Origin of the sequence: Janthinobacterium sp. CG3 (genome assembly GCF_000344615.1) — a bacterium.
In the GTDB taxonomy this organism is placed as follows: Bacteria; Pseudomonadota; Gammaproteobacteria; order Burkholderiales; family Burkholderiaceae_D; genus Janthinobacterium.
The window spans coordinates 3,082,747-3,196,873 of sequence record NZ_KB467824.1 but is presented as its reverse complement, the minus strand read 5'-3'; the positions used below and the strand labels follow the sequence as shown (position 1 = coordinate 3,196,873).

Here is a 114,127-nt window from a genome sequence, read left to right as displayed (position 1 = left end):
CGCCGACGGCGAAATGACCGCCTGCTTGACCGGCACGCGGGCGTGGCGCATGGCCACTTCCAGATAGCTGTCGGCGTAGCGCTGGTAGCGGAACGGCCCGCGCGTCAGGCGCGGCATGCGCCGCGTGTGGCCGGCCGAGAAGGGGATTTTAAAGCCCTCGGCGTCGGTGTTGGGCAGGCCGTGCACGCAGTAGGTCCAGAAATTATGGTACTTGCGCTGCTCGCCGTCGGTGATGACGGGCGAACCGGTCGCCTCGAACAGCGCCACGGTGTCGCGGATGGCGGCGTCGTACAGCCGCTCCAGGTCGGCGCCGGCGCCGCCCCGCTGGACCGCGTCGATCAGTTCGATGGGGCGGGGGATACTGCCAATTGGCTCTGTTGGAATCAGCAAGATATTTTTCCGGAAATACGAGGTTCGATATGGAAAGTCGAGCGCGCCGGGCGTGGCGCGGCGCAACGGCCGCTTGTTTGATTGTACATACTTGTGCTTGTTTAGGTTAACAACGCGTTCAAGCGTGACGCCGCCGTCACAGCAGCTTGTCGGGCGTGATCGGCAGCGCGCGCACGCGCGTGCCGGTGGCGTGGAAGATGGCGTTGGCCACCGCCGCGGCGACCCCGACGATGCCGATTTCGCCCAGGCCCTTGGCCCCCAGCGGGTTGACGATGTCGTCCTTTTCCTCGACAAAAATGACTTCGATGTCGTGGATGTCGGCGTGCACCGGAATGTGGTATTCGGCCAGGCTGTGGTTCATGTAGCGCCCCAGCACGTGGTCGGTTGCGCTGTGCTCCATCAAGGCCATGCCGATGCCCCAGACGACGCCGCCGAGGATCTGGCTGCGCGCCGTTTTCGGGTTCAAGATGCGCCCGCCGGCGACCGCGCTGACCACCCGCGTCACCCGCACCGTGCCCAGGTCGCGGTCCACCGTCACCTCGACGAACACCGCCGAATGGGTGCTGCGGTTGTAGCGCAGGTGCTTCGGCGACGGCAGCGTCTTGGCGCTGTCCTCCAGGCTGGCCAGGCCGGCGTGGCGCATCGCCTCGACCAGCGTCACGGCGCGCCCGGCGTCGGCCTTCAGGTAGATCGCGCCGCCGGCGAATTCGACGTCCTCCAGCAGCGCGCCCGACAGCGGCGAGCGCGGCACCTGCCTGGCCAGGCGCAGCAGTTTCCTAGCCAGCTTCAGGCAGGCCGCCTGCACCGCCGTGCCGACCGAGGCGACGGTAAACGAGCCGCCCTGCAGCGGCGCCTTCGGCAAGGCCGAGTCGCCCAGCGCGAACGTCACGTCGGCCGCCGCCAGGCCCAGCGTGGCGGCGGCGATTTGCGTCATCACGGTGACGGTGCCGGTGCCGATGTCGGCGCTGGCGCTGGAAACGCTCAGCTTGCCGTCGGCGCCCAGCACCGCGCGCGCCTGCGCCGGCAGTTGGTGCGCGCCCCAGATGCCGGCCGCCATGCCCCAGCCGACCAGCTGCTGGCTGGCCTGCAGCGTGCGCGGCGCCCGCGGCCGCCGGTTCCAGCCGAAATGCGCGGCGCCCTGGGCGAAGCAGGCGCGCAATTCCTTGCTGGAGAAGGGCTGGTCGCGGTTCTGGTCGCGTTCCGTGTAGTTCTTCAGGCGCAGCTCGAGCGGGTCCATGTCCAGCGCGTGGGCCAGCTCGTCGATCGCGCATTCCAGCGCGAAGCAGCCGCTGACGCCGCCCGGGGCGCGCATGTCGAGCGGCGTGTGGACGTCCAGCGCCACCAGGCGGTGGGCGTAGGCCACGTTGGCGCAGCGGTACATCTGGCCGGCCACGTCGACCACGTTTTCGGTGTAGTCCTCGCAGCGCGAGGTTTCCGCGATGGCTTCGTGGCGCAGCGCCAGCAGGGTGCCGTCGGCGGCCGCGCCCAGCGCCAGCCGCTGCACGGTTTCCGGGCGGTGGCCGAAGGAAAACATCTGCTGGCGCGTCAACGCCAGCTTGACCGGGCGTTGCAGCGCCAGCGCCGCCATCACCGCCAGGAACAATTGGTGCTGCGGCCGCAGCCCGGAGCCGAAGGCGCCGCCGACGAAGGCCGACTTCACGCGCACCCGCTCGGGCGCCAGGCCGAACACCTTGCAGACGTAGTTCTGGCTGTTCAGCGGGCCCTGGGTCTTGTCGTAGATGGTCAGGCCGCCGTCGGCTTCGACGATGACGGTCGAGGCGTGCATTTCCATCGGGTTGTGGTGCTGGGCCGCGTGGCGGTACTCGGCCTCGACCTGCACGGCGGCGGCGCCGAAGGCGGCGTCGAAGTCGCCGCGCGGCGCCGGCAGCGCGAAGCCGGCCTTGGTCTTGCCCGGCGCGTAGGCGCTGCCGCGCTGGTGTTCCAGGTTGGTGCCGTGGCGCCAGCGCTGGTAGTCGACCCGCACCAGCGCCGCGCCCTGGCGCGCCGCCTCGAAGGAGTCGGCCAGCACCAGCGCCACCGGCTGGCCGCTGTAGCGCACGATGTCGTCGTAGAGCGGGCGGAACGGCGAGCCCGGCGGCGCGTCGTCGTCGCGGTAGTTGCGGTCGAACCAGGCCGGCGTCGGCCGGTTCAGGTGGGTCAGGACGTGCGCCACGCCGGGTACCGCCAGCGCCTGCTCGGTGGCGATGGCGCTGACGCGCCCGCGCGCGATGCTGCTCGAGACGATGTAGCCGTAGGCCACGCCGGGCACGGCGATTTCGGCCACGTAGCGCGCCGCGCCGGTGACTTTGCCGCGGCCGTCGGTGCGGCTCAGCGGCCGTCCCAGCTGGCTGGCGGCGGCGCTGTCGCCGGCGCCGCCGGCGTGGTTCGCGGCGTTGTTCACAGCGTGGTTCATGGCGCCTCCTTCGCGGCCGTGGCCTGCTCCAGCGCGCGCACCACGGCGCGCGCCGCCATCTCGATCTTATACGTGTTGTCGGACAGGCCGGCGGCGCCGCGCAGCAGCCTTTGCGCGGCGTCGCGGAAGGCTTCCCGGTCGGGGCTGCGGCCCCGCAACAGCTGTTCGGCGGCGGCGTCGCGCCACGGTTTGTGCGCCACGCCGCCGAGCGCGATGCGCACCTCGCCCAGCACGCCGTCCTTGAGTTCCAGCGCGACGCCGGCCGACACCAGCGCGAACGCGTACGAGCTGCGCTCGCGCACCTTGACGTAGGCGCTGCGCCGCGCCGCGCCGGCCGGCGGCAGCAGCAGCGCGGTGATGATTTCATCGCGCGCCAGATTGGTGTCGCGTTCCGGCGTGTCGCCGGGCAGGCGGTGGAACTGCCCGAACGGTATCGCCCGCGGCCCGTTCGGCCCGAGCACCTCGACCGTGGCGTCGAGCGCGGCCAGGGCCACGCACATGTCGGACGGGTGCACCGCGACGCAGTGCGCGCTGGCGCCGAGGATGGCGTGGATGCGGTTCATGCCGCCGATGGCCGGGCAGCCGGAGCCGGGTTCGCGCTTGTTGCAGGGCGTGCCGACGTCGTAGAAATAGTAGCAGCGGGTGCGCTGCATCAGGTTGCCGCCAGCGCTGGCCATGTTGCGCAACTGCGCCGAGGCGCCGGCCAGGATGGCGCTGGCCAGCAGCGGGTAGTCGGCGCGCACGCGCGGGTGGCTGGCGGTGTCGGCGTTGCTGGCCAGCGCGCCGATGCGCAGGCCGCCGTCGGGCGTGGCGTCGATGCCGGCCAGCGGCAGCCGGCCGATGTGGATCAGCTGGCCGGGCCGGCTGACGTTTTCCTTCATCAGGTCGAGCATGTTGGTGCCGCCGGCGATCAGCGCGGCGTCGCCGCGCGCGGCCAGGCGGCGCACGGCGTCGGGCAGGTCGCGCGCCACCTCCCAGTCGAAGTCATGCATCGCGTTCGCCCCGCGCGCCCGATTGCAGCACCTGCATGATCGCCGCGACGATGTTCGGGTAGGCGCCGCAGCGGCACAGATTGCCGCTCATCAGTTCGCGCACCTCGTCGGCCGTGCGCGCCTGGTTCTCGATGAGCAAACCCTGCGCCGAGCAGATTTGCCCCGGCGTGCAGTAGCCGCATTGGAAGGCGTCGTGGTCGAGGAAGGCTTGTTGCAGCGGGTGCAATTGCTCGCCGCGGGCCAGGCCCTCGATGGTGGTGACGTCGGCGCCGTCGTGCATCAGCGCCAGGGTCAGGCAGGAATTGATGCGCTTGCCGTTGACCAGCACGGTGCAGGCGCCGCACTGGCCGTGGTCGCAGCCCTTCTTGGTGCCGGTCAATTGCAGCTTCTCGCGCAAGACGTCGAGCAGGGTGCAGGCGGGGCGCAGCGACAGCGCGGTCGGCGCGCCGTTGACGCGCATGCTCATGCCGATATCGTTATTTGTCATGGCGTTTGTCCTTGTTGTCGATGTGCTCAACGGCCCGTCGTGGTGGTAAAGCGTGTCTGGAATGGCCAAGCTGCCACATTAAAGGACGAGGCCGCTGCTGTATGTACGCTGTCACACCTACGCCTGACGACGCGCGCGCCGAAAGGATTTCCGAAGGCCGGCTTATTCCGCGGGGCGCAAGCCGGCAACGTTGGCGCGGACCGCCAGCGCGTTCGGCAGCGCGGCGCCGGCGGCGGTGTTGTCGAAGACGACCCAGGCCGCGTCGCCGGCGCGGGCGCCGGCGGCCAGTTGCTCGGCCAGTCGCCGCAGGAAGTCGTCCGGGTAGGACGAGTAGTACACCCGCGGATTGCCGTGCAGGCGGGTGTAGGAGGCGGCGGTGGTGGGCGCGTGCGCACCCGGCTGGCCCTTGGGCGGGTCGGCGGCGACGCGGGTCACCGCGTGGCGCCGCAGCAGCGCGCCGGCGGCGTCGGCGAACCAGCTCGCATGCCGCGCTTCGCAGGCGATCATGCAGTCGAAGCTGTCGCGCAGGCGCGCCATGAAGTCGGCGGCGCCGGCCGGGTGGAACGCCAGGCTGGGCGGCAATTGCACCAGCACGCAGCCGAGCTTGTCTTGCAATTCGCCGACCTGGCCGGCGAATTGCGCCAGCGGCGCGGCAATGTCGCTCAGCCGCCGTTCATGCGTGATGGCGCGCGGCAGCTTGACCGAAAAGCGAAACGCCGGCGGCACGCTGTCGCGCCAGCGCGCATAGGTTTTGGGCTGGTGCGGACGGTAGAAGGAGGAGTTGATTTCGACGGCGCCGAAGACGGCCGCGTAGCGTTCGAGCTGGCTGCCGTGGGCGGGGAAGAGCGGCGCGGCGTCGCGCGCGATGCTCCAGCCGGCGGTGCCGACCAGGTCGCTGCCTGGCCGCGCCGGGGTGCCGCGGTGTGCCGCGCCGTCATGTTCGTTGGGCTGATCCATGAGGCGAGGTATACACGATTTCTCGCCGGCGCGGCGCGGCGCAAGGCCGTGCCGCGCCGCAGTGCATCAATAGCTGGTCAGCGGCGACAGCTGGCCGCCTTTGAACGTGAAGATCGTCACCGGCGATTGCTTCATGTCGCCGTGGGCGTCGAACGCGTAGTTGCCCGCCACGCCCTTGTACGAGATGGCGGCGATGGTCGGGCCGACTTTGACCGGATCGATCGAATTGGCTTTTTGCATCGCTTGCGCGTACAGCATGGTGGCGTCGTAGAACGAGGCGGCGTAGACGTCGGCGTTCTGGTTGAAACGCTTCTGGAAGCGCGCCTTGAAGGCCGGGCCGTTGGCGGCCTTGTCGAGGATGGCGCCGCCTTGCGAGCACAGCACGTTTTCGCCGACGGCGTCGCCGCCCAGGTTGCCCATCTCGGCGGTGCAGATGGTGTCGCCGCCCAGCAGCTTGGCGTTGATGCCCAGCTGTTTCATCTGGCGTGCCATCGGCGCGCCCTGTGGCGCGTAGCCGCCGAAGAAGATCGCTTCGACGTTCTTGGCCTTCAGCTTGGTCAGGATCGAGGTGAAGTCGAACGACTTGTCGGTGGTGAATTCGTGGCCGGCGACCGTCAGGCCGGACAGCTTGGCCTGCTTCTTGAACTCTTCGGCCACGCCTTGGCCGAAGGCGGTGCGGTCGTCGATCACGGCGACGGTCTTGAGCTTCATTTCCTTGGCCGCGTACAGGGCCATTTTCGAACCCAGCTGGGTGTCGCTGGCGTTTACGCGGAACAGGTTCTTGTAACCTTGCTGGGTGATTTTCGGGTTCGAGGCGACGGTGGCGATGATCACGCCGGCGTCGTTGTAGGCGCGCGAGGCCGGCACCGTGACGCCCGAGTTGTACGGGCCGACCACGTATTTGACGCCGCTGTCGATCAGCTTCTGCGCCGCCGCTACGCCGGCCTTCGGATCGCCCTGGTCGTCTTCCGATATCAGTTCGAATTTGATTTTCTTGCCGGCCACGGTGATCGGCTTGGCGTTGAGTTCCTCGATCGCCAGGCGGACGCCGTTTTCATTGTCCTTACCGGAAAACGCTTGCGAACCCGACAACGGGCCGCTGTGGCCGATTTTGACGACGGTTTCTTGCGCGACGGCGCCGGCGGCTACGCTCAACAGGGCGGCTGCGCCCACAATGTGTTTGATGTTCATTTGCTCTCCAGATAGTAAAAGTGCAGGCCAGCCGGTGAGGGTATCGATGGCAGGCCCGGCGCCGTAAAAGATAATGCACGGAACTGAATTATGCTCAATATCCGGGCGTATTATTGTGTTATTTGAGGCCGGTTGCGCATTGTTTTCCACGGTTTTTACGTGAAACGTCGTATTTTTGCGAATTTTATTCCGTTTGGTACAAAGCGGTGCAGGCGGCCTGCCGACCGATTTGCTATTCCGGCAAGTCCCACGGCGGCGCGGACACTGGCGCGCGCCTTCGACGGGGGATCTTTTCGTGCATGCCCTTGTTTGTTAGACAGCGCACGGTGGCGCCATCGCGGCGGCGGTATTGTTGAGCCTCAATATTGCTTAGCCGATATTGATGAACGGAAGAAGCCGTCGTCCTTGATGGCGGACAAACGCCGTCAGCGTGGCTTGATATGCCGCAGTGCGGGTCCTTCTTTCTATTTTCTTTCGCAGGCAAACAGAGAAAAATCGTGAGACCGGTTACGAACCGTTGTCATGAATGGACTCTTCTTTATCAAAGGAAATCAACATGAACACGAACGAAAAAACCGGATTTGACCGCGACGCCCTGAGCGCCATTGGCAAGGACAGCCGCGCCGATCTGCACGGCGCGATCGACAAGGCGGCCGAGAAGGCGCAGCCGTTCGCCGACCGCCTGGCCAGCAGCGCCCACAACGGCGTCGACCAGGTCAGCGCCAAGGTCGGCCAGATCGGCGACAAGATGAGCCAGGTCGGCGAGCAGGTCGGCGCGGCCTCGGCCTCGCTGGCCGAGCGCGGCAAGCAGGCCGGCGAGGCCTACCAGCGTATCGCCGAAACCGGGCGCGGCTATGTGCGCGGCAGCCCGGCGGTGTCGCTGCTGGTGGCGCTGGCGGCCGGCTATGGCCTGTCCAAACTGATCGGCTCGCGCAAGTAGCCGCGGGCGGGAATGCCGGCGTTACGCCATGCGGCGATCCGGCCCGACGGCGCGGCGGCGCCGGCCGGACATGAGAAACAACGAGAACAGCATGCGTGTCAATCCCTCTGCCCGGCGCCGGCCATGCCGGTCCGGGCAGTATCTTTAAGAGGCTACTTGTATGGTCACAAATAGTAAGAAACCAGGGCAATCGGTCGACGGCGCCGGCTCCGTGTTAAGTACCGTGTCCGGTCCGTCCGACGCGGCGCCGCCGCAAAGCCTGGGTCGGCACGACGAGCGCGCCGACACGCTACTGGAAAAAGTCGTGGCGGGCCAGGACTTGGCCGCCGGCACCGCGTTTAACGCGAACAAGCCGGATGAATACGGCGACGACGCGCGCACGCCGGAGCCGGGCGCCACGGTGGCGCCGTCGGCGCCGGTCGCCACCGCCAGCAGCGCCACCGAAACGGTGGCCTCGGCGAAGGTCGGCGACGGCGTGCCGCCGCACGGCGAGAACCGCAACAACGGCCCGCTCGACCGGGTCCGTGTCGACTCGTCGGCGCAGCCGCTGACCACCAACCAGGGCGTGCCGGTGGCCGACAACCAGAGTTCGCTCAAGCTCGGCCTGCGCGGGCCGACGCTGATGGAAGACTTCATCCTGCGCGAAAAAATCACCCATTTCGACCACGAGCGCATCCCCGAGCGCGTGGTGCACGCGCGCGGCTCGGCCGCGCACGGCTATTTCGAATCCTACCAGGACCTGGGCGAGCTGACCCGCGCCGCGCCGTTCGCCCACGCCGGCAAGCGCACGCCGGTGTTCGTGCGCTTTTCCACCGTGGCCGGCGAGCGCGGCTCGGCCGACACGGTGCGCGACGTGCGCGGCTTCGCCGTCAAGTTCTACACCGACGAGGGCAACTGGGACCTGGTCGGCAACAACATGCCGGTGTTCTTCATCCAGGACGCGATGAAATTCCCCGACCTGGTCCACTCGGTCAAGCCGGAACCGCACCACGCGATGCCGCAGGCGTCCAGCGCGCACGACACCTTTTGGGACTTCGTCTCGCTGATGCCGGAATCGGCGCACATGCTGATGTGGCTGATGTCCGACCGCGCCATTCCGCGCAGCTACCGCACCATGCAGGGCTTCGGCGTGCACACCTTCCGCCTGGTGAACAGGGAGGGCGCGTCGGTGTTTTGCAAGTTCCACTGGAACCCGCTGGGCGGCACCCACTCGCTGGTTTGGGACGAGGCCGCCCAGATCATCGGCGCCGACCCCGACTACCACCGGCGCGACCTGTGGGAAGCCATCGAGGCCGGCAACTTCCCCGAATGGGAACTGGGGCTGCAAATCTTCACCGAGGAGCAGGCCGAGCAGTTCGGCTTCGACGTCCTCGACGCCACCAAGATCGTGCCGGAGGAACTGGTGCCGCTGCGCATCGTGGGCAAGCTGGTGCTCGACCGCAACCCCGACAATTTCTTCGCCGAGACCGAGCAGGTGGCGTTTTGCACCGCCCACATCGTGCCCGGCATCGACTTCACGCACGACCCGCTGCTGCAGGGGCGTATCCACTCCTATGTCGACACCCAGATCAGCCGGCTGGGCGGGCCGAACTTCCACGAAATCCCGATCAACGCGCCGCTGGCGCAGGTCCACAACAACCAGCGCGACGGCATGCACCGGCAGTCGATCAACCGCGGCCGCGTCAACTACGAGCCGAATTCGCTGGGCGGCGGCTGCCCGTTCCAGGCCGGCATGGCGAACGGCTTCACCAGCTTCCCGCAGCCGCTGGCGGAGGACAAGGTGCGCGGCAAGCCGGAGCTGTTCGGCGAACACTACGGCCAGGCGCGCCTGTTCTGGACCAGCCAGAGCGCGGCGGAGCGGCAGCACATCATCAACGCCTACCGCTTCGAGCTGACGCGGGTGCAAACGCCGGCGGTGCGCCTGCGCGTGCTGGCGCTGCTGGCCAACGTCGACGCGACGCTGGCCGGCGCCGTCGCGCAGGGCCTGGGGCTGGCGCTGCCGGCGCCGCTGCCGCTGGCCAGCGACGTGCCGCCGCCGCCCTACCAGCCGTCGCCGCCGCTGTCGCTGCTGCACCGGCCCGGCCAGAGCGGCGTCGCGACGCGGCGCGTGGCGATACTGGTCGGCCCGGGCGAGGACGGCGACGCCGTGCGCAAGCTGTACGCCGACCTGCTCAAGGAACGCGCGGTGCCGCGCCTGGTGGCCAGCCACATGGGCGAGCTGGCGGTGGCCAAGGGCGCGCCGCTGGACGTCGAAATCTCGCTGGAGGCGGGGCCGTCGGTGCTGTACGACGCCGTGCTGCTCCCCGGCGCCGAGGCGGCCGCGCAGCAACTCGGCCGGGACGCCCACGCGCTCGACTTCCTGCGCCTGCAATACCGCCACTGCAAGCCGCTGCTGGTGCTGGGCGCCGGCGCGGCGCTGCTGGCCAAGGCCGGCGTGCCGACCACGCTGCCCGACGGCAGCCCCGACCCGGCGCTGATCGTCGCCGATCCGGCCGACGCGGCGGCGGCGCTGCTCAAGTTCAAGGCGGCGCTGGCGGCGCACCGCAGCTTCGCGCGCGAGACCGACCCGCCGCGGGTCTGAGCCGAACGCTGGGCGAACTTCGTCGTTGAGGTTGTTAAAACCCACGGCGTCGCCCCGGGGTCGGACCTGAAGGTCTGACCCCGGCTCTTTGCCTTTGCTTGATTTGCTGCGTTGCCGGCCCTCGGCAACGGAACCAACACCGCGCCAGGCGGTCTTATCCATAAGATAAACATTCCCGGCGGTGGGGCACATGGGCACGGACCTAGGCATCAAGCTGTTGCGCGCGTTCGCTATCGTGTTGCTGGGCGCTTGCTGGCGCCTGGCCGCCGCGGCGCGGCCGTCGTCGCGGTGGCGCCCGACTGGCGCGCCAGACTGCTGGCCGTCGTCGCCGACCCCGCCATGGCGCTGATCTTGCTGACGATCGGCATCTACGGCTTGATGTTCGAATTCGCCACGCCCGGCGCCGTCGCGCCCGGCGTGGTCGGCGCCATCTGCCTGCTGCTCGGCCTGTATGCGCTGCAACTCATGCCGGTCAATTACGCCGGCCTCGGCTTGATCCTGCTGGGCCTCGCCTTGATGGTGGCCGAGGCCTTCCTGCCCAGCTTTGGCGTGCTGGGCCTGGGCGGCGCCGTCGCCTTTGTCGGCGGCGCGCTGATCCTCATCGACACCGATTTGCCCGGTTACGGCGTGCCGCCGGCGCTGATCGTCGGCATCGCCGTGCTCAGCGCGGCGCTCGGCGCCGGCGTGCTGGGGCTGGCGCTGCGCACGCGCCGGCGCGCCACGGTGGGCGGCCCCGGCGAGCTGATCGGCGCCGTGGCGCGGGTGGTGGAGCAGGGGCCCGACGGTTGCTGGGTCCTGCTGCGCGGCGAACACTGGCGGGTCGTCAGCGCCGCGCCGTGCGGCTTGGGCGGCCGGTGCGCGTGTTGGCGCGCCAGGGGCTGCTGCTGACGGTGGCCCCGGCCGGCGAGGGCGACAAACAAGGAGAATGACAATGTTGAATCTGAGCGTGGCCACCCTGGTATTCGTGCTGCTTGCGCTGCTGGGCTCGTCCATTCGCATCCTGCGCGAATACGAGCGCGGCGTGGTGTTCCAGCTGGGCCGCTTCTGGGCGGTCAAAGGCCCCGGCCTGATCCTGCTGATCCCGGCGCTGCAGCAAATGGTGCGGGTCGACCTGCGAACCGTGGTGCATGACGTGCCGACCCAGGACGTGATCTCGCGCGACAACGTCTCCGTCAAGGTCAACGCGGTGCTGTACTTCCGCGTGGTCGACCCGGAGAAGGCCATCATCGAGGTCGCCGATTTCTTCGAGGCCACCAACCAATTGGCGCCAACCACGTTGCGCTCGGTGCTAGGCAAGCACGAGCTCGACGACATGCTGGCTGAACGCGAACGCCTCAACATCGACATCCAGCAAGTGCTCGACGCCCAGACCGACACCTGGGGCATCAAGGTGTCGAACGTCGAAATCAAGCACGTCGACCTGGACGAGTCGATGGTGCGGGCGATCGCGCGCCAGGCCGAGGCCGAACGCGAACGGCGCGCCAAGGTGATCCACGCCGAGGGCGAGTTGCAGGCGTCGGAAAAACTGATGCAGGCGGCGCAGGTGATGGCGCAGCAGCCGGGCGCGATGCAGCTGCGCTACATGCAGACGCTGAGCAATATCGCCGGCGACAAGAGCTCGACCATCGTCTTCCCGCTGCCGATCGACTTGCTGGGCGGCTTGACGGGCGCGCCGCCGCGCTAGGTCGTGCGCCGGCCTTGGCTTGCGCACCCGCTCTCGCCGGATGTGCAACAATGCAATATTGGCATCTCGCTGTGCCTTCGCGACAGTTGCAAACCTTGGAGTCCATCATGACAAGCACCCGTGTCCTCGTCACCGGCGCCGCCGGCGCGATCGGCAGCGCCTTCTGGCATACCACGCACGCCGCGCTGACGCTGCGCCTGGCCGACATCCGCGCCGACACCCTGTGGTCGGCGCCGCACGAGGCGGTGGCGCTGGACGTGACCGACTACGCGTCCTGCCTGGCCGCCTGCAAGGACATCGACGTGGTGCTGCACCTGGCCGGCGACCCGTCGCCCGACGCCGACTTCCACAGCTCGCTGCTGCCGACCAACATCGTTGGCACCTACAACATCTTCAGCGCGGCGCAGGCGCAGGGCTGCCGCCGCGTGGTCTTCGCCAGCAGCGCGCAGGCGGTCGAAGGCTATCCGCTCGACGTGCAGGTGAACGAGGCGATGGCGCCGCGGCCGAAGAACATGTACGGTGCCAGCAAGGCGTTTGGCGAGGGCGTCGCCGCCAGCTTCGCGCACCAGTTCGGCATGACGACGCTGGCGGTGCGCATCGCCAACGTGGCCGACTTCCAGCCGGGCCAGAGCCACAGTCCGCGCGACGTCGCCGCCTTCATCAGCGAGCGCGACGTGGTGCAGCTGCTGGCGCGCTGCGTCGAAGCCGAGCTGCACGGCTACCACGTGGTGCACGGCGTCTCCGATAACCGCTACAAGCGGCTGGCGATCGACGCCACCCGCGCGCTGCTGCAATACGCGCCCGCCGACGACGCCTTCGACCTGTTGAACATACCGGGCGGCGCGCGGCCGCGCCAGGGGCCCAACGCATAAAGGAACACCATGAAAGACGAGTTGCATGTCGCGTTGCGCGACGTCACCGGGGACAATTTCGCCGCAGTCATCAATCTGCAGCTGCCCGAGGACCAGCAGGATATGCTGGCCAGCAACGCGTATTCGATCGCCGAATCGAAATTCGACCCGTACGCGCGCCCGCGCGCGATCTACAACGGCACCGAGCTGGTTGGGTTTTTAATGTACTGGTCGATGGACGACGACGAGGCCGGCGCCGATAAGCGGCCGAACGAATATTCGATCTGCCGTTTCATGGTCGACCACCGGCACCAGGGCAAGGGCGTCGGCCGCCGGGCGCTGCAACTGGCGCTGGAGGAAATACGGCAAAACCAGGCGCTCGAATGCATCTATATTTGCTACCACCCAAGCAATCCGATTGCCAAGGATTTCTACGCCAGCTTCGGCTTCGTCGAAACCGGGATGGACGAAGACCACGAGATGATCGCCGAAATCAGAACGGCGCGCGCCGGCCGGTAAACCGCCGCGCCCGGCCTGCCCGGCGCCGGCTCAAGCACGGCGCCTCGCCGACATGGCTGTAGGAACCGAGCGCGTCGACGTTGTCGCGGCGTTTGAACAGGCGACACTGGCCGCCATCCTGTTTCAGCACGTAGACGTTGGGCAAGCCCGGCGGGGAATGGCCGACCACCCCCTTGCGCTGGCCGTCGCCCAGTTGCGGGTTCGCCACCAGCAGCCGAGGGCGGCCGGCGATGGCGCTAAAACAGGACGTCGAGGTCGACGGCGTCGGCCATCGCCCGGTTGCCGCGCTCGCCCGGATGCAGGTGGTCGCCGGAGTCGAATTCGCTGCGTAGGCGGCGCGGCCGCGCGGGGTCCCTGAGCAGCGCGTCGAAGTCGAGCACGGCGTCGAATTCGCCGCCGCCGCGTATCCACGCGTTGATGGCTTGACGCAACTGATCCTTGTCCGCGTGGTAATAGTTGTCCAGCGGCGTACCGGCCAAGGCCCCCTCGAACGGCGTCAGCGTGGCGCCGACCACCCGCACGCCGCGCAGATGGGCGCGCGCGATCAATTGGCGATAGCCGGCGATCAGCGCCTCGGCCGACGGGCGCACGCCGTGCGGATCGAAGGCCGTCCCGGGCCAACTGATGTCGTTGATGCCAAGCAGCACGACGACGCTTTTCAGCCGCGGTTGGCTCAGCACGTCCCGCTCGAAGCGCGCCAGCGCGTTGGCGCCCATGCGGTCGCCGAGCAGGCGCGCCCCGGAAATGCCGGCATTGAGCACGGCGACCTTGCGCGGCGCCAGCCGGGCGGCCAGGAAGTCGGGCCAGCGCGCGTTGGCGTCGACGCCGGCGCCGTTGCCGTCGCTAATCGAGTCACCCAGCACGACCACGGCGCCGGCGTCCGCCGCGGCCTCGACCTCGACCTGAATGCCGCTGAGGAAAATGCGCGCGGTGGTGGTGCGCTCGGCCTCGATGCGCGCGCTGGCGACGTGCTCGCCCGGCGCCAGGTAGGCGGTTTGCCGGCCGTCCCAGTGAAAGGTGGTGGCCGCCGTGGCATGCGGCAGGAAGACGCTGACGGCGACGCTGGCTAAGGGCGCCAGCGCCAGGTCGACCGGATCGCTGAGCAGCGGCGCCCCCGGCGGCACCACGGCGAAGGTGTTGCCGCCGAAGGTCAACGGCCGGTCCGTGCCGGGCACGATCGCCGAACCGGCGCCGGCCAGCGCGATATGCGCGGAGCCGACGCGTAGCGGCGCGCTGCCGTATTCGTTCGACAGCGCCACGCGCACGCGCTTGCCGCCAAGACTGATCCGCGCCACCTGGCGGATGGTCTGGTCTTGCAGCGTTGCCGGAATGTTGGTGGGGAAGGCGAAGTCCGCCCCCCAGGTCGGCTGCGGGCTGGCGCTCCAGGTGCCGATCCAGGCGCCGGTGTCGGCCGCGTGCGCCGCGCGGCCGGCGAGCATGGCCATGGCCAGCAGCGCCGCCAGCGCGGGCGCGCGCCACAGGCGCAGTCCGGCCGGACGCGGGGGGGAGGGCGGGGGGGTACGCTTGCTGCTCATATTGGTCCTTGTCGAGATTTGTGAATTGGCGTGCGCCTAATGGTCTAATTATGAATTCGGATCACTTTGTCGAGTAGACTGCGACTGGGATAAACACTTGTGAGCTGACCTCAATATGGCGCGTCTGGACATCAACCGGTCGGGGGAAATGGAAGTATTCGTGCGCGTGGTCGAACTCGGCGGCTTTTCCGCCGCCGCGCGCGCCCTGCGCATGACGCCCTCGGGCGTGAGCAAACTGGTGGGGCGGCTGGAAAGCCGGCTCGACGTGCGGCTGCTGAACCGCTCGACGCGCCAGGTCCAGCTCACCGCCGAGGGCTGCGTGTTCTACGAGCGCGGCGTGCGGGTGCTGGCCGACCTGGAAGAGGCCGAGCGCGGCGCCGCCACCAACGCCGCGCCGCGCGGCCGGCTCAGCGTCAACGCCAACGTGCCCTTCGGCGCGCACTTCCTGCTGGCGCTGGTGCCCGAGTTTTTGGCGCGCCACCCGGACGTCACGCTCGACCTGGTGCTGACCGACGAGGTGGTCGACATCCTCGAACAGCGCACCGACGTGGCGGTGCGCGCCGGCCCGCTCAAGAGCTCGGGCCTGCTGGCGCGCAAACTGGGGCAGACCCGCATGGTCATCGTCGGCGCGCCGGCCTATCTGGCGCGGCGCGGTACGCCGCTGCGGCCGGCCGACCTGGAGCGGCACAACCGGCTGGGCTTTAATTACGCCCGCGCGACGCAGGGCTGGCCGCTGCTCGACCAGGGCATCGGCACCCGCGTGGCGACCAACGGCAACGCCCAGGTCGGCGACGGCGAAGCGCTCAGGCGGCTGGTGTTGGCGGGGCTTGGCCTGGCGCGGCTGGCGGCGTTCCAGGTCAGGGACGACATCGCCGCCGGCAGGCTGCTGCCGTTGCTGGAAGAGTTCAACCCCGGCGACGTCGAGGAAATCCACGCGGTCTTCCTCGGCCAGGGTGGCTACCTGCCGTCGCGGGTGCGCGCGCTGTTGGATTTCTTGGTGGAGAAGGTCCGCTTCGATTGAGCGCTTGCGCCGGGGCGCGGTTTCGGCGGTGAAATAACTGAAACCAAGGGAGTCGCCCCCCTGTGTCAGACTAGTTGCCGCCTCGATGATTTAACCGCATCGGGGCCGCCGCGGGCTTGCCGCGGCGGCGTCGCTTACGCCTGCTTCTTCAGGCTGACCGGCGCGTCGGCGCCGGCGCTTGCCGCGCCGTGCCTGGGGTGGCGCAGCTTGCCCGAGACGCGCTGCAGCAGGTGCTCGAGGTCGTCGATGTAGGTGAACACCGCCGGCACCACCAACAGGCTCAGCAGCGTCGACGTGATCAGGCCGCCGATCACCGCGATCGCCATCGGCGAGCGGAAGCTCGGGTCGGCGCCCCAACCCAGCGCCAGCGGCATCATGCCGGCGCCCATCGCGATGGTCGTCATCAAGATCGGCCGGCTGCGCTTGTGGCAGGCGTCGACCAGCGCGTCGTAGCGGTTCATGCCGGCCTGGCGCGCCAGGATCGCGTAGTCGACCAGCAGGATCGAGTTTTTCGTCACGATCCCCATCAGCATGATCAGGCCGATCATCGAGGGCATCGACAGCGCCCGCCCGGTGAGCAGCAGCGCCACGAAGGCGCCGCCGATCGACAGCGGCAGCGCCGCCAGGATGGTGATCGGCTGCATGAAGTCCTTGAACAGCAGCACCAGCACGCAGAAGATGCACAGCACGCCGATCAGCATCGCCAGGCCGAAGCTGGCGAACAGCGCCACCATTTCCTGGGCGTCGCCCAGTTCGGCGATCTTCACCGCCGGCGGCAGGTTCTTCATCGACGGCAGCGCGCGCGCCTCCTCGTTGACCTCGCCCAGCGTGCGCGCGCCCAGTTCCACGTCCAGCGTCACGTTGCGGCTGCGGTTCAGGCGGTCGATCTGCGCCGGGCCGCTTTCCATCGTGATGCTCGCCACGTTGGCCAGGCGCACCGGGCCGTTCTTGCCGGGCACCGTCAGGCGCTCGATCGCCGCCAGGTCGGCGCGCACGGCGTCGGGCAGCTTGACGCGGATCGGCACCTGCCGCTCCGGCAGGTTCATCTTGGTCAGGTCGGTGTCGTAGTCGCCGGCGGTGGCCACGCGCACCGTCTCGCCGATCGCCGCGGCCGTCACGCCCAGGTCGGCGGCGCGGGCGAAGTCGGGCCGCACGATGATTTCGGGGCGCACCAGCGAGGCGCTCGAACTGACGTTGCCGATGCCCTTGAGCGTGCGCAGTTCGCGCTCCACCTTCTGCGCCGCCTCGGTCAGCGCGACCGGGTCTTCGCTGCGCAGCACCAGTTGCATCTTGACGCCGGTGTCGGGCGGGCCGACGTTGAAGCGCGCGCCCGGAATGGCGTCGAGCTGGTGGCGGATCGACGACTCCAGGTCGGCCATCGATTCGCCGCGGTCGGTGCGGTGCACGGTGGTCAGGGTCAGCACGGCGCGGCGCGCCTCGGCCGCCGCGCCGGGCGCGAAGGCGTCGCCGCTGGAGCCGCCGCCGATCGAGCTGAACACGCCGGTGATACCCTTCACGCGCAGCGCCGCCAGGCGCGCCTGCTCGGCCACGACGCGGGTTTCGGCCAAGGTCGAACCGGGCGGCAGCTCCAGGTTGATCTGCGTCTGGGCGCGGTCGGCGGCCGGCACGAAGCCGGTCGGCAGCAGCGGCACCAGCATGATCGAGCCGATGAAGAACAGCGCCGAGGCGATCGCCGTCACCAGCCGGTGCGTCAGGCACCAGCGCATCAGCGCGATATAGCGCTGCATCAGCCAGCTGTCCTTTTCCTCCCCGACGTGCTTGAGCGGCTTTAGCAGATAGGCCGCCATCATCGGCGTCAGCAGGCGCGCCACCACCAGCGAGGCCAGCACCGCCAACACGGCGGTCCAGCCGAACTGCTTGAAGAACAGGCCCGGCACGCCGCCCATGAAGGCGGTCGGCAGGAACACCGCGACCAGCGCGAAGGTGGTGGCGATCACCGCCATGCCGATCTCGTCGGCCGCCTCCATCGCCGCCTGCATCGGCGTCTTGCCCATGCGCAGGTGGCGCGTGATGTTCTCGATCTCGACGATGGCGTCGTCGACCAGCACGCCCACCACCAGCGCCAGCGACAGCAAGGTCACGGTGTTGAGGGTGTAGCCGAAAAAGTAGATGCCCAGGAAGGCCGGCATCACCGACAGCGGCAGCGCCGCCGCCGCCACCAGCGTGGCGCGCCAGTCGCGCAGGAACCACCACACCACCAGCACCGCCAGCAGCGCGCCCTCGTACAGCAGTTCCATCGAACCGTCGAAGTTTTCCTCGACCGGGAAGGCGTTGTCGATGCTTTGCTTGAGCACCACGTTCGGGTTGGACTTCTGTAGCTCGGCGACGGCTTCGCGGGTGCCTTTGGCAACCGCCACCTCGCTGGCGCCCTTGCTGCGGAACACCTCGAAGCCGACCACGTTCTTGCCGTCCTGCTCGGCCAGCGAGCGCGGCTCGGCCACCGTGTCGCTCACCGTGGCGACCTGGTCGAGGCGGACGTGGCGCCCGTCGAGCAGCGGAATCTCGATGCGCGCGAGTTCCTCGGCGGTCTTGACGGTGGCGATGGTGCGCACCGACTGCTCGGCGCCGCTGACGTCGCCGCGTCCGCCCGGCGCCTCTTTTTGCACCTGGCGCAACTGCCGCGAGACGTCCAGCGCCGACACTTTCAGCCCTGCCATGCGCGCCTCGTCGAGTTCGACGCGGATTTCGCGGTAGACGCCGCCGACGCGCTTGACCGCGCCCACGCCGGGCACCGACAGCAGGCGCTTGGCAACGCTGTTGTCGACGAACCAGCTCAGGGCCTGGTCGTCGAGCTGGTTGTCGACGCCGGGTTTCGAACTGGCGGTAAACGTCAGGATCACCCGGCCGGCGGTCGAGGCCTTCGTCACGGTCGGGTCGCGCAGCTCGGCCGGCAAGTCGGCCTTGACCCGCGCCACCGCGTCGCGCACGTCGTTGACGGCTTCGGCGATGGGTTTTTCAAGGATAAATTCCACGGTCACGCTGACAGTGCCGTCGAGGACCTTGGTGTAGATGTTTTTGACGCCCTGCAGCGTGGCGACCGAGTCCTCGAGCTTGCGCGCGACCTCGGTTTCCAGCTGGGCCGGAGCGGCGCCCGACAGCGCCGCGTTGATGGTGACGATCGGCAGTTCGATGTCGGGGAAATCCTGCACCGGGTTGGCGCGGTAGGCCATCAGGCCGGCCAGCGTCAACAGCGCGAACAGCATGATCGCCGGGATCGGGTTCTTGATCGACAGGGAGGAGAAATTCATCGCGCCCCCCTTATTTGGCGAGCGGCGCGGCGCCCGGCGCGCGCGCGGCGGCGGCCGCGACGTTGCGTACCAGGTCGCCGTCGTTGAGGAAGCCGGCGCCGCTGATGACCACCGGCGTGTCGGCCTTGATGCCGTCGAGGATCTCGATGCGGTCGGCCAGGCGCCGGCCCGGCCGCACCTTGATCTGGCTGACGCGCTGGTCCGGGTTCAGGCGGAACACGTAGCTGAAGCCGTCGCGCACGGCGATGGCCTGCTGCGGCACCGTCATCGCCTCCGACGTGCCCAGCTCGAACTGGCCGCTGGCGTACATGCCGGCCTTGAACGGCGCGTCCTTGCCGGCGCTGGCCGGCAGGTCGACGTACACCAGCGCCGAGCGGGTCTGCGGGTCGACCGTCGGCGCGATCATGCGCACCTTGCCGCTCAGCGTGCTGCCGTTGGCGGCCGTGACCTGGGCGCCGGTGCCGGTTTTCAGGCTCAGCAACTCGGTCGCGGTGACCTCGGCGCGCCACTCCAGGCGGCCCTGGCGGATCATGCGGAACAGCTCCGTGCCGGCGCCGACGACCGCGCCGACGGTGGCCGCGCGCGCCGAGATCACGCCGCTGTCGGGCGCCACCACCTGGGTGTAGCGCAGGCGCAGCTGCTGGGTCGCCAGCGCCGCCTTGGCCGAGGCGATGCGGGCGTTGGCGGTTTGTTCGGCCGTCAGGTACTGGCTGATCTGCTGCGCGCTGAGCGCGCCGGTGCTTTGCAGCGAGCGCGCGCGCGCCGCGTTGGCGGCCGCTTCGGCGGCGTTGGCCTCGGCCTCCTGCACGGCGGCGCGGGCCTGGGCGAGGTCGGCGTTGACGGCGTCGGCCGAGAACACCGCCAGCACCTGGCCGGCGCGCACCTGGTCGCCGACGTTGGCGCGGACCTCGGTCAGGCGCAGGCCGTTCGACTCGCTGCCGATGATGGCCTCCTGCCAGGCGGCGACGTTGCCGTTGGCGCTGAGCTTGATCGGCAGGCGCGCCGCCAGCGGCTTGGCGGTGGTCACCGTCAGCGCCGGCTTGGGCGCGTCGGCCTTCTTGTCGTCGGCGGCGGTGGTGGCCGGGGCGGTCAGCGCCAAGCCCAGCGCGCCCAGTCCAAGGGCGGCGGCGAGGGCCAGGGTCAGCGGTTTGAATGTCAGTTTTTTCATGTTTTGTCCGGCAAGGTTCGATACGGGATGATCAATCGGCGGCGCTGGCGTTCCAGCCGCCGCCGGCGGCGCGGTACAGGGCGACCCAGGCGGCGCTGCGTTCGCGCGCCAGGTTCACCACGGTGTTCTCGGCGGCCAGGCGGGTGCGCCGCGCGTCCTCCAGTTCGAGCAGGCTGGCCAGGCCATTCCTATAGCGTTGCTCGGTGGCGTCGAAGGCGCTGCGGTAGCCGGCCAGCGCGGTTTCGGCGTGGCCGCCGCGCTGCCCGGTGCTGTCCAGGTTGACCAGCGCCTCCTCGACTTCGCGCACCGCCTGGCGCACGCTGCCGCGGTACTTGGCGACGGCCTCGTCGTAGCGCGCGGCGGCGGCGTCGACGTTGGCGCGGCGGCGCCCGCCGTCGAACAGCGGCAGCGTCAACGCCAGCGGGCCGATGCTCCAGGTGTCGGCGCCGGTGTTGCTGCCGGCGCTGTGGAAATTGGCGACGCCGACCGCGCCCGACAGCGTCAGGCGCGGATAGCGCTGCGCCTGGGCGGCGCCGACGTCAAAGCTGGCGGCCGCCACCTCGCGCTCGGCGGCAAACACGTCCGGGCGCTGGGCCAGCGTCTGCGCCGGCAGCGCGGCGGGCGCCAGCGCCGGCGAAGGCGCCGCCGTGGCGCTGCCGGCCAGTTGCCGGCGCAGCGCCGGTTCGGCCAGCGCCGTCAGCGCCACCAGCGCCTTGACGTCGCGCTCGCAGGCGGCGCCCTGCTCGATGGCGCGGCTGCGCCCCTCGGCGGCGCTGGCGCGCGCCAGCGCCGCCGTGGCCGGCGCCTGCAAGCCGGCGCCGGCGGTCAGCTCGGTCAGGCGGGCGGTGTCGGCGCGCGAGGCGGCGTCCTGCTGCGCCACGGCCAGCAGGCGGGCGCAGGCGCGCAGGCTGTAATACTGGTTGGCCACCTCGGCGGCGACCGAGACGCGGGCGTCGTGCCAGCCGGCGTGGGCGCCGTCCAGGCGCGCCTGGGCGGCGTCGCGGGCGGCGCGGTTGGCGCCGAACAGGTCGATCTCCCACGCCGCCTGCAGCGCCGCCTGGGCGGTGCTGCCGAGCGGCTGGGCCGACTGCTGGCTCATGCGGCTGGCGCTGGCGTTGGCGTCCAGCGTCGGGCCCAGCGCCGCGCCGCTGCCGACGCGCTCGGCGCGTGACTGCGCGATGCGGCTGCGGGCGGCGGCGACCGACGGGCTCACTTCCTGGGCCGCGGCGATCAGTTGCACCAGCAGGGCGTCGCCCTGGCGCTGCCACCAGCCGGCCAGGTCGTCGACGCTGCCGTTGTGCGGCAGCGGCGCCTGCCATTGCGGCGGCGCGGCGTGCGCCACCCGCGGCGCCGGCGCCTGGCTGGCGCAGGCGCTCAGCGCCATCGCGGCGGCGGCTGCCAACGCGCGTTGAAGAGTCTTCATATGCTTCCTTGTCGTAGACGGGTTTGTTCGGCGGCGACGATCGCCTCGGCATAGCCGACTAGGCGCGGCTGCCAGCGCAGCACCGCGTCGGGCGTGTCCAGCAATTGCGGGCGCGCCGCGCGGATCACGTCGCAGCCCAGCATCACTTGCAGGCCCAGGCCGGTGATGGCGAAGGCCAGCCGGTGCATATCGTCGTCGGCGCCGGCGACGCCGAGGTGGCGGCACAGCAGGGACACCAGCGCCAGGTGCATCGGCTTGATCGACTGGTCGATTTCCTCGGCCAGCAGGCCGGTCGGTTCGAGCATCTCGCGCGACCACATGCGCATGCACAGCTGCGCCGTCTCGCCCTGGCGCATCGGTTCGAGCAGCAGCGTGAAGAAGCCGTCGAGCGACTGGCGCAACGTGAAATGGGGTTGGTCGAACAAGCCGATGTCGTGTTCCGGGCTGGAGGACGAGGCCGACAGCGCGGCGCGGTACAGGCCGGCCTTGTCGCCGAAATAGTAGCTGATCGCGGCGACGTTGGCGCCGGCGGCCAGGGCGATTTCGCGGGTCGGGGTTTTGTCGAAGCCGCGCTCGGCGAACAGGCGCATGGCCGCCATCAGCAGGCGCTCGCGCGACTGCTCGCCGTCCGAGCGCGGCTTGCGCGCGTCGTCGGCGGGGCGGCCGGCTTTGTTGTTGGTGGATCTATCATTCATAAATGCTATTAAACCATACGTTTCAAACGATTGATATAACTAAAACGATTGCTTAGTTTGAACGCCCGCGGCGCCGGGCCTTGCGCCAGCCGGCGCCGCGGAGACTTACACCAGCATTTAAAAGATTGGGTTACAAGTAAGCTTCAGAAAAAGATAGGCCAAGTTGTGCTATTGGGTCCGTCAAATCCAATATAGGACATACAGAGCTAGCTTCCGGAATGGCAAGTATTATCAAGGCCAGGCTTTGATCACTGCTCTGGCGTCTCGCAGAGATCGACCGAATGAAGGCGGAAAATGCGATATGTTACTTTGTAATCAACGACTTGATCAACTATTGCATGAGCTGGAACGTCGATTAAGAGTGATGTGATATTATATATAATAATATCAAAACAGACAATTCCACTCAGCGACGACGACCTTCGCCAGATGGGCGGCGAATGGCTTAGTGCGCTCACTTCTGCGGAGAAGGCGGCGCTGCTGGTTCGTGCACTGTTGTGATCCTGCCGAAAGCTGACTGTGGAAATGTTTATGCAACGTGCCCCTCAAGAAAAACGTGTCCTGATTGTCGAAAATCATCCGGTTGTTGCATTTGCAATTGAATTTCTTTTATCTAAAATGGATAGTGGAATCAGCGCCACTATTTGCGGTTGCGCAGAAACCGCCCGCGACGAATTTTTGCGCCCCGTCAATTGGTTTCGTATTTTCGTCGACCTTGACGTTCCGAAGGCCTATGGATTGTCCCTGGTGCGATATTTTGCGCTGCAAGGCGCACATGAACGTTGCGTCATTGTGACCGGATCCAGCAATCCGGATTTTATTGGCGCAGCCAAGGACTTGGGCTTACTTGGCTATATCGTCAAAGCCGCGCCTTTCGGCGATTTCATGTCGGAGCTACGATCAGTTTTCGACGGCCGTCGGACGTTTCCCTCTGTAGATGGCGCAAAGAAATCGCGGGCTTCATCGGTGATTACGCGACGCCAACTTGACGTGCTATGCCTTCTTCAACGTGGATATTCATCCAAACAAATTGCCAAACAACTCAAGCTCAACAGCGGAACAATCGACAACCATGTCGCCGGCTTGATGCGGACTTTGAATGTATCCAGCCGCACTCATGCGGTCGCGAAGGCGATGGAACTTGGCTATATCACTTTTTAGGAGATGCTTCGGCGCTCGTCATAATCGACGCGCAGCGATCACTTTTACCGAAAACGCTGGTTCGGAGGGATAGCGGTTGGAGTACGCGCCGCGTACCTGGTCGCGGCCATAAATATGACAGGCCTCATCTCCTTGCCTTCCCGGCCATTATCACACCAAAAATTGCTATGCAAACTATCGACAGCATACCAACGCTATAGAATGGATTTGGCTCCGCAAGCCAAATCGAACACATCCAAAAAAAACTCAAAATTGACGAAAGCACGACGCTTTGCACAGCCCCTCTGGCTATATAAACAAAAAAACAAATTAAGAATCCCGTTAAAACTACACCGGAAAACCATAATACATCTTTATTTTGCGATAACTTTACATTTTGTCCCGCTTCAGCCCGAGCTTTAATTCCCATTAAAAGCCGTCTTTCCATAATGAAATGAAAAGGAACTTCAAAATAACTCGCAATCTTCAGCCGCACATTTCTTTTTGCAATCTCTTGGGTTCGAATAATCAAACGAGTCTGCTGACCATTTATTTCTTCCAGCAGAAATGTCCCCCAATTATCCAACACAAAAGTTTCTTCCGGCTTAACATAAAGAACTTCAAAGTTGTATGGGACAATGCTATGTTTTTCATTGATTGACCCTCGAACCAGATCGCCCGCTTTTATTTCTTTAAACTCAGGCGTAATGGCATCTTGATGACGGGTTTCATATCCAAGCGCTTCTTCAATAAAAGAGTAGCTGTAAAACCCCCCTCTATCCGCACCGAGTTGTATCAACCATTTCCAGACTTCGGATTTCGAAGCATTAATCGATATGGCCCTGGTGGCAGTAATAGCCAAATTTTTGTCATCTCCAGCCATTAGCATGGATACTTCTTTTTCAGAGGCCCCCCATGTGGTAATGACGGGTTTCAAAAAAATGCTATATATCAACAGTTGAAATAAAAAAATAAATGCGATTATCGATATGGTTTTACCTAAATTACGCATGCCAGCCTTTCCATTAACCCGACTCTATTAATACCTTGCTGGGTTCGCCAAAAAAAAGTGAACCAAATAGTTAATTTCCGCCAGCAGTTCTTTATTGTCTTGGGCAATAATAGCCCAACGCAAAACGCCTTGGCCGTTCGGCCAGCACGATCGGCCGCGAAATAAAACGCACCGCTGGTGCTGGCGTCCACGATGCCAACAAGGCGCATTTGCTTTGCCGGCTTGCACCGTCCAGGTTTAGCTTGACGGAATCGCTCTGTCGCTCAATGCGCGCCCGCGGGCCAGGCTTGGATTTGGATCGCCGCTGCGCGTTTATACTCAGCACGTTACGTTGCCACAACATCCGTCGAATACTGTTCATTAACCCAGTGTTGCGCTTGGAATTTTAAACCGCCAAAGTATACCAAGGCACAAGCTGCTTGAATATATGCAGAATCTCATGGTTCATTGAGGGGATATATTAGGCGGGCGTCGGGGCGGCGGGCAAAAAAATGCCCGCTGGCCTTGCGGCGCGGGCTGAATCCAATGTTCGGAGAACGTTTGGAGGAGACAGTGACACTATAGTTCAAACAATGGTGCGGTGCAATACCGTAGAACTACGGTGTCGATTTGTCCACGCCGGCGCCGCCAGCGGCGCCTATTTGCGCGTGCGCAGCGCCAGCGTGAAAGTGCTGCCGGAACCGTAGTCGCTGTTGAAGAACAGCGCGCCGCCGATGGCGCTGGCCAGGTTCTGGCACAGGTACAGGCCCAGCCCGGCGCCCTCGGCGTGCCGGGTCGAGGTCGAGTCGAGTTGCGAAAACGCCTGGAAGAGCTTCGACTGGTCCTCTTCGCGGATGCCGGCGCCGCTGTCGGTGACGCTCATTTCGGTCAGCGTGTGGCCCTCCTCGGGGCGCTCGGTCAGGTTGACGCGCACGGTGCCGCGCTCGGTGAACTTGATCGCGTTGTTGAGCAGGTTGATGAGGATTTGCGCCAGCGCGCGGCGGTCGGTTTCGACTCTGACCGGCTGGTCCGGCAGCGCCACCTGCAGCTCCAAGCCCTTTTGCTCGGCCAGCGGGCGCAGCGTGTCGGCCACCTCGTTGATCAACTGCTGGTAGTGCACCGTTTCAAGCGTCAGGGTGAGCTTGCCGGCCTCGATCTTGGCGACGTCGAGGATGTCGTTGATCAGCGAGAGCAGGTGGCGCGCGCTCGAGCGGATCGTGTTGAGCTGCTTGTCCTGCTCCACCGTCAGCGGGCCGGGCAGCTTCATCAGCAGCGCGCCGGTGAAGCCGATGATGGCGTTCAGCGGCGTGCGCAGTTCGTGCGACATGTTGGCGATGAAGGCCGACTTCATGCGGCTGGCCTCGGCCAGCTCCAGGTTCTTCAGCGCGATCTCGCGGTTGATGGTTTCCAGCTCGCCGGCGTGGTGCGCCAGGCGCATGTTCAATTCGATCACCTGGCGTTCGCGCGCCTGCAGCTCGGCGTTGACCTGCACCGCCTGCTCGTAGGTCGAGATCAACAGGTCGAGGATCTGCTGGCGTTCGGCGTTGATGAAGTGCTTCTGGTCGCCGAGGTACAGCGCGATGCCGATTTCGACGTTGGTGTTGTTGCGCAGCTTCTGGTTCATCAGCATGTGGCCGATGCGGTTCAGCAGGTAGTCCTCGGCATACGGCTTGCGGATGAAGTTGTCGGCGCCGCACTCGATGCCGCGGATGATGTCCTTGGGGTCGTTGAGCGAGGTCACCAGGATCACCGGGATGTCGCGCAGCGTCGGGTCGGACTTGATGGCGCGGCACAGGTCGTAGCCGTTCATCTCCGGCATGACGATATCGGTCAGCACCAGGTGCGGCTTGCGTTCGCGGATCGCCGCCAGCGCCAGCTGGCCGTTGCTGGCCACGCGCGCCTTGTACCGGGCCGCCTGGATCAGCCGGCGCAGCCGTTCGGCCTGGGTCGGGCTGTCCTCGACGATCAGGATTTCGACGTCGTCGGCGTTAATCTGGTTACTGGAGTCCACAGACCATCTCCTTGAGTGCTCGAATTGACTAATTGCGGCCGTTGCGTCCGGTAGCCACGTCTCGCGACTATATCGGATTTACCGGGCACACAGTAAATTTTCGCGCGCGGCGCTGATATGGCCGCGTGCGCTTAATGTTCGCCCTGGAAGCGGCCGGCGCGGTAGGTCAGCACCAGCGTGTCGCGGTGGCCGTGCGCGGCGGTCGGCTGGATCGGCGTCGACTCGTGGATCACGGTGGCGTCGTCGAGCAGCAGCAACGACCACGGCTCGGTCAGCGTGAAGCGCTTGCCGTTCGGGCCGTCGGCCTCGAAAATGCGCGTCTCGCCGCCCTTGACGTGGTGGCGCCCGACCAGCAGCACGGCGACGAAGTCGACGCCGTCGCGGTGCGCGCCCTCCGGCGTGGGCCGGCCGATGCCGTCGGTGGTGTCGATGCGGAACTGGTGCGCCTCGATGAACCACGGCTGCTCGCCCCTGGCGCTGGAGCAGACCCGGCCCAGCGCGCGCAGCAACTGGCCCCAGGCGGGGCGCGCCGCCACCTCCGGCTCGACCGCCTCGAACAGGCGGTGCATGCCGCCGTGCAGGGCGTTGTATTCGAGCGGTTGCCAGTGCGGCCGGTGCGGCGTCTGCGTCAGCGCGGCGCCGTCCTGGACGAAGCAAGAGTGGCGCCGGCGCCGGTAGCGCCCGCCGTCCTTCAGGTAGTTGTCGATGGCCAGCGTGTCCCAGCTGGGCACCAGCGCGGCCAGCTCGGCCGGCGCGCAGCCGGCCAGCGCGCAGACGTCCTGCGGGCGCAGCACGGCGTAGCCGTCGCCGCGCAGCGCCGCGACAAGGTGGGCGGGATCGGTAAAAATCGGTGCGGAAGTGGTCATCGTTACGCCAGGCAGTGGAGGGTATCGCGATATTCTACGATGCCGGCGCGCAAACCGGGAGGGCTCGGTGCGTTTTCGCCAACGCCGGCGCGCGCCGCGCCGCGCCTTGGCCGCGCCGGGCGCCGCCTCAGACGCTGCGCAGCAGGCTGGTGCGCAAGGCGTCGAGCTGGTTCTTCATGCCCGCCACCTCGCCGGCGCTGCAGTTGGTGGCGCCGAAAATCGCCTCCGGCAGCAGCGCCGCCTCGTGGCGCATCTGGTCGCCGCGCCCGGTCAGCGAAATGATCACCTGGCGCTCGTCGCTGGCGGCGCGCACGCGCGTGAGCAGCTCGGCCTGCTCCATGCGCTTGAGCAGCGGCGTCAGCGTGGCCGAATCGAGGAACAGCCGCTCGCCGACCTCGGAGACGGTCAGCTCGTTCTTTTCCCACAGCACCATCATCACCAGATATTGCGAATAGGTCAGGCCGAGCTTGCGCAAGAGCTTGCGGTACAACTTGCTCATGGCGAGCGAGGTCGAGTACAGCGCAAAGCACAACTGGCGGTCCAGGCGCGGCACCTCGTGCAGGGGGTTCGGTGGGGTATCCATGGTTGCAGTATATATAGCGCGCTATTCAATTGCAAGCAAAGCCTTGCCCGAAACCAACGCCGTGGCCGCTGGCGCTGTCTTTTGCGGTTTCTCATGCTATAGTCGTTTAACTCGGTTCGCCGGCCCTTGCCTGCCGACCGGCCCTACCCCAGACCAGCGGAGCCCATCGATGCGAGGACACGGATACCTGGCGTTCCTCGTCGGCATTTGCACTACCGTGTGGATTTGCCTGGTCGTCATGGACGTGCAGGATCGCCAGGCCATCGGCAACTTCCAGCGCGACAGCGACCGCATCGTGCGCGACACCAACGTGCGCCTGCAAACCTATTTCGATATCCTGCTTGGCATCAAAGGCATGTACGCGGTCAGCGCCGACGTCGACCGGGGCCAGTTGGCCGCCTTCATCGGCGAGCTGAAACTGGCGCAGCGCTACCCCGGCTTCCAGGCGATCCAGTTCGTGCGGCGGGTGCCGGCGGCCCAGCTCGACGCCTTCGCCGCCGCCGTGCGCGCCGACGACAGCGTAGACGCCGGCGGCTATCCGCGCTTCCAGGTGCATCCGGCGCTGGCGCGCGACGAGCATTTCGTGGTTGAGTACACCGAACCCTTGAAGGGCAACGAAACCGCGTTCGGGCTCGACCTGGCGGCGCTGCCGCCGCATTTGCGGGCGCTGGAAATGGGCCGCGACAGCGGCCAGATCGTCGCCACCGAGCGCATCACGCTGGTGCAGGACGCCACCGGCGCGCCGGGCTTCGTGGCGCGCGTGCCGATCTACCGCCGCGGCGCCGCGCTCGACACGCTGGCGCAGCGGCGCGCCGCGCTGGTGGGCTTCGTCGCCATCGTTTTCCGCGTCAACAACCTGATGCGCGAGGTGCTCGACGCCAGGCTGCTGCCGCACCTGGCGCTGCGCATCCACGACGCCGGCTACCGCGGCGACGCCGCGGCGCCGGCCACGCTGATGTACGACAGCCTGACCCAGTCCGGCGGGGTGGCGCGCGGCGCGGCGCTGGCGCGACTGGGCGCGCACGCCGACCTCGACGTCGGCCAGCGCCGCTGGAAGCTGACCTTCACCGGCTACGACGGCGCGCGCTACGGCCGCAGCGACGGCGTCATCGCGCTGATCGGCGGCGTCGGCGCCGTCATCAGCGCGCTGATCGCCGCGCTGATGGTGACGCTGCAACGGCGCCGCGCGCTGGCCGACACCTTGCGCACCACGCTGCACGAGCAGCGCGCCTTCCAGGACAGCGCCATCGTCGGCATCGGCCTGTTCTCGGACGGCTTCATCCTGCGCTGCAACCGCGGGCTGGAGGAGATGATGGGCTACCGGCCGGGCGAGTTGAACGGCTTGTCCACCAGCGTGATGCTGTCGCGCGGCACGCTGGCGCAGGCCGACCCCTTCCATTGCGAGGGCGGCCAGCGCCTGCGCGGCGAACTGGAACTGCTGTGCAAGGACGGCGCCGCGATCTGGTGCGTCGTCAACGGCAAGGCGCTCGACCCGGCCGACGCCGCCAAGGGCTGCGTTTGGGTGATCCACGACGTCAGCGACCGCAAGCGGGCCGAGGCGGCGCTGCTCGACGCCCGCCACGGCCTGGAGCACAGCCTGGCCGAGCTGGAGCAGCAAACCGCCAACGTCGAGGGCGCGCGGCACGACTTGGCGGCGGTGCTGGCGACGCTGAAGCAGGCCCAGACCAATTTGATCACGTCGGAGAAAATGGCCTCGCTCGGCTCGCTGGTGGCGGGCATCGCGCACGAACTCAACACGCCGATCGGCAACAGCCTGCTGACCGCCACCGCGCTGCAGGACATCGTGCGCGAGTTCGAGCGCAAATTCGCCGACGGCGGCGTCAAGCGCTCGGTGCTGGAGGCGCACCTGGCCGACACCAAGCAGGCGTGCGCGATCATGGCCAGTTCGCTGGCGCGCGCGGCGGACCTGATCACCTCGTTCAAGCAGGTCGCGGTCGACCAGACCAGCGACCAGCGCCGCGTCTTCGACCTCGACGGCCTGCTGCGCGACACGCTGGCGACCTACGCGGCGCAACTGCGGCGCATCCATTGCGAGGTCCGGCTCGACGTGCAGCCGGGGCTGCGCTTCGAAAGCTATCCGGGCAGCGTCGGCCAGGTGTTGAGCAATTTGATCAACAACACCCTGCTGCACGCGTTCGAGGGCCGCGCCGGCGGCGTCATCACCATCCGCGCCCACGAAAACGTCGCCGGCCAGGTGAAGCTGGAGTTCGCCGACGACGGCGTCGGCATGTCGGAGCGCACGCTGCACCAGGTGTTCGACCCCTTCTTCACCACCAAGATGGGGCAGGGCGGCTCGGGGCTGGGCATGAACATCGTCTACAACATCGTCACCGGCATGCTGAAGGGGACCATCGAGGTGCGCTCGGAGCCGGGCCACGGCACCAGCGTGACGCTGACGATACCGACCCGGGCGCCGGACCATAGCCAGGAAAGCGCCGGCCAGCTGCTGGCGCCGGCGCACGCGTAGGCGGCTTCGGCGTTGAATGCGTTAAAACCTAGGTCCGAGCCGAATGCCGCTAGGAGTCTGCGCGGCAGACAATTCTTGCGCTGACCATGTGACGCGCTTCTTGCCTGCGTCGATGGCGATTCACTTTCGCACTCGAAAGTGGAATGAAATAGGAGCCTGAGAGCGGGGATTGGACGGACTTTCGCCCTTTCAGGTCTTACGCGGACAGCATTTTCGCCATGCGCCGCAGGTTCAGCGCGGTGCAGACGAGTTTCCACTCGGCCTGAGCCTTCGCCAGTCCTCGCATGCTAAATTGCCGGAACCCGAGTACGCTTTTCACCCAAGCGTTGGGCGGTTCCGAGATCCACTTGCGTNNTCGGTAAGCCGCCTGGATCGTCGCGGATCTGAACTTGTCTGCCATGGCGGCACACAAAGGCCGCTTTTTCGGATCGATTACCGCTTCCTGCTTGCCGATGCGTCCGAGTGCCACAATCAGTTCGGACGGGTGAGCGCGTAGTTGCTCGAACATGGCTTCCGAGCGATAGCCTGCATCGGCGAGCACCAGCTCGGCATCGTCACCGACGTTGCGCTTTACCGCTGCGAGCACCGACGCCAGTTGCCCACTGTCAGCCGCACTATTGACGAGTTCGGCCGCCACGATGATGTGGGCGCTCTCGTCGACTGCAGCTTGGGCGTTGTACGCATAGTCGAAGCCGCCGCCGGCGCNCTTCATGATACGGCTTTCCGGNTCGGTAAAATTCTCTTGGGCGTCGGGCTTGGGTTCGCCGAACTTGTATTTAAAACGCGACTTCTTCTTTGGCTTGCCAGAGTCCTCGGGCGGCACATCTTCGTCATCGCTACGGCCGCGCGCGATATCGGCCTGGCGTTGGCGATCTTCAAGACGCGCACGGGCAGCGCGGATGACGGCAAGGCGGTCCTCGCGCCTTGCGATCTCCGCCGGGATATCGAGTTCCGGCTCGTTTTTTTCGGCGGCATCCGCCGCTCTGGCCCTGGCCAGCAACGCGTCGATTTGATCCTTGAGCTCACGCTCGGCCTTTTGCATCCGGTCGTAGCTCATCGCTTTGTGGCGCGATGCGTTGGCCTTGATCTTGGTGCCATCGACACCGATCGTGCCAAGCTTGACCAAGCCGCACTCTTTCGCCATCTTCACTACCTGTACGAACAGGTCCGACAGTTCCTTCAAGTGGATCGCGCGGAAATCGCAAATTGTTCGGTGCGCCGGATAGTTGTCAGCGGCGAGCATACGCAACGCCACGTCCTCGTACAGCTTTCGGGCCAGCTTGCGTGATGAAAACACACCGGTTGCATACCCGTACACAAGTATTTTGACCATCATCGCCGGATTAAATGGCTGGTTGCGGGACCCGCCCCCTGCATACCGCGCGTGAAAGGCGGACAGGTCGAGCGAGTCGACAGTGTCGCTAACGAAGTAGGCCAGGTGCCCCTCAGGGAGCCAATCTTGCAAAGCATGGGGAAGCAGCATCTGTTGATGCTGATTGTAGGGCAGGTAGCTCGTCGTCATTCGACAAGTTTACCTCGTCCCCATTCCGATTGCATCAGTTTCTGCCGCGCAGACTCCTAGGTGAAGCTTGCGCAGGTCGGACGCGGGGGCCGCCGAGGCGAACGCGCAAGCCGACGCCGAGCCGCTGCCGACGCCAGTCGGGTTACGCCCTGGCGGGCTAACCCGACCTTCTACGAAAATCCTGAACTTGGCGGCAACCAGGTCGGACCCCGGTTCTTTGCCTTGGGTGGGTTTCAGCGCCGCCGGCCCGCGGACTTGACGGCGCGCGCGTCCTAGATGAAACCGCGCACCGGAAACGCGGCGTCGCGCTGGATCCAGTTGTGCGGCGAATAAGCGGTGCCGGCGTCGGTGGCGTGCAGCGTGTAGGCGTGGCGCGACACCGCCGAGCGGTTCGGCGCGCTGTAATGCGGCAGCAGGCCGTGGAAGCACACCAGGCTGCCGGCTTTCACTTCCAGCGCCACGGCGGTGCTGTCGTCTGGCCACGGCGTGGTGTCGAGCCTGTCGATCCGCACCTGCCCGCCGTGGCGCACGAAGCGCTCGCGCAGCGGGCCACGGTGGCCGCCCGGCTCGGCCCACAGGCAGCCGTTGTCGCGGGTGGCGTCTTCCAGCGCGAACCAGAAGGTGGTCACGCTGATCGGCGTGGTCTCGAAGTAGGTCGCGTCCTGGTGCCAGCGCACCTCGCCGCCGATGCCGGGCTGCTTGAAGATGTACATCGACTGCCACACCTGCGCCTGGGCCAGGCCGAGCTCGCGTGCCACGGCGGCCAGCCGCGGATCGCTGGAAAAGGCCCGGAACACCGGGTCGAGGTCGTGCATCGCGTGGCCGATCTTGTTGATCGACAGCGCCTTGTCCCGCTTCAGCAGGCCGTCCGGGCCGAACGCCTCTTCCTCGAAAAAGCAGCGGATGGTGTTGTCGGAGGCGAGGAAGTAGTCGTCGGTTTTTTTCTCCTGCTCGCGGGTGGTGAAAATCGCCCGGCTCGCACTCGGATCGAATTGGCTGACAATCCGCTCGGCGCGGGCGCGCAGCGCGGCGATCTCGGCGCCGCCCTTGAAGTCCGGCACGACCAGGAAGCCGTCGCGTTGGTATTCGGCCTGTTGGGCGCTGGTCAGCATGGGGCGGTGCTCCTGGGTGTGGGCGAAGCCCCATTGTAAGGCGCGCGCGCGGCGCCGACAATCGGCAAACGGTCGACACATTGTCGCCACAACGTTCGTCGACGCCGCGCGGCGCGATCCGCTACGCCACGGTTTCGCCGTGGACGATACGCGTCGGCGGCAATCCCGATAGGGAGCGGGCCGGCCCGCCGCCGCCGGCGCCCTCGGTTGATGGCGCCGTCGCTCAGACGATCCAGGCGCCGTCGCGGTAGACCAGCTCGTCGTCGAGGTAGACGCCCTCGGTGACGGCGAAGACGTCGACGTGGAAGCGCGTGTCCTTGCGCTTGAATTGCGGCTTGGCGTAGACGCCGTGCTTGGCGCCCAGCGACAGGTGGATGCCGCACATGCGCTCGTAGGTGCCGATGTCGTTGACCATCTGCTGGCGCGAGAACGCGCGGTTCATGCCGAAGCCCAGTTCGCGCACCCACACCTCGCCCTCGTGCGCGCGGATCTGCGCCAGCACGGTGTCGAACTCCGGCGTGGCGCCGATGACGGCGACGACGCGGCCCTTGTCGATCATCAGCGTGATCGGATGCTCGGGCCGGTTGACCATGAAGGCGGTGTCGCCGAAGACGAAGATGCGCACGCAGCCGTTGACCGCCTCCAGGTCGCGCGCCTCGGTGAACACCTCGCCGATGGGAAACTGGCCGCCGACGTTTTTCATGTCGCTGTAGTCGCCGATGTTCAGCTTGGCCGGCTCGAACGGCGAGGCGAACACCAGTTTCTCGCCGTCGCCGCTGTCGACCATGCCGTGGCTGGCGCGGTCGATGCGCTGCTTCAGTTTGTGGCCGACGCCGCGGTAGTAGGCCGGGTCGTAGGCCAGCGAGGCGATGTAGTGCAGCCCCTGCACGCCGGGCATGCGCGCCAGGTGCACGTGCTCGATCACCTTCAGGCCGCGCTTGAACAGTTCGATGCGGATGCGGAAGGCCTCCAGGCGGAAGCTGCTGGACTGGATCAGCACCACCAGGCTGCCGGGCGCCAGTTGCGCGAACGCCGCCAGCACGTCGCCCGGCGCGACCGCGCCGAAGTCGATGAAGGGCGCCTCGGGCAGTGCGCGGCGGTAGGCCTCGGTGAGCACGATGTTGAGCCAGGAGTCGGTGTCGCAGACCACCAGCGCGGCGTCGGCGGGGCGGTGTTCGATGGCCATCGCCAGCAGGTCGGCGACGTTGGTGGCGGCCATCTCGACGGCGGCGTCGGTAATGGCGTCGAGGCGGCTGGTATCGCTGGCGGAGAGGGATGGCGTCATTGTTGTTTCTATACAGTACTTGAATGGGGGCATGCGCATTATAAAGCCCCGTTGCCGCGGCCAACTGTTATCCTGTATTGCCATTTGACAAGTTCGTCCCGGCGCCTGGCTTGTACTGGGCGGGGGGCCGATGTATGATCTAAAAAAAATAGGCTTAAAAGAAAGGTCCGCTGCCCGATTGCAACCCGCGATCCGGCGCGCACCGGGGACAGCCAGCCACGTCCGCTTCTCCCGCCAGCGCGCGCCGCCCGGGGTCGCGGCGCGGCGGCGCCAACACCATGAGTGGGATACTTCGATGAGCGTAATTGGACAGGATGTACCGATGGAACGGCCCGACACCGACGGCAGGGCGGCCTTGTTCGTGCCCGGCGGCAGCCTCAAGGAAGATATCCTGCTGACCATCCGCAAGGGCGCCGCAATTGCCGGCTTCGCCAACCACGACGGCACTCTCACCTTGTACTACGAGAGCAACCGCTTCGACGATCCGATGCTGGCGAAGTGGGAGCACAAGGCGCGCAAGGCCTACGACCGCCTGATCGACAACGCCCCGACGGTCTCCAAGATGACCGCCGCGCCGCAAGGCTTCGAGCAGATCGGCTACATCAACGGCAAGGGCATTACGATACGCCGGATGGAAAGCCTGAAGCGCTGGCTGAGCTACTCGGACGCGCTGGCCACCTGCCCGGAGACCGAAATAGTGCCGCGCAGCGTAGTCGCCAAGGTCGACAACGGCACCAAGGCATAGCGCGCGCGTAAACCAGCGGCGCAACCCCGGGGCCAGACCCGCGGGTAAGAGCGGCGTTGCCCGGTCTGTTGCGCGATCCCGACGCTAGCGAACCATCTACATTTTTTATCAATGTTGCCGCTCGGCATGTGCTATCGTTGACGGCACGGCCCGCCGCGTGCGGCGCGCAGCGCAACACGGTCAGCAGGCCGGACCCACCGCTATTTTCTTAATGCACGAAGGAGACACGCAATGAAAAACGTATTCCAGATTCTGTTGGCCGCCTTGCTCACCCTCAGCCTGAGCGGCGTCGCCATGGCCGAGGACAAACGCGGCACCGCCGACGAGGCCGTCGCGATGGTGAAGAAGGCCGGCGCCTATTTAAAAGAGCACGGCAAGGACAAGGCCGCCGCCGCCTTCAACGATCCGAAGGGCGACTTTATCAAGGGCGACCTGTACGTATTCATGTTCGGCACCGCCGGCGAGGCCACCGGCGTGGCGCTGGCGCACGGCCAGAACGCCAAGATGGTGAATAAGAACCTGTTGGAATTGAACGCCGGCGGCGTCTACCCGATCAAGGAATTCCTCAAGCTGGCCAACAGCCCGGCCGGAAAAGGCTGGGTCACCTATAAATGGCCGAATTCGATCAGCAAAAATCTGGAAGAAAAAAACACCTATGTCGAGAAATTCGGCGACGTATTGATCGGCGTTGGCATCTATAAATAAGCGGCGCGCCGCCGGCGCTTTCTTTCTCCTTGTTACCATTGAATACGCCCGGCCAAAACCGGGCGTATTTTTTTATGGCGCGTCAATCATCCGCGGCGCGGGAGCGGCGTGAATTCGCGCTACCTTACGCAACTTGCGTTATGATTGGATCAAGTAAGTGAGGCTCGCTGCGGCGGGTATTTTAATGCCTTAATGGTTGGACATCCGCATTACGGCGGGCATTTCGAGTGAATTGAGCGGCAACATGGCATATCGATGGGAAACGACCGACAGCGTGTGGTTGGAGGATGAACACAGCGGCCAGTTCAGCCTGGCCAGCAGCGCCGGGCTGGGCCGGATCGACTGGCACACGCTGGCGCGCAACCGCATCCCGGACGTGGCGCAATTGCTGGGCGCGTCGCTGCCGAAGGGCTGCCAGCACGGCCCGATTTATCCCGAGGGCTTCGCGTATTGCCCAAGCTGCGGCGCGGCGCTGGACAATGATTCGGCGAAGGCCGCTGCGCCGCTGCCGCCCTGGTGGGACGCCAGCAGCGCCGCCACGCCCGACCGCCTGCACAGCCTGCCCAAGCACGTGCCGCACGGCTTGCCGATCACCGCGCTGCCGCTGGCCCGGGCGCTGGAAAGCCGTCCGCCCGAGCCGCGCGTCGGCCAGGTCGAGCGCAAGATACCGAAGCCGCCGAACCTGCCCTGCGTCTTCGCCGCCGCCCATTACGGCTTCGCCCGCCAGCGCCTGCTGGCGCTGGCCTACTCGCGCGACGTGCTGCAATACTGGGACCCGCGCGCCGCCACCTGGCAGGTGCTGAGCGGCGAGCCCGGCGCCGCCGACCTGCAGTTCACCGCCTCGGACTACGCCTGGCTGCCGGCCAGCGGCGGGCGCCGCGGCGACGTCGCGCTGGTGCCGTCGAAGCAGGGCTTGTTCCGCCTGCTGATCAATCCGGTGAGCGAGAGCTACCATACCGAAGCCGTGTTCGAGGCGCCGCTGGCGAGCGCGCCGGGGGCCGTGCTGCGCCACATCGCCTGCCTGTATGTCGACGGCGCCGGCGTCGGCTTGTGGAGCGCCCTGGCCGACGGCGCCGAGCCGCTCGCCTGGCCGTGTCCGGCCGGGGTGCCGGCGCAGGGCTGGTCGCGCCCGCTCAGCTACGACGACAAACTGATGTGGTTGCACGAACAAGGCCAACTGAGTTGGCAGGCCGGCGCCGCGCCGCAGTGGCTGGCGTGGCCGCGGGACTGGACTCCGCGCCTGAATTTCGGCGGCGCCACCCAAAGCCACGACGGCCGCCTGTGGCTGATCGGCAAGGATACACACGGCTATTCCTTCGTCGAACTGGGCCGGGAGAATGGCCAGATGGAGCGGCTCGAAGGCGCCCGCCTGGGTTTCGGCAAGTTGCTGTTCCACCGCGGCCACCAGGTCAAGCGCAACCCGTGGGACAGCGCCGACGTGGACGACGCGCGCCACGACAACACGCTGGTGCTGCCGCTGCTGGAAAACTTCATTCCCGGGCGCGAAGCGGCCAGCGGCCTGGTGCTACGGCTGGAACCGTTCGCCGGCGTGGTCGAGACGGCGTTCGACGCCGCCGCGACGGTCCCCAAGACCTATGTCGAATGGATCGGTTCGCGCAATGTCATCCTCGACATGCTGCCCAACGTCGCCAGCCCGGCCGACTGCGTCGCCTTCGTCTACGACGACCACCTGTGGTTGCACCATCCGAAGTGGCCGGAAATGCGCGGCTGGCACTTGAAAGCGGTGTCGTGACGCCAGCGCTGCGCCGCGCGGCGCTGCTTGCCTGCGCGGCGGCGGCGCTGGCGCCGGCGACCGCCGCCGCCGTGTCGCACGTCTTCCTGGTGCAAAATTCCGGCTGGATGGAGCCGTTTTACAGCGACCCGGCCTCGCCGTACAAGGCGCTGGTGACGGAGGTCGTGATGGCCGCCGCCCAGCCCGGCGACGTCATGGTGCTGGCGGCCTTCAACCAGAGCCTGCCGGGGGCGCCGTCGCCGAAAGCCCTGCTGGCGGAAAAAGTGGCGGCGCCGTCGCAACGCCAACACGTAACACAGGCGCTGGCGCCGTTGACGACGGCGAAAAAGCCGGGCGGCGCGGCGCTGGCCGACACCGACTTGGGCGAGGCCGTCGGCGCCGCCATCGGCACCGCGCTGAACCGCAAGCCGGGCCTGGTCTGGCTGTTCACCAACAATAAAAACAGCCCGAACAACGACCAGGCGACGGCCCGGCGCAACCGCGAATTCTATCAACTGATCCACCACGGCGCCGACATCAAGAAGGCGCTGGCGTTCCCGCTGCACATGCCGGTGCAGGGCGCGCGCTACCACGCCAACGGCCTGATGGTGTACGTCTTCGCGATCCACCAGCAGGGCGCGCGCGAGCTGGACCAGTTGCTGCGCAGCGGCCGCCTGCAAAAAGTCATCACCGAACCGCCGGCGCGCCTGAAGCCGCTCGACCAGGACACCGTGCGCCTGGCCCCGGTGCGCGTCGAGGACGCCCCCGGCGTGGCCTTTTCGATGGCCGCCGACGGCATGCTGCGCGCCGACGTGCAGTCCGACGCGGCGGCGCCGACGGCGCGCATCCACTGGCACCTCGACAACGCCATCTACCCCTACACCATCAGCAGCGCGGCGCTGTCGGCGCGCTCGGTGCTGGCCGGCGAGGAGCGTCCCATCGCGCTGGGCGCGGCCCGCGTCAGCGCGCTGGCGCCGGGGAAAAGCCAGCCGCTGTCGTCGCTGATGCAACTGCCGGTGGCGCGCCTGCCCGGCAAATGGTCGGCCGCGGCGATTTCGGCGGCGGGTTCCGCCGTGGTCCTGCCGGGCAGTATCGAGGTGCGGCTCAGCGAGCAAAAGCTGGAGCTGTCGCAAGCGTTCAAACAGCGCATGGCGGCGCTGTTCCCGGGCGATCCGCTGCCCGACATTTTCGCGCCGCCGAGCCAGGTGGAGGGCTCGCGCGCGCTGCTGCCGATCGAGGTGCGGGTGCATTACGGCATGGCGCCGCTGCTGGCGCTGATCGGCGCCGTGTTCGCGCTGCTGGGCCTGCTGGCCGCGGCCGCGCTGGCAATGTCGCGCGGGCGCACGGTCCAGCTCACCGTCGAGGGCGAACTGCGCACCGTCAGCACCAAGGCCGGCATGCGCCACCCGATCTACGACCAGGCCGGCAACAAGGTCGCCGAACTGAAAACCACGCTATTTGGCCATACACTGACGGACCTGCGCGAAGGCGCGCAGGTCCGTCTGGGCCGCTGACTTATCCAGGAAACCCCATGTCAAACACCACCTCTCCACACACCCTGCAACTGGCCCAGGCCAACACCAACCCCGTGGCCCAAGCCAACACCAACCCCGTGGCCCAAGCCAACACCAACCCCGTGGCCCAAGCCAACACCAACCCCCTGGCCCAAGCCAACACCGACCCCGGCTTCAAGGTACCGGGCGCCGGCGCAGGCGCAGCCCCGGCCAGCGCCCCGGCCGACGCCGGCGGCGCCGGCGCGTCCGCGATCGAAGTGGCGCCGCTGGCCGGCGCGCCCGCCACCGACACCAGCTCGCGCGAGCTGGCCATCGGCGGCGGCGTGTTCCTGGTCCTGCTGCTTATCTTCTTCTTCGTCCGCAACGCCTTCGCCAACAACCTGGTGCGCCGCCGCGTGGCGCCGTCGTCGGCCGAGTCGGCCGGCTGGCTGCTCTTCGTCGGCCTGTCCTTCCTCGGCGCGGCGGTGGTCCTGGCGATCATCAACGCCAGCAAATTCCTCACCTTCGCCATCACCGGCACGCTGATGCTGGTCGGCCTGGCCGCCCTGGTCGGCGCCATGCTGGCCGGACGCCGCTAAGCGTCCCCCGACTCCCTTTCGAAAGACACCCATGGCAGAATTTCCCAGCAACGGCGGCGACAAGAAGGCCGAATTGAAAGTCGATTTGCGGCCCACGCTGTTCATCGGCACCGGCGGCACCGGCATGGAGGTGATGATGCGCATCCGCCGGCGCATCCTGTCGGCGGTGTGGAACCCGCACAACCCGACCCGGGTCGAATCGATCGGCCAGTTTCCGGTGGCGCGCTTCCTGCACTTCGACCTCGACAGCGGCGCCGTCATCGACGCCGGCAAATCGCAGCGCACCGACCCCTGGTATTCACTGGTCAAGCTGAGCGACGAGGAGCGCCTGGTCGAGCCGATCGACCTGCCGCAGTACCACGAGTCCGACGACAGCCTGGCGCGCTTCCCGCTGATTGAAAGCTGGATGCCGCTGCGGCCGAAAAAACTGCGCTCGCTGGGCATCGACCCGTCCAAGGGCGCCGGGCAGATCCGCGCCGTCGCGCGCCTGTACCTGTTCGACAAATATCCGAAGCTGCGCAGCCGCATCAAGGGTGCCCTGAATTCGCTCGGCAGCAACGCCGGCGCCGAGCGCAAGGAAGACTACCAGCGCCTCGGCCTGCGGGTCGACACCTCGAAGTTCCGCATCGTCGTCATCGGCTCCTGCGCCGGCGGCACCGGCGCCGGCAGCGCCATGGACCTGGGCTGGATCGCCAAGGCGGTGGCGCGCGAGGAGGTCGCCAGCAACCAGGTCGACCTGGTGATGTTCATGCCGTCGGGCTACGCCCACGCCAACAAGGAGCGCACCGAGGCCAACGCCTACGCCACGCTGATGGAGCTGGAAACGGCGATGCGCGACATGAACGCGCAGGTGCGCTGGGCCGACCCGGACAGCCTGGTCGGCAAGGGCGCGCCCTTCGACGACGTCTACTTCGTCGACACCGCCAACCTGTCCAACAACGCCACCCAGGACATCAAGGACGTCTACCAGATGGTGGCCGACTCGCTGTTCGAGGACTTCGCCTCGGCCGACTTCGCCAACAGCAAACGCTCGATCGCGGTGAACCAGCAGCAGCACAAGCTGGGGCCGTTCAACCCGCGCGTGCCGGAGCAGCGCTTCGGCGACATGCGCCTGTCGTACTCGAAGGTGTATTCGGCCTTCGGCCAGGCTGTGCTCGACACCCAGCAGGGCCTGCGCGAGGACATCCGCGCCTACGAATTGTCGGCGCTGATGGTGAAGGCCTTCTTCGGCCTGCTCGGCAGCGACGGCCGGCCGGCCCGGCGCGCCGGCGACACCGAGCGCGACGTCTTCATGCGCGAGCACCTGGCGATGAAGGAGCATCCGTTCGACGAATTCCCCGACTTCAAAAAGGGCACGGTCGACCTGACGCCGTTCCAGGAATACGCGCTGACCGACCTGCTGTTGATGGACAAGGACGAGCGCTCGCTGCTGGAGCGGGTCGAGAGCAAGGTGCAGCTGGAAATCGACCGCATCATGGGCGCCTACGAATTGAACGTGTGGCGCGAGAAGGTCGCCGAACTGCTGCCGCAGCTCGAACGCGACGCCATCCGCGAGGCCGGCGCCACCGCCGAGACCAGCGAGGACCGCGTCAAGCGCCACACCGCCGAACTGCTGGTGCGCCTGAAGGGGCGCGCGCGCGACCAGTTGTATGCGCTGCTGGACGACCGCAAGCAGGGCGGGCTGGAATTCGTGCTGTCGCTGCTGGAGCAGGTCAAGGCGCGCATCGCCCAGCGCGACCTGGTCGCGGTCGAGCGCAACGCCAAGCGCTACCGCGACATCCGCGACGCGCTGCGCACCCGCCAGGTGGAAGAATCGCTGAGCAACCTGGGCCAGGCCGCCGGCAAAATGTTCGGCCGCGACGCCCAGGCGCGCGAGGTGATGAGCCACCTCAAGCGCGACATCGCCGACTACCTGCGCTTCCACATGCTGGCGGTGGCGGCCGGGCAGGCCAGCGAACTGCTCAACGGCCTTTCCGTCTGGCTGGGCGAGAGCAAATCCGTCGACGAGAACGGCCAGCCGGTGTGGAGCGGCGTGGCCGGCGAATTCCAGGAGGGCCGCCGCTGCGTAGAGGCGATGCTGGCGGCGGTCGACCAGCGCATCGAGCAGTTGCGCGCCGACGCCCGCCACGAACACGCGACCTATATGAAGCTGGCCAGCGACGCGCTGCCGGAGCCGGTCGCGCTGGACGGCGACACCAGCCAGTGGAGCGAAGAGGTGCTGCTGGAATTCGGCGGCTCGTCGCGGCTGTTCCCGCAACTGGGCGACGAGGCGATGCGCGCCGGCCTGCTGCTGAAACTGTTCCGCCGCGCCCAGACCCAGTTGAGCCGCCAGAGCGCCGGCGACGCGCCGCCGGTCGACCCGCTGCTGGAACGCCTGCAGGCGATGTCGCCGCAGGAGCGCAAGGTCATTTTCGGCGAATGGATCAAGAGCGCGATGCCGTGGGTGAACGCGCGCTTCAGCGCCGAGTTTACGCCGCGCGAAGACCAGTTCAAATGCTTCATCGGCGTCGGCGACAGCGAAGCCTGGGCCAAGATGGCGCAGGAGATCAAAGCGGCGGTGCCGGCCGGGCACTTCCACGGCGACCTGCTGCGGCTGGTCAATTCCGGCATCGCCGGGCGCGCCGTCTGCTACATCGAGCTGTCCGGCTACCCGATGACGGTGCTGCGCGGCCTGCCGACCTGGCGCACCTCGTACCAGATCGAAAATCCGAAGATTCCGACCCATCTGCATTTCGACTCGACCCGCTTCCGCCACCCGATCGTGCCGTCGATGGACGAGTTGAACCGGCTGGCCGACGACTACGAATACTTCCTGCAGGCGATCGCGCTGGGCGTCATCAAGCGCAAGCCCGACCTGGCCGACCGCGAGGCGCTGTTCCAGCCGCGCGGGCAATACCTGTTCGAGGTCGAAGCCGGCTCCGGCGAGTGGCTACAGATCGGCAACGAATTCGCCATCCGCTCGAACGGCTTGCCGTCCTATTACCGCAGCCTGATGATGGTGGCGGTGCAACAGCGCCTGGCCCGCGTCGGCCCGCACCAGATGCTGCTGCTGGCGGCGCTGATGCGGCACTACCAGTTGCGCGTCTACCAGCCCAAGCTGGAGGTCGACGAAACCGGCGCCGAGCTGCCGTCGCCGTCGCTGCCGCACATTACCGCCAAGCGCCTGTACGAGGCGTGGCTGAAGCGGGCCTTGGCGATGAACCCGGCCGCCTCGCCGGCCACGCTGGAGCGGGCGCTGGAACTGCTGCCGCTGTGGAGCGAACAAGTGAGCGACTCGGCCAGCGACGCCTACCGCTGGGAGGTGCAGCAGGCGCTCGACAAGCGCGTGATCCAGCCCGACTACCTGGTCAACGAGGCATTGGCGGCGAGCCTGTTCGGCGCGGCGGGCATGCCGCGCCCGGCCGCGAGCGCGTCCGGCGCCAGCTACAAGGTATTCCTGAACAAGGTGCAGCACGGCCCGTACACGCTCGACGAAATGGCGTTGCGCATCGGCCGCGGCGAAATCGAGGCGGGCACCAAGATCTGGAACATGCAATGGATACCTCGCGTCGACCAGTGGAAGCTGGCCGCCGAGATACCGGAGCTGGCCGCGCTGTTGGACAGCGCGATCCCCGATCCCGACGACGACATTCCCGATCCGGAATAAGACTAGACAAGGTTGATTTGTGGTTGATGAAGTGATGTATAAATGTGTCAACAGCGCCTGTGGCCGCGGCATGCCGCGGCCGGTGGCGTTCTGCCCCTATTGCGGCGTGCGCCAGGCCGCCGCGCCGTCGCGGCCGGCGCCGGCCGCCGCCGTCCCGGTGGCGGCGCCGCCAGTGCCGCCAGTGCTAGTGCCGGTGCCGCCTCCGGCTGCGGTCGCGCAGGCGGTGCCGGAGCCGGCCGCGCCGCCGCTCAAGCCCAAGGTCGATCTCGGACCGAAGCCGCTGCATATCCCGCCGCTGGAACCCGACAACGCCACCAGCCGCAAGCCGTCACCGCCGCCGCGCCAGCCGATCCGCATGCGCACCTGGCTGATGGCGCTGGCCGCGCTGACCGCGATTTGGCTGTTCGCCAAACCCGGCGACACCGGCAAGAAAAACGCCGACCGGGTTGACGTCGCGGTGGCGCTGGCGGCCGAGTGCAAAATGGTCGAGGCGCGCGCCGAACTGGCCGCGCTGAAAAGCGCCAAGGCCGCGCCGGCCCAGCTGAAGCGGCTGCAAAGCGCCATCAGCGAAACCACGCCCGGCTGCGAGAAAAAGCGCCTGCGCGCGGCCGCCTGGAACGACACCCGCGGCGCGGTCGAGACGGCGCTCGACGGCGGTTCGCCCGATAAGGCGGCCAGCCGCCTCGCCGCGTTCACCCGGCGCTGGGACGCCGACGCCGACACGCGCGAATTGAGCGACAAGATCGAAGTCAAGAAGGCCGAACGCCTGCTCGACGAGGCCGACGCCTGCCTGGCCAAGTCCGAACGGGGCTGCCTGGAAAACCGCTTGCTGGCGGCCGAGCGCCTGAAGCGGCCGGAACTGTCGCAACGCACACAGGCGCTGCGCGAATCGCTGTCGCGGCTGCTGGAATCGTCGCTGCTGGGTACGCCGTCGGCGGCGCCGGCCGCCGCGCCGCCGCCGGCGGCGCTGAACAACGAGCCGCCGCGCGCGGCCGCGCCGGCGCCGTCGCGCGTCATCAGCACCGCGCCGGCGCCGTCCAGCCAGACCGGGCAACAGGTGCGCAAAATCCTGTCGGACGCCGAGCGTGAGCTGGCGCAAGGGAACTACCGCGGCGCCATCGACAAACTCGACATCTGCGCCACAATGATCGATGTCGGCAACCGCGACTGCCTGGTGCTCAAGCAACGCGCCGAGCGCCTGAACCGCGACATGCTGCGCTGCGTGGCCGGCGGCGCGGACTGGGTCAACGACCGCTGCAATTAAGCCGGCGACAAACGCAACGAAGGAATGGGAGAAAGCCATGAAAAAGACAGTAGTGTTAGCGCTGGCGGGGGTGGTGTTCATCAGCGGCTGCGCGGCGCCGAACGGCGGCGGCGGCATGGGCGGCGGCCATAGCGCCGGCCAGAACACCGCCGCCGGTGCCGCCGTCGGTGCCGTGGCAGGTTGCGCGCTGGCGGCGGCGCTGGGCAAGCGCTGCGCCGAGGGCGCCGCCATCGGCGCGCTGGTGGGCGCGGCGATCGGCTGGTCCAGCAGCTCCGAAAAAGTGGCGTCGGCGCAAACCGTCAATGCCCAGGCCAGACGCGAAGGCGTGGCCGTGCCGGACGACGAAATCCGCCTGCGCGACTATCAACTGAATCCGTCGTCGCGGGTGGCGCAGGCCGGCGGCGCGCCGCTACAGGTGGTCGGCGACATCAAGCTGATCGGCCAGTCGCGGCGCGTGCCGGAAGTGGTGCAAAGCATGACGCTGGTGAAGGCGAACGGCGAAAACGCCTCCGACAAACCGCAGATCGCCCGCGTGGAAAAGGTCGACGGCGCCGGCCAGTACAAGGCCATCGGCATCTACAAAATCCCGCGCGGCATGGAACAGGGCCAATATACGGTGCGCAGCGTGCTGTTCCTCGACGGGCGCGAAGTGGCGCGCCGCGACACCGGCTTCCGCGTCGCCCGCCTCGACGGCGCGGCCGTGCTGGTTGCCTCGCGCTAGTCTATTGCGCGTTCACGCGTTTCGCTTCGGCCAACGTTGTCGGGTTACGCCGTGCCGGCTAACCCGACCTACAACACCGCGCTGACGTCGACGGCGACGCCCGACAGCACGGCGTTGCCCGACAGCGGGTCGCGCAGGTTTTCGTCGAGCAGCGCGTTCAGGTTGACGCCGGGGCGCTCGCCGGCCACGCCCAGGCGCGTGCCCTCCAAGTCGTGGCCCCAGCCGTGCGGCAGGCTGAGCACGCCCGGCATCATGTCGGCGCTGATTTCCACCTGCACCTCGATGCGCTTGTCGCCGTTGCGGATCTGCGCCCGGCCGCCTTCGCGCAGGCCCAGCCGCGCGGCGTCGTCCGGATGGAGCAGCGCCGTGCAGCGGAAGGCGCCCTTGGCCAGCGCCGGCAGGTTGTGCATCCAGCTGTTGTTCGAGCGCAGCTGGCGGCGGCCGATGATGACCATGTCCGGCGCCGCCGTGTCGAGGTCGGCGGCGGCCCGCGCCAGGTCGTCGAGCAGGAGTTGCGGCGCCAGTTCGATCTTGCCCGACGGCGTGCGCAGCAGCTCGGGAATGCGCGGCGCCATCGGGCCGAGGTCGATGCCGGACGGCGCCGCCTGGATGCGCGCCAGCGTCAGCCCGCCCGGCACGCGGCCGAACTGGTCGCCGTACGGTCCGCTGCGCAAGCCCAGGTCGAGCAGGCGCTCGGCGCCGCGGCGCGGCGCCAGCGCCGCCATGACGGCGCCAGCGGCCGGGCCGGCCGTGCGTTGCAATTCGTCCGCCAGCGCGGCGTCGTCGAGCGCTTCGATGTCGGCCTCGGCGCCCAGGCCCTTGGCGATGGCGGCCAGGCGCAGCAGGCTTTGCCATTCCTCCGGCTGGCCGGCGGCGCGCGCCAGCACCGGCGCGCTGTAGCGCGCGTGGTTGCGGTGCGAAAACTGGGTGAAGCTGACGTCGTAGTGCGCCTCCTCCAGCGGCGACAGGCCGGGCAGGATGACGTCGGCGTGGCGCGTGGTTTCGTTCAGGTAGATGTCGAGGCTGACCATGAAGTCCAGCCCTTCCAGCGCGCGCGCCAGCCGCGGGCCGTTCGGCGCCGACAGCACCGGGTTGCCGGCAATGCTGATCAGCGCCTTGATCTGTCCCGGCCCGGGCGTCTCGATTTCCTCGGCCAGGCAGGTCAGCGGCAGTTCGCCGGCCACCTCGGGCGCGCCGGAGACGCGGCTGCGGTGGCGCCCGCTGGCGACGCCGCGCCCGCCGCCGCCCTGGCCGCGGGTGTTGGCGGCGAACGCCGCCGCCTTCGGGAACATCATGCCGCCCTCGGCGTCGAGGTGGCCGGTGAGCACGTTGAGCACGTCGATCAGCCACGAGCACAGGGTGCCGTACCGCTGGGTACAGGTGCCGATGCGCCCGTACACGGCGGCCCGTTCGGTGCCGGCCAGTTCGCGCGCCAGCGCGCGCACGTTGGCGGCGGCGACGCCGCAGCGCGCCGCCATGCGCTCGGGCGCGTAGGCGGCGACGGCGGCGCCCAGTTCGGCCACGCCGGCCACGTGCGCCTCCAGCCGGCCCAGCCGCAGCAAGCCTTCGTCGAACAGCGTGTGCACCAGCCCGAGCAGGAAGAACACGTCGGCGCCGGGGCGGATGAAGTGGTGGGCGTCGGCCGCCTCGGCCGTTTCCGTGCGGCGCGGGTCGACGACGACGATGCGCCCGCCGCGCGCGCGCAGCGCCTTGGCCTTGCCGCGGAAGTCCGGCACGGTCCACAGGCTGCCGTTCGAGACCATCGGGTTGGCGCCCAGCACCAGCAGGAACTGGCAACGTTCGATGTCGGGCACCGGCACCGACAGCCAACTGCCGAACATCAGCCCGACCGACAGCATTTTCGGCACCTGGTCGACGCTGGAGGCGGAAAACATGTTGCGGGTGCCGAGCGCGCGCGCCAGGCGCGGGAAGTACAGCGTCAGGCCCATCTTGTGCGACACCGGGTTGCCCAGCACGGTGGCGACGGCGTCCGGCCCGCCGGCGGCGATGACGGCGGGCAGGCGCCGGGCGATTTCGGCGTAGGCGTCGGCCCAGCTGGCCTCGACGAAGCGGCCGTCGCGCTTGATCAGCGGCGTGCGCAGGCGGTCCGGGTCCTCGTGCAAGTCCTTCAGGCCGACCGCCTTCGGACACAGGAAGCCGGCGCTGAAGACGTCGGCGCGGTCGCCGCGGATGCGTCCCACGCCGGCGCCCTGGCGTTCGACTTGCAGCCCGCAACTGGCTTCGCAAAAGGGGCAGATACGGTGGGCGACGGCGTGTTCGGACATGGTGAAGCCTTTCGGAAAGGACATCGTGGAGGGCGGCGCGGCAGTCGCTTAAAAAAGCGAACGTGCGTGCTATTGTCGGGATTCGCCGGCGTCGTGTCAACCGCCGCGTGCACCGGTCGAAGCACGTTTTATTATGTTCGCCAACGAACATATAAAGCGCCGCCGCGGGTGTATGCTCGGCACCAGTTGGTATTGATTTCAGAATAAAAGGGGATGACATGACTATCGCAAAAAAACTGATGGCGGCGTGCGCGGCCGGGCTGATGCTGGTGGCGCTGGCGGGCTGCCAAAAGAAGGATGAGCTGAGCGGCGCCGGTCCGGCCGAGCAGGCCGGGCGCAAGGTCGACCAGGTCACCGAAAAGACCGGGCGCGAGCTGACCCAGGCGGCCGAGAAGGCCAACCAGGACATCCTCAAGGCGGCCGACGACGCCAAGGCGAAGATCAACCAGGTGACCGAGGACGCCAGCGCGGAGGCCAGCAAGGCGGTCGAGCGGGCCGGCGCCAAGGTCAGCCAGGCCGGCGAGAAGATGCAGGATTCGGCGCGCAAGGCGCGTCCGGCCGACGAGCCGGCGAAGTAGGCGCGGCGAGGGGCGGGCCGGCCGCGCCGTTAGCGGCTGGCCGGTTTCGGCGCCGCCTTCAGCGGCACCACGTTGCTGGCGCCGCGCGCCGGCTGGCTGTGCGGCGCGCCCGGCGGCGTGTCCGGCTCGGCGCCGAGGACGATGCTCAAGTCGACGAAACCGGCGCGCCAGGCCAGCTCCAGGTCTTGCTCGATCGACTCCATCGAGGTGGCGCCGAAGTTGTTGAAGCTGCGCACGCCGTAGGCGCGGTTGCGCCCGTGCGCCTTGGCCAGGTACAGCGCCATGTCGACCAGGTTGACCGCGCGCTCCCACGGCAACGGCGCGTCCAGCGGCACCAGCGGGAACGGCGCGAAGCCGATCGAGACGTTGACGGCGATTTCCTTGCCCTGGTAGCTGACGCGCTGGGTCGAGACGCCGCGCAGCACGCGCCGCGCCACCTCGTCGACGCCGTTGCGCGGCACCGCCGGCAGGAAGGCGAGGAATTCCTCGCCGCCCCAGCGCACGATCATGTCGGTCTCGCGCAGCAGCTCGCGCAGGTTTTCGGCGATCATTTTCAGCACCGCGTCGCCGGCGGCGTGGCCGTAGCCGTCGTTGACGTGCTTGAAGTGGTCGATGTCGAGCAGGAACAGGGCGCCGACGATGTCGCCGTCGCCGGCGGCGCCCTGCTGCTCGACCTGGTTGTGCAGGCGCATGAACTCCTGGAAGTGGCGGCGGTTGTACAGCCCCGTCAGCGGGTCGCGCGAGCTTTGCTGCTTGAGTTCGAGGTTTTTCACGTGCAGCTGGACGTTGGCGTGGCGCACTTTGCGGTACAGCAGGCCGACCACCGCCGACGCCAGCGCGAACACCACCGCCAGCAACCACCAGACCCGCTGTTGCAGCTTGCGGTTGTCCAGCTCGGCGCTCTTGACCTGGTTTTCCCGGCTCAACAGTTCAATTTGGCGCTGCTTTTTTTCGGTTTCGTATTTTTCCTGCAGCTCGTAGACCGCCTTCTGGCGCTCGCTCTCGAACAGCAGGTTGGAAATGCCGCGCTCGCGGTGGTAGGCGGCCACCGCGCCGGTCATGTCGCCGGCCCGCTCCAGCGCCGAGCCGTACTCCTTCAGCACCGACTGGATTTCCGGTTTGTTGTCGGCCTTCTCATAATAGGCCAGACCCCGCTCGAAGCTCTTCTTGCCCTCGGCCAGGCGGCCCTTGCCGAGCAGGGCCTGGCCGATGTTGACGTGGGCGGTAGCCTCGCTCGCCTCGTCGTTGACCAGGCGCGCGGCGGCGATGGCCTGCTCGCCGTACTGCTGCGCCTTGGCATAGTCGAAGCGCTTCAGGTAACTGTCCGACAGGTTCACCAGGGTGCTGGCGATCATGCTGCTGGCGCCGAGCTGGCGTTCCAGCTCCAGTCCCGTCAGCAGTGCCTGCAGCGCCCGCTCCGGCTGGTTCGACTCGATCGCCAGGCAGTACTCGGTGTTCTTGGCGATCACCAGCCGGGCAGTCAAGCCTAGCCGTTCGATCAACTGCAGCGACTCCTGCAGCGCCACGAAGCCTTTTTCGTATTCCTTCATCTGGCTGTACAGCATGGCCAGCGCGTCTAGCGCGCTGAGCAGCGGTCCCGGCTCGCCGTGCTGGCGGGCCAGGTCCAGCGCCATCTGCAGCTTCGCCAGCGCGGCCGGATAGTTGCCCTCTTCGGCCCAGGAATCGCCGGCGGTGATGCTGGCCAGCACGCGCAGGCGCAGGTCGCCGGTGGTGTGGGCCAGCCGTTCGGCGGCGAAGGCCAACTGGTGCGAACTGGTCGGCTCGGCCATGGCGAACTTGACATAGGCCTTGGTCAGCATGCCCTTGGCCAGCCCGGCGTCGCTGCCGCCGGCCTTGGCGGCGGCGATCAGTTCGTCGGCCAGTTGCAGCGCGATCGGCATCTGGCCCAGGCGCATGCGCGCCACGCTCAGCTGGGCGAGGAATTCGAACTTCGTCGGCGGCGCCGCCGCGCGCGCCTCCGCCTCGATCTGCTGCAGCTGCAGCAAGGCCCGGTCGGGCACCAGGCGGCTCTGTTCGCGGATGGTGGCGATGCGCCCGTCCAGCGCCGTCTGGGCGCACGCCAGCGCCGGCGCCAGGCACGCTAGCGCCAGCCAAGCTCGCAGCTGTCTCAACATCGTTGAATGGAAATCGCCTGCCAACGCCGTGCCTCCGGTGGGGATGTTGCCGCAGCGCCCGCCGGGGCGGGCCGCTGCCAACAATCTAAGTCATCAATTATATTCTTGTTGCAGGTGAGAAAGCCCAACGTTCGCGGGGATTTCGTCGGCACGCGTGGCATTTGTGGCGGCGCCGGCGCCGCGCCCGCTGGAATGATGTCAAGACGGCATTGTTGTCGCCGGATGGGCCGGGGCCGCGCTCAGCGCGGCCCCGGCAGGCGCGCCGGCGCCGCGCCGGCGGCGCCGCCCTTCAGGCGGAACATGCCGACCGCGCGGAACAGCGCGTCGGCCTGTTCCTGCAGGCTTTCGGCGGCGGCGGCGGCCTCCTCCACCAGCGCGGCGTTCTGTTGCGTGATCGCATCCATCTCGCTGACCGCCTGGTTCACCTCGCTGATGCCGGTACTCTGCTCCCGGCTCGCGCTGGTGATCTCGACCATGATGGCGGCCACCTTCTGGATCGAGTCCACCACCAGCGTCATGGTGTGGCCGGCCTGGTCGACCAGCTTGCCGCCGCTGTCGACCCGCTCGACCGAGGCGCCGATCAGCGCCTTGATCTCCTTGGCGGCGGCGGCGCTGCGGTGCGCCAGGTTGCGCACCTCGCTGGCGACGACGGCGAAGCCGCGGCCCTGTTCGCCGGCGCGCGCCGCCTCCACCGCCGCGTTCAGCGCCAGTATGTTGGTCTGGAAGGCGATGCCGTCGATGACGCCGATGATGTCGGCGATCTGGCTGGAACTTTCCTTGATCGAGCCCATCGTGCTGACCACCTGCGCCACCACAGCGCCGCCCTGGCGCGCCACCGAGGAGGCGCTGGCGGCGAGGTCGTTGGCCTGGTTGGCGTTGTCGGCGTTTTGCCGCACCGTGGCCGTCAGCGTTTCCATCGAGCTGGCGGTTTCCTCGAGCGAGCTGGCCTGCGCCTCGGTGCGCGCCGACAGGTCGGCGTTGCCCAGCGCGATTTCGTGGGTGGCCACCGACATTTCATCGGTGCTGCTGCGGATGTTGCCGATCATGTCGGTCAGGTTGGCGTTGATGGTGTTCATCGCCTGCATCAGCACGCCGATCTCGTCCTCCCGCTCGACGACGACGTCGGTGGTCAGGTCGCCGTCGGCGATTCTTTGCGCGGTGGCGATGGCGTGGTCGAGGTTGAGCTTGATGTGGCGGTACACCAGGAACAGGCACAGCAGCGAGACCACCACCGACACCAGCAGCAGGCCCACGGTGACGGTGTAGGCGGCCGTGGTGCCGCCCTCGGCCGCCGCCACGGCGGCGCCGGTGCGGCTGTCGAGCAGGGCCAGGAACTCGTCTACCGGCTGCATGATCTTGGCCTTGTTGCGGTGGTACTCGGCGTCGTGCATGATCTTGCGCGCCATCTCCAGGTCGGGCGGGCCGCTTTTGCCGAACTTGCCGCTACCGTCGTCGAACAAGCCCTTGACGGCGTTCATCGCGATGACCTCGGTTTTCACCAGGCCGTCGGAATTGGCCTGGGCCTGCTGCAGCTTGGCGAACTCCTGCTCGCTGAAGCCGGCCTGGCGCATCAGGTCGGCCAGCGCCACGGCGGGGCCGGTGGCGGCCGGCACCGGCATGCCGGCGGCCACGAAATCCCAATAGATACGCTCGTAGTGCGGCGGCCGCGGCTTCTTGCCGTTGCGGATGTCGAGGATGTCGAGGTACTGCCGTTCATATTGCGGGTCGGCCGAGACGACGTAGGTGCGCGCCAAGCGGGTCAGGTCGTCCGAGCTTTGCCGCAGTTCGTCGGCCAGCAGGTAGGATTGGTAGCGCGTCTCGGTGGCGCGGCTCGCCTCGGCCTGCTTTAACGAGACCCGGAACAGCGCGCCCAGGCTGAGGAAGGACAGGCCCAGGCTGAGCAGGAAAATCGCGATGAAGATGTTTTTGATCGACAGTTTGCTGCGCATGGGAACCCCGTCTACTGTGGCTGCGGCGGGCGGGTTGCGGCGCCGACGGATCACTATACCGCAGCGTTGCGCCCGCTACTATTGATTCATGCTCCAAAGAAAAAAAACCGCGCGGCGCCGCCACAGGCCGCGCCGCGCCTCAGGCGGCCAGTTGCTGCAGCAGGTAAAGGCGCTGGTACAAGCCGCCCTCGATTTGCATCAGTTGTTCGTGCGGGCCGGCCTCGGCGATGCGGCCGTGGTTCAGCACGATGATGCGGTCGGCCTCGCGGATGGTCGACAGGCGGTGCGCGATGGCGATCACGGTGACCTTGCCGCGCAGCTCGTTGAGGGCTTGCTGGACGATCTGCTCGGTCTGGCTGTCGATGCGCGAGGTGGCCTCGTCGAGCAGCAGGATGCGCGGGCGCCCGGCCAGCGCGCGGGCGATCGCCAGCAACTGCTTCTGGCCCGACGACAGGCGCGAGCCGCCCTCGCCAAGCGCGCTGTCGTAGCCGTGCTCGAGCGCCATGATGAAGCCGTGCGCGTGCGCCGCGCGCGCCGCCGCCTCGATGTCGGCGTCGCTGTAGCCGCGCCCCATGTCGATGTTGTCGCGCGCCGAGGCCGCCAGCAGGAAGGGGTCCTGCGGCACCAGGCCGACCTCGGCGCGGAAGCGCTCGTTGTCGATGGCGTCGAGCGGCACGCCGTGGATGGCGATGCTGCCGTGCCGCGCCGGATAAAAGCGCAGCAGCAGCGACAGCAACGTCGACTTGCCGCTGCCGGTGTGGCCGACGATGCCGACAAAGCCGCCCCGCGGGATCTCCAGCGACAGCTGGTGCAGCACGTTGCGCTGGCCGTCGTAGGCGAACGACAGCGCGTGGATCGCCACCGCCGGCGCGTCGGCGTCGGCGGCGGCGTCGCTGGGCGCGTCGGCGCCGCGGCCGGCGGCGTGCTCGGGCGCGCCCGGCTCGTCGAGCAGCGCGGCGACCCGGGCCGAGGCCACCACCGACTGTTGCAACTGGCTGAACTGCATGGTGATTTGGATCAGCGGCTCGACCACGCGGGCGATGTAGTTGATGAAGGCGTACAGCACGCCGACTTCGAGCGCGTTCATCTGGCGCCGGCCGAAGCTGAAGATGACCACCGCCAGCAGCATCACGTTGAGCATGTCGAGCGCCGGGCGCAGCAGCCAGGCGTTGGCGCGCAGCTCCTGCATGCGCGCCGTGTAGTGCTGCCAGTTGGTGGCGCCGAAGCGCGCGCCGAAGCGGGCCGCGGCGTTGTTCGCCTGCAGCACGCTCATGCCGCCGATCGATTCGGCGACCTGGCCGTTGATGTCGCTGCGCAGCGCGCGCGCGCGCGTCACGGCCGGCGCGCTGCGGCGCTGGTACAGGAAGACGATGGCCACGACCGCCGGCACCAGCGCCAGCACGATCAGCATCAGGCGCCAGTCCAGCCAGGCCATGGCGCAGGCGGTGCCGACCAGGACGATGGAGTTGTCGAGCATGACGAACAGCACCTGCACGTAGAGCGATTTGACGGCCTCGGTGTCGTTGGTGACGCGCCCGACCAGCTGGCCGATGATGGCGCGGTCGAAAAACGCCATCGGCAGGCGCAGCACGTGGCCGTAGACCGCCTCGCGCAGGCGCTGCACCGAGCGCATCGCCAGGCCGGATAGGCGCAGCAGTTGCAGGTAGCGCAGGCCGCTAGCGATCCAGCCGCTGAGCAGGCAGCCGCCCAGCAGCAGCGCCATGCGCTGCCAGTCGAGGTTGCGCGGCAGCAAGTGCTCGTCGATCAGGGCCTTGCCGAGGATGGGGCCGGACACTTCCAGCGCGGCGGCGACCACCAGCCACAGCACCGCCCACGTCAGGTGGCGCCGGTCGGGGGCGGCGGCGCGGCGCAGCAGCGCGAACGCCTGCGCGCTCTGGCGCGGCGCGGCGGCGGCGGATTTATTCAATGGCGTCAAGGCTGGCCTCCAATTGTTGATAGCGCCACTGGCTGGCGTACCAGCCATCCGTGGCCAGCAGCGACGCATGGTCGCCGCTTTCGACGATGCGTCCGCCGTGCAGCACCACGATCAGGTCGGCGCCGACCACCGCGCTGAGGCGGTGGCTGGCGATGATCGCGCTGCGCTCCGGGTGTTGCGCGCGCAATTCCGCCAAGTGCCGCAGGATGCGCGTTTCGGTGCCGGTGTCGACCGCCGACAAGGCGTCGTCGAGTAGCAGCAGGGTGCTGTCGGCCAGCAGCGCGCGGGCGATGGCGACGCGCTGGCGCTGGCCGCCGGACAGCGTAATGCCGCGCTCGCCGACGTGGGTCCGGTAGCCGTCGGGGAATTGCAGGATGTCCTCGTGCACCGCCGCCAGCGTGGCGGCGCGCTCGATCTCGCGCTGGCTGGCGCCGGGGCGCGCCAGCGCGATGTTGTCGGCGATCGTCGCCGAGAACAGGAAGGACTCCTGCGGCACCCAGCTGATGGCCGCGCGCAGCGTGTGCAGCGTGTAGTCGGCCAGCGCGTGCTCGCCCCAGCGCACGCTGCCGGACTGCGGCGCGAGCTGGCGCAGCAGCAGGCGCAGCAGCGTCGACTTGCCGCTGCCGGTCGGGCCGACCAGGCCCAGCGTCTGGCCCGGCCGCAGCGTCAGCGAGACCTCGGCCAGCGCCGCGCCCTGCTGGCCGGGGTAGGCGTAGCCGAGCGCGCGCAGCGCCAGCGCGCCCGGCGCCAGCGTGGCGACGGCGCCGTCGTCGTCGATCGCCAGCGGCGCGTCCAGCAGCGGTTGCAGGCGGGCGTGGGCGGCGCGGCCGCGTTCGATCAGCGACAGCACCCAGCCGGCGGCGAACATCGGCCAGATCAACTGGCCCAGGTACATCGAAAAACTGGTCAGCGCGCCAATCGTCAACTGGTTCTGCCACACCAGGTAGCCGCCCAGGCCCAGCGTCAGCGTGCTGGCCGCCGTCAGCGTCAGGCCGACGGCCGGTTCATAGGCCGCCTCCCAGCGTTGCGCCGCCAGGCTGGCGTCGGCGGCGCGTCCGGCCAGCACGGCGAACTGGGCGCCGCTGCGTTGTTCCAGGCCGAGCGCGCGCACCGTGCGCACCCCGGCCAGGGTTTCCTGGACGTGGTCGTTGAGGGCGCTGAAGCGCTCCAGCGAGTCGGTCGAGGCGGTGTGGATGTGGCTGGAAATGCGCCAGAAGGCCAGCCCCATCAGCGGGAACGGCAGCAGCGCGATGCAGGCCAGGCGCCAGTCCACGCCCAGCAGCATCACGCCCAGCACCATCACCAGCGTCAGCGTGCCGTCGAAGCCGGCCAGCATCGCCTCGCCGGCCGCCATTTCAATGGCGTCGATGTCGTTGGTGGCCAGCGCCATCAGGTCGCCGGTGCGCTGGCGCTGGTAGAACGCCGGCCCCTGCAGCGACAGGCGCTGGTGGAAGCGGGTGCGCAGCTCGACGCCGAGCTTGTAGGCGGCGGCGAACAAGGTGATGCGCCAGCCGACCCGCAGAAAATAGATTGCCGCGCCGATGGCCAGCAGGCCGGCCAGCTCCAGCCACAGCGCGTCGCCGCCCAGGCGCTGCGCGGCCATCGCGTCGATCATCGCGCCGATCTTGCGCGGTATCCAGGCCGTCAGCGCGGCCACGCCGGCCAGCATCAGCGCGGCCGCCGCGTAGGCGCGCCAATGCTGGCGCACGAAGCCGGCGATTAGCCTCGATAGACTCATGTTCTTCATCCTTGTGTGGGGCACCGGCGCGGCCGAGCGGGCGTGCGCTGCCGTGCGGCAGGGCGTAGGATACAACAGACGCAAAAAACGGGCCGAAGCCCGTTGTTTTTACCGTCGGCTGGCGTCGCGCCGGCCTCGCCGGCCTATTTCTTGCGCCCGCCCTTGCCGCCGTTCTGCGCCGCGGCCGGCGCGGCCGGCTTGGCGACTGCCGCGGCGACGACGGCCGGCGGCGCCGCCTTGATGCCGAGCGCGGCGACGACGGCCTCGGCCGCCGGGGTGGCCTTGAGCTGGGGCTTGGCAGTGAGCTTTGCGTCGGCCCCGGCGGCCGGCGCCACCTCGATCTCGACCAGCGCGGCGACCGGTTTGGCCGCCTCGACCGGCTTGGCCAGCGGCGCCGGCGCCGCCTCGACCATTGCGGCGGGGCGCGGCGCGGCGGCCAACGCCGGCGCCGGCGCGGGAGCCGGGGCCGGCGCCGGTGTTGGCGCCGGTGTCGGCGCGGTGGCGGCCGCCGGGGTTGGCGTCGCGGTCAAGGCCGGCGTGTCGGCGTGCGGCTTGGCCGAGTCCAGCAGCGCCGCCTGTGCGCTGGCGGCGATGCCGAACAACTGGCGGCTGTAGGCCAGCATGCTGTCGATGCCGGGTTGGGCCTGGCTGGTGCCGAAGGCGAACAACTCGCGCGGGTCTTTTAGCGCCAGCAGTTGCCTGGCGCTGGCCGTGCCGCTGTCGAGCGCGTTGCGGCCGGCGTGGAAGTTCAGGGCCATGACTTGCTGGGCGCCTTCAAACGCCTTGCTGGTGAGCGTGTTGAGGATTTTCAGTTGTGCTTCAAGTTGCGATTTTGCTGTGGTTGAAAACTGTTCTGGAATCGGAAACATGGCTACTCCCTTGTGCGGATTAAAATGCTGGCAAAACGCTCTGCGCAACCGGTCGGCAATGGCACTGGGCCTAACCCGGTTGCGCCGGGTGTTCAACGTTGTTAAACCAATTTTGATGCGACGCAATACGAATATTCTAGCGGTGATTGTATCGGGAAGAAAGTTATTTTTCCGCCGCCGCCGGGCGCTTTCAGCAGTAAAATTTCTCGTCCGGAAAAGAATTGCGCTTCATATTCTTGCAGTGCAGCATCAACGATACCACCGAAACCAAACAAGGAAAGCATGACCATCAAATTGAACCAGGAAGTCGAAAAGCGTTTATTGACGTCGATCCAGCGCTACTGCGCGGAAAACATGGACGAGGAGGTCGGCGAGCTGAAGGCGCGCCTGCTGCTGGATTTTTGTTTGCGCGAAATCGGGCCATCTGTCTACAATCAAGCCATCGTCGACGCGCAGGCGGCGATGCACGACAAGATCGCCGAAGTCGAGACGGTGTGCTACGAAAGCGAATTCGGCTATTGGAAGAAAAAATAGGGCGTTGGCCTACAACCAGGGCAAAGGGCCGCGCTCTGAGCCCGGGGTGACGCTCTTGGTATTGACTTTCACCCCTCACCAGGAGTAACACATGGACGTGGTCATACGCAACGCCAGCCTGCCGGACGGCCGGCGCCACATCGACATCGGCATCGACGGCGGGCGCATCGCCGCCGTCGGCCCGGCCCTGGCGGCGCGCGGCGCGCGCGAGATCGACGCCGCCGGCGACCTGGTCACGCCGCCCTTCGTCGACGCCCACTTCCACATGGACGCCACGCTGAGCTACGGTCTGCCGCGCGTCAACCAGTCCGGCACCCTGCTCGAGGGCATCGCGCTGTGGGGCGAACTCAAGCCGCATCTGACCCAGGACGCGCTGATCGAACGCGCCATGCAGTACTGCGACTGGGCCGTCGCGCGCGGCCTGCTGGCGGTGCGCTCGCACGTCGACATCTGCGACGAGCGCCTGCTGGCGGTCGAGGCGCTGCTCGACGTCAAGCGCCGGGTCGCGCCCTACCTCGACCTGCAACTGGTGGCCTTCCCGCAGGACGGCGTGCTGCGCAGCCCGGGCGCGCTGGAGAACCTGAAGCGCGCCGTGGCGATGGGCGTCGACGTCGTCGGCGGCATCCCGCACTTCGAGCGCAGCATGGCCGACGGCGCCGAATCGGTGCGCATCCTGTGCGAATTCGCCGCCGAGCGCGGCCTGATGGTCGACATGCACTGCGACGAGTCGGACGACCCGCTGTCGCGCCACATTGAAACGCTGGCCTTCCACAGCCAGCGCCTGGGCATGCAGGGCCGGGTGGCCGGCTCGCACCTGACGTCGATGCACTCGATGGACAATTACTACGTCAGCAAGCTGCTGCCGCTGATCCGCGAGGCCGGCGTCGCCGCCATCGCCAACCCGTTGATCAACATTACGCTGCAGGGCCGCCACGACAGCTATCCAAAGCGCCGCGGCATGACCCGGGTGCCGGAGCTGATGGCCGCCGGCATCGACGTCGCCTTCGGCCACGATTGCGTGATGGACCCGTGGTACAGCCTGGGCTCGGGCGACATGCTGGAGGTGGCGCACATGGGCCTGCACGTGGCGCAGATGACCGGGCAGGAGGCGATGCACGCCTGCTTCCTGGCGGTGACGCAGACGCCGGCGCGCATCCTCGGCCTGGACGGTTATGGCCTGGAGCCGGGCTGCCACGCCGACCTGGTGATCCTCGACGCCGGCGACACGGTCGAGGCGCTGCGCCTGCGCGCGGCGCGCCGGTTGGTGATGCGCCGCGGCCGCGTCGTCAGCGAGGCGCCGCGCGCCGGCGCCAGGCTGAACCTGCCGGGCCGTCCGGTTGGCGTCGATTTCCGGCTGCGCCCCGGCGCCGCGCACGGGGTCGGACTTGATGTAAAAAATACATGACAACCCAGGACGTCGAACCAGCGCAGGGTGTTGCAGCTCGATGCCGTCGTCGCCACCCCGCCCAGGGCCTACCGGCGTGCCGAGCCAGGCGATGTCGACACCGACGTGATGTACCAGTTGCTGCGCGAGCCGAAGCGCTGGCCGGCCGCGGTTAGCGCGTCGTAGGTCGGCGTAATCCGACCATGTTGGCCGAAGCGAGCCGCGCTGCTCCAGGCCAACGTTGCAGGGCGCTTGACACCCGTCAAGCGCCGCGCAACGAGCGCCGCGGCGCCGCCGCGATTCTTATATTATTTCCTCTCGGACACACATCGCGTGGTCCGCCGGCGCCGTCCGGCGCGACGAAAGGGGAGTCATGTTGCCACCATCTTGCCGCCGGCGCGGCGCATGAATGCCGCGCCGCTGTTGCTGGGCTTGTTGTTGGCGGCCCTGCTAGCCTACCACTGGCGCCAGGCGCTGCTGTGGCAGCGCGCGCGCCTGCAATGCGCGGCGCTGCAACGCCAGCTCGACGCCGCGCTGGCGCTGCTGCACGCGATGCCGGCGGCGGTGATCGGCACCGACCCGCAGGGCGCGGTGCGCTACCTCAACCAGCGTGCCGAGGCGATGACCGGTTACGCCCTCGGCGCCGGCGCCGGCCTGTCCGTCGGCGAATTGCTGGCGGTGTACCAGGACGGCGTGGCGCTCGACGCGCGCCAGCACATCCTCGACTGCATGCGCAGCGGCGAGGAGCTGGAGGCGGCGCGCGGCGCGGTGCTGCTGCGCCGCGGCGACGGCAAGCGCATCGACGTGCAGTACAGCTGCGCGCCGCTGGCGCCGGCGGCGCCGCGGCCGGGCGCGGTGATGCTGCTGCAAGACGTCTCGGCGCGCCGCCGCGCCGAGGCGCACCTGGAATTCATCGCCCACCACGACGGCCTGACCGGGCTGCCGAACCGCTTGCACTTCCAGATCCGCTTCGAGCACGGCATCGCCTACGCCAAGCGGCACCGCGGCATGCTGGCGGTGCTGTTTGTCGACATCGACCGCTTCAAGGGCATCAACGACAGCCTCGGCCACGACGTCGGCGACCAGGTGCTGGTGCAGTTCGCCCAGCGCGTGCAGCAGTGCATGCGCAAGGTCGACACGGTGGCGCGCCAGGGCGGCGACGAGTTCATCATCCTGCTGACGGAAATGCGCACGCCGCAGGACGCCGAGCGGGTCGCCGAGAAAATCGCCAGCGCCGTCAAGCCGCCCTTTATCATCGGCGAATACAGCCTGTCGGTGCGCGCCAGCGTCGGCGTGGCGATTTACCCGGACGACGACGACGACGTCCACCAGCTGATCGAAAAGGCCGACATCGCGATGTACGCGGCCAAGCGGCGGGCGCCGGGCAGCTGCGTGCGCTACGCGCCCGGCCTGCGCACGCCGAGCTATTCGCAGGCCATCCTCGACGCCGAGCTGCGCCACGCGCTGGAGCGCCAGGAATTCGTGCTGTACTACCAGCCGCGCATGGACCTGCGCCAGCAGCGCATCACCGGCGTCAAGGCGCTGCTGCGCTGGCGCCATCCGAAGCTGGGGCTGGTGATGCCGCTCGACTTCCTGGCGATCCTCGAGCAGCGCGCGCTGATCCTGCCGGTCGGCGCCTGGGTGCTGGCCGAGGCGGCGGCCCAGGCTAGGCGCTGGATCGACCAGGGCCAGCCGCTGACGGTGTCGGTCAACCTGTCGGCGCGGCAGTTCTACCAGACCGACATCGTGCACAGTTTCGGCGCCATCCTCGACGCCGCCGGCGTGCCGGGCCGCTTCATCGAGCTGGAGATCGCGGCGGCGATCCTGATCGACAAGAACCAAGACTGCGAAAGCACGCTGCGCCAGTTCAAGCAGCTCGGCATGGGTATCTCGATCAGCGATTTCGGTACCGGCGACACCTCGCTGAGCTACCTGCGGCGCTTCCCGGCCGACGCCGTCAAGATCGAGAAATGCTTCATCGACGACCTGCGCCGGCCCGACCCGGCCGGCGGCGCCGACCATGGCGCGATGGTGCGCGCCATGGTGGCGATGGCGCATACGCTGAACATGCGGGTGGTCGCCGGCGGCGTCGAAACCGCCGACCAGCTGGCCCAGCTGGTGGCGATGGAGTGCGACGAGGCCTTCGGCTTCTACCTGAGCCGGGCGGTGGCGCCGGCCGACATCGACGGCCTGGTCAAGAGCCAGCAGAGATTTCCCGGCCTGAGCTTGCAGCCCTCGGTGTAAGCTTGAGCCAGGCCAGGCTGGCGCGCCGGAAGGTGGACAAGCGCTTGAAGATGCGCTTGTGCGTGATCACGCCACTGGCGATGGAGACCAGCATGAACATGGCGCACAAGCCGACGATCCAGCGCGGCCAGATGGCGGGCCGGTAGTGCAGGTCGAAATGCAGGCGGTAGAAGAACGCGCCGCCGCGGGTTGCGCGCGGCGCTTTTCCCTGGCGGCGCCGGGCGCGGCCGGATCGCTCCCAGAGATGCGGGTGGCCGGCTGGCGCGCGCTGGGCAGCGTGATCGACCAGTGTCGGCGTCTGCCCGCGCCAGCAGCGCCGTCAGCGCCGCCGGCAAAGGGTGGTCGGAGGGGAGCGGGGTGAAGTTGATGCGTTCGCTGTCGAGTTCCCGCACCGCCGCGCCGGTGCTTTGCCCCAGCACGTCGGCCAGGCTGTTCAGGCCCATGTCGTCCATGCGCCGGCGCGTGGCCACGCTGACCGACGGCGGCGTGTCGCGCATCGACATGTCGAGGCGACGCGGCGCCCGCGTGGTATGGGAACAGTGGCTGGGCATCGACCTGGCTGGCCGCGGCGCCGGTATAAACGGGTAGTCCTAGCCAATTGAAAGCCGCATGTCATTTTTGATATGTATGATGCGCTTTGACGCGCGCGGCGGCCGCCGCCGCCGCCCCACCGGACATTGACGCGGAGCCAGTATGACCATCCAGACCATCGCCACCAGCCCGTTCGCCGACCAGCGCCCGGGCACCTCGGGATTGCGCAAGAAAGTGCGGGTATTCCAGCAAGCCGGCTATCTTGAAAACTTCGTGCAAAGCGTGTTCGACACGCTGGGCGATTGCGGCGGCCAGACGCTGGTACTGGGCGGCGACGGCCGCTACCACAACCGCGCGGCGGTGCAGACCGTGCTGCGCATGGCGGCGGCGCACGGCTACGCCAGGGTGCTGGTGGGGCGCGGCGGCATCCTGTCGACGCCGGCGCTCAGTTGCGTGGTGCGCAAGCACGCGGCGCTGGGCGGCATCGTGCTCTCGGCCAGCCACAACCCGGGCGGACCGGACGGCGACTTCGGCATCAAATACAACATCGCCAACGGTGGCCCGGCGCCGGAAAAATTCACCGAGGCGGTCTACCTGCGCAGCACCGCCATCGAGCGCTACCGCATCAGCGACGGCGCCGCCGTCGATCTCGACCGCGTCGGCGCGGCGCACCTGGAGGCCATGCTGGTCGAGGTGATCGACCCGGTCGCCGACTACGCCGAGCTGATGCGCGGCCTGTTCGACTTCGACGCCATCCGGGCGCTGTTCGCCGGCGGCTTCACGATGCGCTTCGACGGCATGCACGCGGTTTGCGGCCCGTACGCGCGGGCGATCCTCGAGGGCGAGCTGGGCGCCCCGGCCGGCAGCGTCATCAACGCGGTGCCGCTGGAAGACTTCGGCGGCGGCCACCCGGACCCGAACCCGGTCAACGCCGCCGAGCTGGTCGCGCTGATGGCGGCGCCCGACGCGCCCGACTTCGGCGCCGCCTCCGACGGCGACGGCGACCGCAACATGGTGGTCGGGCGCGGCATCGAAGTGACGCCGTCGGACAGCCTGGCGATCCTGGCCGCCAACGCCGCCGTCGCGCCGGGCTACCGCGCCGGGCTGAAGGGCATCGCCCGCTCGATGCCGACCTCGCGCGCGGCCGACGCGGTGGCCGCCGCGCTCGGCATACCCTGCTACGAAACGCCGACAGGGTGGAAATTTTTCGGCAACCTGCTCGACGCCGGCATGGTCACGCTGTGCGGCGAGGAGAGCTACGGCACCGGTTCCGACCATGTGCGCGAAAAGGACGGCCTGTGGGCGGTGCTGTTCTGGCTCAACTTGCTGGCGGCCAGCGGCGCCAGCGTGACGCAACTGGTGCAGCGGCACTGGCAGCGCTTCGGGCGCCATTATTATTCGCGCCACGACTACGAGGGCGTCGACAGCGCCGCCGCCGACGCGCTGATGCTGGGCTTGCGCGGCAAGCTGGACCAACTGGCCGGGCAAACGCTGGGCGGCTACACGATCGCACTGGCCGACGACTTCGCCTACACCGACCCGGTCGACCGGTCGGTGTCGAGCCGGCAGGGCGTGCGCCTGGTCATGACGGACGGCTCGCGCGTGGTGCTGCGCCTGTCGGGCACCGGCACCGAGGGCGCCACGCTGCGGCTGTATTTGGAGCGCTACGAAGCCGACCCGGCGGCGCACCACATGCCGACGCAGCTGGCGCTGGCGGGCTTGATCGCGCTGGCCGACAGCGTCGCCGGCATCGCCGCCACCACCGGCCGCAGCAGTCCCAGCGTGACCACCTGAGGCCGGCGCGCGGCGTCGGCGCGCCGCGAACGTCAGGCCAAAGCACAGGCAAAGAAATGAAAAAGGCGCCCCGCGGGACGCCCTTGTCGGCTTGCCGGCGCCCTTACGGCACCGATAAAATCACTTTCACGCTATCGTCGACGGCCGATTTTTCAATGTAGCCAATCGCGCTCGGATCGGCCGCGACCGCCTTCCTCACCTCGGCGCTGGAGGCGTATTCCCTGGGCGCCTGGCCCTTGCCGGTAAACACCAGCTTGGACCAGATCGCCTTCACTTGCGCCGGCTCCTTGCCCAACACCTTTTGATGGAACTCGGCGCGCAGCGCGGCGCCCTCGTTGTGCTCGACCGGCGTGAACTGGTTTGACTTGCCGATGAAGAACTGCCCGGCCTGTTCGCTGAACATGCGCGTGGCCGGGTTTTTCGGGTTGACGATCACCGCGATTTCGGTCGCGAAAACGGGCAGGCTGCCCAGGCATAGGCCGGTCAACACCAGCAGCGTGTCGATTTTGATTCTCATGTCTGTTTTCCTCAGAAGACGAAGTCGATGCCGGCGGCATACACATTGACCGGGCCGGTGAAGCCCGGCGCGGCGTTGACGAAGGCGCCGGCGCCGTCGCGCGGTTTGACGCGGTCGATCTGCACCTTCAGCGCGGCCGATTTGTGGAAGTCCCAGCGCAGGCCAACCGCTTGGGTCGACTGCAGCGCGGCCTTGGCGACCGAGTTGGCGCCGGCGGTCAGCGCCGCCAGCGGGCCGGCGGCGGGCATGCCGGGGAAGCCGCGCGCGCTGTCCTGCTTGATGTCGCCGTAATAGTAGTACGGCGTGACGGTGCCGTAGCGGTAGCCGAACATCGCGTACCACGAGCTGGTGTCCATCACCGCGCGCGACTCGGTCTTGCGCACGGCGTACTCGGATTGCACCAGGAAGTTCTTGTAGTCGAGGCCGAAGCCGAGCGAGGTGAACGAGCCTTTCACGTCGTTGACGTCGAGCTGGTCGGCCACCGCGCCCTGGCCGAATTTGCGCAGCGAGGCCAGCAGGCCGTTCAGCCTGGCGTTGTCGCGCACCGAGAACGTGGCGTCGGCGCGGCCGAAGCGCAAGGTGAACGGGCCGTTTTCCAGCAGCACGTGCAAGGCCGTCACCGGCTTGTATTCGATGCGGGCGTTGTTCGGCTGGCGCGCCTTGGACTGGCCCAGGCCGAACTGCGCGGTGACGGTGGTGTCGTCGAACGAGCGCTGGTAGATCAGGTCGACGCCGTCGAAATAGTCGGCGGTGACCTGGCGGTAGACCTCGGCCGGCGGCCGTATCATCGTGTTGGCGTAGCCGACGTTGCGGAAGTCCGAGATCATATAGACCGGCAGGCCGATGCGCCCGACGCGCACGTTGAAGTCGTCCGACAGCTTGTATTTGGCGAAGGCCCAGGCCAGTTCCGCGCCGAAATGGTCGGTGGCGTATTTGCGCACCAGGCCCTGGCCGGTCAGCGACAGGCGGTCGTTGAATTTGGCCGTGGCCTGGATGCCGAGATTCGAATCGACGCCGGTGCGCGGGTCCTTTTTGGCGCCGGCGACCTGGTTCGGCCGGGCGTATTCGGCCCGCTCGTTGTCGGTCATGGTCAGGGCCGCCGTGCCGAAGCCGCTGACGGTGACCACGGGGCCGTCGGCCGCCTGGGCCGGCAGCGCGCAGGCGGCCAGGACCGCCAGCGATACGGTTGAGCGTGCGAGTGTGTTCATTGATTCCCTCCAGGAATGTACGAATGGATACATGTTGCCCCGGCCGCTGTGCGGCGGCGTCGGAACGGCGCATCTGGTTGCACCAGTTATGTTGCGCTGTGGAACAGTGTGGACCAGTACGGAGGGGTTTGGGTAGGCAAAACAGTCTAATTCCGCGCTAAACGTTGTAAATGGGGAACAAAGTTTAGCGCGGCGCGGCCGGCGTGTTACGCCGTGGCGAGGGCGGCGGCGGCCGGGACGCCGCGGTAGTTGTCGACCATGCGGTAGCGTTTGGCGTACCAGCCGAACGCCAGCATGGCGAGCGCCGCGAAGGCGGCGAAGAAGAACATCTGGAAGGCGGTCACGCTAAAGCCGGTGGTCTGGATATACGCGTTGACGGCGTCGTTTTTGACGCCGGCGTTGACGATCAGCACCCACAGGTTGCCCACCGTGGTCGACAGGAACCACAGACTCATGATGGTGCCCTTCATCGACGCCGGCGCCTGGCTGTAGGCGAACTCCAGGCCGGTGGCCGACACCAATACCTCGCCCATCGTCAGCAGCATGTAAGGCAGGATCTGCCAGACGATCGACATGTGCTCGCCGCCGTCCATCTTCATCTGGATCGCGCCGATGACGACCCAGGACAGTGCCGAAAAGCCGATGCCGGCCGTCATGCGCCGCAGCGGCGTGACGTTGAATCCCATGCGCGCCACCAGCGGGTACAGCAACAGGTTGTTGAAGGGAATCAGCAACATCACCAGCAAGGGGTTGAGCGCCTGCATTTGCGCCGGCAGGAACCAGCTCGGCTTGTCCATCGCGGTCGCCTGCACCACCCAGGTCGAGGCCTTCTGGTCGAACAGCGAGAAGAATGGCGTGACCAGCGCGAAGACGATCAGGATGCGCAGCACCGCGCGCACGCCCTCGACCGCGTGGTCGGGGTGGGCGCCGCGAGCGCGCTCGATCTGCATCGCCGTGCCGACGCCGCCGCAGGCCAGCAGCAGCACCAGCGCGCTGCAGGCGGCGATGACGAAGCCCCATTTCGGCGTCATGCACAGGCAGACGATGGCGCCGGCCATGCCCAGGCGGGCCACGCTCAGCCCGGGCCGGGCCTGGCCCGGTTTGGCGGCCAACAGGGCGGTGCGGGCGACCTTGGTGAACGAGTCGGGGTCGGCCTGGGCCGGCGCCACGTGGACGTATTTCTTCTTGCCGAGCCAGAACACCATGGTGGCGATGAACATCAGCACGCCGGGCACGCCGAAGGCCAGCGCCGGGCCGTAGTCGCGCAGCAGGATGGGGATCAGCAGCGAGGCGCCGAAGGAGCCGAAGTTGATGCTCCAGTAGAACATGTCGTAGACCAGCTTGGCCTTGCCCTTGTTGCCGCGGTCGAACTGGTCGCCGACGAAGGACGACACCAGCGGCTTGATGCCGCCCGAACCCAGCGCCACCAGGAACAAGCCGAAATAGAAACCGTTGATGTTGGCCTCGAAGTAGGCCAGGCAGGCGTGGCCGGCGCAGTAGACCAGGCTGAGCCAGAAAACCGTGTTGTACTTGCCGAAATAACGGTCGGCCAGCCAGCCGCCCAGCAGCGGGAAGAAATACACGCCGATGACGAAGGTGTGGAACACGTGCTTGGCTTCGCCGGCGCGGTCGGCCAGCGGCATGAACATGAGTAGCGTGCTGATCAGAAATGGCGTGAGGACGTTGCGCATGCCGTAAAAGCTGAAGCGCTCGCAGATCTCGTTGACGATGATGTAGGGAATTTGGCGGGGCATCGGCCCCATTCCATCTTTTGTTTCCAACTGTGACATTGGTTCTCCAGGTTTTTTATTTATCCGCGATACGAAGCGGAAGTGCGTTTGCTGGCAACGGAAATTCGTCTGTCGACGTCGTTTGCGTACCATCGCCTGCATATATACCGCAAAACGATTCCGGGATGACAGTATTTTTGAGAATTCGCGGTATTTTCGCCGGTTCGCCAGGGACGGGCTTTGCGCTTCTTCAGGGAAAGGGCGGATTCACGCGCGGGGGGGCAGCGCCATCGCCATCCGCAGCTGCTCGCCATCGTCCGACGCGCCGACGACGGCGAAGCCCAGCCTGGCATACAGCGCCTCGGCGACGTCGTTGCCGCGGCGCACAGACAGCGTCAGCGTGCGCAGCTCGCCGGTCGCCGCCGCGTGCGCCATACAGGCGTGCATCAATTGCCGCGCCAGCCCGCCGCCGCGGGCGCCGGGCGCCACGTACACGCCCCAGATATTGGCGCGGTCGTGGATGAGCGCGATCGGCTCGCGCGACAGCGCGGCGCAGCCGACCAGGCGTCCGTCGTGGAAGGCGCCGAACATGCGCTGGTACGCCGTGTGCACCAGACGCTGGCGCATGCGCTCCAACGGCACCGCGCTTTCCGCCGCGTGGGTGGTGCAAAACGCGGCCGGCGCCTCCAGAATGCCGGCCAGCCGCAGCGCGCGGTAGGCGTCCAGATCGTCGGGGCCGAGTTGGCGGAGGGTCAATGAGGTCATGTCGGCAATTATAGAAGCGTTGCAAGACGGCTTGCAAAAAAAGCTTGAAAAATGAAAATTACCAGTTAAGATATATCTTATTGCGATATATCTTATGGAGGTTTACATGTTTCATTTTTTTCGCGGACAACACCGCATGCAGGCGCACCTACACTCCCAGCCGCACGGCGGCGGACGCGGCCCGAAACGCTTCGACGCCGGCGCGATGCGCTACGTGGTGCTGCAACTGATTGCCGAGAAACCGCGCCACGGCTACGAAATCATCAAGGAAATCGAACAACGCGCCGGCGGCAGCTACGCGCCCAGTCCCGGTGCGATCTACCCGCTGCTGTCGATGTTGCTCGACCTTGGCCACGTCTCGGCCGAGCTGGACGGTAATAAGAAGCTGCACAGCATCACCCCGGAAGGGCAAACCTTCCTCGACGACAACCGCCAGTTCGTCGACGCCATTTTGGCGCGCATGGCGGCGCCACCGGAGGGCGGCGACGACTTGCGCCAACTGATGCACGAATTGAAGGCGGTGGTGATTGCGCGGGTGCGCACGGAGCAAGCGAGCGAGGCGCGGCTGGCCGGCGTGCGGGCGATTTTGCGCCGCGCCGCCGCCGACATCGAACAACTCGATTAATGTCAAACAAACCAATTCCAACCAAGCAAAAAAATATGACGACCCTTCCCCTTTCCCCCGGGCGCGAGCGCGCCCTGTTGTGGCTGCTGGCCCTGACGCAATTTACCGTCATCATGGATTTCATGGTGATGATGCCGCTGGCGCCGCAATTGATGCGGGCGTTCGCGATCTCGCCGGCCGCCGTCGCCGGCGCGGTGTCGGCCTACGCCTGGTGCGCCGGCCTGTCCGGCCTGTTCGCGGCAACCTACATCGACCGCTTCGACCGTAAGAAATTGTTGTTGTCGATGTTCTGCCTGTTCACGCTGTCGAACCTGGCCTGCGCGATGGCACCCAATTTCCACGTGCTGGTGCTCTCGCGCGCCTTCGCCGGCCTGACCGGCGGCGTGCTCGGTTCGATTATCATGGCCATCATCGGCGACATCATTCCGGCCGAGCGGCGCGGCGCCGCGACCGGCGTCGTCATGACCTCGTTCAGCCTGGCCGCGGTGGCCGGCGTGCCGATCGGCGTGGTGCTGGCGGCGCACTTCGGCTGGGCCTCGCCGTTCTACCTGCTGGTGTTGTTGTCGGTGCTGATCTGGATCGGCGCGGCGCGGGTCTTGCCGGCGCTGACCGCGCACCGCGGCGCCAAGCCGGCGACGCTGGCCCAGGCCCTGCCGAATCTGCTGGCGCTGTTCACAGTGCCACGCCATCTCAGCGCCTTCCTGCTGTCGGGCCTGTCGATGGCCGGCGCGATGCTGATCATTCCCTTCATCTCGCCGGTGATCGTCAGCAACCTGGGCGTCGCCCCGGCCGACATCACCTGGATCTACCTGGCCGGCGGCGCCGCCACGCTGTTTACCGCGCGCCGCATCGGCGTCTGGTCGGACCGCTACGGCAAAGCGCGGGTTTACCGCTGGGTCGCGCTGTTCTCGATACTGCCTATCCTGTGCATGACCCATTTGCCGCAGCTGCCGCTGCTGGCGCTGATCGCCTTCTTCCCCTTCTTCATGGTATCTATTTCGGGGCGCAACATTCCGTTGCAGGCCTTGATGACGACGATACCGGAGCCGGCGCGGCGCGGCGCCTTTCTCAGCGCCGGCTCGGCGGTCCAGCAACTGGGCAGCGGCCTGGGCGCATGGGTTGGCGGCTTGACGTTGCACACCGACAGCGCCGGCCACATCGGCGGCTACGGCGTCAACGGCTGGGTCGCCGCGGCGCTGACGCTGTTGACGGTGTGGTGGGTGGGACGGGTGCAGGGCGTGGCGCAGGCGCCGCGGGCGGTGAAGCCGGCCTAGAACGCTAGCACACTAGAGCGGCGCGGCGACGCCGCCGCGCCGGCGCATCGGCTGTTTTTCGCGGCGCCAGCGTTCCAGGCTCAGCGGCTCGTCGGACGCCGGGTCCTCGACCAGGATCTCGTCGCTGCCGCTGGCGACCAGGAAGCTTTCCCAGCGGTGCGCCGCTTCCGCGCTGTTTTCGACGAAGCTGAGTTGCCAGTAGCGCTTGCCGTTGATGAGGCGCGGCGTCAGGTCGTACTCGATCAGCGCGCCATGGGCGGCGCCGCCCGAGTTCTTCTCGATGAAGGCCGACCACGCTTGCAGTTCCGGCAGCGCCATCAAGGCCTTCGACGCCTGCTCCTTGCTGCGGCCGGCCACGGCGCCTGCCTTGGGGGCGGACGCCGCTCGCTGAGCTTGCGTCGGCGCGTCCGCCGGCGCCGGGCGCCGCGGATAATAGGCGCCGATACCCGCTCCCAGCAGACCGGCCAGTACGCCGACAATCACGGTGGTTTTCGACGATGAAGATGGGCGTTGCGGCATGCTCGTTAGCCTTGTTGGATGATGTGGCGGCCATACTAAAGCAAAGGCCGGCGACCGGCAACAAGCGGCCCCGGCGCGCCCTCTGCTTTTGCGGCGGGCAGCACATATTCGCCACCGTCGAGACAAAGAAAAAGCCCGCAAGGCGCGAACCTTGCGGGCTTTTTTAGCGTTGACGAGGCGCCGTCGCCGGCGCGCTCATCGGGCTGGCATTACATCATGCCGTCCATACCGCCCATGCCGCCCATACCGCCCATGCCGCCGCCCATGCCGCCGCCTGCTTTGTCGTCCGAGATTTCGCAGACCATGCAGTCGGTCGTCAGCATCAGCGAAGCGATCGAAGCGGCGTTTTGCAGCGCCGAACGGGTCACTTTGGCTGGGTCCAGAACGCCCATTTCAACCATGTCGCCGTAGGTGCCGTTGGCCGCGTTGTAACCGTAGTTACCCGAACCAGCCAACACGGCGGCAACCACAACCGAAGCTTCTTCGCCGGCGTTTTGAACGATCATGCGCAGTGGCTCTTCCATTGCGCGCAGAACGATCTTGATACCCGCTTCTTGATCCGGGTTGTCGCCTTTGACGGTGATGTTGGCACGCGCGCGCAGCAGGGCAACGCCGCCGCCAGGAACGATACCTTCTTCCACGGCAGCGCGGGTGGCGTGCAGTGCATCTTCAACGCGGGCTTTCTTTTCTTTCATTTCGACTTCGGTGGCTGCGCCAACCTTGATCACGGCAACGCCGCCGGCCAGTTTGGCCACGCGTTCTTGCAGTTTTTCACGGTCGTAGTCCGAGGTCGCTTCTTCGATCTGCACGCGCACTTGCTTGACGCGCGCTTCGATCGAACCAGCTTCGCCGGCGCCGTCGATGACGATGGTGTTTTCCTTGCCGACTTCGATACGCTTGGCTTGGCCCAGTTCGGCCAGGGTGATTTTTTCCAGCGTCAGGCCGACTTCTTCAGCGATGACTTGGCCGCCGGTCAGGACAGCGATGTCTTCCAGCATGGCTTTGCGGCGGTCGCCGAAGCCTGGTGCTTTTACTGCGCAGGTTTTCAGGATGCCGCGGATGTTGTTCACAACCAGGGTGGCCAGCGCTTCGCCTTCGATGTCTTCGGCGATGATCAGCAGTGGACGGCCGGCTTTAGCGACTTGTTCCAGTACCGGCAGCAGATCGCGGATGTTCGAGATCTTCTTGTCGCACAGCAGGACGAATGGATTGTCCAGGATGGCAACTTGCTTCTCTTGGTTGTTGATGAAGTAAGGCGACAGGTAGCCGCGGTCGAATTGCATACCTTCAACGATGTCCAGCTCGTCGTTCAGGGATTTGCCGTCTTCAACGGTGATAACGCCTTCCTTGCCGACTTTTTCCATCGCTTCAGCGATACGCTCGCCGATCGAGTAGTCCGAGTTCGCCGAGATCGCGCCGACTTGGGCGATTTCTTTGGTGGTGGTGCAAGGACGGGAGATCTTGGCCAGCTCTTCGACGGTCGCCGCAACAGCTTTGTCGATACCGCGCTTCAGGTCCATCGGGTTCATGCCGGCGGCGACGAATTTCATGCCTTCGCGCACGATTGCCTGAGCCAGAACGGTGGCGGTGGTGGTGCCGTCGCCGGCGTTGTCGCTGGTGCGGGAAGCAACTTCCTTGACCATTTGCGCGCCCATGTTCATGAGCTTGTCTTTCAGTTCGATCTCTTTGGCAACCGAGACGCCGTCCTTGGTGACGGTAGGGGCGCCGAACGAGCGCTCCAGCACGACGTTGCGGCCTTTCGGGCCCAGGGTGACTTTGACTGCGTTGGCAAGGATGTTGACGCCTTCAACCATTTTGGCGCGCGCTGCGTCGCCGAATACTACTTCTTTAGCTGCCATGTTTGTTTCTCCTGAATTTCGTGAATGTATCGGAAGCGATGCGAGCCGCTTAGCGGACGACGATCGCCATGATGTCTTCTTCGCGCATCACCAGCAGTTCGTCGCCGTCGACCTTGACGGTCTGGCCGGCGTATTTGCCGAACAGGACGCGGTCGCCGACTTTGACATCCAAAGGACGCACTTTGCCGTCGTCCAGAATCTTGCCATTGCCTACGGCGAGTACTTCGCCTTGATCCGGTTTTTCAGCAGCTGCATCTGGAATGATGAGGCCGGACGCAGTTTTGGTCTCTTGGTCGAGGCGTTTGACGATGACACGATCGTTCAAAGGGCGAAGATTCATACAAAACTCCTTAAGTTCAATGGATAGATGTTGCTAAATGATTACGAGACCGGCCTGTGGCCACGCCCGTCTTCAGTCGATTACCGTAACAAGCAAGCTTGCCGCGGCGAGAAAGAGTTGTTAGCACTCTCTACTAACGAGTGCCAATTATAGGGACGGTATGGGGGTATTTCAAGGGTGCACACATTTATTTCATATCGATAGACGGTTTTTCGGGCCGCAAATGCACAGCCGTTGCGCCAACGCAAACGCGCCGCCCGGGCGTAGCGTGCCGCGAAGGCGGTATAGACCGGCGCGACAGGGATGCCCGCCGGCAGGCGCGGCGCCGCGTCGTCGGCGGGCAGGCGGGCGGCAAAGGACAATGAAAACGCGGCGGGGCGGAGGGCCGGCGGCTAAAAAGTTGCCACGAAAGAAATTTTTAATGTATTATTGTAAATATCGGTAACAGTGGTGCGATTCGATTGACGCCTTTAGAGCTGTTCCCTATAGTGACGGGATGATTTCCGAATTCCAAGACCTATCCGTAAAAATCGACTTGCTGGCCGAGCTGACGCACGCGCTGCGCCGCGAGAACGCCGAGTTGCGCCTGGCTAACGCGGCGCTGGGCGCCGAAAACGCGGTGTATCTGCAGCGCATCAGCGAGGCGCATCTGCGGGTCGAGTCCCTGCTTGAAAAAATTCCCGAACTGGTCCAGGCCGGACTGGCCGAAGCCGCTGAAGAGAAGGACGCTTGATGACCCATTTGGACGTCACGATCATGGGACAGCCCTACCGCATGGTGTGCAAGGAAGGCGAGGAAAGGGCATTGCGCGAAGCGGCCAAATTCCTCGACGGCAAAATGACGGCGATCCGCGACGCCGGCAAAATCAAGGGCAACGACCGCATCGCGGTGCTGGCCGCCTTGGGCGTGGCGGCGGAGTTCCTGTCCTCCAAATCGCCGCAGGGGCCACTGTCCGAGTTCAGCATTTTGGAAGTCAAGGAAAAACTGGGTGCCATGCACGCGGTGCTCGACGACGCCCTGACGCCGCAGGAAAATCTGTTTTAATCAACGAAATACGTTTGACATGCGTGGGCATAAGAGTAAACTTCGGCACTACCCTGCAGTGTTCGCGATTGCCATATATTCCTTGAACCATTTATGTGCACCGGTTGCGGAATTTTGTTTGATGGGAGTGAGCGTCGCTAGTCCGACGAACCCGAAATTGAACTAACTGTGACCACCTTGAACCGTTTGGTTCGGGATGCCGGCATAACGGCACATGCGGGGTTCCTCATTCAGAGCGGTTGCTTCATCACCCGATGCGCAGCCGCTTTTTTACGTCCGCGTATTTTGGTGCTCGCCGCCGGCTTACAGTCAAACCAAGGCGACCGCGCACTATCTTCCACCCAGGAGTCCACCCGCATGCAATATTGGTTGATGAAATCCGAGCCCGACGAAGTCAGCATCGACGACGTGATGGCGGCGCCGGCGCACACCGTGCCATGGTTTGGCGTGCGCAACTACCAGGCCCGCAACTTCATGCGCGACGGCATGCAGCTCGGCGACGGCGTGCTGTTCTACCACTCCAGCTGCCCGCAGCCAGGCATCGCCGGTCTGGCCGAGGTGGCCAGCGTGGCCTACCCCGACGCCAGCCAGTTCGAGGCCGGCGGCAAATATTTCGACCCGAAGGCGACGCCGGAGCAGCCGCGCTGGATCAGCGTGGACGTGCGCGGCACGCGCAAGACGCGCCTGCTGCCGTTGACCGAGCTGCGCCACATCCCGGAACTGGAAGATATGCTGCTGCTCAAAAAAGGCAGCCGCCTGTCGATCACCCCCGTCACCCCGGCCCAGTGGGACCTGATCGTCGCGCGCCTCCAGTCGCACTGAGCTTCGCTGCCAATGCCGCGGCGCACAACTGAACGTTGTTGACTCGTCGGGTGACGGTAATGCGCGACGGAAAATACGTCGGCACCGACGCTTTCCGCGATATCGCCATCGACGACATCGTATCGAAAATGGTCGGGCGCGCATTGGAGGAAAAATTCCCCGAACGTAATCCCATTGCCACCGACACGACCCTGTTGCGCGCCGCCGGCCTAGCCCGCGCCGGCGTTTTCGGCCCGCTTGATGTCACGCCCAAGCAAGGCGAAATCCTCGGCTTTGCCGGTCCGATGGGGGCCGGGCGCACCGAGGTGGCGCGCGCCATCTTCGGCGCCGACCCGCCCAGCTCGGGCCACGTTTATCCTGGGCGGCATATCGTCAACGCCTTCCCAGGCCAGCCGGTACACCTGATCGGCTTTGCCGGCTGCTTCCCGAACGACGACGCCGACCAGGTGATGCGCCAACTGCTGCGTCACGAGGTCGCGCCAACGCGGAAAACGGACGGACATTGTTGCCGACCGATCGGGCCATACCTTGATCTAGATCAATACCGGTATAGTGGATTTCCTCCATTGAATAGTCGATGAAACCTCAGTACCATCAAGACTCAATTATAAATTTTCCGCTAAACAAGGCGGAATAACTAACCGGAGATCTTGAATGAATACAGAGGCCAGTGCAGTGGAAGTTTATAAACAAAATCCAATGGTATTGAATGAAAAGAGCCATAAGACAGTTAAGACTTTGATTAACGCGTCGCACCGCAAGTTATTGCAACTCGATACCGTCGTGCCGTGGGCTGATGGCGTCGATTTGAACAAGCCACCCAAAATTGAAGAAGCCGGGTGGTTGTACGGCACCCCGTACTGGGACGCGCTGACCCCGGCGCAGCGCAGCGAAGTGCTGTGGCTTGAAACGGCAAGGGACGTGTCCTATTTCATCTGGCTGGAGCAATCCTTGCCGGAGTTGTATGTCGGCTATGTGAATAAATACCATGGCGGCCTGTCCGACGATGTGCGCGAATATCTGATGATCTTTTCGCGCGAGGAAATCGTCCATACGCTGATGTTCCGGCGCTATCTGGAGACGGCAAAACTGCCGTTGTGGAGCCATCCCGAAAACATCCCGAATTTCTCGAAATTCGAAGACCAGTTGGCCGGCAAACATCCGGTCTACGGGATTATCTGGAATTTGCTGATCGAGTGGTTCGCCGAGCTGAATTCGATCTACCAGACCCAGCACGACATCATCGACCCGCTGACGCGAACCATGTTCCGCGAACACCACACGGAAGAATTGCGGCATATCGCCTTCGCGCGCCACGTCGCCGAAAACTACTTCGCCAACGCGCCGGCGGGCGAAATCGATGAAGTCAGCGATTTTTTCAAGAAGGGTTACGTGTTCCTGCTCGATGAATATACCTACATGCCGGAAATCGCCCGCTTCACCTCCTTCGAGTTTCCGATCGCGATCGGCGACACCGAAAAAATCAAGGAGATCCGCAATTCGCCGAACAACCTGCGGCTGAACGAGGCGCGCTTCCGCGACGTGCGCGAATGGTGCCAGAAATACAAAATCATCGATTAAACCGGATTCGCCTAGGCCGTGGCGCCGCCGCGCGCCGCGCTCCGTTTCCCCGCACAACTCAACGTTTTTAATTGGTGGATCAAATGATAGACATCATCCCGCACGGCGAGCACATCGTCGAATTCCGGCTCGCGGCGCCGCCGGTGAACGCGATGGACGTGGCGTCGCTGCGTGCGCTCAACAGCGCCTTCAGCGACGCCACCGCCGCCGGCCGGCAAGGCGTCATCCTGTCCGGCGTGCCCGGCATCTTTTCCTCCGGCATCGACGTCATTGCCCTGCTCGACGGCGACGCGGCGGCGGTGCGCGATTACTGGACCGAGGTGTTTACGCTGGCCGCGCGCATGGCGCTGGCACCCATGCCGGTGGTGGCGGCCATCGGCGGCCACTGTGTTGCCGCCGGCACCTTGTTGGCCTTGTTTTCCGACTACCGCATCATGGCGCGCGGCGACTGGGGCATCGGCCTCAACGAAGTGCGCGCCGGCGTCACGCTGCCGGACTGTTTCCAACTGGCGCTGCGGCGCGCGGTCGGACCGCTGGGCGCCGAGCGTATGTTGGTGTCCGGCAGCCTGCTGGACCCGGCCCGCGCGCTGGCGCTGGGCCTGGTGGACGAATTGGCGGCGCCGGACGAGGTGGTGGCGCGCGCCAGGGACAAGCTGCTCAGCCTGCTGGCCCTGCCGCGCCACGCGATGCTGTCGACCCGCGCGATCGCCCGCGCCGACCTGCGCGACGCCTTCGCCGACGTCGACGCGCTGCCGGTGGCGGCCTTTGTCGACGCCTTCCTGGAACCGCGCACCCAGGCCGCGCTGCGGCAGGTTGCCGGCGCGATCAAGCGCAAACTGCAAGGTCCGCGGCCCGACGCCGGCGTCGCCCGTCCGGCCGGCGCCGCCGCCGCGATCCCGGCATGACGGCGCGCCGGATGGCCTGCCCGAGGGGGCCGCGCCGATGAATCTGTATTTCCGCCTGCTGTGGGTCTGGTGGCGCGCCCGCTTCAAGCCGCCCATCCTGATCGGCGACACGATCGAGATGACGCTGCGGGTCTGGCCCAACGATCTGGACTTGAACGGCCATATGAACAACGGGCGCTACATGACCATCATCGACCTGGCCCTGGTCGAATACCTGAGCCGCGCCGGCTTCCTGAAACTGGCGTGGCGACACGGCTGGCGCCCGATGCTGGGCGGTTCGCTGATTTCCTTCCGCCGCGGCTTGAAACCGTTCCGGCGCTACACGCTGCGCTTTTCGATGCCTTGCTGGGACGCGCGCTGGAGTTATATGCGTTTCGAGTTCTTGCAGGGGGGGCAGGTCATGGCGCAGGGCCACGCGAAGGGCGCGATAGTCGGCAGTGGAGGCATCGTCAGCAGCGAGCAGACCTATGCGGCGCTGGGCCAGAAGGCCGGTTCTCCGCCGTTTCCCGCCTCGGTGCTGGCGTGGATCGAAGCGGACCGGCTAGTGCGTGTTTGAGCTAGATCAAGGTCGCGTCCGAATTTTGTCTGGTTGATACCACGTCTGGCTGTCATTTCCATTGAGAACTTGCTAACAATCGTGCGAATCGATAAGATTGACGGTAAATAAATAGAACACTCGTTCTTTTATTTGACGGATTTTACTTGGCATTCATTTGCCAATACTCCGCTCCACTACAATTAAAACATGAGGCAGACGATGGAAAAAATCTGGTTGAAATCGTATCCGCAGGGCGTTCCGGCAGAAATCGATCCCGCGCAGTACCGCTCGCTGGTGCACTTGCTGGAAGAATCGTTCGAAAAGTTCGCGTCGCGCAACGCCTACGTGTGCATGGATACCTTCCTCACCTACGCCCAGTTGGACGACTATTCGAAGAAGCTGGCGGCCTGGTTGCAGAGCCGGGGCATGCAAAAGGGCGCGCGCGTCGCCGTGATGATGCCCAATGTGCTGCAATATCCGATCGCCGTCGCCGCCATCCTGCGCGCCGGTTTTGCCGTCGTCAATGTCAATCCGCTGTACACGCCGCGCGAACTGGAACACCAGTTGCGCGACTCGGGCGCCGAAGCCATCATCATCCTGGAAAATTTCGCCACCACGCTGGAGCAGGTGCTGGGCAAGACCGGGATCAAGCATGTGATCGTCGCCAACATGGGCGAAATGCTGGGCGCGCTCAAAGGCGCGGTCGTCAACTTCGTGGTGCGCAACGTGAAGAAGATGGTGCCGGCGTTCGCGCTGCCGAACACGGTCGGTTTTAAGCAGGCGCTGTCGCAGGGGGCGCGCATGCCGCTGGCCAAGGTCGAGCTGAACCACGCCGACGTCGCCTTCCTGCAATACACCGGCGGCACCACCGGCGTCTCGAAAGGCGCCACGCTGACGCACCGCAACGTGATCGCCAACGTGCTGCAAAACGACGTGTGGATCCAGCCGGCGCTGGACAAGGCGCCACGGGTCGAGGCGATAACCATCGTCTGCGCGCTGCCGCTGTACCATATCTTCGCGCTGACCGCGTGCAGCCTGATGGGCACGCGCTGGGGCGGCATGAACATCCTGATCCCGAATCCGCGCGACATCCCGGGCTTCGTCAAGGAACTGCGCAAATACAAGTTCAACATGTTGCCCGCCGTGAATACCTTGTACAACGGCCTGCTCAACAACGCCGACTTCGCTAGCCTCGATTTTTCCGCGCTGAAGATTTCGCTGGGCGGCGGCATGGCGGTGCAGCAGGCGGTCAACGAACGCTGGCTGAAAGTGACCGGCTGCCCCATCCTGGAAGCCTACGGCCTGTCTGAAACCTCGCCCGGCGCGACCAGCAACCCGGCCAACGCCACCGCCTTCTCCGGGACCATCGGCTTGCCGATTCCGTCGACCGAAATCGCCATTTTGGACGACGACGGCCTGCCGGTGCCGCAGGGACAGCCCGGCGAAATCGCGATTCGCGGGCCGCAGGTGATGGCCGGCTACTGGAACAATCCGGAGGAAACGGCGAAGGTGATGACGGCCGACGGCTACTTCAAATCGGGCGACGTCGGCATCATGGACGAACGCGGCTATACCCGCATCGTCGACCGCAAGAAGGACATGATCCTGGTGTCCGGCTTCAACGTCTACCCGAACGAAATCGAAGGCGTCATCGCCGGCCATCCCGACGTGCTCGAATGCGCCTGCATCGGCGTGCCCGACCAGCATTCCGGCGAGGCGATCAAACTGTTCGTGGTGCGCAGGAATCCGGCGCTGACGGCCGAGCAGTTGATGGACTTTTGCAAAACGCAATTTACCGCCTACAAGAAACCGAAATTTATCGAATTCCGTGAGGAACTGCCGAAGACCAACGTCGGCAAAATTTTGCGGCGCGAATTGCGCGACGAGAAGAAAGCCGCGTAAAACGGCCGGCTTGCCGCGTGCGGCGGACCGCCTGGCAGCGGGCGGTTTTTTTGCGCGCCCGGCATGGGCGCAATCTCGCAGGTGCAAGACCGGCGTCACAAAACGGCTTAGCTATCCGGCAAAACAACTCGATAAAGGAGCCAGAAATGGTATTCGGCGAACAGTTCAACGGCGGCGCGGCGGCGCCGCCATCCAGGTCGTCCCGTATTGCCGTGGTCGGCGCCGGCCCGTCGGGGTTGACGGCGGCGGACAGTCTGCGCCGGCTGGGCTACGACAACGTGACGGTCTTTGAAAAGAGCGAGCGGGTCGGCGGCAAGGTCCATTCGCTGCGCCGGGGCGCGGCCGTGGCCGAGCTGGGCGCGGTGCTGGCCTCGACCGAATGCAAGCTGGTGCTGGGCTTGGCCGACCGCTACGGCATCCCGTACGCGCCGTACGCGGTGGGCCAGAACATCCTTGACGAACACGGCGGGCGCCATGCCGGCGCCGCCTTCCTGGCCAGCCGCTACAGCGCCGACGAGATCGCCTCGGCGGTGCGCCACTACGCGGCCGCGCTGGAGCGCTTTGGCGCCGTCGGCCAGAATGGTTTCGCCTCGCTGCCGAGCGACCTGTACCTGCCGTTCGACCAATTTGCCGCGAAACACGGCTTCACCGCGGTCGCCGAGCAGGCGCGCAGCGCGCTGATAGGCTTCGGCTACGGCTACTACGACAGCACGCCGGCGCTGTATTTCATGAAATTGATTGGCTGGCTGCTCAAGCCGGGCGGTCCGAACGGTTTGGAGCCGGGCGCGTTTTATATGTTCCCGAACGGCTTTCAAGGGATATGGGACGCGCTGGCCGGGGACCTTGACGTGCAACTGGGCGCCGACGTGACCGCCGTTGCCCGCGATGCGCGGCGCGCCGGCGGCCCGCTGCAAGTGACCGTCAACGGCAGCCGGCAATACGAATTCGACGCGCTGATCGTTTCCGCGCCGCTCAATGTGGTGGGCCATTTCCTGCGCCTGGACGAGGAGGAGGAGGCGCTGTTTTCGCAAGTGCGCAGCCACCGCTATGTCGTCAACCTGTTCAGCGCGACCGGCCTGGCCACCGGCGAATTTCTTTTCTTCCACGGTAATGCGCACGCCGCGCGCGCCAACCACGTCAACGCCTGGTCCAACCGCGATCCCTCGGTGCCGGCCTACATCGGCTGGCAACTGGCCGACTGGGCGGCCACGCTCGACCAGCTCAACGCCACGCTGGCGCAGGACGTCGCGGCGCAGGGCGGCCAATTCGGCGCGTTGGCCCTGCGCCGGGAATGGGACTACTTTCCGCACGTCGGCAGCGCGGCCTTGCGCGACGGCTTCTACGAGCGGGTCGAGGCGCTGCAAGGCAAGGACCAGCTGTTTTATGTCGGCGCCACGCTCAGCTTTGAAACCGTCGAGCACAGCGCGCGCTACGCCGAGGAACTGGTGAACTCCCGTTTCCCGGCGGTGCACGCTCACGCCCGCCGCGCCTGAGCGCTCTCGCTCTTTTAGGCGCGCGCCGGCGCGCCGCCGGTGACGTTGCGCTTGTAGGCCCACAACAGCATCAGCAGGCCGCCGGCGATCATCGGCAGCGACAGCATCTGGCCGGAGCTGATCGTCATGCCGGCGAAGGTGACCTCGTAGTCGGGCACGCGGAAGTATTCGGTGAAGAAGCGCGCGCAACCGTACAGCAGCGTGAACATGCCGCCGACGGCCATGCGCGGGCGCGACTGGCGCGAAAACAGCCACAGGATGGCGAACACCAGCACGCCGTCGACCAGCGCCTGGTACAGCGGCGACGGGTGCACCGGCAGCGCCACGCCCGGCCATTGCATGGCCCACGGCAAACCGTCCGGCGCGGTGCGGCCCGGCAGCTCGGCGTTGATGAAGTTGCCGATGCGTCCGGCGGCGTAGCCCAGCGGCACCAGCGGCACGATGAAGTCGTAGACGTCGAACAGATTGCGCCCGGACTTGCGCGCCCACAACCACATCGACAGCATGACGCCGAGGAAGCCGCCGTGGAAGGACATGCCGCCGTGCCAGACCATGAGGATTTCCAGCGGGTTGGCCAGGAAGAAGGCGGGGCGGTAGAACAGCACTTCGCCCAGGCGCCCGCCGATCACCACCCCCAGCACGCCGTAGAACAGCATGTCGTCGAGGTCCTCCTTGGTCCAGTGTTGCGCGGCGATGTGCGCCTGCTTGATGCGCACGCGGCCCAGCGCGATGAACAGCGCGAAGGCGACCATGTACATCAGGCCGTACCAGTGCACTTGCAGCGGGCCGATGGCTATGGCGATGGGGTCGGGCATCGGGTGGATCAGCATTGTGTATTCTTTCTCAGTAATTCCAAAAAGCCCCGCAGCACCGGCGAGCGGTTGTCGCGGCGCCAGGCCAGGCCGGTTTCGACCAGCGGGGTCGGGTCCGCCAGAGGTCGGTATTCTACGCCGGGGCGCATCAGGTTCGACACGGATTGTGGCACAAGTGCGATGCCCATGCCGGCCGATACCAGGCCGACGATGGTTTGCATCTGGATCGCCTCCTGGCCGATCTCCGGCGTGATGCCGGCGGCGCGGAAGACGCCGACGATGGCGTCGTGCAGCGCCGGCGCGATGGCCCGCGGGAAAATGATCAGCGCCAGCGGCGGTAGCGCCGCCAGCGCCACCGGCCCGGGCGCCTTGAGCGCCTCCAGCCCCGCCGGCGCCGCCAGGATCAGGGGCTCCGACAGTACCGGCAGGTAGTCCAGCTCGACCCGGGCGCGTTCCGGCAGCGGCGGGATCAGCAGGCCGGCGTCGATGCGCCCAAGCAGCAATTCGTCGAGCTGGACGTCCGAGGTGGCCTCGCGCAGGCCGATCTGCACCTGCGGGTAGGCGGCGCGGTAGGCGCGCAGGAACGGCGGCAGCACGCTGTAGTCGGCCGACGAGACGAAGGCCAGCGACAGCCGGCCGGCCTCGCCGGCGGCGGCGCGGCGCACCAGCTCGGGCAGCCGCTGCGACTGTTCCAGCATGCGCCGCGCCTCCGGCAGCAGCGCCTGGCCGGCCGGCGACAGGCTGACCTCGCGCCGGCTGCGCACGAACAGCGCCGCGCCCAGCAGCTCTTCGAGCGCCTGGATGGTTTGCGACAGCGGCGGCTGGGTCATGTGCAGGCGCGTGGCGGCGCGGCCGAAGTGCAATTCCTCGGCGACGGTAACGAAATAGCGCAATTGGCGCAGCTCAAGGTTCATCGATATGCGTTTCTATTAATAATTCATCCTGTGATATGTTTTTCGACTCACAGTCATGCGAATGATATATTTGACAGGGCGGCGCCGGCAAGGCAATCTGGTACACCCACACGCACCGCGACAAGCCCGGCTGCCGGCCGCCGACTATGCAACTGCCCGTAGCGCCGGCGCCGCCGCCGGGTTCGTCAGGCAACAATACCTTTTTGGAAAGTCTATCATGCCAGTCTACCGCTCCCGCACCACCACCCACGGCCGCAACATGGCAGGCGCGCGCGCGCTGTGGCGCGCCACCGGCATGAAGGACGGCGATTTCGACAAACCGATCGTCGCCGTGGTCAACTCCTTCACCCAATTCGTGCCCGGCCACGTCCACCTGAAGGACCTGGGCCAGATGGTCGCGCGCGAGATCGAGGCGGCCGGCGGCGTCGCCAAGGAATTCAACACCATCGCCGTCGACGACGGTATCGCCATGGGCCACGGCGGCATGTTGTACTCGCTGCCCTCGCGCGACCTGATCGCCGATTCGGTCGAATACATGGTCAACGCCCACTGCGCCGACGCCATGGTGTGCATCTCCAACTGCGACAAGATCACGCCGGGCATGCTGATGGCGGCGCTGCGCATCAACATCCCGGTGGTGTTCATCTCCGGTGGGCCGATGGAGGCCGGCAAGATCATCAAGGTGGTCGACGGCGCCCGGAAAATCATCAAGCTCGACCTGATCGACGCGATGATCAAGGCCGGCGACAGCTCGGTGAGCGACGCCGACGTGGCCGAGATCGAACGCGCCGCCTGCCCGACCTGCGGCTCCTGCTCCGGCATGTTCACCGCCAACTCGATGAACTGCCTGACCGAGGCGCTGGGGCTGGCGCTGCCGGGCAACGGCACCATCGTCGCCACCCATTCCGACCGCAAGGAGCTGTTCCTGCGCGCCGGCCGCCTGATCGTCGACCTGGCCAAGCGCTACTACGAGCAGGACGACGCCTCGGTGCTGCCGCGCAACATCGCCACCAAGGCCGCGTTCGAGAACGCGATGGCGCTCGACGTCTCGATGGGCGGCTCGACCAACACCGTGCTGCACCTGCTGGCGGCGGCGCACGAAGCCGAGGTGGAGTTCTCGATGGCCGACATCGACCGCATTTCGCGCAAGGTGCCGTGCCTGTGCAAAGTGGCGCCGATGACCGACAAATACCATATCGAAGACGTCCACCGCGCCGGCGGCATCATGGGCATCCTGGGCGAACTGGCGCGCGCCGGCCTGCTCGACACCAGCCTGCCGACGATCCACAGCAAGACCATGGGCGAGGCCATCGCCAGCTTCGACGTCACCCAGACCGACGAGCCGGCCGTGCGCGAGCTGTTCCGCGCCGCCGCCGGCGGCGTGCCGACCCAGGTGGCGTTCTCGCAGTCGTCGCGCTTTGAAACCTTGGACCTGGACCGCGCCGGCGGCTGCATCCGCGACCTGGCGCACGCCTACTCGAAGGACGGCGGCCTGGCCGTCCTGTACGGCAACCTGGCGGAAAAGGGGTGCATCGTCAAGACCGCCGGCGTCGACGAAAGCATTCTGAAATTCAGCGGCAAGGCGCGGGTGTTTGAAAGCCAGGACGCCGCCGTCGAGGCGATTCTGGCCGATACCGTCAACGCCGGCGACGTCGTCATCATCCGCTACGAAGGCCCGAAAGGCGGCCCCGGCATGCAAGAGATGCTGTACCCGACCTCGTACATCAAGTCCAAGGGCCTGGGCAAGGCGTGCGCGCTGTTCACCGACGGGCGCTTCTCGGGCGGCTCGTCGGGGCTGGTGATCGGCCACGCCTCGCCGGAAGCGGCCGAGGGCGGCGCCATCGGCCTGGTGGAAGAGGGCGACATGATCGACATCGACATCCCGCAGCGCAGCATCAACCTGCGCATCGACGCCGCCGAACTGGCCGCGCGCCGCATCGCCATGGAGGCGAAGGGCGCCGACGCCTGGCTGCCGCTGGGCCGCGAGCGCTTCGTCTCGCAGGCGCTGCAAGCCTACGCCGCGCTGACCACCTCGGCCGACCGCGGCGCCGTGCGCGACCTGTCGCAACTGAAGCGTTGATTCGCATCACGCCGGCGTGATGCGCCGCGCCGGCGTGGCGGGTTACACTTGGCCCGCCACCCGGGCTGCAGCCGCTACTTGCGCTTGTCGAAGGATTGCTTGACGCGCTCCTTGCGGCGTTGCTCGTCGACGTTGTGGGCCTTGCGCTTGTCCAGTCCCAGCATCGATTCGATGAACTCGAACCAGATGAAGGCGAGCGCCATCAGGCCGACGATCCACCACCAGGACACGTCGGCGAAGCGCCAGACCTCGAAGTAACGCAACAGACACAGTGAAACAATTACTAGAATGATAGGCATCGACGGCTCCTGCGGTTACATCATCTTACAAAGAAAACCGGGCTTTGGGAGTAATATTACCGGCGCTGTCAACGAGGCCGCGCAACAGCACGTTTAGTTCACAATGCCGATACGGCCCGGATTTGAAAACACGGTAGAATGCCGTTAGTTAATTTGGAGAATACAATGAAACGTTCCATGATGGTTGGTGTGTTGATGGTATCCGCATTCGCTTCGCAGGCTGCGCTTGCCAACGCCGACTTGGCAAAAGCAAAAAACTGCATGGCTTGCCATGCGGTCGGCAGCAAACTGGTGGGCCCGGCCCTCAAAGATGTCGCGGCCAAGTACACGGGTCAAAAAGACGCCGAGAACAAACTGGTGCAAAAAGTTTTGAAGGGCGGCTCCGGCTCATGGGGCGCGATCCCCATGCCGGCGAATCCGCAAGTGAGTGAGGCCGAAGCCCACACGCTGGTGAAATGGGTGCTGGCGCAGAAATAATCTGTGCCGCGAGACGAAAAAAAGCGCGCTGGCCAAAGCCAGCGCGCTTTTTTTATACGCGGGTGCCGGCCGCGCGCCGCCGGCCAGCCCTCCGCTATTACTTCACCACTTCCATCTTGACCTTCTTGCCGCCCTTGAACGTGAACAAGGTCAGCGCGCCGTCCTTGATGTCGCCGTTGGCGTCGAAGGCGATCGGGCCGGTCACGCCGACATACTTCACCTTGGCCAGGAACGGCAGGTACTTGGCCGGATCGGCCGACTTCGCGTTCGCCATCGCGGTCGCCATCGTCATCACCGCGTCGTAGGTGTAGGGCGCGTAGATCTGCACGTCGATAGCGTATTTCTTCTTGTAGCGCGCGACGAAATCTTCCATCGATTTCTGGCTGCTGTCCATGATGCCGCCCGCTTCCGCGCACGTCACATTGCCTTCGCCCAGGCCGTCGCCGGCCAGGCGCGGCATCGATTCGGTACACAGGCCGTCGCCGCCCATGAACTTGGCCGTGATGCCCAGCGCCTTCATCTGGCGCAGCATCGGGCCGCCGACGGCGTCGATGCCGCCGAAGAAGAGCATGTCGGGCTTTTTGGCCTTGATCGAGGTCAGGATCGCGTTGAAGTCGGTCGCGTTGGCGCTGGTGAATTCCTTGGCGACGATTTGCACGCCCGGGAACTTGGCCTTGGCGCCCTTGACGAACTCCTCGGCGACGCCCTGGCCGTAGGCGGTGCGGTCGTCGACGATGGCGATGCGCTTCGCCTGCAGCTTGTCAACGGCGTAACGGCCCAGCGTGCCGCCCAGCTTGTTGTCGTTGGCCACCACGCGGAAGGCCGTGTTGAATTTTTGCTTGGTGTACTGCGGCGTCGTCGCCGACGGCGAAATTTGCGGAATGCCGGCGTCGAAGTAGATTTTCGATGCCGGCACCGTGGTGCCCGAATTCAAATGGCCGATCACGCCATTGACTTTGGCGTCGACCAGCTTCTGCGCGGCGGCCGTGCCCTGTTTCGGATCGGCGGCGTCGTCTTCGGTCAGCAGCACGAACTTGACGGCCTTGCCGTCGATCTTGAAGCCCTTGGCGTTCAATTCCTCGATCGCCATCCTGGCGCCGTTTTCGTTGTCTTTGCCCAGATGCGCGATGCCGCCGGAAATCGGACCGACATGGCCGATTTTGACGATTTCCTGCGCCGCGGCGCTACCGCAGAAGGCCAGGGCAATGGCGAGAGGAAGGAACTTAACTTTAAACAGCATAAACATCTCCAATTTGACAGAAAAACAGCGGCGTGGGCATTTGCGCGGCACTAATATTTGGCGCAGGTGCAGAAAGGTACAATAAAATATGGAAATTTCAAAGCGTCCGCGCAGGTTTTTTTGATGAAATTCGCCATTCCCGGGCGTGCAGGCGAAAAAAAAGCGCGCCGACAGCTCGACGCGCTTTTTCCTGCAAATGGGCCGGCAACCCGATTAAACCCAAAGGCGAGGAGCCGCCGGGGTCACGCCCTTGGTTGAAAAGTCTTACTTAACCACTTCCACCTTGGTCTTCTTACCGCCCTTGTAGGTGTACAAGGTCATAGAACCGTCCTTGATATCGCCGAAGGCGTCAAAGGCGATCGGGCCGGTCACGCCGGCGTACTTGACCTTGGCCAGGAACGGCAGGTACTTGGCCGGCTCGGCCGACTTCGCGTCCGCCATCGCGGTCGCCATCGTCATCACGGCGTCGTAGACGTTCGGCGCGTACAGCTGCACGTCGCTGTTGTATTTCTTCTTGTAGCGGGCGATGAAGTTGTCCATCACCTTTTGCTGATCGCCCATCACGCCGCCGGTTTCCGCGCAGGTGACGATGCCGTCGCCGGCGCCGTCGCCGGCCAGCTTCGCCAGCGACTCGGTGCAAATGCCATCGCCGCCCATGAAGCGCACGTTCATGCCCAGCGACTTGATCTGGCGCAGCATCGGGCCACCGACCGCGTCCATGCCGCCGAAGAATACCAGGTCGGGTTTCTTGCCCTTGATCGAGGTCAGGATCGCGTTGAAGTCGGTGGCGTTGGCGTTGGTGAATTCCTTGCCGACGATTTGCACGCCCGGGAACTTGGCCTTGGCGCCCTTGACGAACTCCTCGGCGACGCCCTGGCCGTAGGCGGTGCGGTCGTCGACGATGGCGATGCGCTTCGCCTGCAGCTTGTCAACGGCGTAACGGCCCAGCGTGCCGCCCAGCTTGTTGTCGTTGGCCACCACGCGGAAGGCCGTGTTGAATTTTTGCTTGGTGTACTGCGGCGTCGTCGCCGACGGCGAGATTTGCGGAATACCGGCGTCGAAGTAGATCTTCGATGCCGGCACCGTGGTGCCCGAATTCAAATGGCCGATGACGCCGTTGACTTTGGCGTCGACCAGCTTCTGCGCGGCGGCCGTGCCCTGTTTCGGATCGGAGGCGTCGTCCTCGGTCAGCAGCACGAACTTGACGACCTTGCCGTTGATCTTGAAGCCGCCCGCGTTCAATTCCTCGATCGCCATCTTGGCGCCGTTTTCGTTGTCCTTGCCCAGATGGGCGCTGGCGCCCGAGATTGGCGCAACGTGGCCGATTTTGACGACTTCTTGCGCGCCTGCGTTGCCGGCGAAGGCCATGGCGATGGCGAGGGGAAGGAACTTAGTCTTGAACAACATAAACATCTCCAATGGGATAGAAAACTGTGGCGTCTCGTGAACACCGTCGCAAAGATTGTATGAGGCCAGCACGGTACAACAAAACCCCGGTGTGCGCAAAGCGCGTTCGCGAATTTTCGCGGACATGGTTGATTGGCGGCAACAATTGCTTAGCGAGAACATTCTACAATTTCCAGCATGGCAACACGATTTGTTCCTTCATGCATCTTGCCGAGACGAAGGATGGCCGTCATGACATCGAAGTTTCCAGGCGGCGCGCCGCCGCGCCTGAGCGAAGCGAACCGTCCGATCCGCCTGCGCCTGGGGGCCAAAGGGGGCGCGCGCGACGACCTCTTGCTCGTCAAGCACGTCAGCGGCGTCGAAACCATCTGCGGCGGCATCGAATACCGGCTGCTGTGCGTGGCCGCCACGGCCGGCCTGCCGCTTAAGCGATTCATCGCCATGCCGGTCGAGGTGCAGTTCGTCACCGACACCGGCGGGCTGCGCTCGGTCTGCGGCATCGTCGACGAGGCCGTCGAGGGCGAGTCCGACGGCGGCCCGCCCGGCGAAGCGGTCCACTGCGACGAGCAGGGGCGGGTGCAGGTGCGCTTCCCGGGCTTGCGCCGGGAGGAGCGCGCCGGCTCGCCGGCGCCCGCCGAGGGCGTCACCCCGGACGACTCGGCCTGGCTGCGGCCGAACCCCTTCTGGGCCGGGGCGCGGTTCGGCGCGTTTTTTCCGCTGCGGGTTGGCACAATGTGCCGCGTTAGCTTCCTCGGCAACGATCCGGACAAGCCGATCATCCCCGGCGCCGTGCACGGCGGTACCACGCCGCCGCCCAGCTTCAGCCACGTCAGCCGCTTGCCGGGCGACCGCTACCTGTCGGGCATCGTCAGCCAGGAAATCGGCGGGGTCCGCTCGAATCAGGTCCGCCTCGACGACTCCCCGGGCCAAATCAGCATACAAGTCGGCAGCGACCACTGCGCCTCACAGCTCAACCTCCAGTTCACTCCCGATAAATCGTTCGAACATCCGGCGCGCAGCGTGCTGCAAGGGGCGCCGGTGGAGTTGGTGCCGCTTGCCGGCGGCGCGACCATGGCAGTCTACGAAGAGCGCATCGTCACGCTCAGCGCGCAACCGAAGTCCTACGACGATTTCACGTCGAACCATCCCGCGTGGCCGGGCACTGGCGGCGCGGACGGCCGGCATAGCTGGAAGGGCGCCGTGGCGCAGGCCGGCAAAGTGGTCGCGGCGGGGGCTTAAAGGCCAATGCCGAGAACGCGTGCACGCTGCAGCGACGGGCGGGAGAATGGACGGCTTGTGCCGCGCAAGGCCGTTCCACTTGTCAGGTAATATACAGTTTCACTTAACTATTATAGAAAAAGCAAAATGATCTCGCACCAATCCGCCGCTATCCGCATTGCCCTTCGGTTTCTCGCCGGCGCGTGTTTGACCTTGCCGATGCTCGGGCACGGCAAGAACGAGCAGGCCGCGCTGAGCGTGGTGGCGCAGCGCCATGGCGAGTGCCTGCGGCCGTCTTTCGGCGTAGGAGAGCTGGTGCCCATATCCAAGGATGTCTTCGGTGGCTATGGCATCGAGGTTCAGGGCGAGCGGTATTGGGCCACGGTGCCGCAACGTATGACGTACCAACTGCTATCCCAGGACGGCGCCGAGGTTGTGGCCCGGGTCAATCTGGATCGCCCGCCGGTCGCGGAGTTTGACGAGCAAGCACGCTGGCGCGTGCGCTGGTTGGAGGATATCGCCGAGCGCGCCGGTGTGGCGTTGAATCGCCAGTCCTTGCGCGACGGTGCGCAACTGTTGACGGTCAATAAGGACGAGTTGAAAGGGCAGTTCGCCGGGATGTCGATGCTGGTCGACCCGCGCCACAGGTCGTTCGTGCAGTGGGACTGGCATATATTGCCCCGCTATACCGGCGCGCAGGATGTGGTGGCGACGCAGAGCGACGTGTGGGGGAAGTTGATGCCTTGTTTGCTGAAGCCTTGATTGGCGCGCCGTTGAATTCGTTTAAACCAACGGCGTGACCCTGGCTCGTTGCCGCTGGTTGGTGTTTGCGTTCGCGGCGCCTTGGTTTTGCTGCGTGCATGGCGGCGCATTGTCGGATTACGCTTCGCTAATCCGACCTACGAGATGAGTCGCGGGAGGGCTATTTTTTCAGGGTTTGCAGGTGCGTCAGCTCTTGGCTCACGGCTCGCGCGACGATGTCTTCGATGGTGTGTTGCAGGCTTTTGCTCAGTTCGCCGGTGAGGTCCGCCAGCGCGCGCTGCAGCGCCTCGGCCATGCAGTCTTTGATGCGCTGCTCCAGCACGAAGTCGACGCGGCCCTGCAATTGGTGCAGGATGCGTTCCGACAGGCGCCGCTCCAGCACGTGCCAGTCCTGGTCGCTCCACTGCCGCAGCGCCTCTTGTTCGAGCCGCTCGCCGGTGTCGACGGTCGGCGCCGGCACCTTGCGCGCGGACCCGGCCGGCGCCGCCTCGACGGCGTCGCCCAGAACTTCGGTCAGCACCGGGATGCTGGCGTCGAAGGCCGGCTGGTAGCTCATGGCTGGTTCGCCACGAAATGGCTGGGCTGGTATTGCTGCTGTTTATAGGACTTGTAACGCTGGCGTCCCACCTCGGCGTCGTCCGCATCGGCCGAGACGATTTCGAAGACCCGCGCGAAGCTGGCGAAATGCGCCGGCTGGCGGCGCGACAGGTTGACCAGGATGTCGTGGTGCGGCAGGGCGGCGGCGTCGCTGTCGGTCAGCACGATCGGCGTTTCCGCCGCCAGCGCGTCGCCGGCCAGCACGTGCGGCAGGTAGTCGGTCTCGGACAGGCTCCACAGCGCCGCGTTCAGCGCCGCCAGTTGCTCGGCGTCCTCGGCCAGCAGTACCACTCGGTTGCGCGCCATATAGGCCTTGCGCGCCAGGCGGCAGGCGTAGGCGATCTTGTCGGGGACGTTGGTATGGAAGTCGATGCGTGTCATAGTAATCAGGGATGCAGAGATGGCGTGGGGGGCTGGCGCGCCGACCCGCAGCGCCGATTTTAACCGGTTGAGCTTGTCAGGGCGCTAGAATTGGAAGTCGCCGGCGGGTTTGGCTTCTTGCGCCTGGTCGCGGCGCCCCTGCTCGGCGGCGGCCGCCGCCGTCGCCTCGGTGTCGACCGGCTGCGGGCGCGGCGCCGCCGGCGTCGCCGGCGCCTGGCGGTAGCCGGCCGGCAGCATGCGCTGGGCCGGGTAGGCGGCCGCGCTCAGCGCGCCGTCCCAGGCGCCCTGCTCGAAGCCGGTGTATTTTTTCCGCCCCACCAACAGCAAGGGCAATTGCGAGGCGCCGCCGGCCTGCTTCAGCGCGGCCTGGTCGGCGGCGCTGCCGACGGTTTTTTCCGCGAACGGAATGCCGCGCGCGCGCAGCATGGCGCGGCCCTGGTCGCAGGCCTCGCACTGCTCGGTGGTGTACAGCGTCACCGGGTGGTTTTTGGCCGCCTCGGCCAGTTCGAACGGCAACGCCGCCGCCGCCGCGCCGCCGCCGAAGGACTTGAGTTCGACCTTGGCGGTCGCGGCCGGCGGCGGCGTATCGCTGAAGTGGGTCACGCCCTTGGCGTCCTTCCACTTGTATACCTGGGCGTCGGCCGCGCCGGCGCAGGCCAGCAGCAGGGCGCCGATTGTCCACCTCGTTCGCAAGTTCATGGCGCGCGCCCTCCCGGTTCGATGATGCTCATTACAAAATTGACACTCAGGCCGCCATGCCGCTGTGGCGCAGCAAGGCGTCGATGCTTGGCTCGCGGCCGCGGAAGGCGGTGAACGACTCCAGCGCCGGGCGCGAACCACCGACCGCCAAAATTTCTTCCTGGAAGCGCCGCCCGGTTTCCGCCGACAGGATGCCGCCGCCCAGCGCAGCCGCCTCCTCGAAGGCGCCGTAGGCGTCGGCGGACAACACTTCGGCCCACTTGTAGCTGTAGTAGCCGGCCGCGTAGCCGCCGGCGAAGATGTGGCCGAAGGAGTTCTGGAAGCGGTTGTAGGCCGGCGGCGGCATCACCGAGAACTTGCCGCGCACCTCGTCGACAACGTCCTGCACGCTTTTCGCGCTCTGCGGATCGTAGTCGTAATGCAGGTGCATGTCGTGCAGCGAGTATTCGACGTGGCGCAGCGTTTGCAGGCCGGATTGGAAGTTGCGCGCCGCCAGCATTTTGTCGTACAGCGCGCGCGGCAGCGCCGCGCCGCTGGTGACGTGCGAGGTCATGTGTTCGAGCACTTCCCATTCCCAGCAGAAGTTTTCCATGAACTGCGACGGCAGTTCGACGGCGTCCCATTCGACGCCGGAAATGCCGGACACGCCGATCTCGTCGACCCGGGTCAGCATGTGGTGCAGGCCGTGGCCGAACTCGTGGAACAGCGTGATGACTTCGTCGTGGGTGAACAGCGATGGCTGTACTTTGCCGTCGATGACGGCGGGTTCGGTGAAGTTACAGGTCAGATAGGCGACCGGGGTTTGCACCGTGCCGCCTTCTTCAACACGCCGGCCGCGGGCGTCGTCCATCCAGGCGCCGCCGCCCTTGCCGCTGCGCGCGTACAGGTCGAGGTAGAACTGGCCGACCAGCTGGCCGTCTTTTTCAATGCGGAAGAAGCGCACGTCCGGGTGCCAGGTGGTCGCCGTATCGACGGCGATGGACACCGAAAACAGCGTTTGCACCAGACGGAACAGGCCGTCGATGACTTTATGTTCGGGGAAGTATTGCTTCACTTCCTGGGCGGAGAAGGCGTAGCGGCGCTCCTGCAGCTTTTCCGACGCGTACGGCATGTCCCAGGCTTGCAGCTGCTCCAGGCCCAGCTCGTCCTTGGCGAAGGCGCGCAGCTCGGCCAGGTCTTGCTCGGCGTAGGGGCGGGCGCGCGTGGCCAGGTCTTCCAGGAAGGTGATGACTTGCTCGGGGCTTTGCGCCATCTTCGGCACCAGCGAGACTTCGGCGAAGTTCTTGTAGCCGAGCATTTTGGCTTCTTCGTCGCGCAGTTTCAGCAAAGTGACGATGTTCTGGCCGTTATCCCACTTGTCCTTTTCGCTGAAGTCGCTGCCCATGTCGGACGCCTTGGTGGCGTTGGCGTGGTAAATCTTCTCGCGCAGCGCGCGGTTGTCGGCAAATTGCAACAGCGGGAAGTAGGACGGGAAGTGCAGCGTGAACAGGAAGCCGCTCTTGCCGTCCTTCTCGGCGGCGGCGCGGGCCGCTTGCTTGACGTCGTCGGGCACGCCGGCCAGCTCGGCCTCGTCGGCCACCAGCAGCTTGAAGTCGTTGGTGGCGTCGAGCACGTTCTCGGAAAAACGCGTCGACACGCCGGCGTGTTCTTCCTGGATCTCGGCGAAGCGTTCCTTCTTTTCCTCGGCCAGCTCGGCGCCGCCCATGCGGAAGTCGCGGATGGCGTTGTCGATAATGCGCTGGCGCGGCGCCGACAGGGCGGGGTAGCCCGGCCCGGCCTTGAGCAGCTTGTATTTGGCGAACATTTCCTCGTTCTGGGCCAGCGCGGTCCAGAATTCGGTGATTTTCGGCTGGTTTTCGTTGTAGGCGGCGCGCAGCTCGGGCGTGTCGACGACGTTGTTCAGATGGCTGACGATGCCCCATGCCCGGCCCAGCAACTCGGTGGCGTTTTCCAGCGGCGCGACGAAGTTTTCCCACGTCACTTGGGCGATCGGCGCTTCCAGCTCCGCCACGACGGCGGCGCTGTCGGCGAGCAACTGGTCGATGGCGGGGGTGACGTGTTCGGCTTTGATCGCATCAAAACGCGGCAAGCCCGAGAAGTCCAGCAAAGGGTTTTGTGTAGTCATCAGTGTGTCCTAGTGGTCGTCGGCGCGCCCCGCACGGCGGGCGCGGCGCAGTGTAAGTTTAGTCGCGTTCCGCCGCTTCGACGGTATTCATCAGCAACATCGTGATCGTCATCGGACCGACGCCGCCCGGCACCGGGGTGATGTGCGAGGCCAGCTCCTTAACGCCGTCGAAATCGACGTCGCCGCACAACTTGCCGTTATCGTCGCGGTTCATGCCGACATCGATGACGATCGCGCCGGGACGGACCATGTCCGCCGTCAGCGTGTTGCGCCGTCCGACGGCGGCGACGATGACGTCGGCGCCGCGGGTGTGGTGCGCCAGGTCCGGCGTCGCACTATGGCATATGGTCACGGTGGCGTTCGCTTGCAAGAGCAGCAGCGCCATCGGTTTGCCGACGGTGTTGCTGCGGCCGATGACGACGGCGTGCTTGCCGCGCAGGTCGACGCCGGTGCTTTCAATCAGTTTCATGCAGCCGTACGGGGTGCAGGGGCGAAAGCCCGGCAGGCCGGTTAGCAGTTCGCCGGCGCTCAGCACCGAGTAGCCGTCGACGTCCTTCGAGGTCGAGATCGCCTCGATAACCTTGTGCGGGTTGATGTGCTTGGGCAGCGGCATCTGCACCAGGATGCCGTGGATGGCCGGGTCGGCGTTGAGCGCGTTGATGCGCTCCAACAACGCCGCCTCCGACAGGTCCGCCGCGTATTTTTCCAACACCGAATGGAAGCCGACGTCGCCGCAAGCCTTGACCTTGTTGCGCACGTACACCTGGCTGGCCGGGTCTTCGCCCACCAGGATCACGGCCAGGCCGGGCTGTTTACCCTTGGCGGTCAGGGCGCTGGCGCGCACGGCGATTTCGCCGCGCAGTGTTTGGGAGAGCAGGATTCCGTCGATCAGTTGAGCTGGCATGGTTTTTGGCTGGTGGTGATAGGTAAACCGAGATTATAAAGCCGGCGCGCCCCTTCGACCGCGTTTTCAGCCGCGCCGGCGCCGATTTCTGGAGAATAAATGCGGCGGCGCAGCATAAATCCCATGGGGTAATTTCACATTGTGAAAAGACGTATCGTAATTTGAAAAATATGGAATAGCCTGTTAGAATCCCCAGACTAATTTAGGGTATTGGTAAATAATCAGCGAAATGCCGTCCACCAGCGATCGGGTATCTTGGTGGGGCGCTTATAAAGGAGACTCACCAAATGTCAGCTCAACTCGACCAGGTTACGGCGTTAGTCGCGCAGGACCCAGATATGCAGGAAACCAAGGAATGGCTAGACGCGCTTGAAGCCGTGCTGGAAAACGAGGGCCCTGAACGCGCCCATTACCTGATGGAACGCATGGTCGACCTGGCGCGCCGCCGCGGCGCCCAAATCCCATTTTCCAGCACCACCGCCTACGTCAACACCATCCCCACCCACCTCGAAACGCATTGCCCGGGCAACCTGGAATACGAAGAGCGCCTGCGCTCGTGGATGCGCTGGAACGCGATGGCGATGGTGGTCAAGGCCAACCGCGCCGACGGCGACCTGGGCGGCCACCTGTCGAGCTTTGCCTCGCTGGCGAACATGCTGGGCATCGGCTTCAACCATTTCTGGCACGCCCCGACCGAAGAGCACGGCGGCGACCTGCTGTACATCCAGGGCCATTCCTCGCCCGGCATCTACGCGCGCGCCTTCCTGGAAGGCCGCCTGACGGAAGACCAGTTGCTGAATTTCCGCAAGGAAGTCGACGGCAAGGGCCTGTCCTCGTACCCGCATCCGAAGCTGATGCCGGACTTTTGGCAGTTCCCGACCGTGTCGATGGGCCTGGGCCCGCACATGGCGATCTACCAGGCGCGTTTCCTGAAATACCTGCACGCACGCGGCATCGCCAAGACCGACAACCGCAAGGTGTGGGCGTTCTGCGGCGACGGCGAGATGGACGAGCCGGAATCGCTGGGCGCGATCGGCCTGGCCGCGCGCGACGAACTGGACAACCTGGTCATCGTGGTCAACTGCAATCTGCAGCGCCTGGACGGCCCGGTGCGCGGCAACGGCAAGATCATCCAGGAACTGGAAGGCGAGTTCCGCGGCGCCGGCTGGAACGTCGTCAAGGTCATCTGGGGTCCGGGTTGGGACGCCTTGCTGGCGCAGGACAAGGAAGGCATCCTGCAGCGCGTGATGATGGAAACCGTCGACGGCGAGTACCAGAACTACAAGGCCAAGGACGGCGCCTTCGTGCGCAAACACTTCTTCGGCAAGCATCCTAAGCTGCTGGAAATGGTCGCCAACATGAGCGACGACGACATTTGGCGCCTGACCCGCGGCGGCCACGATCCGCACAAGATCTACGCCGCCTTCAAGATCGCCCAGGAACACAAGGGCCAGCCAACCGTCCTGCTGGTGAAAACCGTCAAGGGCTACGGCATGGGCAAGTCCGGCGAAGCGCGCAACACCGCGCACCAGACCAAGAAGCTCGACGACGAGGCTATCCGCGAAATGCGCGACCGGTTCTCGCTGCCGATCCCGGACGACCAACTCGCCGACATCCCGTTCTTCAAGCCGGCCGACGACGCGCCGGAAATGATCTACCTGCAAGAGCGCCGCAAGGCCCTGGGCGGCTACCTGCCGCAGCGCCGCCAGCAGGCCGAGGAAGTGCTGCCGGTGCCTGAGCTGTCGGCGTTCAAGAACGTGCTGGAAGCGACGCCCGAAGGCCGCGAAATCTCCACCACGCAGGCGTTCGTGCGCGTGATCTCGACCCTGCTGAAGGATCCGAACCTGGGCCAGCGCGTCGTGCCTATCCTGGTCGACGAGTCGCGCACCTTCGGTATGGAGGGCCTGTTCCGCCAGATCGGCATCTACAACCCGAAAGGCCAGTTGTACGAGCCGGTCGACAAAGACCAGGTCATGTACTACCGCGAAGACAAGGCCGGCCAGATCCTGCAAGAGGGTATCAACGAAGCGGGCGGCATGAGCTCGTGGATCGCCGCGGCGACCTCGTATTCGACCAACAACCGCATCATGATCCCGTTCTACACCTTCTACTCGATGTTTGGCATGCAGCGCATCGGCGACCAGGTGTGGGCTTCCGGCGACATGCGCGCACGCGGCTTCCTGATGGGCGGCACCGCCGGCCGCACCACGCTGAACGGCGAAGGCTTGCAGCATGAAGATGGCCACAGCCATATCGTCGCCGCGACCATCCCGACCTGCTTGCCGTACGACCCGACCTTCAGCCATGAAGTCGCGGTCATCATCCAGGACGGCCTGCGCCGCATGATCGCCAACCAGGAAGACGTGTTCTACTACATCACGATCATGAACGAGAACTACCCGCAGCCGGGTATCAAGCCGGGCCAGGAAGAAGGCATCCTGAAAGGCATGTACCTGTTCTCGGAAGGCGACAAGGAAGCCAAGCTGCGCGTGCAACTGATCGGCTCTGGCACCATCCTGCGCGAATCGATGTTCGCCGCCGAACTGCTGCAAGCCGACTGGGGCATTGCCGCCGACGTCTGGTCGGCGCCGTCGCTGACCCTGGTGGCGCGCGACGGCCAGGACGCCGAACGCTGGAACATGGTCAACCCGTCCCAGACCCAGCGCGTGCCGTACGTTACCGAGTGCCTGCAAAACACCAGCGGCCCGATCATCGCCACCACCGACTACATGCGCGCCTTCGCCGAACAGATCCGCGCGTTCGTGCCGAAGGGCCGCACCTACAAAGTGCTGGGCACCGACGGTTTCGGCCGCTCCGACAGCCGCGCCAAGCTGCGCGAGTTCTTTGAAGTGAACCGCTATTATGTGACGGTCGCCGCGCTGAAGTCGCTGGCCGACGAAGGTTCGATCGACGTCTCGGTGGTGGAACAGGCGATTGCCAAGTACGGCATCAACCCGAACAAAGCCAATCCGGTCACCCAATAACGCGGTTCTGACGAATAGAAAAACGGAGCAAACGCTATGAGCATTGTGGAAGTTAACGTCCCGGATATCGGGGATTTCAAGGAAGTGGAAATCATCGAGTTGATGGTCAAGCCGGGCGATACCATCAAGGTCGACCAGTCGCTCATCACGGTGGAATCGGACAAGGCCAGCATGGAGATTCCCTCCAGCCATGCGGGCGTAGTGAAAGAAATGCGCGTCAAGGTCGGCGACAAGGTGCATGAAGGCTCCCTGCTGCTGATCTTGGAGACCAGCGACGCGGCAGCTTCGGCCGAGGCGCCAGCCGCCGCGCCGGCACCGGCTGCGCCAGCGGCCGCGGCCGCGGCGCCAGCGGCAGCTCCGGCCGCGGCCGTCGCCGCAGCCCCGGCTCCGGCCCCGGCCGTGGCTGCGGCCCCGGCCGCGGCGCCCGCCGCCGCGCCAAGCAACGCGCTGGCGCACGCCTCGCCGTCGATCCGCAAGTTCGCCCGCGAACTGGGCGTCGACCTGATGCGCGTTCCAGGCACCGGCCCGAAAAGCCGCATCCTGCAGGAGGACGTGCAGAATTTCGTCAAGGGCGTCATGGCCGGTTCGGTCGCCAGCGGCGCCGCGCCGGTGGCGGCCGCGGGCAAGGGCGTCGGCATGGACCTGCTGCCATGGCCGTCGCTGGACTTCAGCAAGTTCGGCGAAACCACCTTGCTGCCGTTGTCGCGCATCAAGAAGATCAGCGGCCCGAACCTGCACCGCAACTGGGTGATGATCCCGCACGTGACGCAGTTCGACGAAGCCGACGTCACCGAGCTGGAAGGCTTCCGTGTCTCGACCAACGCCGGCAACGCCAAGAACAAGGAAGCGGTCAAGCTGACCATGCTGGCCTTCGTCATCAAGGCATCCGTCGCGGCGCTGAAAAAGTACCCGGCCTTCAACGCGTCGATCGACGGAAAGGGTGAAAACCTGATCCTGAAGCAGTACTACAACATCGGCTTCGCGGCCGACACGCCGAACGGCCTGATGGTCCCGGTGATCAAGGACGCCGACAAAAAAGGCGTGGCGCAGATTGCGCAAGAGATGGGCGAATTGTCGGCGCAGGCGCGCGACGGCAAGCTCAAACCGACCGACATGCAGGGCGCGACCTTCACCATCTCGTCGCTGGGCGGCATCGGTGGCACGGCCTTCACGCCGATCATCAACGCCCCTGAAGTGGCGATCCTGGGTCTGTCGAAAGCGGCCATGAAGCCGGTCTGGGACGGCAAGGCCTTCCAGCCGCGCCTGATGATGCCGATGTCGCTGTCGTACGACCACCGCGTCATCGACGGCGCCATGGGCGCGCGCTTCTCCGTCTACCTGGGCGAAGTGCTGGCCGACCTGCGCAAGACGCTGCTGTGATGTGAATCCGGCGCGGGCGCACCGCCTTGACGGGCGGTCCGCCCGCGCCGCTATCCTAGGGCAGGCGAAGCGCCGAGGCGCCGCCTGCATCCCTCTTTTTACCCCGCGCGGCCGTTACGGCGGCGAGGGGAGCGATGGAGTATGCGATGAGTACGATCGAAGTGAAAGTGCCCAATATCGGCGATTTCAAAGAAGTGGAAGTGATCGAGTTGATGGTCAAAGTGGGCGACACGATCAAGGTTGATCAGTCGCTCGTGACGGTCGAGTCGGACAAGGCCAGCATGGAAATCCCGGCCAGCCACGCCGGCGTGGTCAAGGAATTGAAAGTCAAAATCGGCGACAAGATCGCCGAAGGTTCGTTGTTGCTGGTGCTGGAAGAGGGCGCCGGCGCAGCCGCCGCGCCTGCCGCCGCCGCACCTGCGGCGACGGCACCCGCCGCAGCCGCGCCAGCCGCCGCTCCGGCGGCGGTAGCCGGCGCGCCCGCGCCGGTTGGCGGCAGCTACACCGGCAAGGTCGACATCGAATGCGACATGATGGTGCTCGGCGGCGGTCCCGGCGGTTATTCGGCCGCGTTCCGCGCCGCCGACCTGGGCCTGAACACCGTCATCGTCGAGCGTTACGCGACGCTGGGCGGGGTATGCCTGAACGTTGGCTGTATCCCGTCGAAGGCGCTGCTGCACGTGGCGGCCGTGATCGACGAGGCGGCCACGATGTCCAAGCACGGCGTGACGTTCGCCGCGCCGCAAATCGACATCGACGCGGTGCGCAGCTACAAGGAAAAAGTCATCAACAAGATGACCGGCGGCCTGAGCGGCATGGCCAAGGGCCGCAAGGTCAACGTGGTGCGCGGCGTCGGCCAGTTCGTCAGCCCGTTCCACATCGAAGTGACGGCCGACGACGGCAGCAAGCAAGTGGTGCAGTTCAAACAGGCCATCATCGCCGCCGGTTCGGCCGTCGTCAAACTGCCGTTCGTGCCGGAAGATCCGCGTATCGTCGACTCGACCGGCGCGCTGGAACTGCGCGCCATCCCGAAACGCATGCTGGTCATCGGCGGCGGCATCATCGGCCTGGAAATGGCGACGGTGTACTCGACCTTCGGCGCGCGTATCGACGTCGTCGAAATGCTCGACGGCCTGATGCAGGGCGCCGACCGCGACATGGTCAAGGTCTGGCAGAAGTTCAACGAGAAGCGCTTCGACAACATCATGACCAAGACCAAAACGGTCGCGGTGGAAGCGCTCGCCGAAGGCATCAAAGTGACCTTCGAGGCGGCCGAAGCCGGCGCCGTGGCGCCCGCGCCGCAGGTCTACGACATGGTGCTGGTGGCCGTTGGCCGCAGCCCGAACGGCAAGAAACTGGCGGCCGACAAGGCCGGCGTCAGCGTCACCGACCGCGGTTTCATCAACGTCGACGGCCAGATGCGCACCAACGTGCCGCACATCTTCGCCATTGGCGACCTGGTCGGCCAGCCGATGCTGGCGCACAAGGCGGTGCACGAAGGCCACGTCGCGGCCGAAGCCGCGGCAGGCCAGAAGGCCTACTTCGACGCCAAGGTGATCCCGTCGGTGGCCTACACCGATCCCGAAGTGGCATGGGTCGGCATCACCGAGGACGAAGCCAAGGCCAAGGGCATCAAGCTTGAAAAAGGCCTGTTCCCGTGGGCGGCCAGCGCGCGCGCCGTGGCCAACGGCCGCGACGAGGGTTTCACCAAGCTGCTGTTCGACGCCGAGACCCACCGCATCGTCGGCGGCGGCATCGTCGGCACCCACGCCGGCGACATGATCGGCGAAATCGCCCTGGCCATTGAAATGGGCTCGGACGGCACCGACATCGGCAAGACCATCCATCCGCACCCTACCTTGGGCGAATCGATCGGCCTGGCCGCCGAAGTGTACGAAGGCGTCTGCACCGACCTGCCGCCGCCGCGCAAGCGCTAAGCTAGGCAGCCACCGCCGCGGAACGCGGATCGGGGCCAGGTCTGGCATGTCACCATTCTTAAGGGAATGGCGGCGTGCCAGACCTGGCCCCGACGTCGTTTACGCGCCGGTAGCGCCGTCGTCGCAGCGCCTTGCTCATCGGTAACGACCACACGTCGCCGTTCGCTTCGGTCTTTTGCATCATCGCCGTTCAAAACGCGAAGAGGCTCATCTCGTGCTTTCTTATAACTGGGGGAGCACTAGATAAGTATCGAAATTCGTTTCGACTTAAGGACTTAGTGTTCATCTAACGTTGTGGTTTCTAGATGGCACAACACAAAAATTCTCGGGCGTTGTTTGTCGTACACTATGGGTGTCCAGGAAAAAGGACACCATGCTAAAAATAGCAATTTTCTACGTTTTTCACTCTGTAAGGAACTGTTATGACCCTTCAATTTTCACGCGATGAAATCCAAATATTGCTTACTTCGCTCGAGTATTCGAAACGTAACATTACAGATGCCCAAAATACTCCTTTGGACACTCGAAGCAACGAACTGCGTGACTTAGAGTCGATTGCCGTGAAGCTTCGTGCTATGAGGAAAATTGCCGAGGAATAGCCTGTTGTCACGCCAGATGTGGCCAGAGTTCCAAGATCGGGGCGCTTGACTTGGGGCCTTTCGCCCACCATGTTGCGAGTCGTTCAACGTAGGGCTTCCACAGTCGAAACTGTGCTTCTTGCAACAGTTTCACATATGTCGCGTCGTTTCGTAGGTTCTTCCATTCATTGCCTGCGAAATTCGACAATAGAAAATCAATACACAGAATGGCTTCCATTGGCGGGGATGCCATCCTTGGAGCGGGAAGCAGAAGTACTTTGCCGAGCGAATCTGCGAGTTCCTTCATTTCGTGACCCCCGTGCTGAAAGTGATAGAGCGGATGGGCTTCGATAGACTCGTCAACTTCGTCAAAAATGTGCTGATCAAAATGCCACGAGCACATGCTGCTTCGATCTTCATTTTCGATTCTGACCTTGAGTATTAATTTTTTAAAGCTATGCTCCAACTCTTCATCACAAAAGCCACAAAGGTCGAGATCAATCGTTAAATTAAGTACCTTTCCCGCCCCTTTCGGTAAAACATTTTGCGGAGCAATGACTTGCAACTGGAGACCGGCAACCTGGTATTCCCAAAACTTCCCATGATCTTGCAAGCATTGGTTTGCCGACGATTTCAAAACGTCTGCGTTCAGGACGACTGCTGACGTGTTACGCTCTAAAATTTGAGATAAACTTATCAAGTCGTTCGACAATCTGCGTCTAATTTCTGCCGGTTTAACTCGCTTAGCCATATCTAGCTCTTCTTTAGACGGTCAAATCGGCCACGGTCTGCAGAACTAATTCGCCATTTTGTTTTTTCTATTCGATTTAACGCGGCGTATCCCGACACATATGCAGTATCCTGCCATGGCTTCATATTTAACTCAGCTACTCTGAATCCATCGGCAGGATCGAGAGGCTTTCCGGTGGCGACACAAATACAAAAAAACTTGTCGCTGTAGTCCGCCTCGATCGGAGTTGCAGCCTTAAGGGCGAACCCAAACCTATCATTGAGAATTTTAATGCGCTCCGCCGCTCCAATTCGACGAAGATTGGGTTGCTTAGCATTTAAATTATTCCACCATACCTCTACAGTGAACCACCACCAACGTTGCCATCCGGCGCAAAAGGGCCCACCGTAACGCGCAATTTCCAGCTCAACCTGTAACTGAGTCCAACTTGCACCTGACTTTGCAATGTCAATGCCGAGCCTGGCAGCCAACAATGTTTTATCAATTAGTAGCCCCGTTGGCCCGATGAGACTGTTCAGTAGATAGGACGAAATTTCGTGAACAGCCTTGCCTTCGACGAAGTATTTAAACTCTTCAACGAATGACTCGTGCAGGCCAACAGTTGACTCTTGTCCAAACCCAAGCATAGCACCGGCCAGGCGCCCCTTCTTGTTAGAAACTATCTGGGCATATCCATTTACTAGCGAAATCATTTGTATAGCTACTTGGGCAGGTTGATCGATGATCTGGTCATCCTTACCGAAAACCGCATCAAACAAGTCATGAGACGACTCGTCAAACGACTTGACGAATTTTTCAGTGATCGACCAGAGGACGATCGGAAAAGGGGCTATTTTCTTCTCTGTCATCCGCGTTCGTAGTTCTTGCGCTAAGGTCGGCCCCCTATATGGTACTTTGGGGTGATCATCCGTCGCCTCTTGATCAAGACGGAGGTCAAGTAGCAATCCGAAATTATTTTTCTCTTTGCTGGCTGTTGAAATTTGTTTAATCTGTGCGGCTAACTCAATCGGCGTTTTTCTTTCAACTAATAATTCCTTGTTACTCTTATGCAGGAGTGACAATAGATCATCTATCGTGCGATCTTGTTGATCATCTATGCATAAAAAATTAGTATTTGGCATCGCCAACCTCTTCATCTTTTGCCTTCGGAACTTCTATTCTGAAACAGGTTGAATAACCTTTCGGCGCATCTACTAATTCGACTTCTCCGTTGGAACCTTCTAAAATATCGCGGACAATTTTCATGCCCAAGCCTGTTCCAATCAGCTTTTCTGAATCACTAGATAGTACATTTACGGGAGTGCTCGTGGTGAAAAATGCGTCGAAAATTTTATCTCGATTTTCTACGGGAATGCCATCTCCGTTATCGGAGAATTGTATGTATAAACGATCATCAACGATACCGCTCTCGATAAGGATTTTCCCTTTCCCTCCGGCTCGGTGAATGGCTTTCATGGAATTCGTGAATAAATTTAAAAATATAGACGCCCACTCAGATTTATGCATTGGCCGAGTAAATAAATCATGTCCAAAAAATTTTGATTCTATATTAATTTTCTGTCGATCCAAAGTTGGCTTGACTATCGCTGAAAATTCGTTGACCAAGTCACGGATTTCATGCACGCTCAATTCACGGTGAGCATTTTGAATTACTGCATTGTCAAAATATCTGACGTAGCTGCGGAGCAGTTCAATATTTTCATGCATCGACTCACTAGAGGAGTAAAGAGGATGCTTAATGGGAACTTCACTCCTAATGAGTGTTGCGGTTGCGCTTAACGCTGCGATGGCATGCCTAACTTCATGGGTGAATTCACCAATAGTTAAGCCAAGGCTTGCCAACACGCGAAGCATTCCATTCTCTTCTAAAACTTCTTGGGACTCTAGCCCTAATTTTTCAACCTCATCAGCCAATTTATTCATATCGCCGGAGCTAAAGGGCAGAGGGGGATCGGTATCCGGTGGGGTGTCATTATCCGCCTGACTATCAGGTTTGGTACTGGAAGAAGACGTTGAAGATATGGCCACACCAGCAGCCGTGCGCAGGGCATTCGCGAGTTCAGCCGCTTTAGCTTGCGGGGACGGTTTTTCCGTATTTTTTTTCCGACTCTCACCGGCAAATATTTTTTTCTCCCGCGCCTGGCCAATTTCTATAACTCCCATCATGAGGGCACGATAAACAAAATCTTGAAGTTGAAGAAAAGCTTCGTTTTCAATTAGGCCCTCTCGGCTGGCAGTTTCTTCAAATCGTACACCACCCACATCGAGTATTTCAACAAATCCTAGAAAGTTCGTGTTGTGGTGTGGGGGCAATAAGGCCCTCAATGCGCTTGATCGCTGCAGGCCCAGCCAGTCATCGAACGTCTCGCCATAGGGTAATACCCGAAAACCGTTTCGGTAAACCCGTATGCCACCTTGCCGGTTTAACACATCCCGAGCTAGGCTGCGAGTTCCCGGTGGGAGTTCATCGGTAATGAAATAGTGCGCTTTGAATCGGATTCCGGCTAGTAGTGGATATTTTTCGATTGCTAGTCCAGTTTTAGCTTTTACTCGTTGATCAAATATTATTTTTCTATCTTGTATATCGATTTTATATTTTTCAGACAATAAATTTAATATGGCTAGCCCATCATTATTTACTTCTGCAGAGATTGTCGCCAATGCATGGGCGAAAATGCTCTGTTCCTCGCTAGCTACCACATTGATCTGACCACTTTGCAGTCTGGAAAATTCCACTTTAAAGCCGGGGTCTGCTTGTACCATGCCGTCATTTTTTTTAGCCAGAGGGAACGGCTGCAAGAGCTCAGATACAAATCGAAAAGTTCGTTGAATTTGTGCTTCACTCCATGCGTCGCGAAGGTTAATAATCCTGAGTATTGTTCCTTTTTGTGCTAACTTGGGGCCGAGGCTGATTTGATTGGAAATTAAATTTAAGTCTTTTCCGCCTGAAAAAATGTCCCAATCAATAGCAATTTGAAGTGAGAATTTTTCTGAGTCCTGTTGTGTTGCAATTAACAGCTTGGTCCCTAATCTTTGGGCGGCAAATCGTCCGATACCTTTACGTCCAGCGCGCTGTCGTTTGTAGAGGTTCGAGATAGGCATTTCCACTTTTTCTTGGGTCGAGATACGCATAAATCCGTTGATCAGCCTATCTCGTGACATACCCTCACCATTATCAATAATTGTAAGCTCTCCACCGCTTGAGTCAGAATTTTTGAATATAAGGTTTACTTTGATTGCATCGGCGTCATATGCATTTTTTATTAACTCAGCAACTGCTGTTTCTTGCTTTGAAACGAGTTCAATACCCAATCTATATACATGGCTAGCATCAACAGAGAAACGAACATTTTTATCATCGAGCTTTGCGATATCACCTGCAAGAGCGAGAATTTTCCCGTAATCAATTTGGTCTTCATTTAATTCTTTTGAGAGCGATTCTTTTAAAGTTTTCAATGAGGTCATTTGTGCTTGCCTATGTTGGTTGCTCCGCACTCCGCATGCGCCTTTTTCGCCCAATATTTAACCCATTTTTTATTATGGGTAAAATCTCTATAAAGTCTTTTTCATCGCTAAAAATAAACGTATCAGCCTTGATTCGTGCTTGATCAAACTCACCAGATCTCAACAGCCCATCGATTTCCGTGAAAACTGCATTTGTTTCATCAACCGATTTATTGGGCGGGATGTATAACCGGAGTGATAGCGTGTGACTAGGTTCTAATTTAAGCGCTCCGGAGCCTCGACCTTGTCCCAGTAGCTCCGCTGAGAACTGTGAATATGTTGTGTTCAACGATATTGCAGCAAGTTTTTTACTCGCATTGCTGGATTTTGATTTAAAGAACACCCTATAAACCGAGTTTGTACAGTTCGCCTGAACATTGTTGATGATCATCCTAGGGCCGAGGTGTGTCATAAACACCATGAACGCATCAGGAATTCGATCATCAAAGAAGTAGTGCCAAACGCCTCGCTTGCGAAATGTCGCGTTTAACAAAATTTCACTCTTGTCATATCCTGCCAGGTATTCTTTAACCGGAGCCGACTGTGGCGCTACTGGGCAGTCCAATGCTAGGCAAGGAATACCGTTTTCAATATGTGATAACTTATCTTCTATGTTGATAGAAATGCCGTGTATCCATTTTGTTTTAGGTACTATATATCTTAAATATTTCGAAGAAATACCAAGTGAATCCCATTTTTTTTGGGGTTTGATGAAATAAGGTACATTTCCGGTAACTAATCCAATTTGGATCGCTGCTAAATCTTTTAGAAATATTAAATTCTTACTGGTGAAACTATTAAAGCTAATGATTGCTTCAATCGGAAGCATCCCGCTTCCCTGTTGCGTAAGTGTTGGATTAACTGAGTCTGAACATGTCTCTGGCCATTTCTCGACTAGAGCCTTCATCTGCGCAATCGTGTCTACGCACTCGATAGAAATTTGAGTGGGTTCGTGTCTATCGCCAAATCCTTCCGCCAATAAAATTACGGTTGCCTCTTCTGTTCCCTCAACAAGAAATAATCGCTCAGTTAGCGTAATCGCCGAGATTCGCGAAAAATGTCCGCCAAGTATTTCGCGAACTTTTGTTGAGTAAGCGGATGTCAGAAAGCTCACCGGTAGCACCCATGCAACCCTTCCGCCTAATTTTAAAAAATTAAGAGCGTGAAGAATGAAATATGCCCACAAGCTCGCCCGCCCATGAAGGGCAATGTCGTATTTTTCCGCCCATGCCGCTACCGTTGCCTTTTGAAGAATATCAAATTTACTATGACGTATGTATGGAGGGTTCCCGATGATGAGGTCAAATTTTTCCGCAATATCAATATCTCCCACGGATAGAAAATCTTTAAGGATAAAGTTAGCGCGTTGTTGTGAGATGTTTCCGAAATTTTCTAAATATTTGAAAGCGAGTGGGTCAATATCGCATCCGAATAGCTGGTTTTCGGGCGAAGATTTCCCCAATAGTTGTAATCTTGTGAGCAAGGCTTCAAGGAACGTGCACCCACCAAAACACGGCTCAAGCACGGTGTCATCGTTGGTTCGAATTCCCCAGTTGCATAAAATGGTCGCAACGGTTAAAGGCGTGTAGAAGGCACCGATTTTTCTCCGATGAGAGATGGCGTGAGGCTCCGGGACGGTTCGCGGAGAAACATCATCGCCGCCAATAAGGCGAGCTTCGTCTTTCATATGTCGGCGACGCCTGCTTTTTTCGATGTCGAATCACTATTGGGCTCACTTTTTCGCAGTCGGATTTCTCCGGTATCCACCAACAGGACAACGTCAAGTGTGTCGCCCTCCCCGAGCTCTAGTGTTCGAAGAAGGTTCTGGTCGAGGGTAATTCTTCTGAGCTTCTGTATCGTTACAGAGCCGAAAGATACTTCGTTTAGGCGTGATTTAGACAAATTTTTGTATCCAAAAATACTTGCTGAGATGTAGATGTTGACCTGATTTTAGCTTACCGAGAGTTTTTTTGCTAGGTAAGACGAGTTCGACTCTTGCCGTTTTCTCTCGGGCAAGGCTTCGCGAAGTGCAGTCTAAATTCATGAAAACCTGGGCCCAACGTCGGTACAGCACGTGTCCCTAATGCCGAGTTGCTTAGTGACTTTGCTTTGCAATAGTTGAAAACCAACAGCGTAACCTTAGGAGCAGGCGGAGGCAGTCAATGACCGCCTCGGCTTTTTCATCCGCGCCATTCCCCCTTCCCGGAAAAGCATACTGACTCGCTTGATTTCTTAGCTATCAAAATTATTGAGGAAATCTATTGCTTGCGGCGGCGGCATCGTCGGCACGCACGCCGGCGACATGATCGGCGAAATCGCCCTGGCCATCGAAATGGGCTCGGACGGCACCGACATCGGCAAGACCATCCATCCGCACCCGACCCTGGGCGAATCGATCGGCCTGGCCGCCGAAGTGTACGAGGGCGTCTGCACCGACCTGCCGCCGCCGCGCAAGCGCTAAGCTAGGCAGCCACCGCCGCGGAACGCGGATCGGGGCCAGGTCTGGCATGTCACCATTCTTAAGGGAATGGCGGCGTGCCAGACCTGGCCCCGATGTCGTTTACGCGAGGTACCGCGAGGTGAAGGATGTTGCGAAAGGCGGCGCTGGAAAAGTGCGGCGTTTCGCTTGATTTACCGGGCGGTAGGAAAATTATGGCGGGAATCTATTGCTCGTGAATATTGGTTAGAATTTTCACAGTGAAAAAATGTCAAAATTCCGTATGGGAAAGTTTTTATCGATCAGCTTGTTTTGACGACCCAACCACATACCGAAACCACATCATTTAGATGAAAACATTCACCGCGCTTCACGTATCAGACCTGCACCCCGGCCGCGCCGCGCGCCCCTTGCCGCCGTCCAGGAACGCGCTGGTGGTGTGCGCGCCGGCGCCGGGTCGCGCCTCGCCCTTCGCCGCGGCCGACGGCGCCGCCTTGTTGGCCGAGTCGGACGACGCGGCGGGCCTGCGCGACTATCTGGTCGAACTGGCGTATTTCCTGTTCGAGTTGAAAAAAACCAGCGTCACGTTAGCTCAATTGGCGCAGTTCGAGGCCGACTATTTCGGCGTCAATGGATTGCCCTTGCCGCCGCTGCCGCGGTGCGCCACGCTATGCCAACTCGGTTTGCTGGAAGACGAGGGCGGCGCCGTCGCGTTCCGCTTCGACTGTTTCCGGGCCTATTTTTTGGCGCAGAAGTTCGACACCTCCGTCGGCCTGCTGCGCTACGCGTTTACCCAAAAGGGCTTCGTGGAGTTGCAATCCGAACTGGACATCTACACGCAGCTGCACCACCATGAGATTGAAAAACTGACCGCCGCCGCACCTCCGCCGGAGCCATTTCCGGCGCGCGGGCTGGCGCACCTCGATTTACCCGATTTCGGCCAGTACAAGGACCGACGCCATGGCGGCGAACCGCAACGGCGCCACAGCGCCGACGAGCAGGAGTGCCTCATCATGGCCGTGGCCAAGAGCGCCAGGGTGCAGCGCCGCGCGCGCCTTGTGGAACCCGTGTTGGGTGAACTTTAGCGTTGACGGCATGCGGACAATGCCGGTAGGCGCGGATAAGTGCGCTGCGGCTTAGGCGGTTTCGATGTTAACGCAATCCACACATCGGCGTCACCTTGCTGCCGCTAAGTTAAGCTTCCTGAGGTCGGATGCGGGGGCCGCCGAGGCGAACGCGTCATCCGACGCCGAGCCGCTGCCGACGCCAGTCGGCTTACGCCGTTCCGGCTAACCCGACCTACGAAAATCCTTAACTTTGTGGCATTCGGGTCTGACCCCGGCGCTCTGCCTTTGCCTGGTTTTTGACGTCGTCGGCGCGCTCATTACGCCTGGCGCGTACCGAGGAAGAACAGGTCCAGCCCGTGCGCCACCTTGGCGCGTATCTCGTCGTCGGTCGGCGCGGTTTCGGGCGGAAACAACAGCCGCGACATTTGATCGCCCATGATGCAGTTAAGCAGGTGGATCGCCAGCTGCGCCGGCGCCAGGCCCGGACGGAACAGCGGCAGGATGTCGGGGCGCGCCAGCAAGCGCGCCAACACGTCCCGCGTCTGGCCCGGGCCGACCTGGTAGAACGTGGCCGCCAGTTCCGGGTTGCTGCCGGCCTCGGCCAGCACCATCCGGTGCAGCCGGATCGCCTCCGGCTTGGAAATCAGTTCGGTGATGCGGAAACCGAAGTCGGCGAGGATCTGTTCGACCGGGCGCATGTCGGTTTCCATGTCGGCCATGGTTGAGAAGTAGCGCTCCTTGTAGCGCGTCAAAATGGCGTTGAACAGGCCCGCCTTGCCGCCGAACTTCACATAGATGGTGCGCACCGCAACGTGGGCTTCGCGCGCGATCAATTCCAGACTGACCTTGCTGTAGCCGTTCTGCAGGAACAGGCAGGCCGCCGTTTCCAGCAGGCTTTCCATGCGCGCCTCCACGTCGGCCGCGCGCGGCCGTCCGGCCGGCTTGCCGCAGGATGGGTCGGGGACGCCGGCGGGTTGGGCCGCGCTGGCGTCGGGGGAATCGTGCTGTGTCATGTTCATCGCCATATTGTGGGGCATGGCGGTACTGTAGTCCAGATTAAAATGAAATGCAATCGTTTCATTTCTTGACTTGGCGTTTTATTTGTCGAATAATGCACCTACATCATTTCAATTTGGAGCGCAGTATGCCCACCCAGCACAGCCCAGCAGAGCCAACCACGCTCAGCGCCGTCGCGCCGGCCATCCAGGCCGCCGCGCCCACCAAGACGCCGCCGAACCGCCGCGTGCTGATCGTCGCCGGCCTGATCGCGCTGGCCGCCGTCGGCGCCGGCGCGCGCATGTGGTATCGCGGCCATTACTTCGTCGAGACGGAAAACGCCTTCGTCGCCGGCCACGTGCATCCGGTCTCGGCGCGCATCGCCGGCGTCGTCACCAAGGTGCTGGTCGACGACAACCAGGTGGTCAAGGAGGGCGACGTCATCGCCGAACTCGATCCGTTCGACCAGCGCGTCAAGGCCGAGCAAATCCAGGCGCAGATCGACACCGCCGAGCAGCAGGTGCTGCAATCGGACGCCCAGCTGGCGCAGGTGCAGGCCCAGGCCAGCGCCGCCGCCGCCCAGGTGGCGCAGTCGGAGGCGCTGCTGCTGCGCGCCAAACAGGACGCCGACCGCTACGGCCAGCTCTACACCAGCCAGATGAAGGCCGTTTCGAAGGCCGAGCTGGACGCCGCCGTGGCCGGCCGCTCCGGCGCCGTGGCCGACCTGGCCGCGCGCCGCGACAGCGCGCAGGCCGCCAAGGCGCAGATCGCCGCCGCCGGCGCCGCCCGCGAAGTGCTCAAGGCGCAGGTGCGGGTGCTGCGCGTGCAGTTGAAGGACGCCCAGCAGCAGCTGGCCTACAACCGCATCCTGGCGCCGGTCGCCGGGCGCATCGGCAAGCGCGCCATCGAGGTCGGCATGCGCGTGCAGCCGGGCCAGCAACTGACGGCCATCGTGCAGGATAAGGTCTGGATCACCGCCAATTTCAAGGAGACCCAACTGGCCGACCTGCGCCCCGGCCAGGACGTGCACGTGAGCATCGACGCGATGCCGGGCAAGGCCCTGGTCGGCAAACTGGACAGCTTCGCGCCGGCGTCGGGCGCGCAGTTCGCGCTGCTGCCGGCCGATAACGCGACCGGCAACTTCACCAAGATCGTCCAGCGCGTGCCGGTCAAGATCGTCCTCAAGGACGAGGACATCAAGGCCTTCGGCGGACGACTGGTACCGGGCATGTCGGCGCTGGCCGAGGTGGCGGTGAACGACGAAAAAACCCAGGCCAAGGCGCCGGCGACGGCGCAAGCCGGCGCGCAGCCGGCCGCGGCCCACTAGGATAGCGCCATGACGAGTACGACACAGACAATGCCGGCGCGCGGCGCGCCGCCGCTGCCGCCGGCGGTGGGCGAGCAGGTCAGCGCCCGCACCTGGATCGCGGTCGCCGCCGGCATGATGGGCGCCTTCATGGCCGTGCTCGACATCCAGATCACCAACTCCTCGCTCAAGGACATCCTCGGCACGCTCTCGGCCACCCAGGAAGAGGGCTCGTGGATTTCCACCGCCTACCTGGTGGCGGAAATCGTCGTCATTCCGCTGACGGCGCTGCTGACGCGCGTGTTCAGCCTGCGCAATTACATGATCGGCACCACCGCGCTGTTCGTGCTGTTTTCGACGCTGTGCGGCGCCGCCTGGAACCTGCCCAGCATGATCGTCTTCCGCATGCTGCAGGGCTTCACCGGCGGCGCCCTGATCCCGATGGCGATGACACTGGTGATGGTCAAGCTGCCGCCGTCCAAGCGCGCCACCGGCATGGCCATCTTCGGCCTGACCGCGACGCTGGCGCCGGCGATGGGGCCGACCTTCGGCGGCTATCTGAGCGAGCTGTATGGCTGGCCGTCGATCTTCTACATCAACTGGGTGCCGGGCGCGCTGCTGATCGCCGGCATGCTGTACGGCCTGGAACGCGAGCCGACCCAGCTCAAGGCGCTGTGGAAGGCCGACTGGCTCGGCATCGCCTTCATGGCGATGGGCCTGGGCTGCCTGACCATCTTCCTGGAGGAGGGCAACTCGAAGGACTGGTTCGACTCGCCCTTCATCATCACCTTCGCGGCGCTGTCGATCACCGGCCTGCTGGGCTGGATCGTCACCAGCACCACCCGCGCCGAACCGTTCGTCAACCTGGCGCTGTACGGCAAGCGTAACTTCCTGGTCGCCACGGTGTTGTCGGCCGTGACCGGCATGGGCTTGTACGGCTCGTCGTTCCTGCTGCCGCTGTTCCTCGGCCAGATCGCCGGTTATTCGCCGATGCAGATCGGCGAGGTCATCATGTGGGTCGGGCTGCCGCAGTTGTTCATCATGCCGTTCGCCGCCAAGCTGTCGTCGAAGGTCGACAACCGCATCCTGTGCTCGATCGGCCTGGCGCTGTTCGGCGGCTCCTGCCTGATGAACGCCTACATGGACGCCGGCACAGGCTACGACCAGCTGTTCTGGTCGCAGATCGTGCGCGCGCTGGGCCAGCCCTTCATCATGCTGACGTTGTCGAACTTCGCCATGGCCGGCATCGCGCCGCGCGACATGCCGTCGGCGTCGAGCCTGTTCAACATGACGCGCAACCTGGGCGGCTCGATCGGCATCGCCTTGCTGGCCACGGCCCTGAGCAGCCGCGAGCACTTCCACTCGGCGCGCCTGGGCGAGGCGGTGACGATGCTGTCGGCCGCCACGCTCGAACGCATCGACCAGCTGACCCGCTCCTTTATCAGCAAGGGCGTCGACCCCATCACCGCCGGCAACCAGGCGCTGACGGCGATCAGCAACATCGTGCGGCGCGAAGCATATGTGATGGCCTACAACGACGGCTTCTTCATCGTCGGCGTGATCCTGCTCGGCTGCATCGGCGTGCTGTGGTTCGCCGACAAGGTCAAGGCGCCATCCGGCGGCGGCGCCGGCGCACACTAAACTAGAATAGTAGAGGTAACAACATGATGACAGCTTTGATGCGTCTGACACTCGCGGCATCCGTGAGCCTGGCACTGAGCGCCTGCGGTACCGTCGGCAACGATTTCTTCGCCCCGAAAAACCTCGACGGCGCCGCCTTCCGCCACCAGGCGGCGGGGGCAGCCGGCGACGCGCGCTTACCGTCGGACTGGTGGAGCGTGTTCGGCGACGCCACCCTGGACCGGCTCGAACGCAGCGCGCTGCGCGACAACCCGAGCGTGAAGGCGGCCGCGCAGCGCCTGCTGCAAGCGCAGGCGCAAGCCGGCGTGGCGCGCGTCGGGCAAACGCCGACGCTGGGCGTCAACGCCTCGGTGGCGAACTCGCGCACCTCGGCGAACACCTCGCAAAGCCTGGCGCTGGGCGGGCGTTCGATCAGCGGCAACAACTACGCGCTGGGCGCGGCGATGTCGTATGAGCTCGACCTGCTGGGCCGGGTGCGGCGCCTGGTCGAAGCGGCCGACGCGCAGGCGCTGGCGGCCGAGGCCGACCGCGACGGCGTGCTGCTGATGCTGTCGGCGCAGGTGGCCAGCAACTACTGGCAATTGCGCGGGCTGGACGCCGAGATGGCGATCCTGGCCGGCGCGCTGGATACCCGGCGCGAGTCGGCGCAGCTGATCGAGGCGCGCTTCAACGCCGGCCTGACCAATGAACTGGACCTGGCGCGCGCCCGCGTCGAACACGCCAACGCCCAGGCCGACCTGCACGAAGTCAAACGCCAGCGCACCCTGCTCGAACACGGCCTGGCGACGCTGACCGGGGTGGCGCCGGCGGCGCTGCAACTGCCGGCGGCCGGGGCGGCGACGGGCGGCGCGGCGGCGTTGCCGCAGCCGCCGGCGATTCCGGTCGGCCTGCCGGCTTCGCTGTTGGCGCAGCGGCCCGACCTGGCCGGCAGCGTCGCCAACCTGCGCGCCGCCAACGCCCAGGTTGGCGTGGCCGAGGGCGCGTTCTACCCGACGCTGCAATTGACCGGCAACTTCGGCTACGCCTCGGAAAACCTGCGCGAGCTGGCGCAGGGCGGTTCGCGCCAGTTCAGCGTCGGACCGCTGGCGCTGACGCTGCCGATTTTCGACGGCGGGCGCAACCGCGCCAACCTGGCGCTGTCGAAGGCGCGCTACGAGGAGGCGCTGGCCAACCACGAAGGCAAGCTGCTGACGGCGCTGCGCGAAGTGGAGGACGCGCTGTCGGACCTGGAGCAGCGCCAGTTGCAGGGCCAGGCCCAACAGCTGTCGCAACAGGCGGCGGCGCGCGCCCACCTGGTGGCGCGGGCGCGCTACGAGCGCGGCGTGTCGAACTACCTCGACGTCACCGACGCCCAGCGCAGCTCGCTGGCGGCGGACCGCGCCGCGGTGCAGATCGGCACACAGCGCCTGCTGGCGACGGTGGCGGTGGCGCGCGCGCTGGGCGCCGGCTGGCAGGCGCCGGCGGCGCGGTAACGGTGCGCGCCGCAAACCCGGTTTACACCAACGGCGTCACC

At 65.0% G+C, this 114,127-nt stretch carries 95 protein-coding genes, 1 other RNA gene and 2 pseudogenes (1 of these 98 cut by a window edge); 48 read left to right on the top strand and 50 right to left on the bottom strand.

The window, feature by feature from the left end:
- The 6 genes from JANGC3_RS0113960 to JANGC3_RS0113935 form a co-directional block, all read right to left on the bottom strand.
- On the bottom strand, positions 1–390 hold the 5' portion of the coding sequence (locus tag JANGC3_RS0113960; protein WP_017877109.1) for a cobalamin-independent methionine synthase II family protein. Its footprint begins 675 nt before the window's first position; only the first 390 of its 1,065 coding nucleotides appear in the window; its start codon is at positions 388–390; its stop codon lies beyond the left edge, outside the window.
- 136 nt (positions 391–526) lie between these two features.
- On the bottom strand, positions 527–2,803 hold the full coding sequence (locus tag JANGC3_RS0113955; protein WP_081611860.1) for a xanthine dehydrogenase family protein molybdopterin-binding subunit: 2,277 nt from the start codon (positions 2,801–2,803) through the stop codon (positions 527–529).
- Positions 2,800–3,795, bottom strand: coding sequence for an FAD binding domain-containing protein (locus JANGC3_RS0113950; protein WP_017877107.1), 996 nt, complete (start codon positions 3,793–3,795; stop codon positions 2,800–2,802). The genes JANGC3_RS0113955 and JANGC3_RS0113950 overlap by 4 nt, the downstream gene beginning before the upstream one ends.
- Positions 3,788–4,282, bottom strand: coding sequence for a (2Fe-2S)-binding protein (locus tag JANGC3_RS0113945; RefSeq protein WP_017877106.1), 495 nt, complete (start codon positions 4,280–4,282; stop codon positions 3,788–3,790). The genes JANGC3_RS0113950 and JANGC3_RS0113945 overlap by 8 nt, the downstream gene beginning before the upstream one ends.
- Before the next feature lie 162 nt (positions 4,283–4,444).
- Positions 4,445–5,239, bottom strand: a complete 795-nt coding sequence (locus JANGC3_RS0113940; RefSeq protein ID WP_017877105.1) for a DUF72 domain-containing protein — start codon at positions 5,237–5,239, stop codon at positions 4,445–4,447.
- Between the two features lie 66 nt (positions 5,240–5,305).
- Complete coding sequence (locus tag JANGC3_RS0113935; protein ID WP_017877104.1) at positions 5,306–6,430, bottom strand: branched-chain amino acid ABC transporter substrate-binding protein; 1,125 nt, start codon at positions 6,428–6,430, stop codon at positions 5,306–5,308.
- Between the two features lie 556 nt (positions 6,431–6,986).
- Between JANGC3_RS0113935 and JANGC3_RS0113930 the strand changes: the two genes are divergently transcribed.
- The 6 genes from JANGC3_RS0113930 to JANGC3_RS0113905 all read left to right on the top strand — a co-directional run bounded on the left by JANGC3_RS0113930 (position 6,987) and on the right by JANGC3_RS0113905 (position 13,005).
- On the top strand, positions 6,987–7,370 hold the full coding sequence (locus tag JANGC3_RS0113930; protein ID WP_017877103.1) for a hypothetical protein: 384 nt from the start codon (positions 6,987–6,989) through the stop codon (positions 7,368–7,370).
- Positions 7,371–7,530: 160 nt separating this feature from the next.
- Entirely contained in the window at positions 7,531–9,951 is a 2,421-nt protein-coding gene (locus JANGC3_RS0113925; RefSeq protein WP_017877102.1) for a catalase, read from the top strand.
- A gap of 249 nt (positions 9,952–10,200) precedes the next feature.
- A complete protein-coding gene (locus JANGC3_RS29330) occupies positions 10,201–10,839 on the top strand; it encodes an NfeD family protein (RefSeq protein ID WP_051068304.1) in 639 nt (212 codons plus the stop codon).
- A gap of 43 nt (positions 10,840–10,882) precedes the next feature.
- On the top strand, positions 10,883–11,635 hold the full coding sequence (locus JANGC3_RS0113915) for a slipin family protein (protein ID WP_017877101.1): 753 nt from the start codon (positions 10,883–10,885) through the stop codon (positions 11,633–11,635).
- A 107-nt stretch (positions 11,636–11,742) separates the two neighbouring features.
- Positions 11,743–12,507, top strand: a complete 765-nt coding sequence (locus JANGC3_RS0113910; protein ID WP_026132969.1) for an NAD-dependent epimerase/dehydratase family protein — start codon at positions 11,743–11,745, stop codon at positions 12,505–12,507.
- Positions 12,508–12,516: 9 nt separating this feature from the next.
- Positions 12,517–13,005 carry a GNAT family N-acetyltransferase gene (locus tag JANGC3_RS0113905; protein ID WP_017877099.1) on the top strand — a complete coding sequence of 163 codons (489 nt, stop codon included), beginning with the start codon at positions 12,517–12,519 and terminating at the stop codon, positions 13,003–13,005.
- On the opposite strand, the gene JANGC3_RS0113900 is transcribed toward JANGC3_RS0113905, so the two are convergent.
- Entirely contained in the window at positions 12,980–13,213 is a 234-nt protein-coding gene (locus JANGC3_RS0113900; RefSeq protein WP_017877098.1) for a hypothetical protein, read from the bottom strand. The two genes, JANGC3_RS0113905 and JANGC3_RS0113900, sit on opposite strands and share 26 nt — an antisense overlap.
- A gap of 28 nt (positions 13,214–13,241) precedes the next feature.
- Positions 13,242–14,540 carry an SGNH/GDSL hydrolase family protein gene (locus JANGC3_RS0113895; RefSeq protein WP_017877097.1) on the bottom strand — a complete coding sequence of 433 codons (1,299 nt, stop codon included), beginning with the start codon at positions 14,538–14,540 and terminating at the stop codon, positions 13,242–13,244.
- A gap of 115 nt (positions 14,541–14,655) precedes the next feature.
- On the opposite strand from JANGC3_RS0113895, the gene JANGC3_RS0113890 reads away from it, so the two are divergent.
- Positions 14,656–15,561: a LysR family transcriptional regulator gene (locus JANGC3_RS0113890; protein ID WP_026132966.1), complete on the top strand. Its 906-nt coding sequence runs from the start codon at positions 14,656–14,658 to the stop codon at positions 15,559–15,561.
- A gap of 134 nt (positions 15,562–15,695) precedes the next feature.
- Here the strand turns inward: JANGC3_RS0113890 and JANGC3_RS0113885 are convergent, their stop codons facing one another.
- From JANGC3_RS0113885 to JANGC3_RS0113870, 4 genes are read right to left on the bottom strand one after another with little or no spacing between them, the layout of a single operon-like run.
- The gene (locus JANGC3_RS0113885; RefSeq protein ID WP_017877095.1) at positions 15,696–18,830 is read right to left on the bottom strand and encodes an efflux RND transporter permease subunit; all 3,135 of its coding nucleotides are present in this window, start codon (positions 18,828–18,830) and stop codon (positions 15,696–15,698) included.
- 10 nt (positions 18,831–18,840) lie between these two features.
- A complete protein-coding gene (locus JANGC3_RS0113880; protein ID WP_017877094.1) occupies positions 18,841–19,998 on the bottom strand; it encodes an efflux RND transporter periplasmic adaptor subunit in 1,158 nt (385 codons plus the stop codon).
- Between the two features lie 31 nt (positions 19,999–20,029).
- On the bottom strand, positions 20,030–21,421 hold the full coding sequence (locus JANGC3_RS0113875; RefSeq protein WP_157406633.1) for an efflux transporter outer membrane subunit: 1,392 nt from the start codon (positions 21,419–21,421) through the stop codon (positions 20,030–20,032).
- Entirely contained in the window at positions 21,418–22,116 is a 699-nt protein-coding gene (locus tag JANGC3_RS0113870; RefSeq protein WP_017877092.1) for a CerR family C-terminal domain-containing protein, read from the bottom strand. Before JANGC3_RS0113870 ends, JANGC3_RS0113875 begins: the two co-directional genes overlap by 4 nt.
- 152 nt (positions 22,117–22,268) lie before the next feature.
- Between JANGC3_RS0113870 and JANGC3_RS34335 the strand changes: the two are divergent.
- Together JANGC3_RS34335 and JANGC3_RS31605 are read left to right on the top strand one after the other, a co-directional pair.
- Positions 22,269–22,361 (top strand): annotated as a pseudogene (locus JANGC3_RS34335) (hypothetical protein); the annotation flags it as partial.
- 286 nt (positions 22,362–22,647) lie between these two features.
- On the top strand, positions 22,648–23,277 hold the full coding sequence (locus JANGC3_RS31605) for a response regulator transcription factor (protein ID WP_198292024.1): 630 nt from the start codon (positions 22,648–22,650) through the stop codon (positions 23,275–23,277).
- A 124-nt stretch (positions 23,278–23,401) separates the two neighbouring features.
- On the opposite strand, the gene JANGC3_RS32720 is transcribed toward JANGC3_RS31605, so the two are convergent.
- From JANGC3_RS32720 to JANGC3_RS0113850, 4 genes are all read right to left on the bottom strand, one after another.
- Complete coding sequence (locus JANGC3_RS32720) at positions 23,402–24,268, bottom strand: hypothetical protein (RefSeq protein ID WP_157406629.1); 867 nt, start codon at positions 24,266–24,268, stop codon at positions 23,402–23,404.
- 637 nt (positions 24,269–24,905) lie between these two features.
- The gene (locus JANGC3_RS0113860; RefSeq protein ID WP_017877090.1) at positions 24,906–26,258 is read right to left on the bottom strand and encodes a hybrid sensor histidine kinase/response regulator; all 1,353 of its coding nucleotides are present in this window, start codon (positions 26,256–26,258) and stop codon (positions 24,906–24,908) included.
- Between the two features lie 131 nt (positions 26,259–26,389).
- Positions 26,390–27,124, bottom strand: a complete 735-nt coding sequence (locus tag JANGC3_RS0113855) for a 2OG-Fe dioxygenase family protein (protein ID WP_017877089.1) — start codon at positions 27,122–27,124, stop codon at positions 26,390–26,392.
- A 127-nt stretch (positions 27,125–27,251) separates the two neighbouring features.
- Positions 27,252–27,707 (bottom strand): MarR family winged helix-turn-helix transcriptional regulator, encoded by a 456-nt coding sequence (locus JANGC3_RS0113850; RefSeq protein WP_017877088.1) that lies wholly within the window; start codon positions 27,705–27,707, stop codon positions 27,252–27,254.
- A 169-nt stretch (positions 27,708–27,876) separates the two neighbouring features.
- Here JANGC3_RS0113850 and JANGC3_RS30840 point away from each other — a divergent pair, with 169 nt between their 5' ends.
- The gene (locus JANGC3_RS30840) at positions 27,877–30,195 is read left to right on the top strand and encodes a CHASE domain-containing protein (RefSeq protein WP_085945295.1); all 2,319 of its coding nucleotides are present in this window, start codon (positions 27,877–27,879) and stop codon (positions 30,193–30,195) included.
- A gap of 196 nt (positions 30,196–30,391) precedes the next feature.
- Here the strand turns inward: JANGC3_RS30840 and JANGC3_RS0113840 are convergent, their stop codons facing one another.
- From JANGC3_RS0113840 to JANGC3_RS0113830, 3 genes are all read right to left on the bottom strand, one after another.
- The gene (locus JANGC3_RS0113840; RefSeq protein WP_017877086.1) at positions 30,392–31,717 is read right to left on the bottom strand and encodes an IS1182 family transposase; all 1,326 of its coding nucleotides are present in this window, start codon (positions 31,715–31,717) and stop codon (positions 30,392–30,394) included.
- A gap of 272 nt (positions 31,718–31,989) precedes the next feature.
- The gene (locus JANGC3_RS0113835) at positions 31,990–32,829 is read right to left on the bottom strand and encodes a phytanoyl-CoA dioxygenase family protein (RefSeq protein ID WP_017877085.1); all 840 of its coding nucleotides are present in this window, start codon (positions 32,827–32,829) and stop codon (positions 31,990–31,992) included.
- 223 nt (positions 32,830–33,052) lie between these two features.
- Positions 33,053–34,114 carry a hypothetical protein gene (locus tag JANGC3_RS0113830; protein ID WP_017877084.1) on the bottom strand — a complete coding sequence of 354 codons (1,062 nt, stop codon included), beginning with the start codon at positions 34,112–34,114 and terminating at the stop codon, positions 33,053–33,055.
- Between the two features lie 295 nt (positions 34,115–34,409).
- Here JANGC3_RS0113830 and JANGC3_RS0113825 point away from each other — a divergent pair, with 295 nt between their 5' ends.
- The 8 genes from JANGC3_RS0113825 to JANGC3_RS29310 all read left to right on the top strand — a co-directional run bounded on the left by JANGC3_RS0113825 (position 34,410) and on the right by JANGC3_RS29310 (position 45,019).
- The gene (locus JANGC3_RS0113825; RefSeq protein ID WP_051068302.1) at positions 34,410–34,859 is read left to right on the top strand and encodes a hypothetical protein; all 450 of its coding nucleotides are present in this window, start codon (positions 34,410–34,412) and stop codon (positions 34,857–34,859) included.
- A gap of 231 nt (positions 34,860–35,090) precedes the next feature.
- The gene (locus JANGC3_RS0113820; RefSeq protein WP_017877082.1) at positions 35,091–35,564 is read left to right on the top strand and encodes a cache domain-containing protein; all 474 of its coding nucleotides are present in this window, start codon (positions 35,091–35,093) and stop codon (positions 35,562–35,564) included.
- 244 nt (positions 35,565–35,808) lie between these two features.
- Positions 35,809–37,317, top strand: coding sequence for a hypothetical protein (locus tag JANGC3_RS0113815; protein WP_035788668.1), 1,509 nt, complete (start codon positions 35,809–35,811; stop codon positions 37,315–37,317).
- On the top strand, positions 37,314–38,810 hold the full coding sequence (locus JANGC3_RS0113810; protein ID WP_017877080.1) for a hypothetical protein: 1,497 nt from the start codon (positions 37,314–37,316) through the stop codon (positions 38,808–38,810). The genes JANGC3_RS0113815 and JANGC3_RS0113810 overlap by 4 nt, the downstream gene beginning before the upstream one ends.
- A gap of 17 nt (positions 38,811–38,827) precedes the next feature.
- On the top strand, positions 38,828–39,388 hold the full coding sequence (locus JANGC3_RS33280; protein WP_017877079.1) for a hypothetical protein: 561 nt from the start codon (positions 38,828–38,830) through the stop codon (positions 39,386–39,388).
- Between the two features lie 31 nt (positions 39,389–39,419).
- Positions 39,420–43,034 (top strand): tubulin-like doman-containing protein, encoded by a 3,615-nt coding sequence (locus JANGC3_RS0113800; protein WP_017877078.1) that lies wholly within the window; start codon positions 39,420–39,422, stop codon positions 43,032–43,034.
- A 34-nt stretch (positions 43,035–43,068) separates the two neighbouring features.
- A complete protein-coding gene (locus JANGC3_RS0113795; protein ID WP_026132963.1) occupies positions 43,069–44,298 on the top strand; it encodes a hypothetical protein in 1,230 nt (409 codons plus the stop codon).
- Between the two features lie 37 nt (positions 44,299–44,335).
- Positions 44,336–45,019 carry a hypothetical protein gene (locus JANGC3_RS29310; RefSeq protein WP_157406627.1) on the top strand — a complete coding sequence of 228 codons (684 nt, stop codon included), beginning with the start codon at positions 44,336–44,338 and terminating at the stop codon, positions 45,017–45,019.
- A 68-nt stretch (positions 45,020–45,087) separates the two neighbouring features.
- On the opposite strand, the gene JANGC3_RS0113785 is transcribed toward JANGC3_RS29310, so the two are convergent.
- Positions 45,088–47,304 (bottom strand): molybdopterin-dependent oxidoreductase, encoded by a 2,217-nt coding sequence (locus tag JANGC3_RS0113785; RefSeq protein ID WP_026132962.1) that lies wholly within the window; start codon positions 47,302–47,304, stop codon positions 45,088–45,090.
- A gap of 218 nt (positions 47,305–47,522) precedes the next feature.
- On the opposite strand from JANGC3_RS0113785, the gene JANGC3_RS0113780 reads away from it, so the two are divergent.
- Positions 47,523–47,882 (top strand): hypothetical protein, encoded by a 360-nt coding sequence (locus JANGC3_RS0113780; RefSeq protein ID WP_017877075.1) that lies wholly within the window; start codon positions 47,523–47,525, stop codon positions 47,880–47,882.
- A gap of 29 nt (positions 47,883–47,911) precedes the next feature.
- Here the strand turns inward: JANGC3_RS0113780 and JANGC3_RS29305 are convergent, their stop codons facing one another.
- The 6 genes from JANGC3_RS29305 to JANGC3_RS32715 form a co-directional block, all read right to left on the bottom strand.
- Complete coding sequence (locus JANGC3_RS29305) at positions 47,912–50,017, bottom strand: tetratricopeptide repeat-containing diguanylate cyclase (RefSeq protein ID WP_017877074.1); 2,106 nt, start codon at positions 50,015–50,017, stop codon at positions 47,912–47,914.
- A 239-nt stretch (positions 50,018–50,256) separates the two neighbouring features.
- On the bottom strand, positions 50,257–51,966 hold the full coding sequence (locus tag JANGC3_RS34120; protein ID WP_017877073.1) for a methyl-accepting chemotaxis protein: 1,710 nt from the start codon (positions 51,964–51,966) through the stop codon (positions 50,257–50,259).
- A 139-nt stretch (positions 51,967–52,105) separates the two neighbouring features.
- A complete protein-coding gene (locus tag JANGC3_RS0113765; RefSeq protein ID WP_017877072.1) occupies positions 52,106–53,893 on the bottom strand; it encodes an ABC transporter transmembrane domain-containing protein in 1,788 nt (595 codons plus the stop codon).
- Entirely contained in the window at positions 53,886–55,640 is a 1,755-nt protein-coding gene (locus JANGC3_RS0113760) for an ATP-binding cassette domain-containing protein (RefSeq protein ID WP_026132961.1), read from the bottom strand. The genes JANGC3_RS0113765 and JANGC3_RS0113760 overlap by 8 nt, the downstream gene beginning before the upstream one ends.
- Positions 55,641–55,783: 143 nt before the next feature.
- Complete coding sequence (locus tag JANGC3_RS30835; protein ID WP_017877070.1) at positions 55,784–56,509, bottom strand: phasin family protein; 726 nt, start codon at positions 56,507–56,509, stop codon at positions 55,784–55,786.
- 101 nt (positions 56,510–56,610) lie between these two features.
- Entirely contained in the window at positions 56,611–56,799 is a 189-nt protein-coding gene (locus tag JANGC3_RS32715) for a hypothetical protein (RefSeq protein WP_157406625.1), read from the bottom strand.
- On the opposite strand from JANGC3_RS32715, the gene JANGC3_RS0113745 reads away from it, so the two are divergent.
- The 3 genes from JANGC3_RS0113745 to JANGC3_RS0113730 all read left to right on the top strand — a co-directional run bounded on the left by JANGC3_RS0113745 (position 56,792) and on the right by JANGC3_RS0113730 (position 60,671).
- Positions 56,792–57,043, top strand: coding sequence for a DUF2164 domain-containing protein (locus tag JANGC3_RS0113745; protein ID WP_017877069.1), 252 nt, complete (start codon positions 56,792–56,794; stop codon positions 57,041–57,043). The two genes, JANGC3_RS32715 and JANGC3_RS0113745, sit on opposite strands and share 8 nt — an antisense overlap.
- 91 nt (positions 57,044–57,134) lie before the next feature.
- Positions 57,135–58,448 (top strand): amidohydrolase family protein, encoded by a 1,314-nt coding sequence (locus JANGC3_RS0113740; RefSeq protein ID WP_017877068.1) that lies wholly within the window; start codon positions 57,135–57,137, stop codon positions 58,446–58,448.
- Between the two features lie 384 nt (positions 58,449–58,832).
- On the top strand, positions 58,833–60,671 hold the full coding sequence (locus JANGC3_RS0113730; protein WP_157406621.1) for a putative bifunctional diguanylate cyclase/phosphodiesterase: 1,839 nt from the start codon (positions 58,833–58,835) through the stop codon (positions 60,669–60,671).
- On the opposite strand, the gene JANGC3_RS34330 is transcribed toward JANGC3_RS0113730, so the two are convergent.
- On the bottom strand, positions 60,622–60,822 hold the full coding sequence (locus JANGC3_RS34330) for a PepSY-associated TM helix domain-containing protein (RefSeq protein WP_442905267.1): 201 nt from the start codon (positions 60,820–60,822) through the stop codon (positions 60,622–60,624). The genes JANGC3_RS0113730 and JANGC3_RS34330 overlap by 50 nt on opposite strands.
- Positions 60,823–61,112: 290 nt before the next feature.
- Here JANGC3_RS34330 and JANGC3_RS33275 point away from each other — a divergent pair, with 290 nt between their 5' ends.
- On the top strand, positions 61,113–61,259 hold the full coding sequence (locus JANGC3_RS33275) for a hypothetical protein (protein ID WP_017877064.1): 147 nt from the start codon (positions 61,113–61,115) through the stop codon (positions 61,257–61,259).
- Between the two features lie 105 nt (positions 61,260–61,364).
- Positions 61,365–62,996: an alpha-D-glucose phosphate-specific phosphoglucomutase gene (locus JANGC3_RS0113715; protein ID WP_017877063.1), complete on the top strand. Its 1,632-nt coding sequence runs from the start codon at positions 61,365–61,367 to the stop codon at positions 62,994–62,996.
- Positions 62,997–63,099: 103 nt separating this feature from the next.
- Here the strand turns inward: JANGC3_RS0113715 and JANGC3_RS0113710 are convergent, their stop codons facing one another.
- The 4 genes from JANGC3_RS0113710 to JANGC3_RS29290 form a co-directional block, all read right to left on the bottom strand.
- Positions 63,100–63,513: a hypothetical protein gene (locus JANGC3_RS0113710; protein WP_017877062.1), complete on the bottom strand. Its 414-nt coding sequence runs from the start codon at positions 63,511–63,513 to the stop codon at positions 63,100–63,102.
- A gap of 11 nt (positions 63,514–63,524) precedes the next feature.
- The gene (locus JANGC3_RS0113705) at positions 63,525–64,721 is read right to left on the bottom strand and encodes a porin (protein WP_017877061.1); all 1,197 of its coding nucleotides are present in this window, start codon (positions 64,719–64,721) and stop codon (positions 63,525–63,527) included.
- A 206-nt stretch (positions 64,722–64,927) separates the two neighbouring features.
- Positions 64,928–66,475, bottom strand: coding sequence for a POT-type proton-dependent oligopeptide transporter (locus JANGC3_RS0113700; RefSeq protein WP_017877060.1), 1,548 nt, complete (start codon positions 66,473–66,475; stop codon positions 64,928–64,930).
- Positions 66,476–66,718: 243 nt separating this feature from the next.
- Complete coding sequence (locus tag JANGC3_RS29290; RefSeq protein ID WP_081611855.1) at positions 66,719–67,216, bottom strand: GNAT family N-acetyltransferase; 498 nt, start codon at positions 67,214–67,216, stop codon at positions 66,719–66,721.
- A 136-nt stretch (positions 67,217–67,352) separates the two neighbouring features.
- On the opposite strand from JANGC3_RS29290, the gene JANGC3_RS0113690 reads away from it, so the two are divergent.
- Both JANGC3_RS0113690 and JANGC3_RS0113685 read left to right on the top strand, forming a co-directional pair.
- Entirely contained in the window at positions 67,353–67,841 is a 489-nt protein-coding gene (locus tag JANGC3_RS0113690; RefSeq protein ID WP_232429703.1) for a PadR family transcriptional regulator, read from the top strand.
- A gap of 35 nt (positions 67,842–67,876) precedes the next feature.
- Positions 67,877–69,115, top strand: a complete 1,239-nt coding sequence (locus tag JANGC3_RS0113685) for an MFS transporter (RefSeq protein WP_026132959.1) — start codon at positions 67,877–67,879, stop codon at positions 69,113–69,115.
- A 12-nt stretch (positions 69,116–69,127) separates the two neighbouring features.
- Here JANGC3_RS0113685 and JANGC3_RS0113680 read toward each other — a convergent pair whose 3' ends face one another.
- From JANGC3_RS0113680 to groES, 3 genes are all read right to left on the bottom strand, one after another.
- Positions 69,128–69,634: a hypothetical protein gene (locus JANGC3_RS0113680; protein ID WP_232429702.1), complete on the bottom strand. Its 507-nt coding sequence runs from the start codon at positions 69,632–69,634 to the stop codon at positions 69,128–69,130.
- Between the two features lie 209 nt (positions 69,635–69,843).
- Positions 69,844–71,493: a chaperonin GroEL gene (gene groL, locus JANGC3_RS0113675; protein ID WP_017877055.1), complete on the bottom strand. Its 1,650-nt coding sequence runs from the start codon at positions 71,491–71,493 to the stop codon at positions 69,844–69,846.
- Positions 71,494–71,542: 49 nt separating this feature from the next.
- Positions 71,543–71,833 carry a co-chaperone GroES gene (groES, locus tag JANGC3_RS0113670; protein ID WP_026132958.1) on the bottom strand — a complete coding sequence of 97 codons (291 nt, stop codon included), beginning with the start codon at positions 71,831–71,833 and terminating at the stop codon, positions 71,543–71,545.
- Positions 71,834–72,329: 496 nt separating this feature from the next.
- On the opposite strand from groES, the gene JANGC3_RS0113665 reads away from it, so the two are divergent.
- The 10 genes from JANGC3_RS0113665 (at position 72,330) to JANGC3_RS0113625 (ending at position 80,118) form a co-directional block, all read left to right on the top strand.
- Positions 72,330–72,566: a hypothetical protein gene (locus tag JANGC3_RS0113665; protein ID WP_017877052.1), complete on the top strand. Its 237-nt coding sequence runs from the start codon at positions 72,330–72,332 to the stop codon at positions 72,564–72,566.
- Positions 72,566–72,877 carry a cell division protein ZapA gene (locus JANGC3_RS0113660; RefSeq protein WP_017877051.1) on the top strand — a complete coding sequence of 104 codons (312 nt, stop codon included), beginning with the start codon at positions 72,566–72,568 and terminating at the stop codon, positions 72,875–72,877. The genes JANGC3_RS0113665 and JANGC3_RS0113660 overlap by 1 nt, the downstream gene beginning before the upstream one ends.
- A gap of 47 nt (positions 72,878–72,924) precedes the next feature.
- Positions 72,925–73,104, top strand: a non-coding RNA gene (gene ssrS / locus JANGC3_RS31595) — 6S RNA.
- A 130-nt stretch (positions 73,105–73,234) separates the two neighbouring features.
- The gene (locus JANGC3_RS0113655; RefSeq protein ID WP_017877050.1) at positions 73,235–73,699 is read left to right on the top strand and encodes an EVE domain-containing protein; all 465 of its coding nucleotides are present in this window, start codon (positions 73,235–73,237) and stop codon (positions 73,697–73,699) included.
- A gap of 59 nt (positions 73,700–73,758) precedes the next feature.
- Positions 73,759–74,280 (top strand): hypothetical protein, encoded by a 522-nt coding sequence (locus JANGC3_RS0113650; RefSeq protein ID WP_017877049.1) that lies wholly within the window; start codon positions 73,759–73,761, stop codon positions 74,278–74,280.
- Between the two features lie 73 nt (positions 74,281–74,353).
- A complete protein-coding gene (locus tag JANGC3_RS0113645; protein ID WP_157406617.1) occupies positions 74,354–75,280 on the top strand; it encodes a diiron oxygenase in 927 nt (308 codons plus the stop codon).
- A gap of 83 nt (positions 75,281–75,363) precedes the next feature.
- Positions 75,364–76,185 (top strand): enoyl-CoA hydratase/isomerase family protein, encoded by an 822-nt coding sequence (locus JANGC3_RS0113640; protein WP_017877047.1) that lies wholly within the window; start codon positions 75,364–75,366, stop codon positions 76,183–76,185.
- A gap of 37 nt (positions 76,186–76,222) precedes the next feature.
- Entirely contained in the window at positions 76,223–76,741 is a 519-nt protein-coding gene (locus JANGC3_RS0113635) for a thioesterase family protein (protein WP_017877046.1), read from the top strand.
- Between the two features lie 201 nt (positions 76,742–76,942).
- Positions 76,943–78,625 carry a long-chain-fatty-acid--CoA ligase gene (locus JANGC3_RS0113630; RefSeq protein ID WP_017877045.1) on the top strand — a complete coding sequence of 561 codons (1,683 nt, stop codon included), beginning with the start codon at positions 76,943–76,945 and terminating at the stop codon, positions 78,623–78,625.
- A 146-nt stretch (positions 78,626–78,771) separates the two neighbouring features.
- Positions 78,772–80,118 (top strand): flavin monoamine oxidase family protein, encoded by a 1,347-nt coding sequence (locus JANGC3_RS0113625; RefSeq protein ID WP_017877044.1) that lies wholly within the window; start codon positions 78,772–78,774, stop codon positions 80,116–80,118.
- Positions 80,119–80,132: 14 nt separating this feature from the next.
- Here the strand turns inward: JANGC3_RS0113625 and lgt are convergent, their stop codons facing one another.
- Complete coding sequence (lgt, locus tag JANGC3_RS0113620) at positions 80,133–80,948, bottom strand: prolipoprotein diacylglyceryl transferase (RefSeq protein ID WP_017877043.1); 816 nt, start codon at positions 80,946–80,948, stop codon at positions 80,133–80,135.
- Positions 80,942–81,844 carry a LysR family transcriptional regulator gene (locus JANGC3_RS0113615; RefSeq protein ID WP_017877042.1) on the bottom strand — a complete coding sequence of 301 codons (903 nt, stop codon included), beginning with the start codon at positions 81,842–81,844 and terminating at the stop codon, positions 80,942–80,944. Before JANGC3_RS0113615 ends, lgt begins: the two co-directional genes overlap by 7 nt.
- Before the next feature lie 217 nt (positions 81,845–82,061).
- On the opposite strand from JANGC3_RS0113615, the gene ilvD reads away from it, so the two are divergent.
- Entirely contained in the window at positions 82,062–83,924 is a 1,863-nt protein-coding gene (gene ilvD, locus JANGC3_RS0113610) for a dihydroxy-acid dehydratase (RefSeq protein ID WP_017877041.1), read from the top strand.
- Positions 83,925–83,998: 74 nt separating this feature from the next.
- Here the strand turns inward: ilvD and JANGC3_RS0113605 are convergent, their stop codons facing one another.
- Entirely contained in the window at positions 83,999–84,223 is a 225-nt protein-coding gene (locus JANGC3_RS0113605) for a TIGR04438 family Trp-rich protein (RefSeq protein ID WP_026132956.1), read from the bottom strand.
- 165 nt (positions 84,224–84,388) lie between these two features.
- Between JANGC3_RS0113605 and JANGC3_RS0113600 the strand changes: the two genes are divergently transcribed.
- Positions 84,389–84,700, top strand: a complete 312-nt coding sequence (locus JANGC3_RS0113600) for a c-type cytochrome (RefSeq protein WP_026132955.1) — start codon at positions 84,389–84,391, stop codon at positions 84,698–84,700.
- A 97-nt stretch (positions 84,701–84,797) separates the two neighbouring features.
- Here JANGC3_RS0113600 and JANGC3_RS0113595 read toward each other — a convergent pair whose 3' ends face one another.
- Together JANGC3_RS0113595 and JANGC3_RS0113585 are read right to left on the bottom strand one after the other, a co-directional pair.
- Positions 84,798–85,940 carry a branched-chain amino acid ABC transporter substrate-binding protein gene (locus JANGC3_RS0113595; RefSeq protein ID WP_026132954.1) on the bottom strand — a complete coding sequence of 381 codons (1,143 nt, stop codon included), beginning with the start codon at positions 85,938–85,940 and terminating at the stop codon, positions 84,798–84,800.
- A 264-nt stretch (positions 85,941–86,204) separates the two neighbouring features.
- Positions 86,205–87,347, bottom strand: a complete 1,143-nt coding sequence (locus JANGC3_RS0113585) for a branched-chain amino acid ABC transporter substrate-binding protein (RefSeq protein WP_026132953.1) — start codon at positions 87,345–87,347, stop codon at positions 86,205–86,207.
- Positions 87,348–87,578: 231 nt separating this feature from the next.
- Here JANGC3_RS0113585 and JANGC3_RS0113580 point away from each other — a divergent pair, with 231 nt between their 5' ends.
- Positions 87,579–88,586, top strand: coding sequence for a phage baseplate assembly protein V (locus JANGC3_RS0113580; RefSeq protein WP_198292023.1), 1,008 nt, complete (start codon positions 87,579–87,581; stop codon positions 88,584–88,586).
- A gap of 126 nt (positions 88,587–88,712) precedes the next feature.
- Positions 88,713–89,327, top strand: a complete 615-nt coding sequence (locus JANGC3_RS0113575) for a hypothetical protein (protein ID WP_017877036.1) — start codon at positions 88,713–88,715, stop codon at positions 89,325–89,327.
- 160 nt (positions 89,328–89,487) lie between these two features.
- Here the strand turns inward: JANGC3_RS0113575 and JANGC3_RS0113570 are convergent, their stop codons facing one another.
- The 6 genes from JANGC3_RS0113570 to JANGC3_RS32700 form a co-directional block, all read right to left on the bottom strand.
- On the bottom strand, positions 89,488–89,883 hold the full coding sequence (locus JANGC3_RS0113570) for a hypothetical protein (protein ID WP_017877035.1): 396 nt from the start codon (positions 89,881–89,883) through the stop codon (positions 89,488–89,490).
- The gene (locus JANGC3_RS0113565; protein WP_017877034.1) at positions 89,880–90,305 is read right to left on the bottom strand and encodes a DNA polymerase III subunit chi; all 426 of its coding nucleotides are present in this window, start codon (positions 90,303–90,305) and stop codon (positions 89,880–89,882) included. The genes JANGC3_RS0113570 and JANGC3_RS0113565 overlap by 4 nt, the downstream gene beginning before the upstream one ends.
- 84 nt (positions 90,306–90,389) lie before the next feature.
- On the bottom strand, positions 90,390–91,004 hold the full coding sequence (locus JANGC3_RS29285; RefSeq protein ID WP_017877033.1) for a glutaredoxin family protein: 615 nt from the start codon (positions 91,002–91,004) through the stop codon (positions 90,390–90,392).
- 46 nt (positions 91,005–91,050) lie between these two features.
- The gene (locus tag JANGC3_RS0113555) at positions 91,051–93,129 is read right to left on the bottom strand and encodes a M3 family metallopeptidase (RefSeq protein ID WP_026132952.1); all 2,079 of its coding nucleotides are present in this window, start codon (positions 93,127–93,129) and stop codon (positions 91,051–91,053) included.
- 58 nt (positions 93,130–93,187) lie between these two features.
- Entirely contained in the window at positions 93,188–94,033 is an 846-nt protein-coding gene (gene folD / locus JANGC3_RS0113550; protein WP_017877031.1) for a bifunctional methylenetetrahydrofolate dehydrogenase/methenyltetrahydrofolate cyclohydrolase FolD, read from the bottom strand.
- Positions 94,018–94,158, bottom strand: coding sequence for a hypothetical protein (locus JANGC3_RS32700; protein WP_157406613.1), 141 nt, complete (start codon positions 94,156–94,158; stop codon positions 94,018–94,020). The genes folD and JANGC3_RS32700 overlap by 16 nt, the downstream gene beginning before the upstream one ends.
- Before the next feature lie 162 nt (positions 94,159–94,320).
- Here JANGC3_RS32700 and aceE point away from each other — a divergent pair, with 162 nt between their 5' ends.
- The 3 genes from aceE to lpdA all read left to right on the top strand — a co-directional run bounded on the left by aceE (position 94,321) and on the right by lpdA (position 100,334).
- Positions 94,321–97,017, top strand: coding sequence for a pyruvate dehydrogenase (acetyl-transferring), homodimeric type (aceE, locus tag JANGC3_RS0113545; protein ID WP_026132951.1), 2,697 nt, complete (start codon positions 94,321–94,323; stop codon positions 97,015–97,017).
- 36 nt (positions 97,018–97,053) lie between these two features.
- Positions 97,054–98,397 (top strand): dihydrolipoyllysine-residue acetyltransferase, encoded by a 1,344-nt coding sequence (gene aceF / locus JANGC3_RS0113540; protein ID WP_017877029.1) that lies wholly within the window; start codon positions 97,054–97,056, stop codon positions 98,395–98,397.
- 146 nt (positions 98,398–98,543) lie between these two features.
- Entirely contained in the window at positions 98,544–100,334 is a 1,791-nt protein-coding gene (gene lpdA, locus JANGC3_RS0113535) for a dihydrolipoyl dehydrogenase (RefSeq protein WP_026132950.1), read from the top strand.
- Positions 100,335–100,940: 606 nt separating this feature from the next.
- On the opposite strand, the gene JANGC3_RS32695 is transcribed toward lpdA, so the two are convergent.
- From JANGC3_RS32695 to JANGC3_RS31585, 4 genes are read right to left on the bottom strand one after another with little or no spacing between them, the layout of a single operon-like run.
- On the bottom strand, positions 100,941–101,663 hold the full coding sequence (locus tag JANGC3_RS32695; RefSeq protein ID WP_157406611.1) for a hypothetical protein: 723 nt from the start codon (positions 101,661–101,663) through the stop codon (positions 100,941–100,943).
- A 2-nt stretch (positions 101,664–101,665) separates the two neighbouring features.
- On the bottom strand, positions 101,666–102,784 hold the full coding sequence (locus tag JANGC3_RS32690) for a hypothetical protein (protein ID WP_157406609.1): 1,119 nt from the start codon (positions 102,782–102,784) through the stop codon (positions 101,666–101,668).
- Positions 102,771–105,128, bottom strand: coding sequence for a sensor histidine kinase (locus JANGC3_RS31590; RefSeq protein WP_081611854.1), 2,358 nt, complete (start codon positions 105,126–105,128; stop codon positions 102,771–102,773). The genes JANGC3_RS32690 and JANGC3_RS31590 overlap by 14 nt, the downstream gene beginning before the upstream one ends.
- Positions 105,129–105,138: 10 nt before the next feature.
- On the bottom strand, positions 105,139–106,854 hold the full coding sequence (locus JANGC3_RS31585) for an Eco57I restriction-modification methylase domain-containing protein (RefSeq protein WP_081611853.1): 1,716 nt from the start codon (positions 106,852–106,854) through the stop codon (positions 105,139–105,141).
- A 582-nt stretch (positions 106,855–107,436) separates the two neighbouring features.
- Here JANGC3_RS31585 and JANGC3_RS0113515 point away from each other — a divergent pair.
- Both JANGC3_RS0113515 and JANGC3_RS0113510 read left to right on the top strand, forming a co-directional pair.
- Positions 107,437–107,628, top strand: a pseudogene (locus JANGC3_RS0113515) (hypothetical protein); the annotation flags it as partial.
- A 326-nt stretch (positions 107,629–107,954) separates the two neighbouring features.
- Positions 107,955–108,689: a hypothetical protein gene (locus JANGC3_RS0113510; protein ID WP_017877024.1), complete on the top strand. Its 735-nt coding sequence runs from the start codon at positions 107,955–107,957 to the stop codon at positions 108,687–108,689.
- Between the two features lie 299 nt (positions 108,690–108,988).
- On the opposite strand, the gene JANGC3_RS0113505 is transcribed toward JANGC3_RS0113510, so the two are convergent.
- On the bottom strand, positions 108,989–109,684 hold the full coding sequence (locus tag JANGC3_RS0113505; RefSeq protein ID WP_232429701.1) for a TetR/AcrR family transcriptional regulator: 696 nt from the start codon (positions 109,682–109,684) through the stop codon (positions 108,989–108,991).
- A gap of 131 nt (positions 109,685–109,815) precedes the next feature.
- Between JANGC3_RS0113505 and JANGC3_RS0113500 the strand changes: the two genes are divergently transcribed.
- Genes JANGC3_RS0113500 through JANGC3_RS0113490 form a run of 3 tightly spaced genes read left to right on the top strand, consistent with a single transcriptional unit; the run spans position 109,816 to position 114,086 of the window.
- Positions 109,816–110,994, top strand: coding sequence for an HlyD family secretion protein (locus JANGC3_RS0113500; RefSeq protein WP_017877022.1), 1,179 nt, complete (start codon positions 109,816–109,818; stop codon positions 110,992–110,994).
- Between the two features lie 9 nt (positions 110,995–111,003).
- Entirely contained in the window at positions 111,004–112,614 is a 1,611-nt protein-coding gene (locus JANGC3_RS0113495) for a DHA2 family efflux MFS transporter permease subunit (protein WP_026132948.1), read from the top strand.
- A gap of 38 nt (positions 112,615–112,652) precedes the next feature.
- Positions 112,653–114,086, top strand: coding sequence for an efflux transporter outer membrane subunit (locus JANGC3_RS0113490; protein ID WP_035787705.1), 1,434 nt, complete (start codon positions 112,653–112,655; stop codon positions 114,084–114,086).
- Positions 114,087–114,127: the final 41 nt, after the last annotated feature.

Bases quoted from the DNA above. Each gene is read 5' to 3' on its own strand.
- JANGC3_RS0113555 (WP_026132952.1), bottom strand. From the start codon at position 93,129: ATGACTACACAAAACCCTTTGCTGGACTTCTCGGGCTTGCCGCGTTTT.
- JANGC3_RS0113850 (WP_017877088.1), bottom strand. From the start codon at position 27,707: ATGGATACCCCACCGAACCCCCTGCACGAGGTGCCGCGCCTGGACCGC.
- JANGC3_RS0113855 (WP_017877089.1), bottom strand. From the start codon at position 27,124: ATGACCACTTCCGCACCGATTTTTACCGATCCCGCCCACCTTGTCGCG.
- JANGC3_RS0113795 (WP_026132963.1), top strand. From the start codon at position 43,069: ATGTATAAATGTGTCAACAGCGCCTGTGGCCGCGGCATGCCGCGGCCG.
- aceE (WP_026132951.1), top strand. From the start codon at position 94,321: ATGTCAGCTCAACTCGACCAGGTTACGGCGTTAGTCGCGCAGGACCCA.
- JANGC3_RS0113940 (WP_017877105.1), bottom strand. From the start codon at position 5,239: ATGGATCAGCCCAACGAACATGACGGCGCGGCACACCGCGGCACCCCG.
- JANGC3_RS0113785 (WP_026132962.1), bottom strand. From the start codon at position 47,304: ATGTCCGAACACGCCGTCGCCCACCGTATCTGCCCCTTTTGCGAAGCC.
- JANGC3_RS32690 (WP_157406609.1), bottom strand. From the start codon at position 102,784: ATGCCAAATACTAATTTTTTATGCATAGATGATCAACAAGATCGCACG.
- JANGC3_RS33275 (WP_017877064.1), top strand. From the start codon at position 61,113: ATGTCGTCCATGCGCCGGCGCGTGGCCACGCTGACCGACGGCGGCGTG.
- JANGC3_RS0113495 (WP_026132948.1), top strand. From the start codon at position 111,004: ATGACGAGTACGACACAGACAATGCCGGCGCGCGGCGCGCCGCCGCTG.
- JANGC3_RS0113585 (WP_026132953.1), bottom strand. From the start codon at position 87,347: ATGTTGTTCAAGACTAAGTTCCTTCCCCTCGCCATCGCCATGGCCTTC.
- JANGC3_RS0113715 (WP_017877063.1), top strand. From the start codon at position 61,365: ATGACCATCCAGACCATCGCCACCAGCCCGTTCGCCGACCAGCGCCCG.
- JANGC3_RS0113890 (WP_026132966.1), top strand. From the start codon at position 14,656: ATGGCGCGTCTGGACATCAACCGGTCGGGGGAAATGGAAGTATTCGTG.
- JANGC3_RS0113690 (WP_232429703.1), top strand. From the start codon at position 67,353: ATGCAGGCGCACCTACACTCCCAGCCGCACGGCGGCGGACGCGGCCCG.
- JANGC3_RS0113905 (WP_017877099.1), top strand. From the start codon at position 12,517: ATGAAAGACGAGTTGCATGTCGCGTTGCGCGACGTCACCGGGGACAAT.
- JANGC3_RS29290 (WP_081611855.1), bottom strand. From the start codon at position 67,216: ATGACCTCATTGACCCTCCGCCAACTCGGCCCCGACGATCTGGACGCC.
- JANGC3_RS0113895 (WP_017877097.1), bottom strand. From the start codon at position 14,540: ATGAGCAGCAAGCGTACCCCCCCGCCCTCCCCCCCGCGTCCGGCCGGA.
- JANGC3_RS0113565 (WP_017877034.1), bottom strand. From the start codon at position 90,305: ATGACACGCATCGACTTCCATACCAACGTCCCCGACAAGATCGCCTAC.
- aceF (WP_017877029.1), top strand. From the start codon at position 97,054: ATGAGCATTGTGGAAGTTAACGTCCCGGATATCGGGGATTTCAAGGAA.
- JANGC3_RS32715 (WP_157406625.1), bottom strand. From the start codon at position 56,799: ATGGTCATGCTTTCCTTGTTTGGTTTCGGTGGTATCGTTGATGCTGCA.
- JANGC3_RS0113505 (WP_232429701.1), bottom strand. From the start codon at position 109,684: ATGACACAGCACGATTCCCCCGACGCCAGCGCGGCCCAACCCGCCGGC.
- JANGC3_RS0113635 (WP_017877046.1), top strand. From the start codon at position 76,223: ATGAATCTGTATTTCCGCCTGCTGTGGGTCTGGTGGCGCGCCCGCTTC.
- JANGC3_RS32700 (WP_157406613.1), bottom strand. From the start codon at position 94,158: ATGGGATTTATGCTGCGCCGCCGCATTTATTCTCCAGAAATCGGCGCC.
- lpdA (WP_026132950.1), top strand. From the start codon at position 98,544: ATGAGTACGATCGAAGTGAAAGTGCCCAATATCGGCGATTTCAAAGAA.
- JANGC3_RS0113705 (WP_017877061.1), bottom strand. From the start codon at position 64,721: ATGAACACACTCGCACGCTCAACCGTATCGCTGGCGGTCCTGGCCGCC.
- folD (WP_017877031.1), bottom strand. From the start codon at position 94,033: ATGCCAGCTCAACTGATCGACGGAATCCTGCTCTCCCAAACACTGCGC.
- JANGC3_RS29305 (WP_017877074.1), bottom strand. From the start codon at position 50,017: ATGTTGAGACAGCTGCGAGCTTGGCTGGCGCTAGCGTGCCTGGCGCCG.
- JANGC3_RS0113600 (WP_026132955.1), top strand. From the start codon at position 84,389: ATGAAACGTTCCATGATGGTTGGTGTGTTGATGGTATCCGCATTCGCT.
- JANGC3_RS0113740 (WP_017877068.1), top strand. From the start codon at position 57,135: ATGGACGTGGTCATACGCAACGCCAGCCTGCCGGACGGCCGGCGCCAC.
- JANGC3_RS0113680 (WP_232429702.1), bottom strand. From the start codon at position 69,634: ATGCCGCAACGCCCATCTTCATCGTCGAAAACCACCGTGATTGTCGGC.
- JANGC3_RS0113710 (WP_017877062.1), bottom strand. From the start codon at position 63,513: ATGAGAATCAAAATCGACACGCTGCTGGTGTTGACCGGCCTATGCCTG.
- JANGC3_RS0113930 (WP_017877103.1), top strand. From the start codon at position 6,987: ATGAACACGAACGAAAAAACCGGATTTGACCGCGACGCCCTGAGCGCC.
- JANGC3_RS0113820 (WP_017877082.1), top strand. From the start codon at position 35,091: ATGAAAAACGTATTCCAGATTCTGTTGGCCGCCTTGCTCACCCTCAGC.
- JANGC3_RS0113510 (WP_017877024.1), top strand. From the start codon at position 107,955: ATGAAAACATTCACCGCGCTTCACGTATCAGACCTGCACCCCGGCCGC.
- JANGC3_RS0113660 (WP_017877051.1), top strand. From the start codon at position 72,566: ATGACCCATTTGGACGTCACGATCATGGGACAGCCCTACCGCATGGTG.
- JANGC3_RS0113815 (WP_035788668.1), top strand. From the start codon at position 35,809: ATGGCATATCGATGGGAAACGACCGACAGCGTGTGGTTGGAGGATGAA.
- groL (WP_017877055.1), bottom strand. From the start codon at position 71,493: ATGGCAGCTAAAGAAGTAGTATTCGGCGACGCAGCGCGCGCCAAAATG.
- JANGC3_RS0113665 (WP_017877052.1), top strand. From the start codon at position 72,330: ATGATTTCCGAATTCCAAGACCTATCCGTAAAAATCGACTTGCTGGCC.
- JANGC3_RS0113830 (WP_017877084.1), bottom strand. From the start codon at position 34,114: ATGACGCCATCCCTCTCCGCCAGCGATACCAGCCGCCTCGACGCCATT.
- JANGC3_RS0113685 (WP_026132959.1), top strand. From the start codon at position 67,877: ATGACGACCCTTCCCCTTTCCCCCGGGCGCGAGCGCGCCCTGTTGTGG.
- JANGC3_RS0113950 (WP_017877107.1), bottom strand. From the start codon at position 3,795: ATGCATGACTTCGACTGGGAGGTGGCGCGCGACCTGCCCGACGCCGTG.
- JANGC3_RS0113745 (WP_017877069.1), top strand. From the start codon at position 56,792: ATGACCATCAAATTGAACCAGGAAGTCGAAAAGCGTTTATTGACGTCG.
- JANGC3_RS0113935 (WP_017877104.1), bottom strand. From the start codon at position 6,430: ATGAACATCAAACACATTGTGGGCGCAGCCGCCCTGTTGAGCGTAGCC.
- JANGC3_RS0113615 (WP_017877042.1), bottom strand. From the start codon at position 81,844: ATGAACCTTGAGCTGCGCCAATTGCGCTATTTCGTTACCGTCGCCGAG.
- JANGC3_RS29310 (WP_157406627.1), top strand. From the start codon at position 44,336: ATGAAAAAGACAGTAGTGTTAGCGCTGGCGGGGGTGGTGTTCATCAGC.
- JANGC3_RS30835 (WP_017877070.1), bottom strand. From the start codon at position 56,509: ATGTTTCCGATTCCAGAACAGTTTTCAACCACAGCAAAATCGCAACTT.
- JANGC3_RS32720 (WP_157406629.1), bottom strand. From the start codon at position 24,268: ATGCGTAATTTAGGTAAAACCATATCGATAATCGCATTTATTTTTTTA.
- JANGC3_RS31590 (WP_081611854.1), bottom strand. From the start codon at position 105,128: ATGACCTCATTGAAAACTTTAAAAGAATCGCTCTCAAAAGAATTAAAT.
- JANGC3_RS0113780 (WP_017877075.1), top strand. From the start codon at position 47,523: ATGACTATCGCAAAAAAACTGATGGCGGCGTGCGCGGCCGGGCTGATG.
- JANGC3_RS0113655 (WP_017877050.1), top strand. From the start codon at position 73,235: ATGCAATATTGGTTGATGAAATCCGAGCCCGACGAAGTCAGCATCGAC.
- JANGC3_RS32695 (WP_157406611.1), bottom strand. From the start codon at position 101,663: ATGGCTAAGCGAGTTAAACCGGCAGAAATTAGACGCAGATTGTCGAAC.
- JANGC3_RS0113955 (WP_081611860.1), bottom strand. From the start codon at position 2,803: ATGAACCACGCTGTGAACAACGCCGCGAACCACGCCGGCGGCGCCGGC.
- JANGC3_RS29285 (WP_017877033.1), bottom strand. From the start codon at position 91,004: ATGAACTTGCGAACGAGGTGGACAATCGGCGCCCTGCTGCTGGCCTGC.
- JANGC3_RS0113800 (WP_017877078.1), top strand. From the start codon at position 39,420: ATGGCAGAATTTCCCAGCAACGGCGGCGACAAGAAGGCCGAATTGAAA.
- JANGC3_RS0113885 (WP_017877095.1), bottom strand. From the start codon at position 18,830: ATGAATTTCTCCTCCCTGTCGATCAAGAACCCGATCCCGGCGATCATG.
- JANGC3_RS0113630 (WP_017877045.1), top strand. From the start codon at position 76,943: ATGGAAAAAATCTGGTTGAAATCGTATCCGCAGGGCGTTCCGGCAGAA.
- ilvD (WP_017877041.1), top strand. From the start codon at position 82,062: ATGCCAGTCTACCGCTCCCGCACCACCACCCACGGCCGCAACATGGCA.
- JANGC3_RS0113925 (WP_017877102.1), top strand. From the start codon at position 7,531: ATGGTCACAAATAGTAAGAAACCAGGGCAATCGGTCGACGGCGCCGGC.
- JANGC3_RS0113730 (WP_157406621.1), top strand. From the start codon at position 58,833: ATGAATGCCGCGCCGCTGTTGCTGGGCTTGTTGTTGGCGGCCCTGCTA.
- groES (WP_026132958.1), bottom strand. From the start codon at position 71,833: ATGAATCTTCGCCCTTTGAACGATCGTGTCATCGTCAAACGCCTCGAC.
- JANGC3_RS0113605 (WP_026132956.1), bottom strand. From the start codon at position 84,223: ATGCCTATCATTCTAGTAATTGTTTCACTGTGTCTGTTGCGTTACTTC.
- JANGC3_RS0113580 (WP_198292023.1), top strand. From the start codon at position 87,579: ATGACATCGAAGTTTCCAGGCGGCGCGCCGCCGCGCCTGAGCGAAGCG.
- JANGC3_RS0113910 (WP_026132969.1), top strand. From the start codon at position 11,743: ATGACAAGCACCCGTGTCCTCGTCACCGGCGCCGCCGGCGCGATCGGC.
- JANGC3_RS0113700 (WP_017877060.1), bottom strand. From the start codon at position 66,475: ATGCCCCGCCAAATTCCCTACATCATCGTCAACGAGATCTGCGAGCGC.
- JANGC3_RS0113835 (WP_017877085.1), bottom strand. From the start codon at position 32,829: ATGCTGACCAGCGCCCAACAGGCCGAATACCAACGCGACGGCTTCCTG.
- JANGC3_RS31585 (WP_081611853.1), bottom strand. From the start codon at position 106,854: ATGAAAGACGAAGCTCGCCTTATTGGCGGCGATGATGTTTCTCCGCGA.
- JANGC3_RS0113575 (WP_017877036.1), top strand. From the start codon at position 88,713: ATGATCTCGCACCAATCCGCCGCTATCCGCATTGCCCTTCGGTTTCTC.
- JANGC3_RS0113570 (WP_017877035.1), bottom strand. From the start codon at position 89,883: ATGAGCTACCAGCCGGCCTTCGACGCCAGCATCCCGGTGCTGACCGAA.
- JANGC3_RS0113875 (WP_157406633.1), bottom strand. From the start codon at position 21,421: ATGAAGACTCTTCAACGCGCGTTGGCAGCCGCCGCCGCGATGGCGCTG.
- JANGC3_RS0113640 (WP_017877047.1), top strand. From the start codon at position 75,364: ATGATAGACATCATCCCGCACGGCGAGCACATCGTCGAATTCCGGCTC.
- JANGC3_RS0113915 (WP_017877101.1), top strand. From the start codon at position 10,883: ATGTTGAATCTGAGCGTGGCCACCCTGGTATTCGTGCTGCTTGCGCTG.
- JANGC3_RS0113650 (WP_017877049.1), top strand. From the start codon at position 73,759: ATGCGCGACGGAAAATACGTCGGCACCGACGCTTTCCGCGATATCGCC.
- JANGC3_RS30840 (WP_085945295.1), top strand. From the start codon at position 27,877: ATGCGAGGACACGGATACCTGGCGTTCCTCGTCGGCATTTGCACTACC.
- JANGC3_RS0113825 (WP_051068302.1), top strand. From the start codon at position 34,410: ATGAGCGTAATTGGACAGGATGTACCGATGGAACGGCCCGACACCGAC.
- JANGC3_RS0113945 (WP_017877106.1), bottom strand. From the start codon at position 4,282: ATGACAAATAACGATATCGGCATGAGCATGCGCGTCAACGGCGCGCCG.
- JANGC3_RS0113500 (WP_017877022.1), top strand. From the start codon at position 109,816: ATGCCCACCCAGCACAGCCCAGCAGAGCCAACCACGCTCAGCGCCGTC.
- JANGC3_RS0113870 (WP_017877092.1), bottom strand. From the start codon at position 22,116: ATGAATGATAGATCCACCAACAACAAAGCCGGCCGCCCCGCCGACGAC.
- JANGC3_RS31605 (WP_198292024.1), top strand. From the start codon at position 22,648: ATGCAACGTGCCCCTCAAGAAAAACGTGTCCTGATTGTCGAAAATCAT.
- JANGC3_RS0113595 (WP_026132954.1), bottom strand. From the start codon at position 85,940: ATGCTGTTTAAAGTTAAGTTCCTTCCTCTCGCCATTGCCCTGGCCTTC.
- JANGC3_RS33280 (WP_017877079.1), top strand. From the start codon at position 38,828: ATGTCAAACACCACCTCTCCACACACCCTGCAACTGGCCCAGGCCAAC.
- lgt (WP_017877043.1), bottom strand. From the start codon at position 80,948: ATGCTGATCCACCCGATGCCCGACCCCATCGCCATAGCCATCGGCCCG.
- JANGC3_RS0113625 (WP_017877044.1), top strand. From the start codon at position 78,772: ATGGTATTCGGCGAACAGTTCAACGGCGGCGCGGCGGCGCCGCCATCC.
- JANGC3_RS0113645 (WP_157406617.1), top strand. From the start codon at position 74,354: ATGAATACAGAGGCCAGTGCAGTGGAAGTTTATAAACAAAATCCAATG.
- JANGC3_RS0113760 (WP_026132961.1), bottom strand. From the start codon at position 55,640: ATGAGTCTATCGAGGCTAATCGCCGGCTTCGTGCGCCAGCATTGGCGC.
- JANGC3_RS0113880 (WP_017877094.1), bottom strand. From the start codon at position 19,998: ATGAAAAAACTGACATTCAAACCGCTGACCCTGGCCCTCGCCGCCGCC.
- JANGC3_RS34120 (WP_017877073.1), bottom strand. From the start codon at position 51,966: ATGCGCAGCAAACTGTCGATCAAAAACATCTTCATCGCGATTTTCCTG.
- JANGC3_RS0113490 (WP_035787705.1), top strand. From the start codon at position 112,653: ATGCGTCTGACACTCGCGGCATCCGTGAGCCTGGCACTGAGCGCCTGC.